Origin of the sequence: Corynebacterium uropygiale (assembly GCF_021568315.1) — a bacterium.
Lineage (GTDB): Bacteria > Actinomycetota > Actinomycetes > Mycobacteriales > Mycobacteriaceae > Corynebacterium > Corynebacterium uropygiale.
This window is the reverse complement of record NZ_JAKGSI010000003.1, coordinates 1-113,455: the sequence shown is the minus strand read 5'-3', so window position 1 is coordinate 113,455 and position 113,455 is coordinate 1. Positions and strand designations below refer to the sequence as shown.

Below are 113,455 nucleotides of genomic sequence, written 5' to 3'. Positions count from 1 at the left end.
CGCCGCCGCCGGCAAGGAACTCAACCGGCGCACCGTGGAGGCCGCGATGCGCGCCGGCGTCACGGTCGTCGACCCCGCAACGACGTGGATCGGCGTGGACGTGCGCATCGGAGCGGACACCATCATCCATCCCGGGACGCAGCTGTGGGGAGAGACGACGATCGGCTCCGGCGCGACCATCGGCCCGGATACCACCCTGGAGAACATGGAGGTGGGCGATGGTGCCAGCGTGATCCGGGCCCAGGGCAGTGACTCGGTGATTGGCGCCGGGGCAACCGTCGGCCCCTTCACGTACATCCGGCCGGGCACGCACCTTGGTGAGGACGGGAAGCTCGGGGGCTTTGTGGAATCGAAGAACGCCACGATCGGGCGCGGCACAAAGGTTCCGCATCTCACCTATGTGGGGGATGCCGATATTGGAGAGTATTCCAACATTGGTGCATCCTCAGTATTTGTGAACTACGACGGCGTGAACAAGCATCACACCACCGTTGGTTCTCACGTCCGTACCGGCTCCGACACGATGTTCATTGCCCCCGTCACCGTGGGCGATGGCGCCTACTCCGGTGCGGGTACAGTGATCAAGGACGACGTTCCTCCAGGAGCGCTCGTCGTCTCCGGCGGACGACAGCGCAACATCGAGGGATGGGTCGCCCGCAAACGGCCCGGCACTCCTGCCGCGAAGGCAGCGGAAGCCGCCCAGCAAGCCCGCCCAACGACGAACCCGACCGACCAGGAAGGCGAGACCTCTCAGTCATGACCGCCCATTGGAAGCAAACGCACAAGAATCTCATGCTCTTCTCCGGGCGCGCACACCCGGAGCTCGGCGAGTCCGTGGCGAAGGAGCTCGGCATCGAGCTGACCCCCACCACGGCGCGCGACTTCGCGAACGGCGAGATTTTTGTTCGCTTTGAAGAATCTGTGCGTGGCTCCGACTGCTTCGTCCTGCAGTCTCACACCCAGCCGCTCAACAAGTGGCTCATGGAACAGCTCATCATGATCGATGCCCTCAAGCGCGGCTCCGCGAAGCGCATCACCGCTGTTCTCCCCTTCTACCCCTACGCGCGGCAGGATAAGAAGCACCGCGGCCGCGAGCCGATCTCCGCCCGCCTCGTCGCTGATCTCCTGGCCGCCGCCGGCGCGGACCGGATCGTCTCCGTGGACCTGCACACGGACCAGATTCAGGGCTTCTTCGATGGCCCGGTGGATCACATGCACGCCATGCCGATCCTCACGGACTACATCACCTCCAAGTATCCGCTGGACAACATCTGCGTCGTCTCCCCCGATGCCGGCCGCGTGAAGGTCGCCGAGAAGTGGGCCAACACCCTCGGCGATGCCCCCATGGCCTTCGTCCACAAGACCCGCAGTGTCGACGTCGCCAACCAGGTCGTCTCCAACCGCGTCGTCGGCGACGTGGCGGGCAAGGACTGCGTCCTCCTCGATGACATGATCGATACCGGCGGAACCATCGCCGGCGCCTGCCGCGTCCTCAAGGAGGCCGGCGCCCGCTCCGTCGTCATCGCCTGCACCCACGGCGTGTTCTCGGGCCCGGCGCGCGAGCGCCTCAGCCAGTGCGGCGCAGAGGAAGTCATCACGACGGACACCCTCCCCCAGAACACCGAGGGCTGGGACAACCTCACCGTCCTGTCCATCGCCCCGCTGGTGGCCCGCACCATCAGTGAGATCTTCGAGAACGGTTCGGTGACCACCCTCTTCGAGGGCCAGGCCTAAGGCCTCGCACCGCCGCGAACTCGAGCGTCGCGGGACATCGTCCCCACGCTGAACGCCCCGCCTCTTCCGGCGGGGCGTTCGTGCATGGCGTACAAATGGACCCATGACACCTCTGGAGCGCCTGCGCCGCGATATCCCCTACCCGGTCCTCCTCGCCACCGCGTGGGCCGGATGCATCATTGTCATTGGGGTTGCGCTCTGGGGGCTCTCTCATGTGGCAAGCCGGCTTACCCCGGTGATCGTTCCGGTGGCCGTCGCCATCCTCCTGGCGGCCATGCTTGAGCCCGTGGTCCTGCTCCTCCACCGGCGCTGCCACGTGCCGCGTTCGCTGGCGTGTCTGATCTCCGAGTTCGGCCTGCTCGCCCTCGTCGTGGCGGGGTTCACGCTCGCCGGTGCGCAGGTGACCTCGGGGATTCGCGAGCTCGTCGACGGCGCCGGCACCGGCGTGGACACCGTGACTTCCTGGCTGGAACACGGCCCCCTCCACCTCAGCATCCCGGCGGAGATCAACATCGTTGAGCAAGCGCGGAAGCTCACCAGCTTCGCGGGCACGGGGGCCAGCGCCCTCGCGACGGGCGCGCTGGAGCTGGGGCTCACGACGGCCGACGCCATCGCGGGATTCCTCATCACCCTCTTCGCCCTCTACTTCTTCCTCTACCAGGGCCGATCCATCTGGCGCTTTAGCCTCAACTTTGTGCCCTCCTCCGCCCGGCGCCGGTTCGACGAGGCCATGCGCGCCGGCTGGGAGTCCCTCGGGGCCTACGCCCGGATGCAGATTGGCGTGGCGGCCATCAACGGCGGCGGCATCGGCATCGGCGCGTGGCTGCTGGGGCTGCCGCTCGTCGTGCCCATCACGGTGGTCGTGTTTCTCTGCTCATTCGTCCCGATTCTGGGCGCGCTCGTCTCCGGGGCTTTCGCGGTGCTCATCGCGCTCGTCGATGGCGGCTTCTGGATGGCCGTCATCATGCTCATCGTGGTGTGCGGGGTGCACCTCGTCGAGGTGCACCTCCTCCAGCCCTTCCTCATGGGCCACGCGGTCCGGATCCACCCGCTGGCGGTGATCGTCGTCGTGGCGGTGGGCACCTACCTCGCCGGCCTTCCCGGCGCGCTCTTCGCGGTGCCGCTCACGGCCATGATTAACTCCTCCGTCCGCCGCGCACGGGCGCTGAGCCGCGAGGAGGAGGCCGCGGAGACCACCGCCGATGTCAGCGCGCCGCCCACGGATCCCGACGCCTAACGCCTAGCCGGCACGATGCCGGTGCGCGCCCCGTCCCCGGACACTCCGTGCTACTTCCCAGATCAGCCACAGCAGCAGGATGGCCACCACGACACACACCGCGGTCATCCACCATTGCCAGGGAACGTGGCGTTCCTCAAGCGTTGTGAGATCACCGCTCTGCGCCTCCACGCGATGCGCGTGAACGAGTAGCCGGTGCGTGTTGCTGCCGTAGGGGGTGCACGTGATGAGGGTGAGGAGGTCCTCCCCCGGCTGCGCCGCGAGGCTCTCCGTCTGGTCCGGGAGCACCACCTCGGTGGCATGCACCTCATAGACCATCTGTTCCCCGCTCACGTCGAGGATGATCCGCGCACCCACCTGCACGTCCGTGAGGTTGTCGAACATCGTTGCCGACGTCATCCCGGTGTGCCCCGTGAGCGAGGCATGGGTTCCTTCCCCTCCCACCGGCAGCGAGGTGCCGTAGAGGTGACCCACTCCGTGGGCCAGGGAGTCTTCCCCGCTGCCGTGGCGAATGGGAAGGTCCACGTTGATGCTGGGGATGACGATTCGCCCCATGATGTCATTCAGGGCGAGCTGGCCGAGGTACTCGCGATACTCGGGGTCGGTATCGGGGTTTCCCGCCTCCCAGGGATCGGAGAGCGGACGCACGGGGTGGGTAGCGTTCCACGCTCGCGCGGCGGCGAGGTTCTCCGCGAGAAGCTCGTCAGTGCGGGCATCCGCGTCCGCGCTATAGCTGCGGGCTTCCTCCTGCTGCTGGATGTTTGACCACGTGGAGGTAGCCACGGGGTAGAGCACAATCCCTATCCCGATGAGCACCACCAGGAGCGAAATGACCCGGCGCATCACTCGACCTTTCTCTTTGCGTCACGGTTATGCTACCGGAGCGCGGACCTCCCGTTTTCATTCGGGAAAGGTTTGTACATTCTCTTTTCCTCGGCTACACTTTAGAGGCACCATCTGTTGGAGAGGGGGAGTCTCCCGACAGCTGGTTCTTAGGCATCGCCTTTAACCAACCAGCATTTCGAGGAAGACATCGTGTTTCAGAAGCTCCCCGTGAAGACGACCTATCGTGCTCCCGTCACCGCCTCTGTGATGTGTCTCGGCCTGGTGATGGCCACCCCGGTCACCCTCGCTGATGAGGAACCGACCCCCACCACAGCCTCCTCCGCCCCTGTGAGCAGCACCTCTGCAGTGCCCGCTCCCTCGCCGGCCGCTCCGGCCCCGGTCATCGCCCCGGCTCCGGCCCCCGCGCCGCAGCCCGTGGCGGATTCCGCGATCACCCTCCAGCGCCTTCGCTCAGTCGCCGTGGGTGATCGTTCCCATGATGTAACTGCCCGCATCGCCCCCATCAACGACGAGTCCTCCCCCGGCCTCGTCGCCTTCTACCGCGTGGGCGGGCGCGGCAGTGTGGAGCGCGTCGAGAAGGTTGCCGTCGACGGCGTCCGCACCTCCGCCAATGTCGTGGGCATCCACCCCGACGAGCGCGTCCTCGTGAACGGCGTCCCGGTCCGGGCGGACGTCATCGTTCTCGACCTCTCCTCCTGGCAGATTCACGATCCGTCGACGCTCACCTTCCGTCTCATCCTCGATGACGAGGGCGCCGACGGGGCGAGTTATCACCTCGGAACCGACCGCGTGGCGGCCCACCTGGGGCTCACCACGCCGCGCCCGAGCAGCAGCTCGGCCGCTCCCTCTTCCTCGACGAAGGCGAGCTCGTCGTCCTCGGCCTCCTCCTCCGCCTCGGCTTCGGCATCTGCGAGCAGCAGCGAGAGCTCAAGCACGAGGAGCAGCAGCTCCACCTCGAGCAGCTCGGCCAGCGCGAGCCCCTCAGAAAGCACCTCGGAGACGGCGCGGGGCCGCGAGCGCGCGGCCAACGTCGGCCCCGATGAGGAATGCTTGAAGAGCATGGTGGAGAAGTTCCCCGGAACCAACGAATTGGCCTATTGTCGTTTGAAGGTGGAGAGCTCCAACAACATTTTCACGGCCAGCCCGCGCACCTTCACCTTGGAAATCCAGGATGATTCCCAGCTGCAGGCCATCTCCATCCTGCCGAATGGCGGCGACTTGGACCCGAACGGCTACGGGAAGATGGATTCCCTGGAGATCAACGGGAAGGTTCTTGATCCTTCCTCCTACCAGCACTCCTACTTCAAGGATGAGCAGAAGAACTCTCACCTGTACATCCTGCTCAACACCCCCTTGGATGTGGACCCGGGGACACAGGTCACGGTGAAGATCAGCGGCGTGTCCTGGGGAACCCCCAAGGATGCGAAGGACTACACGGTGGGCCTCTTCGGCGCGAAGGAGGGCGCGGTGGACCCGGAGAAGGCGCCCTTTGAGCTCTCGGTGTATAAGTACGGCACCAATGAGAAGGGCGAGGTGGATTTCTCCTCCGAGCCTATCGAGGGCGCCGAGTTCCGCCTCTATAAGTATCAATACGTCGACGAGGGCAAGGAGCTCTACACCGAGCCGCGCACCCTCACCGCTGGCGAGGGGAATGCGCTCACGCTGAAGGACGTGGAGCCGGGGATGTATGCGCTGACGGAGTCGAAGTCTCCCGAGGGCTATGAGTTGCTCCCGGAGGCGTTCATCTTCGAGGTTGTGGACACGGGGAGCGCTTATGCGATGAAGCCGGCCCGCGAGTATTCCTTCATTCAGTGGGGCGTGACGGATGGAACGCACGGTGAGGTGAGGATTGCAGATATCCGCCGGACGGGTTCTTTGCCGAATACGGGCGGTATGGGCGTGTTTGCGCCGATGTGTGCTGGCCTCGCGGTGATCGCTCTTGCTGTCGTTTTGGGGCGCCGGCGCTCTCGTGGTGTGTAGGCCTGGGGTAGTTCTGGGGCTTGAGGTAGACGTCCCCTCGTGAGGGAGCGTGAGGGGATGCGGCAGCCCCCACCCGGCTGGTGCCGGGTGGGGGCTTGCTTGTGCGCTCAGTGCGTGGTGTTAGCTTTCTGAGCGTTGACGCTTGGTGTTGGTGATGATCCAGCGGATGAGCAGGATGAGAACGATGAGCCCGAGGAGGAGGCTCACGTACATCCACCATTGCCAGTGGAAGCCGGATTTCTCCATGGCTTCAAGGTCTTCCGGTTCGAGGGGAACGCGGTGGGCGTGCACGAGAAGCCTGTGGGAGTTGATCCCATAGGGGGTGCAGGTGATGAGGGTGATGAGGTCTTGGCCTTCGACGGGCTTCAGCGAGTCAGTTTCTTCGGGGAGGACAATCTCAATGTCGTGTACCTCGTATTTGAGTTTCTCGTTGTACACGTTGATGTAGATGGCGTCCTTCTCATTGATGTTCTTGAGGTTGTCAAAGAGAGTCGCGGTGGATAGCCCCGTGTGGCCGGTGAGAACTGCGTGGTTGCCTTCTCCCCCGATGGGGAGCCCGGAGCCATAAAGGTGGCCGACGCCATGCTTGAGGGTTTCCTCGCTGGACCCGTGGTAGATGGGCAGGTTGATGTCGAGGCTCGGGATCTTGAGCTGCGCCATTGCTGGGGCGTCGTTGAGTTGTTGGAGGTAGTCCTTGTAGTCCGGGTCGGTATCGTCGAGCTGGGTGAGCCAGGGGTCGAGGATTGGGGTGTCCCGGTGGCGGGAGTTCCACTCACGGGCGCTGGCGAGCCGATCTTTGAGGACTTCTTCGGGTTGTTCTTGGGTGAACTTGGCGTACTCGTTGGAGGCTTTGTTCTGGACGTAGTTGTTCCAGTTCGTTGATACCAGGGGGTACAACATGATGGTCAGGCCCACGAGCACAAGAAGGACCGTCACCCAGACCCTGCGACGATTGTCCTTCGTGCTCGAGGAGTCGTGAGTGACGGTCTTCTTCATGTATAGAGGTTCCCTTCCGGGCTGGGGATGTTAGCTACGGGAGCGGCGGGCGAACCAGACACCCACACCGATCACCGCGGCACCGATCGCCATGAGGATACCGATACCCATGCCACCCGTGGCAGGAAGCTTCGGGGCGACGCTGGAGATGTTCTCCACCTCCACAGACTTCTGGGCGGCCAGCGGAGTACCGGTGGCGCTCTCGCCAGCAGTGAGATCAGAAGACTTGAAGGTGATCATGATGGGATCGGGGCGGAGCTCATAGCCTTCAGGGGCCTGGGACTCCACCAGGCAGTACTGGAATCCATCCTCATCGACGGCGTTATTGGCGAAGTCGGTGACGTGAATACCGTCGATAGTGATCTTGCCGTTCTCGTCGCTCTCCCACTCTGCGGCGCCATTAATCGTCAATCCAGGGGCCGAACCCTTGCCCACGCCACTAACCGGGTAGTTATAAATGTAGGTGCCATCAGCTCGGCAGAGGTGAAGCTTGAACTTGGCGCCCTTCAGAGGCTTCTTGTCCTCGCCCGTGTACTTGAAGATGTTGAGCGCGCCGTACTTCGTCACGACCTCGTTGGACTCGGACTCATGACCGTTGGTGATGAGGCTACCGGTGTTCTTCACGTCGCCTCCACCGAAGGCCTTGACCGTCGCGGTGACGACAGTCTTCACCTTGGTGTCTTTACCCGCCTTGCGGGCGTCCGACAGCTTCTTCATGCCGGCTTCCGTGAAGGTCACCGTGGGGTTGGGATCCGTGGTGAGAGTGTAGTCGGTTTCCTTCTCCAGTTTGGTATCACCGATGGAGGGAACCATGTCCTTGAAGGTGAGCTTCTCCGTGTCGAGCTTGTCCACGACCTTGTACTCAGTCACGCCACCTGCCGGAATATCCGTGGTGATGGTGTAGGAGATATCCTCACCAGCGTCTGTATACAGGGTATCCGCAGGAGCGAGGGGGTGCTCTCCGCGATTCTCGTACTCCGCGAAAGGCCTCTTGTCCTCCACGGTCTTCTCCACCGTCACGGTGGAGTTCTTGGGCATGACCTGCGGCGAATAGTTCCACATGGTGCCCTTCTGATCGGTCATCGGGAGGTAGACGAGGAAAGGAGCCGCCGGGATGATCTGCCCTTCGACAGGGGTGCCGTCCGCGAGCGTCGCCTTGGAGGTATCAGTCTCCTTCACCAGATAAAGCCCCACAGGCAAGGACCGAGCCTGGGCGGCACCAACCTTCTTCTCGGTAGTAACCTTTGCTACTTCCGTCAGGCCCTTTTCCTCTGCCTCGGCCACCGTCAGCTTAGCCGCCTCGGCATACTTCTCGTGGGTACTGAGATCCACATCGTTGACTCGGTACACCGTGAACTCGACGCCGAGGACGGCCACGCCGGTGTCATCGGTGACCCTCGAACTTACCTTTCCGGTAGGATCCTGCAGCGCATTCGGGTTGAGGCGCTTGAAGATCGTGATGTTGCCCTTTCTATTCGCATCAATCAGCTGACTCGGGAGCTGATAAGCGATGGCAGCATGCGCCTCGGGAGCAATGCTAGTGACCGTGGGAGCAATCACCAGACCAGAGGTGGCGAGGGCTCCGACAGCCATGATCGAAGCAAGAGATCGACGGAACTTCAACGATGTACCCATTCCTGAGTCCTTCTTGAGTGGTTGGTATGACTCGCACGCCGGAGACGAACGATGAGGGAACAGAGGGAGGCTCGCAAGTTGGGGGAGAACTCGCTTCGCCACAATGTCACTCGTGGAAAGGCTGCACCCTTCTACAGGGACAATCGCCTAGACCAAACCAGATGTTACCTAAGAAGAATGTGAGATGGGAGGGAAACACTCTTATCTCCAATTTTTGCGATATAAAGAAAACAGTCACGGGGAGCCATTTCCCTGCCACATCGCCCCCTCCCCTGCATCACCCCAGCGTAAGACACCTTCCCCCCGTCAGACCGCACAATAGTGATACCTTATTTTCTTACCCCCCAAAAAGGTTGGCCAGCGAACGGCCGTTCTCTTTGCGCGCATTCAGCTAAGGGAACACTCAACGTTCTATTGACTACAACCTTTTGGAGTCTGCGCTGATCAGTGCTAGAATTCCACAGGTCTCGGCGAGGGCGCCGCCCACACGGACGGTAGCCGTTATCGACGCGATGGTAGTCACTGCTTTCAGCCTGCGACGACTCGACGGGAGTTCGGCCGCAGGCTGTTGTCATGTCAAGCGCGGCCGAGAATGCACGAACGTACTCGACTTCTCCAAGGAGATTCACTTCATGGCTAAGTACCCCACTCTTCAGGCCGCTGAGCGCACGGAGTTCGGCAAGGGCGCTGCTCGTCGCCTGCGTCGTGACTGGAAGGTTCCGGCCGTCATTTACGGACCGGAGACCGAGCCGATCCACATCGCTGTGGACATTCTCGAGTTCACCTCTATCGTCCGCAACAACGGTTCCAACGCCGTCATCGAGATCGAGGTCGCGGGCGACAAGCACCTCACCATGGTCAAGCACATCGACCAGAACGTGCTGACCCTGGACATCGACCACGCCGACCTCCTCGCCATCAAGCGCGGCGAGAAGGTTGAGGTTGAGGTTCCGATCGTCCTCGAGGGCGAGCCCGAGGCCGGCACCATCGCCATCCAGGACGCCGACGTCCTCCTCGTTGAGGCCGACGTCCTCAACATTCCGGAAGAGATCACCGTCTCCATCGAGGGCAAGGAAGTCAACACCGTTATCACCGCGGCCGACGTCCAGATGCCGGGCGACGTGACCCTCGTCGCCGACCCGGAGACCGTCATCGCCTCCGTCACCTACCCGGAGCCCGAGGAAGACGAGGATGCCGAGGAGGAGGCCGCCGCCGAGGCCGACGCCACCGACGCGTCCGAGGTCGAGGCCACCGAAGAGTCCTCCGAGTCCGAGGAGTCCTAAGCCTCCCCCACTCCGTGACAGAACGCCCCGCCCCGGCGGGGCTTTTCTGCTGTCTGGATACAATGTCTCCGTGCCCGCAGAGACCGCTCTCATTATTGGATTAGGTAACCCCGGCCCCCGCTATGCCGAGATCCGACACAACCTCGGCGCCATGGCCCTCGAGGAGCTCCTCAGCCGGAGCCCGGGCGCCCGGCTCAGTAGCCATCGTCGAACCAACACCGATATCGCACAGTTCAGACTCTCCCCCGGCGGGCCGGCCGTCGTCGCCGCACGTCTACGCTGCCCTATGAATCTCTCCGGAGGACCGACGAAGGCACTGTGTTCCTTCTTCCATGTTGAACCCACGCGGCTTTTTGTTATTCACGATGAGCTTGAAGCCCCCTTCGGCTCCGTTGCCCTTCGGCCGGGCGGCGGCGATCATGGGCACAACGGGCTGAAATCGATTAGCTCATCGCTGAAAACTCGCGCGTACGTGCGGGTCTCCCTAGGAATAGGCCGCCCGCCCGGGCGGATGGACCCGGCACGATTCGTGCTCCAGGCCTTCTCACGCTCCGAGCGGGCGGACCTTCCCATTATCTGCGCTGATGCCGCCGACGCCATTGAGGCGGCACTCTAGACCCACGCAGAGTCTTTACTTGCCGATGGTCTCCTTGACCCAGTCGGCAACGTTCGCGACGTCCTCAGCGGAGGTGCTCTTCTCGGTGACGAGCTCGACGAAGCCGACGAGCTTGCCGTCACGCAGGACCGCAGCGCCGCTGTCCTTCGCGGTCTCCAGCTTCATCTGCTCCGGCTGCTGGAACCAGCTCAGCCAGGCGTTGTGGCCCTCGATGCTGATCGGGCTCACGCCGACGGAGAGCAGCTTGTTGATGCCCTCTTCACCGTTGAACGCGGCAACCTCGAGCTTCTCGCCCTTCTCCGGGGCCTTGGTGTCGAGCTCGACAGGCTTCACGCGCTGGATCGGCGAAGCGAAGTGGACGAGCATAGCCTGGCTCTCGTCCGGAGCGCGATCGGTGACCTCGGTGCGGTCGATCTCCACGGAGTCGTGGGAGTCACCGGTGCCGAACTTAGCGTTGGCGCAGCTGAGCGGGCCGTCGTAGGTCAGCGCCCACTGGGAGTCCACGAGGACGGCGGAGCAGACCTGGTTGCCCTCGGAGTCGGTCAGGCCAACGATGCCCGGGTTGTCGGACTTGGGGCCACCAACGGCCGCGTGGGCCATCGGAGCCATCAGGCCAGCAGAGAGAGCCGCACCCGCGATGACGGAGGCAGCAAGCTTACGTCCCTTCACCATGTACATGGTCCTTTCTAATCATTTTGCTTGGCTCAGATTTATACCTTTGCCAAGCTGAGAACTGGTAACGGTTTTCATTATGGGGAGGACCCCCTCGCCTCGCAACCCCAGGCACCGTCAGATAGCAGGGCTCACGACCTGCACGTATCCTGTAAAGATCCAGGTAGATACCGACCGAAAGGATATATTGTGAGATTAGTCACTTTCAGAAATGTCGAGGGTACGACGTCCGCGGCCCGCGTAGAGAACCCCGATGCGCTGACGCTCACGCCCATCCCCGGCGTCCAGGATGTGGGCGAGCTGCTTCGCCGCCCCGATTGGCGGGAGCTCGCCGCCGCGGCGGAGGGCAACGAGGTGAGCGTCGAGCCCACAGACCTCGCCCCCGTGATCCCCCACCCGGACAAGATCATCTGCGTGGGGCTCAATTACGCCAACCATATTCGCGAAATGGGGCGGACTTTGCCCGAGGTTCCCACGTTGTTTATTAAATTTGCCGAGGCGCTCACCGGCCCCTTCGATGAGGTCAGCATTGCCCCCTGGGCGCAATCAGCGATGGATTGGGAGGGTGAGCTCGCGGTGATTATGGGGCGCGATGCCCGCCGCGTATCAAAGTCCGATGCGGAGGACTATATCGCCGGCTACGCGGTCATTAATGATTGCACCCAGCGGGACTTCCAGAATCGTACGCTGCAGTGGCATCAGGGAAAGTCATTGGAAAAGACAGCGGGTTTTGGTCCCTGGCTCACCACCTCCGAGGAGTGGCAACCCGGCGGGCAGCTGCGCACCGAGCTCAATGGGGAGGAAGTCCAGTCCTCCCCCACCCACGACCTGGTGTTTGATCCGGCCACCCTCGTGGAGTTCATCAGTCACCTCTATCCGCTCCGCGCAGGCGATGTCATCGCGACGGGCACCCCCGGCGGCGTCGGCCACGCGCGCACCCCGGCGCGCTACCTCGCGGATGGTGACCGTGTTCGCATTAGCATCGAAGGCCTAGGTAGCATCCATAATTCCTTCAGGTTCGAGAGCTAAACCTCCTCTGATGGCTGCACTCGCGGAGGCAAACGCCTAATATCCATGAAAGATTATCGCTGAGTGCAGCAAGACATATCGTCAACCAGAGAAAGTGCATCGTGACTACACCCACCCCCACCCGTCAGGAGAAGCTCAAGGCCTGGGCAGTTCACGCCTTTACGCTGAGCGGTCTGGTCTGGCTCACGTTCGCTCTCTTCGCTCTCCTCGATGGAAACCTGCGAATGATGTGGCTATGGCTCGGCATCGCGATGATTGTTGATGGTGTCGACGGCAGCATGGCGCGCGCCTACCGCGTGCGGGAGATCATCCCGTGGTTCAACGGGACGGTCGTGGACCACGTCGTCGACTACCTCACCTGGACCGCCGTCCCGGCACTCTTCATCGCCCTCCACCTGCCGGTGGGTCCGAAGCCGCTCGGAATGCTCTTCGTGGTCATCATCCTCGTGTCCTCGTGCTTCTGCTATGGCAATGACCTTGCCAAGTCGACGGACCACTACTTCGTCGGCTTCCCGGCCGCGTGGAATGTGGTGGCCGTCCTGCTCTGGGTGTGGCACGCCCCCATGCTGGTGTGTATCGCGGCGGTGCTCATCTTCAGCGTCCTCACGCTCGTGCCCCTGCACTACACGCACCCCTTCCGGGTGGTCAAGCACCGCAGCCGCAACATCGTGCTCACCTTCGTGTGGGTGATCACCACCGGCGTGCTCGTCTACCTCACCCCGGATAGTGCCCCCACCACCATCACGGACCCCGAGGTCATCACGCTCATCGTCGTGAACATCGCGGCGGGCGCGTGGCTGCTCCTCCCCGGATTCCTCCGCACCCTTCACGAGCACCGGAAGAACGCTAAGCAGGCTGCTTAGGCAGATGTGAGAAGCGGTAATCCACGTAGCGATCGCGGCACCACCGGAGGAATTCCACCGCGATCGCGCCCACGATGAGCAGCCCCACCACGATATTGACCCACAGCGGGTAGCCACGGCCGTTCATCCAGAAATACACATAGGGGGACATAAAGGTCACAATGGTGATGACGAGGCCCACCATTCTTCGAAGAATCGTCCTCCCGGCGAACATTTCAATGATTCCCCATGTATAGGGAATGGCCGTCGTGATATCGATGCTCCAGAGAATCCACACTTTCCCGTGGAAACCCGGAACTAAGATCACCGGCAACGCGCGCAGCGAGGAATAAATGAAAACAATGAGGTAGGCAACGACCTTCGGGTTATACAGAATCCGACGGATCCGGTTGCGCTCAATGAGCCGCGTCCCCACCCGCCGGGCGGCGGCCAGGGCTCGGCGCTGCATGATGAGCGTGTCCGCACCGTGCAGAAGCTCCTTGAGCGCCTGCTGCTGCTTCGGACTCCCCTGGGACCAGCGTTCCATGAGGTGAAGCGGAGAGACGGCGACGGGGATTCGCCCGTCGCGGGAGCCATCGGCGTCCTCCCCGACTCCCACCCGCTCAATGAGGTCCTCGCCCAGAATGGACATCGCTGCGCGGAGTTCCTCCGGGGTGAGAGCAGACAGCCACACGGCGTGCCGGGCGCTCGCCGCCTGGCGCAGCGAGGTTCCCAGCGCCACGGCGACGTCGTCGAGATCAAAGAAGCTCTCCGGGGTGGAGTAGATGAGGGTCCGAAGCGTATCGACCACCGCGACGTTCTTAGCACTGAGGTCACCCAGGCGGTTGAGCCCGGAGATGTCCAGCACCTTCTGTGCATCGAGCGCGTGCTCGTGGACAAAGGGTAAGTCCAGGACCGAGCCCAGGGTCAGCGCCTTTTCTGTTAGCGACTGGCGTCGGTCGATTCGCCTCGTTTTCTTCACAACCACCACAGTGCCACAGAATCTGGGCCCTGTGCCCCGCCGGAGCTGGGAAAATCCTAAAAATTCCCTGCCCTCGGGGAGAGGACAGGGAACACAGGCACACAGCTCAGGGGACTTAGGCCATCGGGGCGACGGTCACCGTCACCGGCCCCTCACCATCCGAGGCCACGAGGACCCGACCCGACTCCTCATTACGGACCACATGGCCGCCCTCCACGGTGAGGCGATAGCCCTCCGGGAAGTTCACCGTGGGGACCACGAGCTCAGAGACGGAGCCCGCCGCAAACGTCCCCGTGCCGTCGACGCGATCCGCCGTCCACGAGGCCCGGTACGTGCGCGAGGCCGAATCCCAGGTGGTCTCCGTCGGGGTGCCGGCCGCCGCTCGAAGATGCGGCGCCGCGAGGATGGAGAGCTTCTCCTGATTGACGGCATCGCAGGTCACGGGGCCGGGGACCTGGGGATCTGCGACGATCCCCTGCTGGAGCTGGTTCTGGGTCGTGGGGTCATTACACCCGCAGTAGGACCAGTACTGCCAGCCCACCATGTGCTGGCGGGCCAGGCCCGTCACGCCCTCGAGGGTGGCGCGGTCATCGGTGGCCCCGAACTCGCTGAGCAGGGTGGCCGAGTGCTGATCCTGGGCCACGGCCTCGGCATTGGCGAAGGTCTGCCCGTCCGGGATCTGGCACCCGATATAGGAGTTGAACAGCGCATTCGAGGTGCAGTACACGTGCCAGCTCAGCGCCGTGTTCGTGGCCGCGGGGGCAGCCGGGCGGGTGTTGAAGCCCTGGTTCCACATAGAGTAGGGCTCGTAGTGGATGATCGCCTCGGGGTAGGCCGTGGTCACCGCCGCCGACACCTTCTGGTGCAGGGCATTGAGGTGATCGAGGGCCGGCCCGCAGTGCCCGCCGCTTAAGTAGCAGATCGGGAAAGCCGAGCCCGGCCACGGCTCGTTGAGAATGTCAAAGCCCATGATGCCCGGCTCATCGCGGAAGGCCTCGGCCACGTGCCCCCACATCGCGGCGTATCGCTCCTGAAGGCCGACGCCACCGGGGCCCTCCCGGTCAGCGAGGAAGTTATCGTAGGCGCGGAGCAAGCCGACATTGAGCACCTGGTTAGTGGGGAAACCCACCTGGAGGAGGCTCGGCACGCCGTCGTCAATGACAGCCCAATCCGGGGCGAATTCTCCCTGGAAGCGCTCGTTGTACATGTCCTGGTGGGCGTCGAGGAGAGTCACGATGCCGCGGTCCGCCAGGATACGCACCGTGTGGCGCAGCGACTCGATGTACGCCTCGTCATACACGCCGGGTTCGGGCTCGACGGCCTTCCACAGCAAGCCCAGGCGCACGGAGTCAAAGCCCTGCGCGGCCAGCCAGTCGGCGTCATCCTCGTTGAAGCCGCCGGCCTCGGGGGTGTAGGGCGCGTGCTTGTACACCATGTTCACGCCGGCGGTGAGGAAAGCACGCCCCTCGCCATCGGCGTACCAGCGTCCGTGCTGGCTCAGTCGGCCCAGCTCAGTGATGCTGGGGTGGGTCTCAGTGACCGTCCCGGCCTGCGCGGCCGGCGTCACCAGTGGGCTTGCGCCCATGAGGGCGCACACGCCGAGTGCCGCCAGCACCCGGCCCATCTTCTTCGTCATGAGCTGAGCATAAGCTGTGCAGACTCTGGACGACGAGTCAGCTGAATATGATTACCAAGAATGTGCCAAACATCACGGGTGCCGACGGCGGTCCCGATCGCGCTGGCGGTGCTCGCGATTCATCTGCTGCATGCGCTCACGAAGATCGGGATCATCCATGACGAGGGCCACGAGCTGACAGTCCTCCGGGCCAGAGGTGCCAGGTTGACACGCCGTGCAGGGCTCCCCATAGCGGATGGGACACCGCGGCTGGGGAGTCCTCCTCGTCCGGCTCTTCCGGGGCGTCTGGCCCTGCCAACCCTCCCGGCTCACCATTTCCGCGCCCTCTTCAGCTCGCGCGGAAGATTCATGTCGTCGCGCTCCCACGCCCCCGAGCGTGCGAGGCGCTGATAAACCACGGGGCAGTTAATGCACCGCGGATTCTTCCGACAACAGGTGGACTTGAGCTTGAGGCCAAGGGGGTTCTCCTTGACCTTCACGGCGCTCTTCTTGCGGTTCTTCCTACTCACAACTCCGACGGGCTTTCCCGGCGCGGCAGCACAATCGGCCGCGCTCCAGCGACTTCCTCGACGATACGGATGACCTGGTTAGAATACCCAAACTCGTTGTCGTACCACACATAGAGGACGAGGTGCGTGCCCGAGGCGATGGTGGCGAGCCCGTCAACCACGCCCGCGTGGGTGGAGCCGACGAAGTCCGTCGACACAACGTCCGGGGAGTTGATGTAGCTGATCTGCTGGCGCAGGTCGGAGTGGAGGGAGACCTTGCGGAGGTAGTTGTTCACCTCGTCGCGGTCCACCTCCTTCTCCGTCTCCAGGTTGAGCACCGCCATGGACACGTCCGGGGTGGGGACGCGGATGGCGTTGCCGGTGAGCTTGCCTTCGAACTCGGGCAGCGCCTTGGAGACGGCCTTGGCGGCACCCGTCTCGGTGAGCACCATGTTGAGCCCGGCGGCGCGGCCCCGGCGCGGGCCCTTGTGATAGTTATCGATGAGGTTCTGGTCATTGGTGAAGGAGTGCACCGTCTCCACGTGCCCGTGGCGCACGCCGTAGCGGTCATTGATGACCTTGAGCACCGGCGTGATGCCGTTCGTGGTGCAGGAGGCCGCGGTGATGATGGTGTCCTCGTCGGTGATGTCCGTGTGATTGATCCCGTAGACCACGTTGCGCAGGTCCCCCTTGCCCGGCGCCGTGAGAACCACGCGGTCCACGCCGGTGGACTTGAGGTGCTGGCTCAGCCCCTCGCGATCACGCCAGCGGCCGGTGTTGTCGACGACGATGGCGTCGTGAATCCCATACTCGGTGTAGTCGACGCTCGCGGGGTCATTGGAGTAAATCACCTGGATCGGGGTGCCGTTGGCCCAGATGATGTTCTTCTCCTCATCCACCGTGATGGTGCCGTCGAAGGCGCCGTGGACGGAGTCACGCCGCAGGAGCGAGGCCCGCTTGATGATGTCCCCCTCGCCCTTGCTCCGGACGACGATCGCGCGCAGCCGGACGCCGCCATATGCTGCCTCGCGGGCGATGAGGATGCGGGCCAGCAGGCGGCCAATGCGGCCGAAACCGTAGAGGACGACGTCCCGCGAGGGGCGATCCTTCGTGCCGCCGATGACCGGCTTGAGCTCCTCCTCCAGGTACGCGCGGAGGTCCGTGTTCTCCGGGTTGCGGTGGAAGTTCGTGGCCAGCCGGCCGATGTCGATGCTCGCGGTGCCCAGGTCCATGGTGCTGAGCTCACGGACGATCGGCAGGGTCTGGGAGATCGGCAGCGGCTTCTCCGTAATGCGGCGGGCGTAGCGGTGGGACTTAATGATGTCGATGGCCGTCACGTCCAGCAGCAGACGACCGAAAATCGAGGTCACCACGTTGCGCTCGCGGTGAAGGGCGCTGATGAGCGGCAGCATTTCCTCTGCCAGGGTCAGTTTCTCATTCCAGTCGGAGCTGGGCTGGGACATGGGGAGTCTCCTCAGGGCTAAACGAGCCGGTCAAGACCGGGCACACGGGTGGGTTGAACCACCCGCCAGCCTAACCCAGAACCCACATTTATCGGCTGTGCGAGCCCTTCTTATCCGCCATTCGGGGGTGACATGAGTGCCCGGACAATCTCCCCCGCCGGTTTTTCCTCCGCCAGGGTGCAGAAGCGCCCCGCCAGGCAATAGGCCCAGCGGTCATCGCCGCGCTCTGCCGCCGACGCCCGCAGCGACCCCAGGAGCGCATTGAGGGCGGGGTAGATCGGCGGTATCGCGGGGTCGGGGTGCGTCCGGCAGTAATCCGTGCACAGACCCCGGGCCCAGCGACCAGAAAAGGCACGGGTGCTGAGCGTCGGTTCCACGGGGTCCTGCCCCGCCGCTGTGTGTTCTGCCGCGGCCGCGGCCAGGAGGCGCCGATTCGCCGCCGAGGTTCCCGCTTCCTCGCTGAGAAGGAACGCAGAACCGGCTGCGACGGCCAGGACGCCTGGCCAGGACAGCGCCTCGGCGATGCGCTCCGGGGTTCCCAGGCCTCCCGCCACGATGAGTGGGACGCCCGGGTGGGCGTCGGCAATAACTGCTGTGAGCTGCGGGAGCGGGCGGGCATCCGGGGTGTCCTCCACCTGCCAGACGCCGCGATGACCGCCGGCGTCGGGGCCTTGGACGATGAGGCCGTCGACGCCACGCCGCACGGCCTCCGCCGCCTCCGCCTCGCAGGTGACCGTGCACCACGCTTCGATTCCCCGGGCGTGCAGGGTGCGGATCTCTTCTTCCCGGAAGCAGCCGAAGGTGGAGCTGGCGATCGCGGGTGGGTGCTTCGCCTCGAGGATGGCTCTGAATTTCTCCTCCCAGCCGTTGCTGAGGTCCGGCTCGGGAAGCGGCGGGAGGGGAAGGCCGTACTCCTCAAAGCCTGGGCGCAGTTCCTCGCGGACGGCCTCCATCGCCGCCGGATCTGGAGCCGTTTCCTGTGGGGCGAAGAGGTTCACCCCATAGGGCAGCTGCTCGCCCTCCGTCATCTGCGCGAGGCTCTCGCGCGCGGCCTCGGGGCTCATCGTCCCGAGCGCGAGGAACCCCAGTCCGCCGGCCTGCGAGACCGCGCGGGCCAGCTCAGGAGTGGAAGGGCCGCCCGCCATCGGGGCGGCAACGAGAGGATAGTGACACGTCTTCAACACACTCATGGAACCACTATATGGAAGGATGAGACCGTGCGCGATCGTTCTTTCTTTTCACGTTGGCTTCATCGACTGCGTTCCTCCGAGCGCCCCACCCCGGCGCGCCGCGAGGCGCTGAGCACCGAGACCCTCGAGGCCGAGGGGGTGTCCTGGCTGGTCGTGGGCCTGGGAAATCCGGGGCCGCGCTATGAGGCCACCCGGCACAACGTGGGCGCCATGGCCATCGACGATCTGCTGGCCGTCAACGGCGACCTCCTCCGCCCCGTCTCGGGTCTGCCGTGCCAGGTGGCGCGCGTCGAGTGGGACGGGGTGCCTGTTCTCCTCGTGCGGCCCACGACGTTCATGAACAACTCCGGCGAGGCGATCGGCCCGCTCGCCCGGGCGCTCGGGGTTCCTGCGGAACGGGTCATCGTCGCGCATGATGAGCTTGATCTCCCCTTCGGCACGGTCAAGCTCAAGCAGGGGGGCAATGAGAATGGGCATAACGGGTTGAAGTCGACGAGCGGTGCGCTCGGCACCCGGGATTACCTGCGGATCCGGATCGGCATCGGGCGCCCGCCGCGCGGCACCTCCGTGCCGGATTACGTGCTCGGGCCCGTCGATTCTGGGGCCACCCTCGACGAGCTCATCGCCCGCGCCGCCGAGGGCGCCCGCCTCATCGTCACCGAGGGGCTTGCCAAAGCCCAAAACCGTATTCACTCCCGCTAAAGCGCTCCGTTTATTCTGATAGCCATGAGTTCAACCACCGAGGAAGCAGCCCGCCGCCGCACATTCGCCGTCATCGCCCACCCCGACGCCGGTAAGTCCACGCTCACCGAGGCGCTGGCCCTCCACGCCCACGTCATTTCCGAGGCCGGCGCCGTCCACGGCAAGGCCGGCCGCAAGTCCACCGTCTCCGACTGGATGGAGATGGAAAAGGACCGCGGGATTTCCATCGCTTCCTCGGCGCTCCAGTTCGAGTACGCCCCCGAGGGCCACGAGGGCGAGCCCTACATGATCAACCTCGTCGACACCCCCGGACACGCCGACTTCTCCGAGGACACCTACCGCGTGCTCACCGCCGTCGACGCCGCGGTCATGCTCATCGACGCCGCGAAGGGCCTTGAGCCGCAGACCCTCAAGCTCTTCCGCGTGTGCAAGGCCAGGGGGCTTCCCATCATCACGGTGATGAACAAGTGGGACCGGCCGGGCCGCGAGCCCCTGGAGCTCGTGGATGAGATCGTCTCCGAGATCGGCCTCCAGCCCACACCCCTCTTCTGGCCGGTGGGTGAGGCCGGCGACTTCCGGGGGCTCGCCCGCATCGACGAGGAGGGTGAGGCCGCCGAGTACATCCACTTCATCCGCACGGCCGGCGGCTCCACCATCGCGCCGGAGGAGCACTACTCCCCCGACGAGGCCGCCGAGCGCGAGGCCGAGGCCTGGGACACGGCCGTCGAGGAGGCGGAGCTTCTCGCCGCCGACGGCGCCCTCCATGACCAGGAGCTCTTCGAGGCGTGCGAAACCTCGCCCGTGATCTTCGCCTCCGCCATGCTGAACTTTGGTGTGCACCAGATCCTCGACACCCTGTGCACCCTCGCCCCCGCCCCGGCGGGCCGAGACTCCGACCCGGCCGCCCTCGAGGCCTCCACCACCGCTATGGATGAGCGCCGCGACCCGGGTGATGAGTTCTCCGGCGTCGTCTTCAAAGTCCAGGCGGGCATGGACCGCAAGCACCGCGATACCCTCGCCTTCATGCGCGTCGTGTCCGGAGAGTTCGACCGCGGCATGCAGGTGACCCACGCGCAATCGGGGCGGAGCTTCTCCTCAAAGTACGCCCTCACCGTGTTCGGGCGCACCCGCTCGACCGTCGAGACCGCCTACCCAGGGGATATCGTCGGGCTCGTCAACGCCGGCTCCCTCGCCCCGGGGGACACCATCTACTCTGGCCGCAAGGTGCAGTACCCGCCCATGCCGCAGTTCGCACCGGAGCACTTCCGCACGCTGCGCGCGACGTCGCTCGGCAAGTACAAGCAATTCCGTAAGGCCCTCGAGCAGCTCGACTCCGAGGGCGTCGTCCAGATCCTGCGCAACGACGCCCGCGGCGATGCCAACCCGGTCATGGCGGCCGTCGGCCCCATGCAGTTCGAAGTGATGCAAGCCCGCATGGAGAATGAGTACAACGTCGAAACGGAGACGGCCCCCGTGCCCTACTCCGTCGCCCGCAAGACCGACGCCGCCACCGCGCCAAAGCTCGCCCGGCAGCGCGGCGTCGAGATCTTCACGCGCACCGATGGGGAGCTCATCGCCCTCTTCGGTGACAAATGGCGTTTGCAATTCATCCAGAAGGAGAACCCGGACTTCGTCCTCGAGCCGCTCGTGGCGGACTAGGCCATCCTTCGAGAAATGCGCCCTCACCCGCTGATTCCTTGGCGGTGGGGGCGCCGCCGCCCTGAAGCTTCGGCCTTCACAGTTTGGCAGATTGAACAAAAGTTCGTTGGGTGCTACATTCCACCTAAGCCTTCAGACGAGCTGCGCTAGCACCAAGGGAGTTGACACATGTCTGGTCTACGGGAAATTCGCAAAGCACAAACGCGGAGCGCCTTGGCCAGATCTGCTGCACAAATTGCGCTCGAGCACGGAACCTCCCAGCTGACCGTCGCAGCCATCGCGGAGGGTGCGGGGGTTTCGACGCGCACCTTCCACAACTATTTCCCCTCCCGGGAGGAAGCCCTCCTCTTCTTCATCATCGAGCAGGTGGAACGCCTGGCGGAGGAAATTGAGCACCTGCCCCAGGGGCTCGGCCTCCTGGAGATCAGTGAGCGGCTCACCATCATCACCCTCGATGCCGACGGCCCGGCGCGTCTCCCCCACCTGTTCCGTCTGTCGGAGATGCTCCGCGAAAAGGAGCCGGGCCGGGAATACGGCGATGCGGAGGAGATCCTCCGCCCCCTCATCACCGCGCTCATGCCGCGGGCACACAAGCTCGGCTTCCGCTCGGATGACCTCACCCTCGCGGTGCGGCTCGTGGCCGGGGCCATCGCCTTCGCGCTCCAGCGATACGAGGACCTCCCCCACCCCCGCGACCCCGAGATGGGCGAGTTCATGATCCACAACGCCCTCGGGGTCATCCGACGGCTCTAATCCCCCCTTAAGCCCCTCTTAACGCTTCGCTGCGACCACCTCGCGCCACGCTGCGGCGTCGACCTCCTCCGGGGCGGAGGGCTCAAAGGCAGCCTGCCGATCCTTATCAACGAGGACGGCCCGCACCCCCTCAGCGAAGTCATGGGTCCTCAGGAGGCGCTTCCCCACGGCCCACTCGGCCCAGATGGCCTCATGGAGGGAGTCCGCCTCGGCGTTATGGGCAAAGACCTCCGCGGTGGCGACGAGGGAGCTCGGGCTCGCAGAGGCGCAGAGCGTGCGCACGGCCTCGCGGAACTCCTCGTTGCTCGACTCCTCCACCGCCTGGGAGATGGCCGCCCAGCCGCGCTCGGAGAAGCAGCGCTTGATCTCCGGGTACCAGGCCTCCAGCTGGGAGGGCTCCTCCTGGTTCACCCGGAAACGCTCGAGGGCAGCCTCCACCCCGTCCGCAATGAGGGCGTCCGCGAAAGCATCCACGTCCTCGCTGCGGATGAGGTCCGTCGCGAGCCCCGACCACACGGCGTCGGCGACCTTCACATGCCAGCCGGTGAGGCCCAGGAAGGCGGCCAGCGCCGCCGAGGGCTCGCCCTTCTTCCCCACCATGTGGGCCAAGGCCCAGGTCATCCCCACATCCGTGACATAGCCGATGGCCATCTCCGGCATGGCGGCCAGCACCTTCTCCGTCACCACCCGGTGCGAGCCGTGCGCCGATACCCCCAAGCCACCGCCCATAACGATGCCATCGATGAGCGCCACGTAGGGCTTAGGGAAGGAGGCGATGGCCTCATTCATCCGGTATTCCTCCTCGAAGAAGCCATCCACGGCCTCGCCGTTCCCCTCGAGGATGCCCTCACGGGCGAAGCGGACGTCCCCGCCCGCGCAGAAGGCCTTCGGGGAAGAAGAACGAACGAGCACCTGCGTGACCCGCGGGTCATCCCGCCATTCCTCGAGCGCCGCACTAATCGCGGAGATCATCTCCGGGTTGAGGCTATTGAGCGCCTTGGGGCGGTTGAGTTCGAGGACTCCGGTAGTGTTTTCGATGGACGCGCGCACGGTCGCGTCGTCGTGCGTGTGATCGTGGTTACTCATGGGTGCCAGTATGGCACAGGGGCCGCGCGCCCGTCAGGAACTCGGAGCTGGAGGAGAGCATGGATTATCGGTTGATCGCCTGCGACATGGACGGCACTCTGCTCGACGGCGAAGGCCGGCTCCCCTCGGGTTTCGACGCCCTCTACCAGCGGCTTCATGAGGCTGGGATCATCTTCACCCCGGCGAGCGGCCGGCAGCTCGCCACCTTGCAGGACATGTTCGGGTACTGCGGGGAGGACATGAGCTACCTGGCGGAAAACGGGAGCGTGGTGGTGGCCCGCGGGGAGATCAGCTCGATTACCCCCTTCTCCCCGGGCGGCGGGCGGGCCCTCCTCCGGGCGGTGGAGGAGCATTGGGCCGAAGGCGGCCGCGACCTCGATATTGTCATCTGCACCCCGCACTGCGCGTACGTGCGCACGGAGAACATCGCTGGCCGTGAGGAGATCGCGAAGTACTACCACAACCTCGAGCACGTGGAGGACCTCTCCGCCACGATCGGGGAGGACCTCATCAAGGTGGCGATCTACACCCGCACCAACGCCGAGAACCACATCGATGTCCTCCGGGCGGCCGTCGAGCAGGGCCTCGGGCAGGGTGAGGAGGCGCGGGCGGTCGTCAGCGGCGCCCACTGGATTGACGTGATGAACCCCCGGGCCAACAAGGGCCGGGGGCTCGCCGAGCTGCGGGAGGCACTGGGGGTGCCGGCCGCGCAGACGATGGCCTTCGGGGACTACCTCAATGACCTCGAACTCCTCGAGGAGGCCGGCTGCGCGTGGGCCATGGCTAATGCCCACCCGGCTATCAAGGAGGCAGCCGATCACCTGGCCCCCTCCTGCGAGGAGGCCGGCGTCATCCGCGTGCTCGAGGACGTTTACGGGCTCTAAGGTTGTGGGGCTCAGCGCCCTAGGACTTCTTTGACTTCTTCGCGGACTTCTTTGCCTTCTTCGCCTTCTTCTCGGCCTTCTCTGCCTTCAGCCGGTCTTTCTCCAGCGCGGCTGCGACGTCGGGAACATAGCGGAACTCCTCGCGCGGCGGGCGCTCATAGTTCTCGACGCTATCCGGGCGATCAGGGATTTCCGGCAGCGGGCGATCGATCTTCTCGTAGGGGATCGTCGAGAGCAGATGATTGATGACGTTGATGCGGGAGCGCTTCTTGTCTTCGCTCTCGACGGTGTACCAGGGCGCCGAGGGGATGTCGGTGTGAATGAACATCTCATCCTTGGCCCGCGAGTAGTCCTCCCACCGGGTGATGGACTGCAGGTCCATGGGCGAGAGCTTCCACCGGCGCAGCGGATCATTGAGGCGGGAACGGAAGCGGTTGATCTGCTCCTCATCGGAGACGGAGAACCAGTACTTGCGCAGCATGATGCCGTCTTCCACGAGGAGGCGCTCGAAGATCGGCGCCTGGTGAAGGAAGCGGCGGTACTCCTGGGAGGTGCAGAAGCCCATCACCCGTTCCACCCCGGCGCGGTTGTACCAGGAGCGGTCGAAGATGACGATCTCACCGGCGGTGGGCAGCCGCTCCACGTAGCGCTGGAAGTACCACTGGCCCTGCTCGCGGGAGTTCGGGGCCGGGAGAGCCTCAATGCGGCACGTGCGGGGGTTGAGGTACTGGGTGATGCGCTTGATCGCCGAGCCCTTCCCCGCGGCGTCGCGCCCCTCCATGATGATGACGAGGCGCGCGCCCGTCTCCACGACCCACTGCTGCATATCGACGAGCTCCGCCTGCAGCCGGCGCAGCTCCTTCTCATAGGCCTTCTTGGAGAGTTTGGGCGGCGTCGTGGCGTGGGCGTCGTGCTCGGAGTTCTTCTTAGCCATGCTTCAAAGTCTAGCGACGAAAGCCCTCCACCCCCGCGCTACCCCTTCTACCCTGGACTTTTGTATTCAATTGAAGATATCATTGTTGCACCAACCACTGTATCATTCCCCTGTTATGGAAAGAAGGAGCCATCATGGCTGACCTCGCCCTCTCTATCACCTTCGGCTGGTGGGACAACGCCATCGAGCTGATCTGGAACACCTTCGAGACCTCCCTGAGCGCCGCGGGTTCCATCGCTGACCTCTCCTTCTAAGAGAAGACAGCACTCAAGCCCCTGGGTTCGCATCCTCGGATGCCCCAGGGGCTGAGCTCTGCCGTGAGTGCGTTGCTGAGGGGGTATCACCCGGGCCAGATCATCTTCCACACGCCCATGAGGATGAGCAACACTCCCACCCCGTAGCCGGCGCTAAGCGTCATCTGCTGCGGGCGCTCCTTCATCCAGGCGAAGGCCTTACCCACGAGGCTGCGGGGCCGACGGCGCACCACACCCACACACACCGCGCTGAGAGTGGGCAGGCTGAGGGCAAGGCTGGCGTAGAGAATGACCCACGCGTATTGGGCGCCGCGCGGGAGACCCGTCGCGGCCAACTCAATGAGGCCAAGGAAGAAGGGTGCCGACGTCACCGACTGCACCAGACCGAGGACGAGCCCCGTTGCCACAGTGAGCGGCCCGGGCCGGCGGAGAGGAACGAGGATCTTCTCGATGAGCGCGTCGTTTGTCCCACCCCACGCGGTAAGCCCCGCGATGAGCAGGCCAGCCAGCGCAATGACCAGCCCAAACGTCCAGGATTCCGCGAAAGCCACCACCCAGGCCCCGAGGCTTTGGAACACAAGCAGGGAAAGCAGGGCGAGGCTGAACACCCCCAGCCAGTCCCCAGAAATGAGTAACGCAGCCGTCTTTCGGTAGGGGCCGCGGGGCGGGATCATCACTCCTAAGGCGACGACAACTCCAATGAGAAGGACATTGATGGAGTCGACGAGAGCAAAGGAGGCTGCGTGAATCACGGTCTACCAATCTACCTGGACGCGTCGATCCCCTGGCCGCCGGGGCGGGCCCGACGCGGCCAGGGGATCAAGGGAATCGAGGAGGCGACGCCGCGGGACGCCGCCGAAAACAGGTGAGCGTAGCGCCTAGTTCGACTCCACCTGGAACTCCGCCATGCGGTCCCACTCGGTCTTGCCCTCGATGAGGGTGTTGATGATCTGCGGGGTCTCGGTGAGGATCTGCGGGAAGAGCTCCGTGGCGGCCTGGAAGTGATCGCTGGAGACGTGGGCCTCCGCGGCGTCATCGTGGAAGGCCTCGAGGAGGATGTACTCCGAGGGGTCATCGGTGTTGCGCGCCCATTCGAAGAAGATGTTGCCCTCCTCCGCGCGGGAGGCAGCGGTGAACTCCTCAACCTTCTCACGGAAGTTCTCGAGGTACTCGGGCTTCGGACGGAAACGAACGTTGATGAGAATCATGTCCCCCACCCTACCTGGCACACCATTGCCTCCACATGGGGGTAGTCAAAAGTGACCGTCGATGCCACTGATACCCCTGCCTGTGGCACTCTGGGGAGCCCTGGCACCCTGGTGCCGTCGAGACCCCACTCACCCAGCAGAAAGGCATACACATGCGCACCCGCACTTTCCTCATCCTCGCCGGCCTGTTGGTGCTGGCGTCGGCGGGGTGCTGGGTGGCGGACAATGAGTTGGCCACAGTGGTTTTCCTTGTGCCGGCGGCCATTTGCTTCATCATCGCGTACAGCAGCCTGCGGAAAGAGACGCGCAATCAGCAGATTGACCCGCAGGATTAGGCCGCTGAGAGAGCTAAGAAGGCTAGGAAGCTAGCCCTCGAGCTGGGATTCCAGCTCGAGCCACTCGTCCTCCAACTCCGCATAGTCCGCCCGCAGGCCCTGAAGGGACGCGTTGAGCTCCTGGAGCCCCTCATAGTCCGAGGGGTCGTGGGCGGCCATGTCCTTCTCCACGGCGGCAATCTTCTTTTCGATTTTCTGCATGCGGCGCTCGACGGCCGCGACGTCTTTGCGCACTGCCCAGCGGTCAGAGCCGCTCAGCCCGGAGGAGGGCTGCTCAGCGGGTGCGCTCTCCGAGGAGGCGGCGGAGGCGCCCTGCTTCGATTCCTCCTCGCGGAGGCGCAGGTATTCGTCGACGCCGCCCGGGACGTGGCGCAGCGTGTGATCGATGATGGCGTACTGCTGATCCGTGACGCGTTCGATGAGGTAGCGGTCATGCGAAATGACCAGCAGGGTGCCCGGCCAGGAATCCAGGAGGTCCTCCATGGCGGCCAGCATGTCGGAGTCCACGTCGTTGGTGGGCTCGTCCAGCGCGATGACGTTGGGCTCATCCATGAGGAGCAGGAGCAGCTGGAGGCGTCGCTTCTGGCCGCCGGAGAGGTCCTCGACCCGGGCCGAGAGGTGGGCGCGCTCGAAGCCCAGGCGCTCCAGCAGCTGGGTGGGGCTGAGCTCCTTGCCCTCGACGGTGAAGCTCGTGCGGTAGCGGGCGAGGACGTCGCGGACGAGGTCATCCCCGATGTCCTTCAGCTGCGAAAACTGCTGGTCCAGGAAGCCCATCTTCACGGTCTTGCCGTGCTTCACCCGCCCGGAGGTGGGCTCGATCTCCCCCGCGATGAGCCGGAGGAGGGTGGATTTGCCCGCGCCATTGGCGCCGAGGATGCCGGTGCGCTCGCCCGGCGCGATGCGCCAGGTGATGTCACGCAGCACCTCCGTCTCCCCGTAGCACACGCCGGCGCCCTCGAGGTTGACCACCTCTTTGCCCAGGCGAGACACGGCGAGCCGCTGGAGTTCGAGAGAGTTACGCACCGGCGGGACGTCGGCGATAAGGCGGTTCGCCGCCTCGATGCGGAACTTCGGCTTGGAAGTTCGGGCTGGTGCCCCGCGACGCAGCCATGCGAGCTCCTTGCGCATGAGGTTCTGACGCTTCTGCTCGGCCTGGGCGGCCTGGCGGTCGCGCTCCACGCGCTGCAGCACGTAGGCCGCGTATCCGCCCTCAAAGGGCTCGACGATCCCATCGTGGACTTCCCAGGTTTCGGTGCAGACCTCGTCGAGGAACCAGCGGTCGTGGGTGATGACGACGAGCCCACCATGCTGCGGGGGCCAGCGCTTCTTCAGATGCGCGGCGAGCCAGGAGATGCCCTCGACGTCGAGGTGGTTGGTGGGCTCGTCCAGCGCGATGAGGTCCCACTCCCCGATGAGCAGACGCGCGAGGGCCACGCGGCGGCGCTGGCCGCCGGAGAGCTCCCCCACCGTGACGTCCCAGGGCACATCGGCGACGAGCCCGCGGATGATGTCCCGGATGCCGGCGTCCCCCGCCCACTCGTGGTCCTCGCGATCCCCGACGATGGCGGTTTTCACGCTGAGGTCGTCGTCAAAGGAATCCCGCTGCCCGAGCACGCCGAAGCGCAGCCCGTTGCGGGTGGTGACGCGGCCGGATTGGTACTCGACGTCGCCGGAGAGAATGCCGAGGAGGCTCGACTTGCCGTCGCCATTGCGGCCGACGATGCCGATGCGATCGCCCTCCTCGATGCCGAGGCTCACTGCGTCGAATACCACCTTCGTGGGGTATTCGAGGTGTACCGATTCCACACCCAGCAGCGGGGTTGCCATCCATGTCCTCCTTGGTTGTTGCTCTCTCAGTTCGGCGGGGTGGTCCGGGGCGGCCGGCGCCCTCGCCCTAGTCCGCGTCTGCCGGCAGGAGCGCGGCCCCGCCAGATGGGGCGCTCGCGACGAGGGTCAGCCGGGCCACGCCGGCATCGGCGATGTCGGCCGCCACGGCCTGGGCGTGGGCCTCGTCGGAGCAGAGGAAGGCGCACGTCGGGCCCGAGCCGGAGACGATCCCCGCCAGGGCCCCCGATTCCGCCCCGCAGTGAAGGGTCCGACGCAGATCCGGGCGCACGCTCAGCGCCGCAGGCTCGAGGTCATTGTGGATGGCCTCGGCAAGGCGGCGGGGATCCCCGCTGGCCAGGGCCTGCACCACGGCGCTGCTGTCCAGCGCGGGTTCAGGAAGATTGCCCGCAGCCCGAAGATCATCGAGTTTGCGGAAGGCAACGGGGGTGGAGAGCCCGCCATCGGCGAGCGCCAGCACCCACCACCACGGTCCCCGGCTGAGCACCGGGGTGAGCTTCTCACCGCGCCCGCGCCCCAGCATGGTCCCGCCGCGCAGCGTGAAGGGTACATCGGAGCCGAGCTCCGCGGCGAGCTCCTCAAGGGCGTGGTCATCCAGGCGCGGGGCCCCGCAGCTCTCGCTCAGCCACTCGCGGGCGAGGAGGAGCGCGGCGGCAGCGTCGGCCGATCCGCCGGCCATGCCTCCGGCCACCGGGATCCCCTTCTGGATGCGCAGCCGCGCGGACTCCGGAAGATCCGAGGGCTCCACGCCCACCGCCCTGGCCACGGCGTCGACGGCCCGCCACGCCAGGTTGGAGCTATCTGTCGGCACCATCCGCGCTGACAGCCCCGTGACCTCGAGGGAGCTCACCGCCGTGTCCGGCCCCGGGGAATCCTCCCGCGGTGAGGAGTGGAGTTCCACCACCGAGCGCAGGCTGAGGGACTGAAACACCGTGAGGAGCTCGTGGAAGCCGTCCTCGCGCAGGGGCCCAACCCCCAGGTGGAGGTTTACCTTGGCGTGTGCTTCGGCGCGCAGCGTCATTCCGCCACCTCCGCCGCGTCAGCGATGCGCAGGAAGTCCGCCACCTCGAGCTTTTCCCCGCGCACGGTGGGCTCGACGCCCGCCGCCCGCAGAACGGCCTCCGCGCGCGCCCCCGAGCCGAAGTGCTTGCTCAAGGCCGCACGGAGAGTCTTCCGACGCTGAGCAAAAGCTGCGTCCACGAGGGGGAACACCCGGGAGCGCGTGGTCTCCCCGAGGTCCCAGGGGGCGGTGTGGGCGTCGAAGCAGTCAATACGGACGAGGCCGGAGTCAATGTTCGGGGCGGGCCAAAAGACGTTCTTCCCGATGGCCCCCGCGCGCCGCACATCCCCGTAGAAGGAGGCTTTGACGCTCGGGACCCCGTAGATGCGAGAGCCCGGCGCGGCGGAGAGCCGATCAGCGACCTCGGCCTGCACCATGACGAGCACGCGCCGGATGCTGGGGAAAATCGCCAGGAAGTGCAGGAGCACTGGCACCGACACGTTATAGGGCAGGTTGGCGACGAGCGCCGTCGGCTCCCCCACCTCCTCCGGGCGGAGGGTGAGCGCATCGGCGCAGAGGATGCGGAGGGCATCGCGCCGCTCGGGGGCGAATTCCGCGACGGTTTCTCCGAGCTTGCCGGCCAGTCGGGGGTCGATTTCCACTGCGGTCACGCACTCTGCGACGTCAAGGAGCCCGAGGGTGAGGGAGCCCAGCCCCGGGCCCACCTCCACGACGTGTTCCTTCTCCCCCAGCTCCGCCGCGGCGACGATTCGGCGCACCGTGTTGGGGTCATGGACAAAGTTTTGGCCCAGCTTCTTGGTGGGGCGGATGTCGAGCTCATCAGCGAGCCTCCGAATATCGACCGGGCCAAGGAGCTGGGCCTGTGCCATCAGGAACCTTTCATCGAATACCGAGCTTGGCGGTACACGCCGGCCACGCACCCCAACCCTGAGCTGCCTGGACCTTCTCCGCCACAGCGATCTGCTGCTCCCGGCTTGCCTGGTCGGCGGTGGCCGCGTACTCGCCGCCGCCATAGGCCAGCCAAGTCGAAGGACTAAATTGCAAGCCACCAGCATAACCGTTCCCGGTGTTGGTCGCCCAATTGCCGCCCGCCTCACACTGGGCGATGGAATCCCACACCGAGCCGTTGGCCACGGCCGGGGCAGTGGCCTTCGTCCCGCGGGCCACCTTGGCCGGGGTGGGGGCCTTCAGCTCCTTCTCGTTGAGGACGGTCACCTCGGTCTGCTTCCCGTTGACCGTGACGATGCGCCGGGTGACTTCCTTCTTCCCGGGAGTGCCTTCCTCCAGGACTTTCTCCTCGCCGCGCGGGAGCTCGGGGTCATCGCTGTACTCCTTGGGAGCCTCGATGTCCTCGGTGTCCGTCTTCTCCTCGGTGCTCACGCGGTCGATCGTGATGTCCAGGTTGTTGCGCAGCGGAGTGTTCGGATCCGTCTTGAGCTGGTCTTCCTTACCCAGCTCGATGCCGCGCTCCTCCAGGGCATCGCCCACGGTCTTGGCCGCCACCCAGGTGCGCACCATCTTGCCGCCGTCGTTAATATTGACGAACTTCGGCTTGGTGACCTCGAGTTTCATGCCGTCATCGGCGCGGGCCTCCGGGTCGGCGGACACCTGCGAACCGGGGACGAAGCCCGGGACCTGCTCGAGGAGGTCCTCCACGGTGAGGGCGGTGGACTTCACGGTGGTGGGAACGCCATCGACGACGACGGACACCTGCTTGAGAGTCCGAACGGTGATGTGCTGGTCACGGGTGAGGGTCTGGCTGGGTGCCGGGGAGACGAAGTCCTCCTCGCCCACCTGCACGCCGGCCGAGTCCAGCGCGCCCTGGACGTCCTTCGAGAGGGTGACGAGGGAGATGTCCTGGCCATCGGCGTCGATGGTGATGCTCTTCTGCTGCGTGGCAACGACGGCGCCGCCCAGCAAAACGGTGCCGAGCACCCCTCCCGTCGCGAGCCTCAACGGCACCGAAGCCGACGAGTTGATTCGCTTGATATGACGAGCTCCACCCATGCCCTGAACTTCTTCCTCACGTTTGAGTTCTCCCCGCCGGAGAGGGCGGGGAACCTACGGTCATCGTTCAATAACAGTACGGTAACAATCGCTAGCTGTCCAGCCCATATACCCTGGTGAAGGTCTCAGAAACCTCCTGAATCACATTCTCCACATCTGCCCCTCGCGCCTCGGCGACGCACAGGGCCGTGTGCCCCACAAACGCCGGCTCATTCCGCGTCCCCCGATAGGGCGCCGGGGTGAGATACGGGGCATCCGTCTCCACCAAGTACTGCCCCGCCGGAACGATCCGGGCAGCCTCCCGCAGCTCCTCATTCCGGGGGAACGTGACATTTCCGCAGAAGCTGAGGACATACCCCCGGTCGATCGCCTCCCGCGCCACCTCCAGCGGCGAGGAGAAGCAGTGGAGGATGGTCTCGCGCGGCGTGGGGGCGTCGTCGAGAATGCGGAGGAGGTCCTCATCCGCATCGCGATTGTGGATCATGAGCGCCTTGCCCGTGCGCACGGCCTCATCGATATGCCAGCGCAGAGCCTCTTCCTGCTGCTCCATCGTGGCGGTGCTCTCCGGCTCGTGCTGCACCCAGTAGGCGTCGAGCCCCGTCTCCCCCACCGCGACGCAGCGCGGATGCTCGATGAGCGCGCGGAGCTCCTCCTTGGCCGCCGCGGTGAGCTCGTGCGCGCGGGTCGGGTGGATCGCGCACGCCGCCCACACCTGGGGCTGGGCCTTCGCGATCTCGAGCGCCTCCCGCGCCTCCTCGAGGCCATCGCCGACGGTGCAGATCCGCTCCACCCCGGCCTCGGCAGCGCGCTCAACGAGGCCCGCCACGCTCGTCGGACCGGCCGGGGCGCGGAAGGAGGCCGTCGCCGCCAGATGCGTGTGCGCATCCACGAGGCCGGGAAGGGTGCGGGCGGGCTGCGGAATCGGACGAGGCTTCTTCTTCGACATATGAAGCAGTCTATGGGATGGCGCCATCCAGCCATTCGTGGGCGATAGTCGCGGCGGACTTCTGCTCCGCCACGCTGGCCTTATTGAGAGCCACCAGGTCATCTCGCCCCAAACGGCTCATCACGCGGGCAATGATAGCGCGGGCCTGCGGATCCACTCGATCAGATAGGAGAGGAACCACGTGTGACGGCGGCAGCAGGTGACGGGGATCAGAGAGAATCCGCAGGTGGTTCTCCTCGATCGCCGGGGAGCTCGACGACATCCGCGCCATATCCACCGTGCCGTCACGGAGCGCCTTCACCGTGAGCGGGCCACCGGCGTCCTCCAGCGGGGAGAATTCAGCGTCGACGCCGTAGACCCGGCGAAGGCCCTCCGGGCCATAGTCCCTCGTGGAGAGCTCATACGGGCCGCCGAGCCGCCATGCCCGCCCCCGCGTCTTCCCCGGCGCGGCGAGGTCCTCGAGGCTCTCAATCCCCTGCTGTGCCGCCTTTTCCTCGGGCATCACGTAGACGTCTTCATCCGCCGCCTCCGCCTGGGGCCCGATGCCAATCCCCGGGGGCGCTGCAGCGCGCAGCTCCTCATAGACCTCCTCCGCTGTGCCCAGCGGTGCGGCCTCATCCCAATAGCGCACAAGGTTTCCCGTGTATTCCGGCATGACATCTATCGCACCGGACTCCACATCCGGCAGATAGGCCTCCCGCTGCCCGATGCGCATATCCCGTGCGACGTCCACCCCCTCACGCTCGAGGGATTGGGCGATGATCTCCGCAATAATCTCATTGGAGTAGTAATCCTGCGATCCGACGACGATACTCCCGTCCTCCCCCACCCTGGAAGAAAAGGGATTATCCGACGCGCATCCTGCCACGTTCATGAGCATCACGGCGGCCATGAGGGCGCCAAGCGCCCGTCGACAACTTTTCACGACAACCTCCTCTGAGCGATGCCCGCCAGGGCGTCGAGTACCCACGTCACGAGCATGACGAGGCACGCCGCGGCCACCATAAGCGGGTAATCCCTGGTCTTCAGCCCGAGGAAGATCGGGGCACCAAGGCCCACAGGTGAGGTATATGCCGCAAGGGTTCCCGTCGCCACCACCTGCACGAGGGCGGTGCGCACGCCCGCCCAAAGAACCCCCGCACTGTGGGGGACAATGACCTGGAGAACCACCTGCAACCTCGAAAAACCCACCGCCGTGGCCGCGTCGCGGATGTCCTCCGGTGTGGCAAGGACCGCCGCGGATCCGGCCGTCACCAGCGAGGGCACCGCCAAAATGACAAGAACCACGATGGGCGCAACCAGCCCCACGCCGAAGATGAGACCTGCCACCACCACGAGGCCAAGGATCGGCAGCGCTCGCATCGCACCCACGAGGCCGCCGACGACGGCCGTCGCCCCAGGGAGGTGCGCAGCAAGGATCCCCAGCGGAATGCCCACGAGAGCCGCGATGAACACCGCAAGAAGGCTCACGCCGATGTGCTCGACCAGCCGCACACCGCAGCCGCCGGGCCCCCACCAGAACTCACCCGTGCCAAGCAGGCGGAGTGCCTCGAGAAGATAGGTCATTGTGCACCCCCGTGACGCCCCCTCGCCCAGGGGAAGAGCAAGCGGCTTCCCACCATGATGAGCCCATCGACGAGGAGGGCAAGAAGCATGATCGACACGATGCCCACCATCACCTCTCCCAGGAGACCCCGTTGGAAGCCATCGGTGAGGAGGCTCCCCAAGCTCGGGATTCCCACCACGGCACCCATGGAGGCCATCGCGATCGTCGACATTGCCACAATCCTCACGCCCGACACCACCACCGGGGCCGCCAGCGGCACATGCACGCCCCACACTCTCTGCCAGCGCGAATAGCCACAGGCCCGGGCCACCTCCACCTGCTCGGAGGGCACGGAGTGGAAGGCCTCCATTGCCGTACGCACGAGGAGCGCAACGCCATATACCGTGAGAACAGCGCTCAGTGTCCAAGGGGAACGCAGCGGCAGACCGACGAGCGCCGGGAAAAGCACCATCATCGCGAGAATCGGGACCACGTACACCAGCTGGCACAGCTGCGCGATCAGCCCGCCCCAGCGCGCAGAACGGGAGGCCACCCACCCCAGGGGCACGGCCACCAGCACGCTCAGCAGGATCGGCAGGATAATGATCCCCACATGGCTGCCCACTACCGTCCAGAAATACTCTGTGTTATTCCGTAGCCACGTCACAGCGCATCACCGCTGACACTGCGAATCATCTTCTCCACAAACTCCGACTCCGGCGCCGAGCGGATCACCTCCGGGGTCCCCACCTGCGCAATCCGCGCCCCCGTATCCAGCACCACCACCCGATCCGCAAGGAAGAACGCCTCCGCCATGTCGTGGGTGACCAGCACAATCGTCTTCCCCAGATTCTCCTGCAGCGCGGCCAACTGCTGCTGCAGCTCATAGCGGACGATAGGATCCACCGCGCCCAGCGGCTCATCCATGAGAAGAATTTCCGGATCGCTCAGCAGCGCCCGCGCAATCCCCACCCGCTGCTGCTGCCCGCCCGAGAGCTCCCCCGGGTATCGACGCCCCACCGACGAGTCCAAGCCCACGATGTCCAGCAACTCGGCCGCCCGCCGTCGAGCCTTCCTTTTATCCCAGCGAAGGAGATACCCTACCGTCGCCGCGTTGTCGATCACCGTGCGATGCGGCAACAAACCCCCACCCTGGATCACATATCCAATGCTGCGACGCAGCGCAACCGGGTCCTGCTGGGCCACATCCTCACCATCGATGAGGACCCGACCCCGATCGGGCGTCACCATCCGGTTCACCATCCGCAGGAGCGTCGTCTTCCCGCAGCCCGAGGAACCCACCAACGCGGCACAACTTCGCGACGGCACCCGAAAGGTGAAATCCTCTACCGCCTGGGTGGAGCCGAACCGCTTGGAGACGCCCTCAAAATCAATCACCACTCCCAGCGTACGGAACGGCACCCAACTCATCGTCGATGAACACCGAGCGCGACGCCCGAAGCCCCACCAGCCCCATGAGAACCGCGCACACAATCAGCGCCCACAGGATCCCCGTCCACTCGCCCGCATACTGATAGGCCACCCCCACGAGGAAAGGACCGACCGCCGCGATAACATAACCCACCGGCTGCACGAAGCCCGAGAGCCGCGCCGTCACCAACGGACTACGGGAGCGCGCCGGGATGAGGGCGAGCGCCGTCGGGAAGCAAAAACCACCAATACCCAGGAGAAAAGCCCACAGCAGCGGGGCCGCCGAGGCACCCAACAGAATCCCCAGATAACCGAGGACCGTGAGCACACCGAAGGCCACGGGGAAGGGGGCGAGGCTACGGGCGCGGTCGATGATCGTCGGCATGACAAGGCCGCCGATGACATTCATCGCGCCGACGAGGGCGATCGCGATACTCGCCGTGTGGGAGCTCACTCCGGCATCGGTGAGCATCTGGGGCATCCACCCCATCTGGGTGTATGCGGTCATCGATTGGAGGCCGAAGAAGATCATGAGGAAGACGGCCGTCGGCGAGGACCACAGGGAGGCCTTCGCGTTCGACGACGCCCCCGCCGCCGCGGAACCACTGGCGGAATCGGCCGCGGACTGCACATCCCCGGACCCCGCCCCGTGATCGGGGATGTCGACACCCGCGTGCCGCAGCACCACAATCCACACGAGGAGCTGCACCACCGCCGGCAGCGCCCACACCAAAAGGGCCCCCTGCCACTGCGCCACGAGGGCACTGAGCGGCCCCAGGGCACCGGAAAGCCCCAGCACAGCGCCGTAAATGGTCATGAGGATCACGACATGCCGGCCGCCGTGGGCCTTAATCCACGCAGGGAGCAGGACATTCGACAGCGCAATGCCGCTGACCACCAGCGCGGTGAGCGGCAGGAAGAGCGCGATCGAGCCGACAAAAGGCCTCAGCGCCAGCCCCGCCAGGGTGAGCACCATGCCCGCCGTGAGGGTGCGGCTCACGCCGACCCGCATGGCGATCGGTACCGCCAGCACCCCCATGATGGCGAAGAACATACCGGGCATGGCGGTGAGCACACCGGCCCACGTCCCTGATGCCCCCAGCGCACCCAGCATGTCGGCGAGGACCGGGCCGAGGGACGCGATCCCCGCGCGCAGATTGAGCGCCGCGGTGAATACCGCCAGAAAGGCCAAGCTAGCGGGAATGACGCCTACGCGACATGTGGACAATCCTTCATCCTCCTTCAAAGGCAAACGACAATGGCACAATCCGTCTCTCCAACGACGGAGCACCCGCTGGCGCCGGCGTCCGTCTGCGACGCGGCTCCAGGGGTGCTGGTGAAATGAGCGAGGGCTGCTCTAGGCGCTGGGCTGCACGGGCGCCCACTCCGGGCCCGTGACGGCCAGGTCCGGGTCGAGCTTGGAGACCAACGGCTTCGGCTTCTTCAGCGGCGTACCGGGCTCGACGTCGACGCGCTGCCACACGGCCTGCTGTGCGTCGTACTCACCCATGATGACCGGGTAGGTTTGCCCTTCCTCGGGCAGACCGACGCCGATCGGGGTCCGCGGAGACTCGTCGGTGACCTCCACGATCTGCGGCTTCGCGGCCCACACACCCTCGCGCCCGAGGGTCTCGTGCACCTGCTGGGCGATGTGCGGGATGTAGGGGGTGAGCACCACATTGCAGTCCGAAACTACCTGGAGGGCGGTCCACAGGACGGTGGCGAGGCGCTCGCGCTGGGACTCATCCTTCGCGAGCTTCCACGGCTCCTGCTCGGCGAGGTAGGCGTTCGCCTCGCCGACCAGCCGCATCGCGGCGTTGATACCCTGGCGGAACTTGGAGGCCCCGATGGCCGAGCCCACCGTCTCGAAGGTCTCCTCCGCGAGGGAGAGCAGCGCGGTGTCCGCCTCGAGCAGCTCGCCGGGCTGCGGGACCTCCTTGAAGTTCTTATACGCCATGGAGACCGTCCGGTTCACGAGGTTGCCCCAGCCATTGGCCAGCTCGTTGTTGACGCGACGGACAAACTCGTCCCACGTGAAGTCCGTGTCGGTGGTCTCCGGCCCCGCCACCGCGATGAAGTAGCGCAGCGGGTCCGGCCCGAACTCCTTGAGGAAGCCCTTCACATAGATGACCACGCCCTTGGAGGAGGAGAACTTGGAGCCGGACATCGTGAGGAACTCCGAGGACACGACCTCCGTCGGGAGATTGAGGGTGCCCAGCTCCCCGGCCTCCCCGCCCTTCGCCCCCAGGCCGGCATAACCGAGCAGCTCAGCGGGCCAAATCTGGGAGTGGAAGGTGATGTTGTCCTTGCCCATGAAGTAGTAGGACGGCACCTCGGGGTTGGTCCAGAATTCCCGCCACGCCTCGGGGTCACCGGAACGGTAGGCCCACTCCATGGAGGCAGACAGATAGCCGACGACGGCATCAAACCACACATAGAGCTTCTTCGCGTTGTTCTCCTCCCAGCCCTCGACGGGGATGGGGATACCCCAGTCAATATCGCGACTCATCGCGCGGGGGCGCAGGTCCTCCAGCAGGTTGAGGGAGAACTTCAGCACGTTGGGGCGCCAGGACTCGCGGGTCCGCAGCCAGTCCCCCAGCGCCCCGGCGAGCGCCGGGAGATCGAGGAGGAAGTGCTCCGTGTCGCGGAACTCTGGGGTCTCCCCGTTGATCTTGCTCACCGGGTTGATGAGGTCCGCCGGGTCCAGCTGGTTGCCGCAGTTATCGCACTGGTCGCCGCGGGCGCCCGGGGCGCCACAGATGGGACAGGTGCCCTCGATGTAGCGGTCCGGGAGCGTCCGGCCCGTGGACGGGGACACCGCACCCTTGGTGACCTGCTTAATCATGTAGCCGTTCTCATAGAGCCCACGGAAGAGCTCCTGAACGACGGCGTAGTGGTTGCGCGTGGTCGTCCGCGTGAAGAGGTCATAGGAGAGGCCGAGGCCGGCGAGGTCCTCCACGATCTGCCGGTTGTAGCGATCCGCCAACTCCTTGACGGACACCCCCTCCTTATCCGCCTGGACCAGCAGCGGAGTTCCGTGCTCATCCGTCCCGGAGACCATGAGCACGTTCGCACCGGACATTCGCTGGTACCGGGCGAACACGTCCGAGGGAACACCGAAGCCGGCGACATGGCCGATGTGACGGGGCCCGTTGGCATAGGGCCAAGCAACGTTAACGAGCACAGATTTGGGCATGGTCCTACCCTATCCGATGACCAGGGCGAGACCATCACCAGCCTCGCCCCGATCACGCTCCCGAGCCGGCGGTGGCCCTAGGCGCCCTCGGGCCGACGGCCACCTCGCTGCAGGCGCTCGTTCCTCCGGCGGCGCAGCTCCTCGCGGCGCACACGCTCGGTGTGCAGACGGCGCTCGCGGGCCAGCTTCGCGGCGAAGCGCTGCTGCTCGCGGTAGTCCATATAGATGACGTCGTTGCGCAAGTCCTTCACGATGGCAAACATCAGGGCGAAGACGACGATGAGGAAGGGGCTCGCCGCGATGATCGTGACGTTCTGCAGGTTGCTGAGGGCCTCATTGCCCCCGGACACCAGCAGGGTGAGCCCGATGAGCGCGGTGAGAATGCCCCAGATAGCGGACACCCACGGGGTCGCGTTCGCTCGCCCATGCTGGGAGAGCGAACCCATCACCGTCGAGGCGGAATCCGCCGAGGTGATGAAGAAGGTGGCGAGGAGGATCATCGCGACGAAACCAACGATGAGCCCGCCCGGCAGGGTGTGGAGGAGGTCGAAGAGCTGGCTCTCAGCGGAGCCGTCGCCCCAGATGGAGTGGCCCTGCTGCTCGAGGGTGATCGCGGTGCCACCGAAGATCGCGAACCACACGACCGAGACACCCGTCGGCGCCAGGAGAACGCCCAGGCAGAACTCGCGGATGGTGCGGCCCCGAGAGATACGGGCGATGAACATGCCGACGAAGGGGCTCCAGGAAATCCACCAGGCCCAGTAGAAGATGGTCCAGGTGCTCAGCCACTCCCCGGCGGTGCCATTCGCGGACGCGGCCGTGCGGCCGGCCATCTCGAAGAAGTTCGAGAGGTACGCCCCGATGGAGCCCGGGATGAGGTTGAGGATGGAGACCGTCGGCCCCAGCACAAACACGAAGATCGCGATGAGAGCTGCGAGAATCATGTTGGCGTTGGAGAGATACTGCACGCCACGAGCCACACCGCTCAGCGTGGAGAGGATGAAGGCCAGCGTGAGGACAGAGACAATCCCGATGATGAGCCACGTGGAGGGATCCTTCACGATCCCCGCGGCCCGCAGGCCCGCGCCGATCTGCAGGGCGCCAAGGCCCAGGGAGCAGGCGGTACCGAAGACCGTCGCGATGATCGAGAGAATGTCCACGATCTTCCCGATGACGCCCTTCGCACCCTTCTCACCAATGAGGGGGACGAAAGCGGAGGAGATGAGCTGCGGACGCCCCACCCGGTAGGTGGAGTAGGCGATCGCCAGGCCGACGATCGCGTAGACCGCCCAGGGGTGGAGGGTCCAGTGGAAGAGGGCCGTCGACATGGAGGTTCCCACCTCCATCGGGGAGTGCCCGGGGATGCCGTCGCGATAATAGGACAGCGGCTCGGAGGCCCCGTAGAACATGAGGCCAATGCCCATGCCCGCCGCGAACATCATGGAGATCCAGGACACCGTGTTGAACTCGGGGCCCTCGTCGTCCTTGCCCAGCTTGATCGCGCCAAACTTGGACATCGCGATGACGATGATGAACACGACGAAGATCGTCCCGAAGAGGACGAAAGCCCAGCCGAAGTTCCCCACGACGAAGTCCAGCGCGGCCGCCGCGAAGTCCGCGAAGCTCGATCCCCCGGCCAAACCCCAAATGACGATGGCGATAGAAATCAATGCCGCCGGCGCCACCACCGGCCAATTCACGCTCTTATCCTCAGAATCCGATTGAAGGACAACCTCCTCCTCCGTGGTGGCTTCCACGGGGCCGCTCCTCAGCATGCTGGCCAGCTGCTCGGTGGCGGAATAGGAGGTCAATTCTTCATCTACTGTGCGCTCTACTCGTTCTACTCGTTCTTCTCTCTCTTCACTTGTAGCCATGCTGCCCACCATGGTGGAGATCACTAGCGGAAGGCAAGTGAAAAAATGCTGGTCCTGGCGTTTTCCCCCAAAAACTTATCGAACATCACACCTCTCGCGCAGCCAGCACTGCCTCGTAGAGCTCCCGCGTGGACGCCCCGTGTTCCTTCGCGATCGCCTTGCACGCCGCCTTGAGTCGCTCCCCTGCGGCCACCCGCTCCTCCACCGCGGGCACCAGGTCCTCCGCATCGGCGGCCTGAGGCTTCGCCCCATCGAGCACCACCGTGATCTCCCCGCGCACCGGGTCCGCGGAGGCCCACTCGCTCACCTCCCCGAGCGGTCCGCGTCGAACCTCCTCATGCATCTTGGTGAGCTCCCGGCACACCGCGACGCGACGCTCCGCTCCCAGGACCTCTACCGCCTGCGCGAGGGTATCCGCCAGCCGGTGCGGGGACTCGAAGAAGCACACCGCTCGCTCCTCCTTCGCAAGCGATTCCAACCACTCCCGGCGCGCCCCCTGCTTCCGCGGCGCAAAACCTTCGAAGCAGAACTTCCCGACGCCCAGCCCGCTCAGCGCGAGGGCCGTCGGCACCGCAGAGGGGCCGGGGATGCAGCTCACGGGAATGCCGGCCTCGTGCGCGGCATCGACGAGCGCCAGCCCCGGATCCGAGACGATGGGCATCCCCGCATCCGTGACCACAAGCACTGACCCCGCCCGCGCGGCGTCGAGGAGCTGGGGCAGGCGGGAGTCCTCATTGTGGTCGAAGTTGGAAACCACGCTCCCCCGGATCTCCACCCCGAGTGCCGCCGCCAGCGTCCGCGTGCGCCGCGTGTCCTCCGACGCTATGACCTGCGCCTGCTCGAGGGCGCGGGCAAGCCGCGGAGAGGCATCCTCAATGTTTCCCAGAGGAGTTGCCGCAATGATGACACCATGTGGAAGCTCAGCCATGCTTCTTAGTGTGCCACGCGTCATGCCTTCTGCCGGATAGGTACCATAACCCGCGTGACACGTTTAGCCGCACCACCACGCCCCCTCCAGCTGGGGCCCGTGCCCCGGCGCGGGCGCGCCGAATGGGTGTGCACGCTGGTGATCGCGCTCGCGGCGATCGCCACGCGCTTTTTCGGGCTTGCCCAGGTGAGCTCCGCCGGCACCCCCATTTTCGACGAGAAGCACTACGTCCCCCAAGCCTGGGACATGGTGGAATCCCAGCGCGACATCGTGCTGGGCGGCATCGAGTCCAACCCCGGGTACGGGCTGGTCGTCCACCCGCCGCTGGGGAAGCAGCTCATCGCTCTCGGCGAGATGGTGTTTGGCTACACCCCGATGGGCTGGCGCGTCATGGTCGCGCTCTTCGGCTGCGCCACTGTGTTCATGATCATGGCGCTGGCCAGGCAGCTCTCCGCCTCGGGCGCTGTGGCCATCATGGCCGGTGTCCTGGCCACGTGCGATGGCGTCCTGCTCATCACGGCCCGCTTCGGCCTTCTCGACGGCTTCCAGGTCTTCTTCATCGTGGCGGCGGCGTGGGCCTTGGCCCGGGATGTGCGGCAGTGTGCGGCGCGGCTGCGGGCGTCGTCACCTGCGGACTGGCCGGAGCGAGGTCCGCGCCTGGGCTATCGCTGGTGGCGCTTCACCGCCGGCGTGTTTCTGGGGCTGGCGCTCTCGGTGAAGTGGTCGGGGCTCTATTACATCGTGTTTTTCGGGCTGTTCAGCGTGGGGATGGACGCCTATCTACGGCGCCGGGCGGGGGTGCGAAAGCCCGTACAGAGCATGCTTCTGCGCGATGCTCCGGCGGCGATTGCCTCGCTCGCGGTGCTGCCGGGGGCGCTCTACCTGTGGAGTTGGCGCGCGTGGTTCTCGCGGGAGACATCGGTGTATCGCCACGCGATGGAGGACGGGACCATCGATTCCTCCTCTCCCCTCTCCCACCTGCCTCACGCCCTGGGCTCCTGGCTCTATTACCACTTCTCCGTGTTGAAGTTCCACAGCTCGCTGACGAGCTCCTCCGGGCACTCCCACCCCTGGGACTCCAAGCCGTGGTCGTGGTTGGTGGCCGCGCGCCCGGTGTTGTATTCCTCCTCGACGTCCGACCGCTGCTGGATCTCCCGCCACGGCTGCCACCACGCGATCTATCTTTTTGGCACCCCGGCCATCTGGTGGCTCACGGTGCCGGTCATCCTGTGGGCGCTGTGGCGCCTGGTGCTTCGCCGGCGGCTTGTCTATCTGCTGCCGCTGGTCGGCTTCGCGGCGGGGTTCCTGCCGTGGCTGGCCTCCTATGACCGGCAGATGTACTTCTTCTATGCTGCGCCGCTGGTACCCTTCACGATCTGCCTCCTCGCCCTCGCCGGCGGAAGGATCGCGACATGGGGGCGGGTGCTCGCTGCATCCTACCCCTCTCCGCAGCAGCGCTACCCCATGTACCTCACCACCGGCGGCCTGATCACGGCGCTCTATCTCGCGCTCGTCATCGCGATGTTCCTCTATTTCTCCCCGATCCTCTTCGGCTACTGGGTCTCCGAATCCTGGTACCAGTCCCTGCTCTGGCTCCCCAGCTGGCAATAAGCCCTGCCCCCGAGTGCTCTCGACGACGCCACCCCAGCGCGCCCCACAGGGTGCGGCTTAGGGGCCTGAGGTGCTGCCTGAGCCCAGGGTCCCCCAGTAGCGGCGGAAGGCGTCGATCCCATAGTTATTGAGCCAGCTCCACAGCAGCACGGCGAGGCTCAGCAGCAACATGAGCAGGTGAATCCACTGCTCGTGGCTCGCGCTGCCGAGGATGAGGTCCCGCATGGTGATACCAGCCGTGAACATGAAATACGTCCCCATCATGGGCAGCATTCCGGCCACCAAGCGCGGCCACCACGCCCCGAAGAGAAGCCCTGAGGCCAAGGCGATGCGCACCGCCGCGGCCTCCACCATGAACGTCACTTCCGCTCCGCGCCCGGCCTCGGCCCCCGCGCCAGCGGCGGTCTCCGCCACTGGGATGTCCGCCGCATGGACGAGCAGCACCACGGCCCACACCACGTAGAGGGCGGCCAGCACGCACAGCGCCGTGCGGGTGAGCGCGAGGCCCAACGCCCGGGACGCCGCCCGGCGCCGCAGGTGCGGCTCGGCATCGGCGAGGATGACATCCGCCAAGTCCTTGCGCGGGCCGTGGGCGGCGGGCGAAGGCTGGCTGCGCTTCAGGCTGGCGTCGAACATCACGATGCTCTCCTGGTAGGCGCGGCACTCCGGGCAGCCGGCGATGTGGGCGTCGATCACGTCCTCGGGGATGCCGGTGGGCTCGCCGTCGAGACGCGCGGAGATGGCCGCCTGGATTTGCTCGCAATCAAGCACGCGCGAGCACCCCATCCACGCTGGCCCGCCCGGGCCCGAACACGACGATGAGAATGAGGCCCACCAGAAGGAGAAGCGGAAACTCCACGTTGTTTCCCCCCACGGTCCCGAGGTCAGCCACACCCGCCGCCCCCAGGTGGACGAAGTAGATGGCCGCCGCCATGAGCAGAGCCAAGGCCCCCGCGATGAAGGTAGTAAGAATCCCCACCACGAGCATGGCGCCGCCCAGGGTCTCTGCAAGACCTGCGACCCACGCCGACAGCTTGGGCTGAGGAACCCCCCACGCGGAGAATTGCCCCGTTGTCTTCGTGATTCCCGTGATCATGAGCTTATTCCAACCATGCACGATGAAAATCAGCCCGAGCACAGCTCGAAAAACGAGGAGTGCTGCGTCTCTGACCACGGGTTTGTCCATGGGGTACAGACTACACGCTGGGCGGGTGCGCGTCGTGCAGCGTCCGTTCGATGGCCCGCGCCGTCCACCGGGCTGTTCGACCCACCCCGACGAGTGTCGCCGACGCCGCCCCTGTCCAGTCCCCATAGCCGACGAGGAAGAGACCAGGGTGCACCGCGGACCTCGTCGCCCACGGGGATTCCTCTCCTGGCAGCGGGCGAATGGCCCCCTCCCCGGGCCGGATCCCCCACCCCGCCAGGTGCCCCAGCGCTGGGCGGAAGCCCGTGGCCCAGACGAGGGTATCGAGCCCAATGATCTTCCCATCGCGTTCGACGCCGCTCTCCACGATCCTGTCGAAGACCGGCTCTGCTGTGAGCAGGCCGCGGTCGCGGGCCTCCCTAACCGGGGGAACCATGACGATGTCACCGTGCAGGGTGCGCGAGGGCTCGGCGTCCTGCATGTCTCCGTGCTGCTCGCGAAGGCGCTGGGTGGCGCGGACGAAGAGGTCACGGCCGTCGACGTCGTCGGCAAGCCAGCGCGGCGGGTGTGCTGTGAACCAGTGGAGGTGGATGTCCTCGCCGTCGAGGGCCAACTCCGCCGCGATCTGAGCCGCGGAGTTCGCCGCCCCCACCACGCCGACCCTCAACCCCCGCCACTCCTCCGGGCCCGCGTACTGCGCCGAATGAATCTGCCGGCCTGTAAAAGAGAAACGGCCCGGATAATAAGGAACAAAAGGCGCGGACCACGTGCCCGTCGCGGACACCACCGTGCGCGCCGTGAGCGCCGGACCCGACGACACATCCAGCTGGAATCCGAGAGCGCTGGAAGGGCGGGCGGGCCGGACCTGTTGCACCCGCACGGGACGCTGAACAGGAAGCGCATAGCGCTGCTCGTAGCTGCGGAGATAATCAATGACCTCCGCTCGGGACGGATAATCCTCCCCCAGCTGGGGTATGAGCATGCCCGGCAGCGAAGACGCCTCGCCCGGGGAAAAGAGCCGCAACGAAGGCCACGCGTGTTGCCACGCTCCCCCGGGTGCGCCGTTCGCATCGAGCACGATGTGCTCAATCCCCCTCTGAACGAGGTAACGCGAGACAGCCAATCCCGACTGTCCCGCGCCAATTACCACCGCATCATGCATAGCCTCCAGGCTAGTGCGTGGGCTGAGGGTGTTGGGTGTCCTCAGCAAGGCCACCCCGGGGGCGCTGAGCCATGAAGGCATCCACCCGCGGCTGCAGCCGCTGGATGAGAACATAGCCCGCTGCGATCAGCCCGAAAGTGAGGCCGAAGCTCGCGACGGTGTCCGTCGGGTAGTGAGCGGCCACGAGCACACGGCTCAGGCCCATGAGAATGCCATAGATGGCGCCGACCCACATCATGATCTTCGCCGCCTTCTTGCTGAACGGGAGGAGCAGGATGGCGATGCCCGCCATCATGGTCCCCTCCTCAGTGTGACCAGAGGGGAAGGAGCGGTGACCGTTGGGGAAGTTAATCTGCAGCCACGTGGTGAACTCGCCCTTGCCGGCCGCCACCTCGTAGGGGCGGAAGCGGCCCCAGGTGGATTTCATCCCCGTGTTGATTTCATGCGCCGCCCACACCACGCACAGCGCCACGAGACCGGCAATGATCACGGCTGCCAACTGCTCCTCGCTGAGCTTATTAACGAGGGTGACGACGACGATCGCCAGCACAATAAAGATGATGATCGCGACGAAGAATCCCGGCGCGAAGTTGGACCAGCCCTCCGTCGAGGAGGAATCATTATTGGCCTGCCCAATGGGGAGGCCTTTCGCGGCGTTATCCTGCCAGCTGCGGAGGTAGGACATCATCTGGCCGGCCCAGTCCAGCACGGCGAGGAATCCCGCGAGAGCCAGCAGGATCGAGAAGAGCGCCAGCGCCAGCTTGTGCAAGCCGCTTCCCTCACCGAGGAGGCGGTGCACGGCGGCGATAATCATGAGGGTCGCGGAGCACGCCACGATAACGGGCGGGAACTCACCAAATGTTTGGAAGAACGTTCCGAAAACGCTGCCCTGATCAGCGATGTTCTCGGAAATGGAGCGTTCCGTCCACGTCAACACAATCAGCAGGACAATGACAATAGCGGCAACAATCAGCCAGCGGCGCGCGGAACTCGGTTGTGGTTCCGCCACCTTCTGACGACCATGTAACACAGTGTTCGACATGCCCTCGTTGTACGTCGCGTTCATGGTCAACACGGTGACCGCCAAGGAAACTCTCAGTGAATTTCCTCAAGCGCGTTCTTGTTATTCTGCGGGGCGCGTCGTCGCCCGTGCGCCGCCTCCCAGATACGGCAGCAGCCGCTGCATGAGCACATACGCGGCCGCGATAAGGCCGAACGTCATGCCGAAACTGGCGACGGTATCCGTCGGGTAATGCGCGGCAACAAGGACACGGCTGAGCCCCATGAGCACGCCATATATCGCGCCGACCCACAGCGCAATCCGCGCGGCTTTCTTGGAGAAAGGCAGGAAAAGAATCGCCAGCCCTGCGAGCATGGTTCCAGACTTCGTGTGCCCGGAGGGGAAAGACTTATGCCCGTTCGGGAAGTTAATCTGCAGCCACGTCGTGAAGGCGCCCTTGCCGTCGGCAACCTCATAGGGGCGGAAGCGGCCCCATGCGTCCTTCATGCCGTCGACGAGCCCCTCCGCCGCCCACAGCACGCTCACAGCCACGAGCCCGGCAACAATGATCGACGTCAGTTGCTCGCGGCTCGCCCGCGCGACCACAACCCGCACGATAATCAACAGGACCACAAAGATCGCAAGCGCCACAAAGAATCGCGGCGCAAAAAGCGCCCAATCCTCTGCGCCTTCCTTCTCCCCCGGCTTGCCGATGGGAAGCCCCGCCGCCGCATTCGCCCGCCACGAGCGGATGTAGTTGGTCGCCTTCGTTGTCCACGCGAGCGCGCGGAGGAACGCCGCCAGCCCCAGAAGGATCGAGAACAGCGACAGCGCCACCTTATGCAGCCCACCCCCTTCCCCGACGAGCCGCCACACCGCCACCGAAATCATCAACAACCCAGAACACGACACCAACGCCGGCGGGAACTGCCCAAACGTCTGGAAGATCGTCCCATACACGCTCCCCTGGTCGGCTAAGCGCTCCGACAGCGACTGCTCTGTCCACGTCAGAACCACAAGGGCGACGACGACCACCGCCGCAATAATCAGCCACCGCGGCGCCGTACTCGGCGCGGAGCTGGGGCTCGCTGCTATATCTGCCGAAGAACGCAGTGGGCCTCCTGCAGACAATGCTTCGTGGGGTTGATGATCACCTTCGTGCCGCGGCAATGATGCCCGACCCTTGTCCTGAGCTTCTCGCTCCTTTGACACTTTCGACATGCACCTTGATCTATCTGCGCGAGGTGCTGCCAAGGTTAAGGAGCGAGAAACACTGTATGAAATTCATTACTGGAATCGACGCGAGCACCCGGGAGAACAGGGAGGGCGGTGATGGGGATGATGCGGCTCGGTTGTGGAGGTTCCCGCGCGGGGCTCTGGATGGGGGTCTTTTCAGTCGATCCCCTAACAACAGGAACCATGCCCGAGCATCGGCATCAAATCGCGGGTAGACCAGAACTCACTGCCATCCGTGCGAGTCTTCTTGATCTGATCGAACGGGGACGCCCCCACATCGGCGGCGTGGTTGTACGACATGGTCTCATCACTCGAGACTAGGCTCCTTATCCAAGGCATAGAAAAAGCCCCGGGAAGTAAAACAACTTCCGAAGCAGGAACGACAGGCAGGATATCTACGGAGTCTTACTCCTTTCTCTCATCTCATCAAGGATTCGGCCGAAACCTTTCACATTACTAAATCGACCCTGCATACGATCAATAAACTCCACCGGCAAATCAATTTCGTAATAGTGACATAAAAGCATGGCCTCCAGCAATGAAGCATCTTCCTCTCCGCAATTGGCGGACCCCTGAACCATTTCTCGGTCATCCTCTGGGAGAAGGTGAGAAAAGCGTCGGTCGAACTCTTTCCAGAGCTTCGCATACGGATCATTGTCTTGATCGTAGATCATCGTTTTCTATCCTCTGTTCACTGGGACAAACCTCCGGTCCTTTTTCTCCGGAGGTGCTACGATCTCTAGCCTACCAGCAGAGCCTACCCGAACCACCCCGGGACCATACACCGGATACACCAAATTGAACTTCGCCTGCCCATTGATGACTACCCACTTAGCTTCTATGGCGACTCCATCCACCTTTTTCCGCACTCATTGTACCGGTATGTTTTCTCCTGCTGGTCTGTATTCATCTGGGTTCACGATCGTGTCCCGAACCGCGTCCACGATCTTCTGATCCGACCAATCCTCAGGCAACAGCATCGCACCCTCCCTGATTGTGCCGCGCCGATACCCTTGCCGGTCAGATCTCGAATGCACCCACGGCTACCACCACCCCCGTCCTCCACAGGAGGTGCAGGACATTGATTCGGCCCTACAACACACCAGGCCTGGCCATGCTCCCCTAAACCAGCAACTATTCATCCCACGGCGTAACCACCTTGGTTAGAGGTTGCGTCCTGCATTGTGGCCTTGTTGCGAGGTGTGGGTTGATGCCGCAGTAAACCGCGTTCGGTCTAATCGCCCTCGCTTCTAACTTGCACCGCGTCCTACAAAGTCTTCCCAAATTCGTAGCTCATTCGTCAGGTTTGTTCTCATTCGCGTAGCGTCTCCTACGTCTCTGCTCGTATTGGCTTCAATAGTCCGTCCCGGACTAACAGCCGCCTGGCTTATGATGTGCCCGAGAGGCGAAGCCCTTCGGAAGCACGCAGGGTCACCTTTACGCTATCCTCTAGTGGCCCTGCGGGGAGCAAGCATGAGATTGAGACCCTCGCAGATTTGGCGTACGATAACATTCAGCTACAATTACACGCTGACCGCGGACAACACGGTCACAAATGCTTTTCGCATCTACTCGTCGCTCATAGGAGAGGATCTAATGGACAACATGCTCATGCGTGATCTCGGAATTTATGGTTCCATTGCCATCGCCTTCCGACTACTAAAGTATCCCGCTTGGACCCTTATCGTCCCGATCCTCGGAGCTTGCTCCGCTATTCTGCGCTTCGCCTGGAGTCGATAGTGTTCAAAATCTTTGACGATGATGGCCGCGAGTTTTGGACGGCAACTCAGTGTGCAGCATGGTGTGAAGTTGGTAAAGGTACATGGTCAGCATATGTTTCCCGTGGCCAGGCCCCTAATGCTGCCGGCTACCTAGACGCCCGTACACCCGTTTGGCTCGCCAGTGACGTGATGTCTTGGCGGCCACGATAGATCCTTCTTCCAACCCACCACCCCGCTAATTCCTGCTTACACTGCCGGTAAGGCCGAGTTTTACAGATGAGGCGCGTGACGACAGCGTTCGCCACCTTCCGCTAGGGATGGTGTGCCGGGCGTGCCGCCGAGATTGTGGATTATTCACCCAGGCTGGACCATTTACCCAGGTCTTCAGGAACATGCGTTCTGCTGCTCCTTTACTAGATAGGTTTCCTCGGGATGAGCCCAGTGTTCTCATTCTTGTCAAAGGGGATGAGTGCCGACACGTTGATCCGGATGGTAGAAGCTGAAGGCATCCGAGCCGTGACCGAGCCGTTGGCCGAAGTACGCGGTCGATCGCGGCCTCTAAACACCGATCAAACTACACGCTCTTGCCGCTTGCACCACAACGAGAGACCGCCGTGGACACATCGAAGGTGAACCACCGCTTGAACTCCAAAGTCACTGGGCGCTTCGAAACGAAACCGTATATATACAGGCCAAGCACGTTAACGACACTCGTCGGCTAACTACCGAAGGGAATCTGCGCTGGACGTACACCCTTTTCATCTTCTTCGAGCCGCCGCACAACGCTTGTCATCAGGTTGTAATAGTTTTACCCGATCGTCTTCGCGTCGGCGCCCACCGAGTAACTCCCCGTCGCGTCGATGAACGTGTCATAGGACTCGGCCTTCGGCTCAAGCTCCTTGTTCTTCGCTTCCAACGCCAAGCGCTCTTCCTCCGCGTTCAACGCGATCTGGAGGATCTCCGCCCGCGTCAACTGAGTCGGATCAAACACCGGGGCTGTCTCCGCCTCCCGGGTGCGCACCGCAAAGTACGCCTGCGCGGCGGCGATCTCAGGCTTCCTCGGGTCCCCATTCATCGCAACGAGGTACGCCGCGAAGCGAGCCAACTCGTAGTCCTTCTGCGGACGCCCCATGGTCTTTTTACTGACGCCAGTAAAAAGCCTGCTCACATCACAGTTCTGGGCCTCAGCAGCGATCATCGCCCGCTCGATCGACCCATGGAAGTTCTGCCACTTGTCCCCATACCCGAGCATCGGCATCAGATCCCGGGCAGACCAGAACTCGCTGCCATCCAGACGAGTCTGCTTCGCTTGATCGAACGGGGACGCCCCCGCATCAGCAGCGTGGTTGTACGACATGATCTCATCACTCATGACAAGCCTCCTTTTCCAAGGCATAGAAAAAGCCCCGGGAAGTATGAGAGCTTCCAAGGGCACAAAACAACAATATGAACAACAAAGAGAACCGTCACCGGCCTCCTCAGCGAGTTTTACCTATTACGACGCAGCAAACGAGCGTCTTTACTTAAGCGATACGGTTATTCCCTACCTCCTTAAGCGCCCGGCCGGATAGGAACCACTCAACGAAAAACACCTGCCCCTTCCCGGTAACCTTCACTGTCTTATTCGTCGTAGTATGCCCGTCCGGATGAGCCGCAGTATTCTCCGTGACGTCCAACAGGCCGCGATCCATTGCTTTCTTCGTCGGCATGTTCCACTCAGGCCCTGGGCGGTCATGAAGGTAGCCCGCCTGACGCAGAACGCTGAACACCTTCTCCTGAGAAATCATCATACTGTTACCCCGCAGAATCTTCGCCAGCTCTCCCACGAGGATGCACGATCCTGCTGCACACACCGCGTTAACGAAAAACAACATCGGCTGGATAGCCTCAATCTCTTTCCGATACCTCTCGGCTTCCTTCTCTGCCCACCGCCTCGCCTTCACGGCATCCTCGAGGCGACGCATGGCCGACTCGTAGTCCTTCGGAGGATCCTCTTCCACGACAGGCTTCGTATAGCCATCGTGCAGCTCGGAGACAGTACACATTCCACAACACCTTCCTTGCGGTATAGAAAAATCCCCAGGAAGAATAATTACCTCCAGGGGATATTCACACGATGTAAAGCATCTCCTACTTACGGAAGGAATGCCTTAACATTTAATAGTAACGCACTTCGGGAGCCTCAGTACAGACTTCCCAACACGGGGATAGCCCTATCCATTGCTCCAAAACTTCACCCGTCTTCTTATTCACCATAGGTGTTGGCGTTCCAGGCGGGGAAAGCCATTCTTCCTGGCCATGGGTGCATTCCTTAGAACCCACTCGGGCCTGAAAGTACTCATCTGACTCGTGGCCAATTGGATGCACATAAGGAGTTCCGGGAATGATGCCGTCGCGCTTGCGCTGCCAGGCGATTTCCCAGAAAATCTTCAATGCTTGTTCCTTCGTAATCATCGCCTGCCCCTTCCCTTATGGTCTCGCTTCGAATGACATGATGACATCTTCCGTCTTCGATGATAGCGGACGGGCACCATCTAGCCGGGCAAGAACTACGTCCTAAGCGCCAAGGTCAGATCGATGATCAGCTTCGCATCTAAGCTATAGATCGTAGTGAATCACTATTCCTGCGTCTTTCCGCCACATCCACACACGACGACCATCGGCACGGGTTACGTAGCCCGATACGATTCCCCACCATCCGTCAGGGAGCTTGTCCAGCTCCTCCATTAGTCGCTCTCTGCTCGTCACAACCGGATGTAATGGCTTACCGTCTTTCTCCTACCTCGACAAGGACTGAAGGAGTGAGGCCCGGGCGCACACGAATCATATTGTTAAGCATACTGGTAGATATCAAGCCATTCATATTCATCGCAATACAATCAATGGTGCGAACGCAATTTTACCGAACCTCGATCCCGCACATTTTCGCGAAGCCTTCCTCAATTTTTTTGGGCGACAATATCCTGGAATAATCATCCATCGAGCGGACTAACAACGTATGCAAGCAACACTGTGATTTCCCAGCAGAGCTGAAAGTACTGACAGGCTCACCGAGAACACATTGCCGCCTGACTATGAGTTTCCTCAACGTAGGAGCCCTAGCATTGTTCCAATGTTTCTACTCGCAAGCGGTTTTACCGACCGTATATGGCCTATAGTGCCTCGCTATTTCATACCCGCACGATCCGGATACATTTATGTGACGGAATTAATCCACACGTTCAAACCCGATAACTGGCGAAGCTGCCCGTTAACCGGCGGCAAGCGGTCAAACGCCGGATCCCCTTTCCCGTCCACCCGCACCTCGATGCCTAGACACCGGCAATGAACGTGGTACTTATGCAGGCTTGATGTATGCAGCACGGTGTCCTTGGTGTACACCGCCCCACGAGAAGCCAGCATGAGGCAAAACGGGCACGCCCCAGGCTCAGGGATCCTCGCATAGCCCGTCCCATCCCGCTTCGTGGTTTCGTAGACGTCGAATCGGCCGGTTTTTCCAATCGCCGCGACGAGGGCTTCGGCCAAGTGGTCTTCGGAAAAGTGAGACGCTAAGCCATCTTGCATTGGGTGGCCGCTTCGTCATGACGCTTGCTGATCACGATTCATCGAGGATGAGGTACCTAGAATATCGTCGGCACCAGCCTTTCTGGTCGGGATAGACGGTGCTTCGTTACGGCCAGTAGAGCAGGTTCATCCGCTGCGCCACACCTTGCCGGTACGCATGGACACCCCGACGGGTTGGGTGCTACGGGCGCAATCCAGCCTCAGGCGATTAGACCGGCGTCATTGGATTGTCGAGCGGACAGCGCTACCCCTCGGGTCCGGTATAGCGCACGCTCCCGTCAACCATGCTATGACAACCATCGAGCACTCCTTCCGTACAAGGAGTGCTTGATGCTACCTAGAACCTAAGGGTTTGGTGGGCATGGGTAGTGGTTTTCGGTGCGTTGAGTTCGCCGAACGCGTGCTTGTGTTCTCAGACATTAGCGCGAGGTGGGGTGGGAATTGATATCTCCGCATAGTCGGGGCATGGCGATAAACACACCCCCTCCGTCCACAAGACTTGACTTGTTCTATCTACTTGGGTTGCAATATGTGTGTGACGAAAAGGAAAGTCCTGCTCCAGGAGATCCGCCAGTTCGCATCACAACACGATCTGGAACTGGCAATCCGGGAAACCACACATCACGCCGTGGTTATCATGGGTAGCCGCCGCTCGGTTGTCCCCCGGCGCACAGAAATAAACGAAACCACAGCACAGGCCATCCGCAATCAATTCGGAATGAGGTAGATAGGTAATGCGAACAGTGACGGCGTTCGCCTCTCTTTGTGAGGGGTGGTGGGCAGTGCGTGTGCCTGAAATTGACGGATTATTCACGCAGGCTAAGCGGTTAGACCAGATCCCTGAGATAGTGCGCGATGCCGCTCATCTGTTAGAGGGGACTCCCGGGGATGAGCTCGACGTTCAGGTGCGGGTCGATGAAGGCCAGTTCCCTAATGTTGATGAGGCTGTGGCGCGCCGTAAGGAAGCTGAACGAATGCGTGCTGAGGCTACTCGGTTAGCTCGCGAGTGCGCGGTGGATCTTTCTGCCCAGGGCATGTCGTTTAGAGATATTGGGCAGTTGCTGGGTGTGTCTTACCAGTATGCGCAGAAACTAGCGCGCTCGTAAGTGGGTGTTAGCTGAGCGATTGGGCCACAACCTTGGGGCCCTCCGCTCGGCGCTGCACCGTGCACGGTGCGGTTCCCCACTGTGGGGAAGCTTGTAGTGCGTTGGACCCCGTGGGGTGTACGTGCTGGGGTCCGGCGTGGAGTGGCCGCGCTGGCCACTTGGATCTTGCCTGACTTGAGGCTGACCACATCTACCCCAGTGATCCTCCCCACACATTCTGAGGCGTAGGAATCTATGGTGTTGTTTGAGGCTAGCGAGATACCCCCCCATGAATCCGCTACTGTCAGTGCCTCGACACGGACCTTAGCCTTAGCCGCCTCATCCCTCACAGTAGGTGGGGTCCACTCATCACGGTCAATAAGGTGGGAATAGTTCTCTAGCCACGTTTCCGCCTGTGATTTACGGGAAAACACTCGACTGTAGGAACTTCCCCTATAGGTGTACCGGGCCCGCCACTTCCCCGAGAGCAGTTGGGAGGCCCCTCCCTTGACTCACACTGTGATCGTTTCCCTCTTCCGGGTTGCCATCCGGCATGCCTTTCATGACAAATCTCGTGACAAGATTCAGCATTTCCACGTCAGCTCAGTCCCCTTGAGTCTTTTAGCGGGCTACCATAACCAGTGCCTCTACCAGGGGAGATAACAGTAAATCCCCCGGCTACAGGACCGGGGGAAATACCATCACGTGGAGCTAAGGGGAATCGAACCCCTGACCTTCGCATTGCGAACGCGACGCTCTACCAACTGAGCTATAGCCCCTTGCGGTGCACCGCCTAATGTTACTCCCTCCCGTGTGATTTCAAAAATCGGCTGGTCAGAGGGAGTGAATCGGGCTCTAGCCGGCGATGCGCCCATCGTGGACGCGCAGACGCGGACGCTCCGTGTGCTCGTCGGGTTCGGCGGGAAGGACGTCCTCCGCGTAGACGGTGTCCAGGTGGACAAAGTCCGGGCTTTCGTCGTCGGCCTCGAGGACCACGGCACCCGGTCGGCGCAGCTGTCGCGGCAGGGGGAGCTCCTCCTCCGGGTGGCGGACGCCCAGGCGGGCGCGGCGCAGCTGCCGGATACGGCGGGCGCGGAGGGCTTCCTCGGCGCGAACCTGCTTGCGCAGCGCCACGAGGTACAGCGCTGCGAGGGCGACGACGAGAGCCGGCGCCACCCACACCCAGCCGCCCCACACAAAGCCGGCGACGAGCGTGAGCACCGTCAGCACACCGAGCGCAATGAGCGTGCGCTGGCGGCGCTGGTAGCGGGATGCGGAGAGCTTCTCGGAGGCCTCCGGGTCCCAGCCGCCACGGCGAGCGCGGCGCTGGGCGAACTCTCGCTCCTCGGCGGTGAGGGCGGTGGGTTCGTCGGCCTCGTTCTCCACGAGCTCCGAGACGCTCTCCGGGGTATCATCCGCCACGAGCTCGAGGGGCGCGTCGGCGGCAGCGCGGGGATCCAGCAGGTCCCCGGGGGAGGTGTAGGCGTCGTCGAAGGAGTAGGTGTCGGTGTCAGTGTCCTCGGACGCCTCCTCCGGCTCACCGGCCTCCTCAGAGCCAGTGTCCGCCTCCGCGGCAGAGTCCGCCTCAGCGGGTGCGGGCTCGAGGGCGCGCACCTCGTCGCCGTCGACGATCTCGATCTCCTCCGGCTCCTCTGCCCGCTCCTGGCCCCCGCGGCCGAAAGCGCGGGAGAACATGGAGCCCCAGCGGGAGCCTTCCTGCGGCTCCTCGATGAGGACGTCTTCGCTCTCGACGACCTCGAGGTCCTCGTCCTTCTCCTCCGAGGGGACGCGCACGTCCGCCGAGCTCACGCGGGGTGTGCGCCGGGTGGTGTTGAGCTCTCCGGAGCCTCCCTCGTAGAGCACGCGCGTGTCATCGAAGGCCTCCCCCGCCTTCCGGATTGGCTTCTGGCCCCGCAGCAGCAGGGGCGCCAACACGAAAAGCCAGACCACGATTACTAAGACGATAGCAATGCCACCGGGCATGGAATGTCCGCCTTCCTCACCGGTCAATCTGGACAGTTTGTCCCGTTGATCATAGGACGTCACTCCAGTCACAGGGTCGCGGCGCGCCGCGGGAGGGCGTCGGAAAATGCATCGGAGGATTCAGCGCAGTCGGCCGGACTCGCGGAGCCGACGGACGCACGTCCCCGGGAAGTCCTCCCGGTTGAGCGCCACAAAGTGGTGATCGCGCCACTGCCCATCAATGTGCAGATTGGCGTGGAGGAAGCCCTCGGTCCGGAATCCGCACGCCTCAAGGACCTTCCCCGATGCCACATTGTTCGGCAGGTACGTGGCCGTCACGCGGTGCAGGCCCACGCGGTACAGGGCGTGATCGGTTCCCAGCGCGCAGGCGGCCGTCGCGATCCCCCGATGGTGATAGCGCGAAAACACCCAGTAGCCGATCCAACAGTCGGACGTCGCGCCGTGTTGGATGTTTCCCAGCGTGGTCTGGCCGGCAAAGTGGCCGTCGACCTCAATAACCAGCGGAAGAACCATACCCTTGCGCGCCGCCGTACGCAGCGAGAAGAACATGGTCCACCACGCCCCAGGCGAGTGCGCCTCCTCCCAGCCCTGGGGCGCTGTGGTCTCGACGGGGCGCAGGTGCGGTTCATCGAGGAGTCGCTGCTCGATCCACTCCCTTTTGTCGCTGGCGCGCAGGGGTCTCAGCCGCACGCGGCCGCCATCCAGGAGACGGACAGCCGGCGTGGCGAGGGGCCAACCGGGGTGCGTGGGGGCCTCGCGCCCGTTGCTGAGCGGCAGAAACATTAGCTACTTTGCGCGAGGAAGAGCACGTCCACCACGTCCCCGGGGCGCACTTCCGTGGCATCCTCCGGGATCCGGATCATGGCGTTGGCCTCAGACAGCCCGGCGAGGAGGTGGGCCGGAGCGCCCGTCGCCCCGCCGAGGCCCTCCACGAGGTAGTCCTGCGTCTCAGCGTCGCGCATGAGGCGGGCGCGGACGAAGCCTCGGCGCCCAGCGCGCGAACGCACGTGATTGAGGGCCCGCGCCCGCACGACGCGGCGGTTCGCGTTGCGCTTGCCCAGGCAGAGCCGGATGAGCGGGCGCACGAAGACCTCAAAGACCACGAGCGCAGACACCGGGTTGGAGGGCAGCAGGAAAACCGGCACCTCGTTGTCGCCGAGGACCCCGAAGCCCTGGATCGAGCCCGGGTGCATGGCCACACGGGTGGTGTCCACGCCGCCCAAGTCCTTGAGGATCCGGCGCAGCTCCTCGCCCCCGGCGCCGCCAACGGCCCCAGAAATCACAATGATCTCGTTGCGCATGAGCTGGGCCTCGATGATGTCCCGCAGCCGGCGAGGCTCCCCCACCGCGATGCCATAGCGGTGGACATCCGCGCCCGCTTCCCTCCCCGCTGCGGCGAGGGAATAGGAGTTCACGTCATAGACCTGCCCCAGACCAGGGTCACGGTCAATATCGACGAGCTCGCGCCCCAGAGAAATCACCGAGAGCCGCGGCTTCGGGTAGACGAGGACCTTCGAATGCCCCACCGCAGCCAGCAGGCCAATCTGCGCTGGCCCCAGGACGGCGCCCGCGCTGACGGCAATGTCGCCGGGCTGGATGTCGGCCCCCTGCCGTCGAACAAAGTCTCCCGAGCGGACCGGGCGCTCCGCCACGACTCGCTTGCGGCCGCGATCGCTCCACTCGAGGGGAAGGACGGCGTCGGCGAGCGTCGGCAGCGGCGCCCCAGTGTGGACGCGCACCGCTTGTTTCGGCTGGAGTCGCAGCGGGCGCTGGGACCCGGCCATGACCTCACCCACCACGGGGAGGGAGGCCTCCGGCGCAGCGGCGACTCGCCCGAGGCCCCGTTCCCCACCGACGTCGACGGCGCGCACCGCATAGCCATCCACCACAGCCTGGGCAAATCCGGGCAGCGGCTCCGTGGCCTGGACTTCTTCGGCGCACATGAGGCCAAGGGCATCGGCGATCGCGATGCGCACAGGCTCCGGAGTGACGGCGGCGTCGGTCACGCGAGCGAGTTGATCTTCCACGGAACGCACGACTGGCCTCACTTCTCCCTTCCCACGAGGTCTGTCTTAGTCTTGAGAATCCTCGACCTCATGCTCAGCCAAAATCCGATGCAACGTGCGCCGCAGGTGCGGGCCATACGTAGGATGGCTCAGCCCGAAATCCACACAGGCAGGAATATACCCGCCGGGATTCCCGAGGTCATGCCGCTTCCCCTCATGGATCACAATGTGGACCGGGTGTCCCTCCGTGATGAGAAGCTCAATCGCGTCCGTCAGCTGCAGCTCCCCGCCCTTACCGGGTGTGATCCGCCGCAGCGCGTCAAAGATGGCGCGATCCAGTAGGTAGCGGCCCGTCGCGACAAACGTCGACGGCGCCTCCTCCGCCTCGGGCTTCTCCACCATGCCGCGCACGCGGCGCACATCGGCGGGGCAGCCCTCCTCCGGCTCCTCGACGTCGAAGACTCCGTAATTGCTCACCTCATCCTCGGGGACCTCGAAGGCGCAGAGCACCGAGCCGCCGTACTGCGCGCGCACCTCGGCCATCCGCTCCATGACCCCTACCGGCAGCACGAGGTCATCGGGAAGCATGACGCCAAAGAACTCTTCGTCATCCTCCAGCGCCCCCTCCGCGAGGCCGACGGCATGCCCGAGCCCTAGGGGCTCGTCCTGCTCAATAGCGACGGGACGAATGAGCTCAGCGGCATGGCGCACCTTGTTGAGCTGCTCCGTGCGGCCGCGTTCCTCCAACGTGTGCTCGAGCTCCGGGAAGTTGCGGAAATACTCCATGATCTCCTGCTTCCGCGGAGCGGTAATCACCGCGAGGCGCTGAGCCCCCGCCTGCGCCGCCTCCTCCGCGATGAGCTCAATCCCGGGCGTATCCACCACGGGGAGAAGCTCTTTGGGCACCGTCTTCGTCGCCGGAAGGAAACGCGTTCCCATCCCGGCCGCGGGGACCACTACGGTCCGCACGCCATTGCTCCCTGCCTGAGTCATGCACAATAGCCTACCTGCCGCCCTCGGCGTGACCCCGAAGACATGGCGGGGTGGTTTCGGGACATGCGCCACTATTCTGGGCGGCATGGTCACCGCAGAGGAGAAACACCGCCGCCGCTCCCAGTACCGCACCGAGCGAGCAGCCCTCGCCCACGACGACGAGCACCTGCGCCACCTCAACGCGCAGCTTCTCACCCACATCCGCCAGGTTCTCGACGCCACGTCCCCCACATCCATTGCCGCCTACTGTCCCCTCCCCGGAGAACCCGGCGGCCCGGACCTCGTCGAAAATCTCCACCGCACCGTGCCGACGGTGTGGCTCCCCATCTCCCTCCCCGGTGGCGTCCTCAACTGGACGGCTTATCAGGGCGCGGACGCCATGCGGCCGGGCGCCCTGGGGATCAGCGAACCCGCCGGCCCGCGCGAGCCCACCCGCAGGCTCCTCGACTGCCCCCTCATCCTCATCCCCGCCCTGGCCTGCCACCCCTCCGGCGTGCGTATGGGCCAGGGGGCCGGCTACTATGACCGCGCCCTCGCTGAGCTGCGGCGTCACCCGAATCCCCCGAAGGTCATCGCCCTCCTCCACCCCGGAGAGATCCGCGAGGACGTCCCCATCGAGCCGCACGATCAGCCCGTTGACCTCATCCTCACCGCCGAGGGGCCCGTGAGCCCGCGCTGAGTGGGCGGCGCTGGCGGCGTCGCTTCCGGCGTCGCTTCCGGCGCCTTTCCGACGGCGGGGAACCACTCCTGGTCCCGCCCGGTCCAACCTCGTGTGCCGTCCTCACCTTTCACCCAGCGCTCCGCCCGGTGGTGGAACACCCCCGGCTGGCGCCGCAGCATGATCATCCGCCGGGGCCTCGCCACGCTGCTCTGCATCCTCGCCGCGCTCGGTGTGGCCGCGAGTCTCCGCCACCGGGATCCCGAGGTCCTCGTCCTCACCCGCGATGTTCCCGCCGGGACCGCCCTGCAGGACACCGACCTCACCCTCGCCCCGCGGGCCCTCAGTTCCCAGCCCGCCGGGGCTTTGGGGCCGGAGGAGCGAGAGAAGGCCAGCGGGTCCATCCTCGCAGCAGAGGGACGCGCCGGCCAGGTCCTCCACCACGGGCACCTCGTGGGGCCTGAGCTCATCAATTCGCTTCATCCCGGCGGAACGATGGTGCCGCTGCGGCTCGCCGACCCGGAGCTCTCCCCGCTGCTGGTTCCGGGGGACACGGTGAGCGTCGTGACGGCGAAAGAAGACGAGGCCACACCAGAGGTCGTGGCAGAAGGGGCTCGTGTAGTGACCGTACCGGGTGGGGAGGAATCAGCGAGCATTCTCCTCGCCCTCGACGAGGTCCAGGCGCAGGCCGTCGCCGCCGCGGCGCTTCGCTCCCCGCTGGCGGTGGTGGTGACTGGGGCGAGAGCCCGGGGCTAGAAACCCGAGGCTAGAATGCGGGCACATGCTCCAAGGTTTCAAAGAATTCATTCTTCGCGGCAATGTCGTTGAGCTCGCTGTGGCGGTGGTCATTGGCTCGGCCTTCACGGCGATCGTCACCGCGGTGACGAATAATCTCATCAATCCGCTCATCGCCTCCGTGGGCGGGGCGGAGGTGCCCGGATTTGGTATTCAGATCATCCCGAGCAACCCCAACACCTTCATTAACTTTGGCGCCGTCATCACCGCAGTGCTCAACTTCCTCATCATCTCCGCGGTGGTGTACTTCATCCTTATTGTGCCGATGAACAAGCTCTCCGAGCTGCAAAAGCGGCGCCACGGCATCAAGGAGAAGAAGGAGGAAGAGGACTCGGCCTCCCTGGAAGCGCACCTTCTTGAAGAGATCCGCGACCTGCTCCTCGAGCAGAAACGCGCAACCCTCAGCGCTACGCCTCACGTGGCGGAGGGAGTCGCCGCCCTCTCCCCCGAGAGCACAATCGGACAGCCCGGGCACAAGGCAGACGGCTCCTCCGCTCCCTCCCACTAGCCCCCATAGTGCGGGGGCCGCTCCTCACGCCACTGTTCTTCGCGGCTGAGACCGTCCGACGGGTCCTCATCCTCGAGGAACACCTGGCGTCCCTCGTCTGCTGCCCCGCCCTCGCTGTGGAAGGCACGGGTGGGGCGGTCAGCGGAGCGATCATAATCCGATGCCGAGCTTCGTCGCTGGGCACGGCGACGCTGACGCCGCTGCGGCTGATCCTTCGGCTGGTCTTCGTCCTGCTCGCTCATTCTGGTGCGTGCTTCTTTCTGCCTCTGGCTGAGAGTTCTTCTTAGAGCTGTTCCACCACATAGTGGATGAGCGGGGCGCTCGCCGCGAGGCTGCAGCGCACCGCCGCGCGGCTTCCCGCGACGTTGACCACCACGGTCGAGCCCGAGATCCCGGCGACCCCGCGGGAGGTCATCGCGTCGAGGGCCTGGGCCCCCAAGCCTGCCCTCCGCATGGCCTCGGCGATGCCGGGGATATCGCGATCAATGACGCTCCTCGTCGCCTCCGGAGCCACATCGCGCGGCCCAACACCCGTTCCCCCGATGGTGAGGACCACGTCCACTCCCCCGACGACGGCCGTCTCGATCGCCTCGCGAATACGTCCTTCCTCGGACTCCACCTGTACCACGCCCCCGACCAGGAAGTTCTCCTCCGCCAGCACGTCCGCGATGAGGCGCTCGAGGCCGGGGTCCCCCGCATCGGGGTGATCGTTGATGAGGACGACGAGAGCCCGCCGACGTGCCGGCGCTCCCCCCTCCTGCTCATCAGCGAGGAGGTCCGCAACATCAGGCTCAGTCACGTCCAACAGGTCATCGTGATGCGAGGGGGCGTGGTCCATAAGGCGGTCCTTCGTACTGAGTGATGGGGCTCGGCGCCCACCTCCAGGCGGGCGCCGCTGTGCTCCATAACTTACTCGCTCGAGAGCGTTGCCTCCACCGTTCTCTCGTTATTTCCCTGGGAGTCGGTGACAGTCAGCTGGACGGTCTCCCCGAACTCGTGGGAGCGCACCGCCGCGATGAGCGAATCCGCAGAGTCGATGCGCCGATCCCCCAGCTTGGTGACGACGTCACCGGGCTTCAGCCCCGCCTTGTCTGCCGCACCGCCGGGAATCACATCCCGGATGAGCGCACCATTACCCTCCTGGTTGAAGAGGACCGTGGCCTCCAGCTTCGGCTGCTCAGCTTTCCCGGTGTTCACCAGCTGATCGGCCACGCGCTTCGCAAAGTTCGAGGGAATCGCAAAGCCCAGGCCGATCGAGCCGGCCTCCTCACCGCTGCCCTGGGACAGGGAGGCGATCATGGAGTTCATGCCCACGAGGTGGCCCTGCATATCGACGAGCGGCCCGCCGGAGTTCCCCGGGTTGATCGCCGCATCCGTCTGGACCGCGTCAATGAGCGAGGACTCTCCCCCCTCCTGCGAGGCCCGGACAGGCCTGTTCATTGCGGAGACGATGCCCGAGGTAACCGTCGAGCTCAAACCCAGCGGCGCGCCGACGGCCACCACCTGCTGCCCCACGGAGAGTGTCGTCGAGTCACCAAACTGCAGCGTGGGCAAATCGGAGACGTTCCGGATTTTGATGACGGCGATGTCCGTGGCGGCATCGGAGGCCACGAAGTCGGCCCGGTGCGTCGAGCCATCGTTGAGCGTCACCTGGAGCCCGCTGCGCTCCCCCGGCGCGGCCACGTGGTGGTTCGTGAGAACGAGCCCGTCCGAGGAGATGATCGAGCCCGAGCCCTCAGCCTGCGGGGTGCGGATGCTCACCACCGCGGGGAGCACCGCCTGAGCGACGTTCTCCACGGATCCAGGCTGATCCACCTGGTTGACGGTCTGGGCGCTCGGCTGCTCGAGGGAGTTGGACACGTTGGTGGAGGAATCCTGCATGGCCGACACCGTCACACCCACGACGGAGCCGGTGACGATGGATCCCACCAGCATGAGCGCCAACGCGGTGCCCAGGCCCACCTTCTTCCGCTCCCGGCGCGGCTCGGGCTGCCCTGCCGCCATCAGGCCTGCTGTCTGCCCATCACTCATGTCCGGCTGCCCGGGGTAGGGATAGCCCGGCTGGGTTCCCCCCATGCTCCACCGCGGATCTGGTGTCTGTCCATTCATGTCGCTCATGGTGTTCTAGTGTGGCTCCTCTATCTGCACTCACTCTGCACCCTCACTGACGATCCTCCGGACACTTCCTGTGCGTTTTCTGGATGCCCGTGCGGGTGTTCCTCCGACAGCGTGCGGCTAGTCGGACTTCCTCTTTAGCCAGCGCTCGGCGAAAGCCTTGCGGCGCTGCGCGCCGTCCTCGGGCGGAGGCGCCGGGGTCTCGTGGGGATCCGCGGCCCCCGACGTCTCCTCCCACGGATGTCCTGGCAAGGTTACCCGCATGAGCGCGCCGCCGCTAGGCGCCTCATCCGCAACGATCGAACCGCCGTGCCGCTCAATGACCTGCCGCACGATGGCAAGTCCCAGACCAGAGCCCGGCATCGAACGCGACTCCGCCGAGCGATAGAAGCGTTCAAAGACCCGCTCCCGATCCTCCGGCGGGATGCCCGGACCCTCATCAGCAATGGTGATTCCGACGGTCCGCTCGTCGACCTGCGTCATCCTGATGCGCACCGTGCCCTCAGCCGGCGACCACTTGGCCGCATTGTCCATGAGGTTAAGCATCGCGCGGCCCAGCGCGAAGCCGTCCCCGCGCACGATCCACGGGATGATCTGCGCGTCAAAGTGGACGTCGGGGCGCCGCCGCTGGACGCGCTCCAGGGAGGTGTCCATGACCTCGGCCATGTCCTCGTCCATGTCCATCTGCTGCGGGGCGTCCTCCCGCGCGAGGTCCACGAGGTCCCCGACGAGCGTCGAGAGCTCCTCCATCTGGGCGAGCACATCGCGCTCGAGCGCCTCCCTCTCCTCCGGCGGAATGCTCGCCGGGGAGTCCGAACGGTTCACCATCATGAGCAGCTCAATATTGGTGCGCATGGAGGTGAGCGGGGTTTTGAGCTCATGGCCGGCGTCGGCCACGAGCTGCGTCTGCCTCGTGCGGGAGCGCTGCAGGGCCTCCATCATGTCGTTGAAGCTGTGGGTGAGAAGCGCCAGCTCATCGTGCCCGGAGACCTCGATGGGCTTGAGTTTGTCCGTCCGAGTCACGTACTCCACCGCGCGCTGGAGCCGCGCCAGCGGTCTCAGTCCGGCGTTCGCGATGATCATCCCCACCCCGATCGCGACGAGCACGCCGAGCGCAGAAATCGCAATGAGCACGACGGCCAGCGAGCTCACGATCTGCTGGGTGCTCGTCATCTCCCGCGCAAGGACCACCCGCGCCCCGTACTCATTACTCTTCACGAGCACGCGCTCGCGCCCCACCGTCTCGATCGACGTCGTGGCCCCATTCTCCTCCTGCCCCTTCTTCAGCGAGCGGAAGATGATGGGATCACCCACGGACACCGTCCAGCCGGGCGGCGAGATCGTGACGCGCGTGTCCGGGTTGTAATTCCGGAACTGCTGGACCTCATCTCCCAGCCGCGCCACGAACAGCGGGTCCATCGTCTTCTGGAGGAGGGAGTCCGCGCGGTCATCAAGGTCCCGGTCTACCGTCGTCGACAACGATGTGTACACGGTAATGAATGCCACGAGCGTCATCAGGATGACGGAGATGGCCACCATCGTCGCCGACAGCATCGAGAGACGCCAGCGCAGAGAGGCTCTCGACGCCCACCGCACCGAAGGATGAACGGCAGAAGGCCCCTCAGCCGACGGTTGAGGGACCCGAAGAGTTTTCCGCAGGATCACAGAGCGTTCTCCCGCAGGACATAGCCAACGCCGCGGACCGTGTGGATGAGGCGCGGCTCATTATCTGCCTCGGTCTTTCGGCGCAGATAGCCGATGTACACCTCCAGTGCGTTGCCGGAGGTCGGGAAGTCATAACCCCAGACCTCCTCCAGCAGCGTCGAGCGGGGAAGCACGCGGCGCGGGTTCTGCATGAGGAGCTCAAGGAGCGTGAACTCCGTGCGCGTGAGGCTAATGGCCCGCTCACCGCGGAAGACGTCCCGCGTCTCGGGGTTGAGGCGCAGATCCTCGAAGACGAGCTCTTCCTTATTGTTGGACACGGAATCCGCCGCGGCCCGACGCAGAAGAGAGCGGACGCGAGCCAGAAGCTCCTCCAGGGCGAAAGGCTTGGGGAGATAATCATCCGCGCCGGCGTCAAGACCCGCCACCCGCTCGGAGACCCCGTCCTTCGCGGTGAGGATAAGAATGGGGCGGTCATAGCCGGTACTGCGCAACGTGCGGCATACCTCGAGCCCGTCCATCTTCGGCATCATGACGTCGAGAATGATGAGATCGGGCTGCTGCTGAGAGATCACCTTGAGCGCTTCCACGCCGTCTTCGGCAAGCTCAACCTCATAGCCGTTGAAGCTCAGAGAGCGGCGCAGCGATTCGCGGACTGCTTGTTCATCATCGACAACCAAAACCTTCATGCACTCTATTATGCGCTATCGCAATGAAGACTCTCTGGCTGCTATATAGATGGACACTGTGAATCCTGCGGATCCTCGAGCTTCGAGCTGCACAAATACCGCCGAGCTTCGGAGAAAGCGCCTCCCCCACGGGGGCGGCAGCCGTCTCTCACGCTCCCCCGCGCACTTCGCGTCTCCGAGGGCTGCGGGGCCACAAGAAATACAAGTAAAGACAACACCCCGCCCCGGATGCATCCGGGGCGGGGTGCTCAGTAAGCGCGAAGCCGAGGGCTTCCGCTCGGAGCCTTAGAACTGCTCCACGTCGACGAGGCCGAGCTTGGCGGCCTTCACCAGACGGCGCGGGATGCGCACGGTCTGGCCGTCCACCTTCACTTCCTGGAGGGCGACATTGTCAGCCTTCCACTGGGAGCGACGGGTGCGGGTGTTCGCACGGGACATACGGCGCTTCGGAACTGCCATGGTTTCTCTCCCTCCTGGACCTTAAGAGTTCTTCTTCTTACGGCGGGCCATACCACCGAAACGACGCTGGAACTTCTCGACGCGACCAGCGGTGTCCATGACACGCTGCGCACCGGTCCAGAACGGGTGAGACTCGCTGGTGACGTCGGCGACGATCAGCGGGTACTCATTGCCATCTTCCCACTCGATGGTACGAGCGGAGGTGACAGTCGAACGGGTCAGGAACTTGTGGCCCGTGCTGGCATCCTGGAAAACCACCGGGTGGTAATCCGGGTGAATGTCCTTCTTCATACAGTCTCGATTCCCTCAGGGTTGAACTTCAGGTCGCTTCCCGGCGCATCACCAACGCCGGAATCGTGCCTGAGTTGGGTTCGTGATGTTTAGTGGTGATAGGTCTGCCGCCGCGGCCTCACAGGGACTGCGTCCTCCCTACCCGCCCCGGGCGCTCCTGGCAGAGCTTCCTTAGGCGCGCAGGGCTGGATGCCCGCGTTGGCAACTCGAACCACAGTACAGCATGGCGGAAAGAAAAGGAAATCCACGGAATCCCAGGCAGGACCCCCTGGGCGACCCCCATCGAGGAACCGCCCTGCTCAGGGAATTAGGTAGTCCGCCGCATTTCTAGTATGATTCCCTCTTGCTGTTGTCGAAAATATTCGTTTTCGCCCCGTCAGCTGGCACTGGCTGCGCCCCGACCTGCAGCGATGCAGAGAATCTGTACTCGCGATCGGTGCGGCGCGCCGTGAGTTGAACGTGGGCGGCTAGGAGAAGGAAGTCCATGTCGGCTATTTGCCAGGTTACGGGACGCAAGCCGGGATTCGGCAAGTCTGTCTCGCACTCGCACCGCCGTACGTCGCGCCGTTGGAACCCCAACATTCAGCGCCGTCGGTTCTACGTGCCCTCCCTGGGGCGCACCGTCACCCTGAACGTTTCGACGAAGGGCCTGAAGATCATCGACCGCGATGGCATTGAAGCTGTCGTTGCTCGTATCAAGGCTCGTGGGGAGAAGATCTAACTATGGCTCGCAATGACGTCCGCCCGATCATCAAGCTGAAGTCCACTGCGGGTACCGGGTACACCTATGTGACCCGCAAGAACAAGCGCAACACCCCCGACCGCATCACGCTGAAGAAGTACGATCCGGTCGCCCGCAAGCACGTCGAATTCCGCGAGGAGCGATAAGAGTATGGCGAAGAAGTCCAAGATCGCCAAGAACGAGCAGCGTAAGGAAATCGTCGCCCGCTACGCGGAGCGCCGTAACGAGCTCAAGGCCATCATCAAGAACCCGAACAGCACGGACGACGAGCGCCTCGACGCCCAGTTCGAGCTCAACCGTCAGCCGCGCGACGCCTCCCCCGTGCGCGTCCGCAACCGTGACTCCCACGATGGTCGCCCGCGCGGCTACCTGCGGAAGTTCGGTCTGTCCCGTGTTCGTATGCGCGAGATGGCTCACCGCGGTGAGCTTCCGGGTGTTCGCAAGTCCAGCTGGTAAGGGAGTAAATTCATGAAGCGCAACAATCACCGTAAGGCGCGGATGGAGCAGTCCCACCGCCCGAAGAAGAACCCCCTCAAGGCTGAGGGTATTGAGAAGGTGGACTACAAGGACATCAAGACCCTTCGTCTGTTCATCTCCGATCGTCACAAGATCCGTTCTCGTCGCGTCACCGGCCTGACCCCGAAGCAGCAGCGCGAGGTCGCTACCGCCGTGAAGAACGCGCGCGAAATGGCTCTCCTGCCGTTCACTACCCGCTAAGACGGGATCACAACAGCGCCCTTTTGCCGCTGTAGTTGGTGACACGGTAAAAGCTCTCTAAACCCACCCATCCGCCCCGCGGAGGGTGGGTTTATGCATATCCGCACACCGTGTGGCGCAGCCGATCCCGCAGGCGTTCTGGCAGGCGTTCAGGCACCCCACCCCGCTGTTTTCCGCACCCCGTTTCTCGCATTATGATAAAGGGCTAGTGCCCACATCCCGATGCGCCTGGATGAGTGCATCGGGACCTCAGTGGGCAACGAGGACGGCCGGGTAGAAAGGGTGTTCATAACTGATGGCGTCGTCAGCTTCCTCTCCGTGGCAGGAGTTCCACCCCTCGCTGCGCGACTTGGCGGATCTTGCCCCGCGATGCCACGACGTGCCCACCGCGCGCGGCGTGCTCGCGGAATCCCATGAGCTCTTCCGCAACGCTATCGCTCACGAGGAGGACCCCTTCCTCCTCACCGCGTGGTACTCGCACGTCGTCCGGGAGGCGCTCCTCTCCCCCGCCGTGCAGCATGCCGGGGGCTGGACCTCCAGCTCTCATCCCGTGCTCACCGGCGCCGTGGGCCGGGGCGAAGCTCTCCCCGACTCCCCCATCGAGTGGCTCTGGTGGGAAGAAGGCACCCTCCGCCCCGATGAGACGGACACGCTGTCTGGCCTTCTCGAGGAAGCCGGCCTGCCCTATCGGGAGTCGACGCTCACCCCGCGGACGATCATCGATGTCAGCGAGGAGGACCTCGGCACCCCCGTGCACCCGCTGAGCGATGAGCAGCGCATCTCCCTTCTCCGCCACGCGGTAGAGCACACACCGCCGGCCGTGCACGCCGCGGATGGCGGCCTGCCGGATCTCAGTGCCTCCCTCCACATTCGAGATCATCTCCTCGTGCCCATCGTGCACGTGGCTCAGTGGGCGACGGCCACCACCCCCGGTAGCGAGCACACGACGCTTCACCGCCTCGAGGTGGCCCGCGATGCCGGAGCCCTCACCGACGCCGAGCAATCAGCGCTCAGCCAGGGCTTCCGCTCCGGCGTCCGGCTGCAGCTGCAGCGCTGGTCAGATCGGGTGTACGACAGCGATGTGTCCGTCGCGGACCTTCCGGCCCTCCAGCGCTCCGAGTACGGGGCGGCCGCGCGCGAGGTTGCCCAGGCGCTCCACGCCTTGTCATCCCGCATTCTGGGATAACCCCCTCGCGCGAGCACATCCGATAGCGCTAAAATAAAAATATTTCGGCCGACCGATAGGAGAGCATTCGTGGCAGGTGCAGTGGGACGACCCCGCAAGAACAGCCCTCGTCGCCGCGGGCGCAATGCCCGTGAGGAGATCCTCGACGCTGCCTCGGAGCTCTTCACCACGCAGGGTTTCGCGACGACCTCAACGCACCAGATCGCCGACGCCGTCGGCATCCGCCAGGCCTCGCTCTACTACCACTTCCCCTCCAAGACGGAAATCTTCCTCACCCTGCTGAAATCCACCATTGAGCCGTCGGTGAAGCTGGCTGAGGCTCTCGGAGAGTCGGAGGTGACCGCGCCCCAGCGGCTGTGGTCCCTCGTGGCAGCGGAATCGAGCCTTCTTCTGGCCTCCCGGTGGAATGTCGGGCGCCTCTACCAGCTGCCTGTTGCCCACTCCACCGAGTTCGCGGAGTATCACCAGCAGCGCGCTGAGCTCGAGGGGATCTTCCAAGAGCTCGCAGCAGACATCGTCGGCGCTGAAGACCCGCGCACGCAGCTTCCCTTCCACATCGCCATGTCCGTCATCGAAATGAGGAAGAACGACGGCACCGCCCCCTGGCCGGATTTCAGCACCGAGCTACCCGAGACGGCGCGGATGCTGGCGGATGCGGCGCTGGCCGTCCTCCATGCCCCCTTGCCAGAGGACCGCGTCGAGCGCACCCTCCAGCTCCTCCAGGAGGATGCGAACTAGACCCTCCCTGCGCGGGAGGCGCCGCTCCTCTGCCCCCTAGGCGCAGCCGTTCGCGATAGGCGTGGCCTGGGCAAGCAGTGGCTTGAGCTCCGACGCCAGCGCGGTGAGCGCCTGCTGGGCAGTGCCATAATCCCCGGCCTCAGGGCGCACCCACAGCGCGATGGCTACCCGCCCGCCGTCGGCCTGCACGGTGCCGAGCTGCCTGGCCTCGTAGCCGCCGTCGGGGGTGGGGCCCCACCCGCCCTTGAACGCCGCATCCGGCAGGGTTCCGAGGCCATAGGACTGATCGCCGGCGACATTCTTCATGTGGCCCAGCACGGACTCAGCCCCCGCCAGACACGAGAGGCGGGCTGCGAAGCGCGCCTCCTCCGCCGGGCTGAGGAGGGTCTGCCCGAAGCTGCTGAAGCCCGGGCGCACCACCTGGCTTTGCACCGTGGCGTTCACGCCGCCCTCGCTGAGAACCTGCGCGACGGCCTGCGCGGCGCTCGCCGGATCCCCGAGGGAGGCCCATAGCTGTTCGGCCGAGGCATTATCCGATTGGGTAATCGCCGCGCTCACGGCGGAGGCCTGCTGGGGGTCGTTGCGCAGCGCCACGATCGCGAGCGGCACCTTGCTCGTAGACCAGGCGGGGACGGCCTCGGTGCTGCCGCCCGTCGTCTCCTGTGTGCCATCGGAGATCGCGATCCCGATCTCCCCGGGGTACTGGGCCTGGACTCGCTGGACGACGCTCTCCAGGTCCAGCGGCGCGCTCTCGGAGGCAGTGTCCGGGGCCGGGGTGTCGCCGTCGAGCGTCGGCGAGGGAAGCGACGCGGTCTCGGAGGCCGAAGCGGCGGAGTCCTTCGGCATCGTGCCGGGAACGGTGCAGCTTGTCAGGGCGGCGGCCGTCAGGCTCAGGGCAATAAGGGTTCCACACTTCTTCACGGTGTACAGAGTGTAGTGGCCGCACCTAGGGGTGTGTCGACTTTCCCAGGTCAGCGGAGCGGATTCGGGGGTGGCTAGGGCGACGGGTCTACGAGATGTAGACCACCGCGTTGTCACCGCCGCGGCAGGTGACGAAGGCACCGTTATCCTTGCAGGTCATCCGATACGTCCGGCCGGTGACGGGGCTGCCGACGTCGAGGACGGCGTCATACTCGTGCGTGTCGAGGAAGTGCCGCGCATAGGCGTCGCGGACGGCCTCGGCGAAGGGTTGGGAGGTGACCGAGCTGCCGACGTACACATTGTTGAAGTTCCCGGCCGGGTCGTTATTCATGGCGGAGTCATTGGCAGGCTGGGCGGCGGGCGGAAGGCTCGGCCGAGGCGGGCGCCCCGCGGGGGCGTGCTGACTCGCGCTCTGGGCCTGGCTCGAGGCGCTTGTGGTCTGGCTGGCCGCCGCACTGTCCTGACCTGAGCGCTCGAACACAAAATAATAGGCGCCAAAGCCCAGGAGGAGGGCCAGGAGGATGACGACCAGCACGACCAGAAGGATGATGAGCCCGGTGTTTTTCTTTGCTGGCGCTGGGCCAGGCTGCGGCGTGCCCCAGGGCTGCTGGGGCATCGGATTCTGGTACTGCGGCTGCTGGGGACCCCCGTACACCGGCTGCTGATAATAGCCCTGCACCTCGGGGCCCTGGGGGTAATTCTGCTGCTGGTACTGGGGTGGGAACTGCTGGACGGGGACCCCGTTGTCCGTCGATGACTGATCGTTATCCCCCGGGGAGCTCGGGCCCGGCCAATTCTGCGTCATGGGATCCACCCTCGTCGGTGCTCAGAGCCGGCCAGGCCGGCACGAAGTTCTTGTCTAGCCTTTCACCTGGCATAGTATCGGACTTTGCCCCGCTACTCCGCCCAGTGGGAGGCAATGGGGAATCAGTGGGGAGGCCGCTCCCCCGACAGCCTCCCCGTGCCCACGCGCATTCTAGTGCGCGAAGTGGCGTGCCCCGGTGAGGTACATCGTCACGCCGGCTTTCTGAGCGGCCTCGATGACCTCGTTGTCGCGGATGGAGCCACCGGGTTGGACAACCGCCGTGACGCCAGCCTCCGCGAGCACCTCGAAGCCGTCCGCGAAGGGGAAGAAGGCGTCGGAGGCGGCGACGGCGCCGGCCACGCGCTCCTCGCCCGCACGCTGCACTGCGAGCCGCGCGGAGTCCACGCGGTTCACCTGGCCCATGCCCACGCCGACGGTCGCCCCGTCGCGCGCGATGAGGATGGCGTTCGACTTCACCGCGCGGATCGTGGTCCAGGCGAAGGCAAGGTCGGCGAGGGTCTTCTCATCGGCCGCCTCGCCGGCCACGAGCTGCCAGTTCGCCGGGTCGTCGCCCTCGGCCTGGAGGATGTCGCGCTCCTGGCGCAGCAGCCCGCCGGACACCTCGCGCTGCTCGAAGCCCCCGCGCTCCGGGGCCTCGGCCTGGAGGATGCGGATGTTCTTCTTCTGGGAGAGGATCTCAATGGCACCGTCCTCGTAGCTCGGCGCGATGATGACCTCGGTGAAGATGTCCTTGACCTGCTCGGCCATCTCGACGCTCACCTCGCGGTTCGCCGCGATGACGCCGCCATAGGCCGACGTCGAGTCGCAGGCGTGGGCGCGGCGGTGGGCGTCGGCGATGGACTCCTCCGAGACAGCGATGCCGCAGGGGTTGGCGTGCTTGATGATCGCGACGCAGGGACGCTCGTGGTCCCAGGCGGCGCGCCAGGCGGCGTCCGTGTCGGTGTAGTTGTTGTAGCTCATCTCCTTGCCGTGGAACTGCTGCGCCTGAGCCACGCCGCCGCTCACGGCCTCATCGACATAGAGGGCCGCCTTCTGGTGCGGGTTCTCGCCATAACGCAGCGTGTGGGCGAGGCTGTGCGTGGAGCCGGTCCAGGCGGGGAATTCCCCGTCCTTCGCCGCCCCGAGCCAGCTGGCGACGGCCACGTCATAGGACGCGGTGTGACGGAAGGCCTCGACGGCCAGCTCAGTGCGCTCTTCCAGGGTGAAGCCGCCGTTCTGGGCGGCCTCCAGCACCTGCCCGTAGCGGGTCGGGTTCACCACCACCGCCACCGAGGGGTGGTTCTTCGCCGCCGCGCGGACCATCGAGGGGCCTCCGATATCGATCTGCTCGATGCAGGCATCGCGGTCAGCGCCCGAGGCAACGGTCTCGGAGAAGGGATAAAGATTAACAACGACGAGCTGGAAGGGCTCCACCTCCAGCTCCTTGAGCTGCGCGAGGTGATCCTCCTTCCGGGTATCGGCGAGAATGCCCGCGTGCACCCGCGGGTGCAGGGTCTTCACGCGACCCTCGAGGCACTCCGGGAAGCCCGTGAGGTCCTCCACCCGGGTCACCGGGACGCCGGCGTCGGCGATCCGCTGGGCGGTGGAGCCAGTCGACACAATCTCAACGCCCGCCTGGTGCAGGCCGGTGGCGAGCTCCTCCACGCCACTCTTGTCATACACGCTAATGAGCGCACGCTTAATCGCTTTTTTAGTCATTCTTGAAGTGAACCTCTCCTGTACGGCCGTCGACATGAGCGCGGCGCAAAATCGAGACGATGAGTCGGCGTTCAACTTTCTTGATGCGCTCATGCAGCACATCTTCGGTGTCATCAGGCAGAACAGCGACGGCTTCCTGGGCGATGATGGGCCCCGTGTCCACCCCTTCGTCGACCAGGTGGACCGTCGAGCCCGTCACTTTGACGCCGTAGCGCAGCGCGTCGCGCACGCCGTGGGCGCCGGGGAAGCTCGGCAGCAGGGCGGGATGCGTGTTGATGATTCTGCCCTGGTAGCGGTGAAGAAAACCCTTCCCCAGGATCTTCATGAAACCGGCAGAGACAACAAGATCCGGTTCGCCGAGGGCTACTGCCTCCGCGAGCCGGATGTTCCATGCGTGACGGTCACCATCAAGGGCGACGATGTCTGTAGGGATGCCCACGCCTCGAGCTCGTTCCAGCGCTGGGCAGGCGGTGTCAGCCACCACGCGGGACACGCGATAATGCTCATCCTGGTTGTCGAGGATGGACTGAAGGAGCGTCCCACTCCCCGACACAAGGACAACGATGTTCAGAGGACTGTGATGTTCCGTAGATGACACTCCGCCTATGCTAGTCACTCCGCGTGTCGGGGTTACCCCCGGGTGTGTCCTCGTCGGCGTCGACGGGTGCCTCGGGTTCCTCCGCATCCGCCGGCTCCTCGGGATCCTGTGGCTCGACGGGGGCAGGCTCGCTCTCCTCCGGCGCCGCGTCCTCCTCCTCGTCCTCGGGCTCGGGGTCGGCGGGATCCGGCTCGTCCGCGGCGTCGTCGAACTCCCCACTGTCCTCGACGTCCTCGGTGTCCTCGGCATCCTCGACGCTGTCCTCTTCCTCCTCGTCCGGGAGCTCAGCCGCGTCGTCGATGTCCACGTCGTCGATGTCCGCGTCCTCTTCAGCCTCGGCCGCCGGGCGCGGCTCACGGGAGTTCCACCACTGCGCAGCGGCGATAATCCCCGCCACGATCAGCCCCGTTCCGCCAAGCCACAACACAACAAGTCCGGCGCTGAGCCCCACGAGGGCCCCGACATGCCCATATCCGGCCAGCTGCCCGCTGGCCAGCCAGCCGGCGATGAGCGTCATGATCCCGGCGGCCACGCCCGAGCGCAGCGCCGAAGCCCAGCCTGAGCGGTGGCGCCACGCGGTGAACGCCCCAAGGAAGGCCGGGATGGCGAGGAGGATCGTCGCGAGGGGATGGATGCTCGTCGGCATGGCGGCGAGGAGCGGCAGGGGCGGCAGCGGGGCCGCGTGGGCACCGAAGAGGCTGAGAACTATGTCGCCCATGTGGAACTCCCCGCCCACCAGGGCGACGGCCGTCGCGATGATGGCATGCGGGAGGTAGAGAAGGCTGAGAAGGATGAGCCCCACCACCCCGAGGGCGCCGAGCCCGTGGTAGGCGTCCAGGATCTCCGATTGGCGGTCATAGTTAACGAGCAGGAGAACGACGACGATGAGGAGCGCAATGCCGCAGAGCCGGGCGAGGAAGTGCCGGGCGGTGCGGATGTCGTCGGCGACGGCGCTCGGAATGCCATAGCGGCGGAAGAGGGCGCGCCACAATGTGGTGCCCATCCCGCAGGCGAGCGCCACGAGGTGAAGGACGAGGACGTGAGAGACGGTGGGCCAAAAGGCCGGCGGGCTGACGTCGAACACCCTCCCCGCGCTCACGAGCATGAGGCTGGCAATCCCCGTGAGCACCAGTGGCACCAGAAGCACAAGCCCGAGGATGACGCCGAGGTCCGCGATAGAGACGCGATCCTTCACGGCGCGGTGGATGTGCTTCGCCAGCAGCGTGACCAGTGTTAACGCTGGGATTAATGGGACTAAGCCGATACTTACTCCCCCCGCTTCGACAGGTATGAGATTGGTCACTAACCAGCCAATCGCGATGGTTGCTGGTAACGCGATGAAGGTCGTGCCCGACAGCATCAAGATCAGGAGCGCAACCGCCACGATGATGAGCACCATGGTGAGGTGCGGGATGACAACCGTCGGTAAGTAATGAAGGACGCGAGCCTGGAAAGTGGTGGGAATTACTGGGGTTTTTCCCTCTTTCCGGGCGTCGCCACGGCGCAGAGCGCGGCGGCGACCCCGTTGTGGCCGCTGACGACCCGGTCGCGAGTGAGGACTCTTCTTACTATTCATCATCACCACTGTGCCACGGCCTCCCCGCCATCGTGGGCAGGCGGGCCGGAGGAAAAGTGTCCGAGAAACGGACATTCACCCTCATTTGGGTGTCAATGAGGGCTTGCAGCGGTGTAAGACATGCGACTAAGGTATCGCCAAGTAGGTAACAGGATGGTCACAAAACGGTGGCTACGAGGACTCATCGGGAGACGAACGTGACAGAACGGCAGGCTCAGCGGTCCACCCAGGGGAAGCACCGTAAGGGTTCGAACTCCCGGCCGGTCCGCCACCGCATCGCCGCCGCCACCCTCGCCACCGCGGGTGTGTCCACTGCAGGGGTGAGCGGCGCGGCCGCCGCCCAGTTCACGGCGCAGGCGGACGCCTCCCACCAGTTCACGATGGTCGCGGACTCCGGGGCCCTCACCCAGAGTTCCTCCCCGCAGATCCTCGCCATCGCCGATAACCATCCCATCGATAACCTCCGCGAGCAGCTCACCAAGGCAGTCCAGAGCAATGCCGCGCGCATCCAGACGGAAAACGAGGAGCGCATCGCCGCGGCCGCCGAGGCCGCCAAGCACATCAGCGAAAAGCCGGGCGGCGTCGTTCTGCCGACCAACGGCACGCTGACCTCCCCCTTCGGGATGCGCTGGGGCGTGCTGCACCCGGGCGTGGACCTCGCCAATGAGATCGGCACCCCCATCCACTCCGTCATGGACGGCACCGTCATCGACGCCGGCCCGGCCTCCGGCTTCGGGCAGTGGATCCGCGTCCAGCACACCGACGGATCCATCTCCGTGTACGGCCACATCGAGACGATCGACGTGACGGTCGGGCAGCACGTCGTCGCTGGCCAGAAGATCGCCGGCATGGGCAACCGCGGTTTCTCCACCGGCCCCCACCTCCACTTTGAGATCCACCCTGGCGGCCAAGCTGCCGTCGATCCCATCCAGTGGTTCCAGGAGCACGGGATTTACCTCGGCTAAGCGCCGCTCCGCTCTCTCACCCGGGCCTGCGCCCGGGTTTGTGCGTGTCCGGACCCTCCCCGGCCCGCGGGGCGGTTCCTTCCCGCCGCGCGCCCTCCGCCTATCGTGCACGGACCCCCTTGACAGAGCGCAGTTACTGAGTAACTATGAGGGCGTGGGTAGTTACTGAGTAACTACTACCCGCAGTCCTCCGGCGAAAGAGTTCCCATGCCCATTCCCCATTCGATCCTCGCGGTGATCGCGCGCGGACCAGCCACCCCGGCTGGAATCCGCGAGCGCCTCACGGAGGAGGCCACGCCCATTGGCGACCTCAACATGGGCCAAGTGACGCAGACCCTCACGCGCCTCCAGCGCGACGGGTTCATCGAGGACGCCGGCCAGCAGCGCGCTGCCAACGGCCGAGCAACCACCCTGTGGAGGATCACCCCCAGCGGGAAAGACGAGCTCACTGAGTGGTGGTCTCGCCCCGTCGGGCGCCCCCACCGCGATCGCGATGAGCTCGTCCTCAAGGTCTGCCTCGCCCTGCACGACGCCGACGTCGAGGTCCTCCCGATCCTCGATCACCAGCGCACCCATGTCCTCCGCGAACTCCGCACCCTCACCACCGACGCACGAGCCGCCCGAGCTGACACAGCCCACGACGAGCTCTCCCCCGCCCTTCTCACCTACGAAAAATCCATCTACGAGCGAGAGGCAGAGATCCGCTGGCTCGACCGGGTCGAGGACGTCCTCGCCCGCCGTCGCCGCTCCTCTTCCCCGTCACCGAAGGAGTCACAATCATGAGTACCTCTCAGGCCACCGAGGTCCTCCGCCTCGATGCTGTTACCTGCGTTCTCGGCGAAGGCGCCCGGCGCGTCACTGCACTCGACGAGGTATCCCTCTCCCTCCGGCAAGGGGAGCTCCTCGCCGTCATGGGCCCCTCCGGATCGGGCAAGTCCACGCTCCTCAACGTCATGGGTTTGCTCCTTCCGCCGACGTCCGGCACCCTCACCATCCACGGCGAGGACGCCTCCCACCTCTCCCGCGCCGAGGCCGCCCGCCTGCGCCGCACGACGCTGGGCTTCGTCTTCCAGCACTACAACATGCTGCCGAGCCTCACCCTCGCGGAGAATGTCTCCATCCCCCTTGAGCTCGACGGCAGTTCCCCCCGATCCGCCCGCGTCGAGGCGGACACGGCGCTTGCCGAGGTGGGCCTCGAGGGCCTCGGCGAGCGCTACCCCGACGAGGTCTCGGGTGGCCAGGTGCAGCGGGCTGCGATCGCCCGGGCGCTCGTCGGCCCCCGCAGCATCCTGCTCGCCGATGAGCCCACGGGCGCCCTCGACACCTCCACGAGCGACGACGTGCTCCGCATCCTCCGCGCGCGGGTGGATGACGGGGCAGCGGGAGTCCTCGTCACCCACGAACCTCGTTTCGCCGCCTGGGCTGACCGCGTCATCCGCATGCGGGACGGGCACGTCTTTGTAGAGGATGACATCTAATGCGCACCATTCTTCGCCCCTTAGTCCGTACAAAGAAGTCCCTCATCGTCATCCTTCTCCTCGTCGCGATCCCGGCGGCCATTCTCGCCGGCGCTGCGACGTGGTGGACCTCCGATGCCCGCTTCCACGACGCCGTGACCACCCGCAACGTGGAGATGGCCACCTATGTGGGGGCGCGCTGCCATCAGGATGAGACCGCCCGCACCGACGAACACTGCACCTACCCCGACCCGGCCTTCCGCCCGCAGCACGCGCGGCAGGCTGACGGGCTTCAGTCCGTGCTCGGCGAGGACAGCTCCCTCGCGCTCTCCCTCTCCTTCCCCAGTGAGATCAGCACGGACTCCGACTCCGTAACGACGGACACCCAGCAGCTCGACGCCAGCCTTCTCCCCGAGGGCTACCGGGCCACCTCCGCTACCGGGCGCCTCCCCGGCCCCGGTGAGATCATGCTGAGCCCCTCCGCCGCCTCGACCCTCTCCGTCCAGCAGGGAGACACGGTGCGCCTCCAGCCGACAGGCTGGGATGAGCACCGCGAGCCCATCACGCTCACCGTCTCCTCCACCAAGGGCAATAGCACGGCGACGGTTCTCGACGGCACCGTCGTCGACGCCGCCGATCTGCCCACAGCGCTTCCCGAGGAGTGGAGCGCGACGTGGATCCTCTCCTATGGAGGGGAGGTCTCGCCAGCCATCATCCCCGCCCTCAACGACGAGGGGTTCCTCCTCACGTCTCCGCACTTCGCGCGGCCCATTGATGGTGGGGTCGGCGTGGATAACATCGGGGCCTTCCTCCTGGTCTTCGCGATCATCCTCGGGGTCGTTGCGGTTCTGCTCATCTCCCCGGCCTTCACGGTCCTCGCCACGCGGAACATCGCGATGTTCTCACTCCTCGCCTCCCAGGGTGCCTCACCGAGCCAGATTCGCCGGGGTCTCATCACCTTCGGCGCGCTCGCGGGGCTGGTCGGAGGCGTCGTGGGCACTGCCCTGGGCGTGGCCGTGGGCGTGGGAAGCTGGCTGAGCGTGAATCCCATGTGGTGGCCCATCCTCCCGTGGACGGCGATGGCGGTCATCATCGTGGTCTGCGTTCTCGCCTCGGCGCTGCTCGCCGCCATCCCCGCGGTGGTCATCGCGCGCATGGCGCTCAGCCAGGCGCTCGCGGGGGCCGCCCCGGACCGTCTGCGCCACTTCCAGCGGTGGATGCTCATCGGCCCGGCGCTGGCCATCCTGGGCATCATCGTGGGGGCGGTGTTCCGTCACTTCACTCTCGGCGGAACGGGCTGGGCCATCGGGATTCTCCTTCTGCTCCTTGGGCTGGCCGGGAGCACCCCGCTCTGCGTGTGGCTGTGCGCAGCGGCGCTGCGCCGTGGCCCACTGGCGCTGCGGCTTTCGCGGCAAGCGCTTGTGCGCCAATCTCTGCGCTCGGTCAGTGTGACGGCGGCGCTGGCGGCCGTCGTCGGCGTGGCGGGAATGTTCTACACCAGCAATGCCGATATTGAACGGTCCATGAACGATACGTCTATTCCCGTCTACTCCTCCCCCACGATCCTCCTCGAGGGATCAGGGACCGAGCACACCGACGGGCTCGACACCCTGCGGGCCTCCGCCGAGGAGGTGCTGCCCGGTGCGCGTTCAGTGGAGCTGACCTCAGTGACCGAGGCAAGCATCTCCATCACGGATGGCACCCCCTGCTCCGTGGACGGCAAGGATCACCTCAATCCCGAGCGCGCCCCCTTCTGCCGCATGGTGCTTCGCGGTCCGAAAGCCGACACCGGGATATCGAGCATCATTGTTGCCTCCAGCGACATCGCTGAGGTCTTCGCGATGAGCCCGGAGGAGCAGGCCGCTGCCGTCGATACTCTCAACCACGGCGGAGTGCTCATCTCGCGGGATGCGCAGGACTACTTCGGCGGCCTCACCGGGCAGATTCCGCTCACCATTGATCTCTACGCGGATGCGCTCAATGACTCCCCGCCCACGCAGCACGATACGCCGCGTGCGGCGGCCGTCCTCCCGCCCAGTCGGGATATCATCCTCAGCCCGCAGCTCGCGGAGCGCTATGGCATGTCCCACGAGGTCAACGGCGTCCTCTACCACCACACGGGGCTCAGCGCGGAGCAGATGGAGAAGGTCACTGCACAGCTGAGGGAGAAGGCCGAGCAGACGCTGCCGCCCTCCTACGTGCGCGAGCTCTCCAGGAGCGACACCACACTCCGCAGCGGCGTCATCCTCCTCGCGGTCCTCACACTCATCATCCTCGTGGTGAGCGCCCTGTCCCTCGGCCTCGCGCGGCCGGAGCTGCGCCGGCAGTACCAGCTGCTCGACGCGCTCGGCTCGCAGCCCGGCTTCGCCCGCAGGGTGAACGCCTGCTATGGGGCGCTCACCGGCGTCGTGGCTGCCGTCATGGGTGTGCTCTTCATGCTCATCACCGTGGCGATAGGCGCCCACGCAACGGTGACGGACATCGACGGCGTGACTCTGGTACCCGGGACGCTGCAGATGCTGGCTGGTCCCATCGGGATCATGAGCCTCATCATCCTCACCGCACCGCTCGGCGGGGCGCTGGTGGGGTGGTTGGGAACCGGAAAGATCACCCCCATGCTCAGCCGGCCCGACTAGCCCCTCGGGACAGCGCCCGGCCTAGAGCTTCTCCATCGGCAGCCCGCCGATGAGCACAAGGTTGATCGTCCCCGCCGAACCGAAGTCGATTTTCACCGTCGCCGCGGGCCCACTCCCATTGGCCTCGACGACGGTGCCCAGCCCATATTTCTCATGGTTGACGCGGTCACCCACCGCGAGGTTGAGCTGGGCGGCGGTGCGCCGCGTCCCCGAGGACGAGGAGGAGCGCCCCGCCCCACCGGCCCGGCGCGGCCAGGGCTGTCGGCTGGGCGAAGGCCGGGCGGACTGCCCGGAGCCCCACCCGCCGGAGCTCCCCCAGGAGTCCGAACCCCAGGCGGAGGAGAAGCTCTGCTCTGGTTCCTCTCGCTCCCAATCGAGGACATCATCGGGGATTTCTGCGAGGAAGCGGCTCGGCGGATTGGTCTGGGCCGCTCCCCAGGAGGAGCGCATTATCGCGCGGGTGAGGTAGAGCTTCTCGCGGGCGCGCGTGATGCCGACGTAGGCGAGCCGGCGCTCCTCGGCGAGCTCATCGGGATCACCAAGGGAGCGCATGTGGGGGAACTGCCCGTCCTCCCACCCGGTGAGGAAGACGACGGGAAACTCCAGGCCCTTTGCGGTGTGCAGCGTCATGAGGGTGACAAGCCCCTGGTCATGGTCGGGGATCTGGTCGGCGTCGGCCACAAGGGAGACTTTCTCCAGGAAGTGCTGAAGGCTGCCGGGTTCCGGCTCCCCCTCCTCCGGCTCGAAGCTACCGCCATCCATCTCCGCGTAGGCGATGTCCCGGGCGGTCTCCGCGGAGAACTCCCGCGCCACGGAGACGAGCTCGTGAAGATTATCGAGGCGCGTCCCGTCCTGCGGGTCATTGCTCGCTTCCAGCTGCTCGCGGTATCCCGTGCGGTCCAGCAGCATGGTGATGATCTCCCCGAGGTCGGGAAGTCCGGTGCTCTCGTCGACGACGTCCGCCATCTCCTCGCGGATGCCGTCCATCATCTCGACGAAACGGGCCAGCGCATTGCGGCCCCGGGCGCCCACCAGCCCCACTTCCCCGGAGGCGGCCCGGCGCACGGCCTCTCCGAAGCTGCACCCGGTGCTGTCGGCGTGTTGGGCGAGAACCGCCTGGGCGCGGTCTCCGATCCCCCGGCGCGGGGTATTAATGATGCGGCGCATGCTCACCGTATCGGCCGGATTATCGAGCACCCGCAGGTAGGCAATGATATCCCTAATCTCTCGACGCTCGTAGAATTTCGTTCCGCCCACGACGCGGTATGGGATGCCCGTTCGGATGAGCACATCTTCAATGGCCCGCGAGGAATTATTGGTGCGGTACATGATGGCGATGTCATCGTAGGAGCGGCCACGATCCACCAGGCGGTCGATCTCCGAGGCAATATACCGAGCCTCATCGTGCTCATTATCCGCCACGTATCCGGTAATCAGATCCCCGCCTTCTGTGGCGGTCCAGAGTTTCTTCGGGCGGCGATTGTTATTACAAGCAATCACCGCGTTGGCGGCGCTGAGAATGGTATTCGTGGAGCGATAATTCTGCTCCAGGAGAATGGTCTGCGCGTGGGGGAAGTCGCGCTCGAACTCCTCGATGTTGCGGATCGTCGCCCCGCGGAAGGCGTAGATGGATTGGTCTGAGTCACCGACCACGCACAGCTCACTCGGCGGGACCTGGCCCCCGGGCGTCCCGACGAGCGTCGCGATGAGGACGTACTGAGCGTGGTTCGTGTCCTGGTACTCGTCGACAAGGACGTGCCGGAAGCGGCGCCGATAGTACTCCGCAACGTCCGGGTGCCGCTGCAAAAGCCCCACGGCCTCGCCGATGAGGTCATCGAAATCGACGGCATTCGCTGCGCGGAGCCGACGCTGATACTCCTCATAGACCTTCGCGACGGTGAGGGCGCTGAGATCATGCTCGGCTTCCGCTTGGGCGTGCGCCCGGGCGGGCTCGATGAGCTCGTTCTTCAGCTGGGAGATCGCGTTGGCGAGCATCCTCCCGGAGTAGCGCTTGAGGTCCAGCTGGAAGTCCTTGGCGATCATGCTGAGGAGGCGGCGGGAGTCGTCGGCATCATAAATGCTGAAGTTGGTATTCAGCCCCGGGACGAGGTTCGCCTGCTGCCGCAGGATCCGCACGCAGATGGAGTGGAAGGTGGCCATCCACATGCGCTCCGCCTGGGGCCCCACGACGTCGATGACGCGCTCCCGCATCTCCGCAGCCGCCTTGTTGGTGAAGGTGATGGCGAGGATCTGCGAGGGGAACACCCCGCGCTGCTGGATGAGATAGGCGATACGCTGCGTGAGCACCGCCGTCTTGCCCGAGCCGGCGCCCGCCACGATGAGCAGAGGGGAACCGCTGTGCTCGACTGCCTGGAGCTGCTGCGGGTTGAGCGGGAAGCGTGCCTGAGGAGCGGAATCAGAATGAACCATGATGCCTTATAACGTACCGCGCGTCCTTCGCGTGGCAGAATAACTGCATGGCGAACTCCCCCTCTTCCGAGCACCCCGTTGATATTCGTATGTCCTCCGGCACAGATGATCCCCTCTCCGACGCCGAGATCCAACAGTACCGGGAGGAGATCAACCGCCTCGACGCGGAGATCATCGCCGCAGTTCGACGCCGAACGATGATCTCCCAGGCCGTGGGCCGCACCCGGATGGGCAGCGGCGGGACGCGCCTCGTCCACACCCGGGAGGTGGCCATCATCAACTACTTCCGCGACGAGCTGGGCGAAGAAGGCCCGGCCCTCGCCGCGATCCTGTTGCGGATGGGGCGCGGCCGGCTCGGCTAGGAGCAGCCGGCCGGCCTCACCAGGCGCCCCGCAGGCAGAACGTTAGAGAGGCAGGGAGATGAACTTGGTCTCCAGGTACTCGTCGATCCCCTCAAAGCCGCCTTCGCGGCCGTTGCCCGATTCCTTCACGCCGCCGAAGGGCGCCGCCGGGTCGGAGAGGGCGCCCTTGTTCACGGCGACCATGCCCGCCTCGATACGCTCGGCGGCGTCGAGGGCGCGGCTCAGGTCCCGGCTGAACACGTAGGAGGCCAGGCCGAAGGGGGTGTCGTTGGCGAGGCGGATGGCCTCGTCGTCATCATCGAAGGTGGTAACAGCCACGACGGGGCCGAAGATCTCCTCGCGGTGAATCTCCGCCTCGGCGGGGATGTCGCTGAGGATGGTGATCGGGTAGTAGGAGCCGTCCTCGGGGAGGCCGGCGGGGAGCTCGCCCATGCGACGGGTGGCGCCGCGCTGGACGGCGTCGTCGACGAGCCGGCTCACGGTGTCCACCTGGTCGTCCCCTGAGAGCGGCCCATAGGTGGAGTCCGGATCCGTGCCCGGGCCCACGCGGAATTCGCGGAGCAGCCCCTCCACCTTGTCCAGGAACTCCTCCTTCACTGAGGAGTGCACGAGGAAGCGGTTCGGCGCGATGCACACCTGCCCCGCCCCGCGCATCTTCGCCGCCACGACGGCCTCCGCCGCGACGTCGAGGTCCGCGTCCTCAAACACGACGTAGGGCGCGTTGCCGCCGAGCTCCAGGGAGACGTTCAGCGAGTGCTTCGCCGCCTGGGCCGCGAGCGTCTGCCCCACCTCCGTGGAGCCCGTGAACGTGAGCTTGCGGACGCGCGGATCATCGAGCAGCGCCGAGAAGTCGCGCGCGCTACCCGTGGGCACGACGGCCAGGACGCCGTCGGGAAGCCCGGCCTCCTTGAGCACCTGCGCGAGGTAGAGCATGGTCAGCGGGGTTTTCGACGCCGGCTTGACGATGATCGTGCAGCCGGCCGCCAGCGCGGGCGCGATCTTGCGCGCGCCCATGGCCAGCGGGAAGTTCCACGGGGTCACGGCCACCACGGGGCCCACGGGCTGGCGGTGCACCACGATGCGGGCGTTGCCGGCGGGGTTGTGGCGGTAGTCGCCGCTGATGCGCACGGCTTCCTCCGCGAACCAGCGGAAGAACTCGGCGCCATAGGCAGACTCGCCGCGCGAGTCGGGAAGCGCGCGCCCCAGCTCGGCGGACATAATCTGCGCGAGGGTCTCGGCGCGCTCGGTGAGGAGGGTGAACGCGGTGCGCAGGATCTCCGAACGCTCGCGGGCGGGGGTCGCGGCCCAGGACTTCTGGGCGGCGACGATGGAGTCTAAGCCGCGGCGGGCGTCGGCGGCACTTCCGGCTGCCACCTTCGCCAGGACGGATCCATCGGAGGGATTGATGACGTCGAGGGTGGCGGAATCCTCGGCATCCTGGAACTGCCCATCAATAAAAAGGCCCTTGGGCAGGGACTCGATCAATTCTGCAAGGTTCGTCGACGTGTCGGTACTCAAAGACATGACTTCATCCTATGCTGCCCATCACAGAATCAGAAGGTATCCGCAGGATATGGCCCCCTTTTTACCCCCTATTTTGGGTCCTGGATCACGCCGCACCGCCGCCCGTGAGATGAACCAAACTTCCCGCCGCCCGTCTTCCCCGCGTTCCTCCACTAAGTTGGACAGCGAGACTGAAACCGTATTCCTGACAGGAGAGATACAGCACCATGAGCGCGTGGACTACCTTGCAGCAGCTCTATGAGAACTCTCGTTCCACGACGTTGAGGCACCTCTTCGACGCCGAACCCGGCCGTGCCTCCGCCTGGACCTTCGATGGAGCCGGGTTGCACGTCGATCTCTCGAAGAACCTCATCACCCCCGAGGTGCGCGATGGCCTCCTCGACCTCGCCCGCGAGGCCCACCTTGAGGAGCGGATCGACGCCATGTTCCGCGGCGAGCACATCAACCTCACCGAGGATCGCGCCGTGCTCCACACCGCGCTGCGCCTCCCCGTCGACGAAGACCTCACGGTGGACGGCCAGGACGTGGCCGCCGACGTCCACGAGGTCCTCGGCCGGATGCGCGACTTCGCCACCGCGCTGCGCTCTGGCTCCTGGCTGGGAGCCTCCGGGCACACCATCAAGAAGGTGGTGAACATCGGTATCGGCGGATCGGATCTGGGTCCCGCGATGGCCGCCCAGGCTCTGCGCGCCTACGCCACCGCCGGCATCAGCGCCGAGTTCGTGTCCAATGTGGATCCGGCCGACATGGCTGCCACCCTCGAGCGCTGCGAGCCGGGCGAGACGCTCTTCATCGTCGCGTCCAAGACGTTCACCACGCAGGAGACCCTCGCCAACGCGCACGCCGCCAAGCGCTGGGTCCTCGAGGCTTTCGATGGGGATGAGAGCGCGATCGCCAAGCACTTCGTCGCCGTCTCCACGAATGCGGAGAAGGTCGCCGAATTCGGCATTGACACGAACAACATGTTCGGCTTCTGGGATTGGGTCGGCGGCCGCTACTCCGTTGACTCCGCCATTGGCCTCTCCCTCATGGCTGTCATCGGGCCGCAGGACTTCATGCGCTTCCTCGAGGGCTTCCACGCCATGGACCAGCACTTCCGCACCGCCCCCTGGGAGGAGAACATCCCGGTCCTCATGGGCCTGCTGGGCGTGTGGTACTCCAACTTCTACGGGGCCCAGACGCACGCCGTGCTCCCCTACTCCCAGGACCTCGCCCGCTTCCCCGCGTACCTCCAGCAGCTCACCATGGAGTCCAACGGCAAGTCGGTGCGCCGCGATGGTTCGGCCGTCGAGCACGGTACCGGAGAAATCTACTGGGGCGAGCCGGGCACCAACGGCCAGCACGCCTTCTTCCAGCTCATGCACCAGGGTACGAGGATGATCCCGGCGGACTTCATCGGCTTCGCGCAGCCGCACCAGGATCTCCCCACCGCCGACGGCACCGGCTCCATGCATGACCTCCTCATGGGCAACTTCTTCGCGCAGACGAAGGTCCTCGCCTTCGGCAAGACCGCGGAGGAGATCCGGGCCGAGGGGATCGCCGAGGAGATCGTGCCCCACAAGGTCATGCCGGGCAACCGCCCCACGACGACGATCCTCGCGGAACAGCTCACCCCGCAGGTTCTCGGTGCCCTCATCGCCCTCTACGAGCACATCGTGTTCGTACAGGGCGTCATCTGGGACATCAACTCCTTCGACCAGTGGGGCGTGGAGCTCGGCAAGCAGCAGGCGAATGACCTCGCTCCTGCCGTGAGCGGCGAGGCGGAGCCGGACTCCGGCGATGGCTCCACCGACTCCCTCATCGACTGGTACCGCGGCCACCGCGGCGAGGAGTAGCTCACTCCCCTTCTGAGGATCCCCGCCCCTCGGGGGAGGGCGGGGTTGAAGGGGCAGCCGCGTCGGGGGCAGCCGCGTCGGGGGCGGGCTGGCAATGGGGGCACCACCAGATGACCCGATCCTGGTTGTCCCCGCTGGTCCGGGGCCCGAGCCAGCCCGTGACAATGGGCGTCTGACAGCGTCGGCACGGCCGGTGGTTCCGCCCGAACACATATGTGCTCTCCCCGGCGCGCCGCACCCCCGTGGTGACGCGCAGGGGAGCATCACGGTTGGCCATCATGATCCGGTGCGCGCAGTCGATGATCTCCTCCACCGCGCTCGCGCCGAGCTCCCCGACGAGCCTCGCCGGGTGAACACCGCAGATGAAGCACACTTCGGCGCGGTACTCGTTGCCGATGCCCGCCACCATGCGCTGATCGAGGAGAGCTACCCCGATGGGGATCCCCGGGGACGCGAGGATCCGCGCGATGGCCTCCTCCCGGCCGCCCTCCTGCCAGTCCGGGGCGAGGATGTCGGGCCCGAGATAGCCGATCTTCTCGTAATAGCTGCGGGCGGGGAACACATCGACGCGGGCCAGCTGGTACCCGACCAGCTCAATGACCTCCTCGCCCGTGTTCCCCTCGATCTCGAGCACGACGCGCGCGGTATGCCCCGGGCGGCGCCAGCGTTCGCCCCGCCGGTGGACGTCCCAGCGCCCCTCCATCGCGAGGTGGGTGTGGAGGATGTCCTCCCCGCACTGGATGAACAGGTGCTTCCCGTAGGGCCACACCGCCTCGACGCGGCGGCCGCGGAAATCGACCGTCGCGAAGGCCGGGACCCGCAGGTCACTGCGCAGGATGATCCGCCCGGTGAGCCACTGGAGGCGACGGGCAAGCTGGTAGACGGAATCGCCTTCCGGCATGGTGTCACCTCCGTTCGTGATCTCGTCTCGTGATCGGCCTCGCAGCGTGCGCTACTCAGCGGCGGGTCCACCGTCGGGGAGGCCGCGGCACCCCGCGCGGTCCGCGGGGAATGTCGGTGTCCTGAGCGCGTTCGTGCAGGCCAGGGGCACCTGGTCCCTCACCCTCCGTCGGACTATCCGAGAGCTCGCTCAGCGCCTCCGTCATGCTACGCCCCCGGCGCGGGGCTGGCCCGCGGTTGCTCCGTCGTGACATACCCGGGCTACTCGGCTGGCGGCGGATGCTGATCCCCCGGGGTGTGAGCCGAAGTCCGGCGGCGCTGATGAGCTGGGCGCACGCGGGCTGGAGGACGTCCTCGCCGTCGATGCTTTCCACCGTGAAGGGCTCCATGCGCCCGCGGCTGACGGCGTCCTGCACGGCGGCGATCGCCATGCGCAGGACCTCGGGCTTCTCCAGGGGAGCGCCCTCGCCGCCGAGGCGCAGCGTGCGCCCGCCCCGGCTGAGATAGGCCATGAGTACCCCGTCGCACAGCACCACGAGGGCGCCCGCCGCCCGCTGTGCCCCGGCGATGGTCCACGGAATGCTCGCCCCGTAGGGGTTCGCGGGGTCCACCGCGGCGAGCAGCACCGCCTCCGGGTGATGGCTTCCCGACGGCCACCCCTCGGCGTCGGGCGAGTCGTCAAGCCCCCGGAGCCTGTCAATGATGGCGGGGGTGGAGAATTGCGCGGCGCCTAGCCCGTCGACGAGGTAGCCGCGCAGGGCCCGGCCGTGATCCTCGAAGTTGCTGAGGATGCGGTAGGCCATGCTGAAGCCGCCGGGGGTGTCCTCGGCGACGATGCTCCCGCGCGTGACCACCCCGTAGCGGTCGAGCCATGCCTCCCCGTGCGCGAGGGAGCGGCTGGCGGAATCCGTATCCGGGGAAGGCGCCAGAGACCAGCGTCCGCGCAGGTCAGGTGGGGTGCTGGCGGTCGAGGCCGCCTGCACCTGCTGGTGGAAGCTCGTCCGCCCCATCCGCAGGCGGGTGCGCTGCGGACGCCGGCGCGTGCGGTGAGCCCTGCTGCCGGCCCGCCCCTGCTGGGACAGGCGGACCCGAATGGGCTCCATGCTGTCCGGGGAGACCAGCCCCACCTCTACGAGGTCCCACATGGCGGCCCGGGCTTCCTCCATCGTGGCCGTCACCTCGTGGAGGATGTCGCTCACGTGGTAGGCCCCGCCGCGGCCCAGCACGTCGAGAATGCTGCGCTGGATGGGTGAGAGCGTCGGTTCCTCATCGAGAATCGGAGTGAGCTGCTCGGCATAATCCGCCGGGAGCAGCATGATCCACGGGTCCTGCGCCCCGGCGCTTCCCGCCCCGAGGATGAGGACCTCGCCCTGGCGGGTGAGCTCGTCGAGGAAGTCCGGCTGGTAGTCGGCGACGCGGCTGGGCAGAATCATGCTCTCCCACGCCGACGCCGGCAAGCGCACACCCGCCAGCTGCTCGATGGCGGCGAAGGTGCCGTCGACGCCCGAGAGCTCCCCGCTCCCGCCGACCCGGGCGATCCCATGCCACTGGGTGAGGAAGCGCGCGAGGGCCGTCGTGGAAATCGGCTGCATGTGGGATCTCGCCTGCGCCAAACCCCGCGAGCGCAGTATCTTCAGCACGTGGCGGGCGCAGAATTCCCGCTCCGTGCAGCCCTGCCGGAAATGGCCCTCGACGAGGTCCCCGCGCTGGGTAAGCCCCTGCAACACTGTGTGTGCAGCAGACACTCCGAGCCCGAAGATCTCACCCACCTCCTGGGCGGTCACCGGGCCGCGGGAGCGGGCGCAGCGGCCCACCAGCTGTTCGAGAGCGTCGGGCACGGTCTCCGTCGCGGCGGGCACCCCGGGCGGCACCGGGATTCCCAGGCCATCGCGCAGCAGCGGCGCGTCCTCAACGATCGCCAGGTGCTCTCGCTCCGCGATGCGCACGCGCATGACGCGGCCGCGGGTTTCCTGTTCGGTGCGGGCCAGGGGATCCGCAAAGGCGCAGTGGCGCTCGAGCTCCGCCACGGGGATCGGCCCCGTGGCCCGCAGGACGTCCACGAGCTCCTCCGGGTGCCGGGCCTGGCGCCCCGGTGCCGTGTGCTGAAGCTCCGCGTGGACCTCCTCGATGAGCTCCGGGTCCAGCAGATTGCGCAGCTCCACATCCCCCAGGAGCTGGCGGAGGAGCTCCGGGTCGAGCGAAAGCGCCGCCGCCCGCTTCTCCGCGAGCGGACTATCCCCCTCATACATGAAGGCGCCGGTGTACGTGAACAGCAGGGAGGCAGCGAAGGGGCTCGGCTGATCCACCGTGACCTCCGCGATCCGCACGCGGCGTTGCTCGAGGTCCCGCAGGAGGGCGCCGAGGGCGTCGAGGTCATACACATCGTGGAGGCACTCGCGCACCGTCTCCAGGATGATGGGAAAGCTCGGGTAGCGCCGGGCAACGTCGAGGAGCTGCGCCGCCCGCTGCCGCTGCTGCCACAGGGGAGCCCGCTTCCCCGGCCGAGTCCGCGGAAGCAGCAGGGCCCGCGCCGCGCACTCGCGGAAGCGGGAGGCGAAGAGCGCCGAGTCCCCCACCCGCGCGACGATGAGGTCCCGCGCCTCCTCCGGATCCAGGTGGAAGAGCGCCGCCGAGGGGATCTCCTCCCCCTCCGGCACACGCAGCACGATGCCATCGTCCCCGCTCACCGGCTGGGCGTCGATGCCCTTCTCCTGCGACATCCTCGCCCCGACGGCCAGCGCCCACGCCGCATTGACCGCCCGCCCATAGGGGGTGTGCAGGACCAGCCGCCAATCGCCCACCTCATCGCAGAAGCGCTCGAGGACCAGCGTGCGCTCATCCGGCACAATGCCCGTGGCCTCCTCCTGGCCGGCGAGGAAAGCACGGATATTTCGCCGCGCGTTCTCGTCGAGGTCCATCCCCTCCAGCAGGCTCGGGTTCGCCGCGACCTCACGTCGGAAAGCGCCCACTGCCCTGCCGAGCTCGGCGGGGCGGCCGGCGTCGTCGCCATTCCAAAAGGGCAGGCGGCCCGTGTGGCCCGGGGCGGGGCTCACCATGACGTGGTCCTTGGTGATCTCCTCGATCCGCCAGCTCGACGCCCCCAGCGTGAATGTGTCCCCCACGCGGCATTCGTAGACCATCTCCTCATCGAGCTCGCCGACGCGCCGCGGGGACTTCTCCTCCTCCTGCCCCACGAGGAAGACCCCGAACATCCCGCGATCCGGGATCGTGCCGCCGCTCGTGACCGCCACGCGCTGGGCGCCGGGCCGGGCGCTCAGCCGCCCCGACACCCGATCAAAATTCACGCGGGGGCGCAGCTCCGCAAAGTCCGTCGAGGGATACACCCCGCTGACCAGGTCCATCACCGCATCAAAAGCCGATCGGGGCAACTCCCGGTACGGATCCGCCCGCCGAACCCAGTACCACCACTCCTCCACATCGATGTCCTCGACGGCCACCGCCGCGATGGTCTGCTGAGCAAGCACATCGAGCGCATTGCGCGGAACCTGAAGTTCCTCGATCTGCCCGGCGCGCATCCGTTGGGCGATCACCGCGGTATTGAGCACGTCCGCACGATGCTTGGGATAGAACACCCCATGGGACACGCGGCCGACGCCATGCCCGGCGCGCCCCACCCGCTGCAAGCCCGATGCCACCGAGGGCGGGGACTCCACCTGCACGACGAGGTCCACGGCCCCCATGTCGATCCCCAGCTCGAGGGAGGACGTCGCGACCACCGCTTTGATCTTTCCCTCCTTGAGGAGGCGCTCCGTCTCCGCCCGCTCATCCTTCGACACGGAACCGTGGTGGGCCCGGGCGATGAGCTGCGGGGCCTGCCCCGCCACGTCCACCGACTTCATGAGCTGCGCCGGGTCCCGCCGCCGCGGGGCACTGAGGGCCTCGGGGTCGTGGTCGAGGGCCCACAGCTCGTTGAGCCGGGAGGTGAGCCGCTCGGCGCTACGCCGGGAGTTGACGAAGACGAGCGTCGATCGCGCCCCCATGATGTCCTCATAGAGCTCCCGCTCGATGAAAGGCCACATCGAGCCCTGCGTCGGGAGCGCCGACTCCCCCGCCCCCTCCGGCTGGGCATCCGCCGACATGCCGGTGCGGTCATCAATCGTGAGGTCCCCGATGCGGGAGCCCGGCTCCGGAGCGGGGAGATTCGCCATGTCCTCGACGGGCACGCGCACCTGAAGCTCCCACTCCTTCGTGCTCGGCGGGGCGACGATCTCCACCGGCCGATCTCCTCCGAGGAAGGAGGCCACCGCCTCCGGCGGGCGCACCGTCGCCGACAGCCCGATCCGCTGGAGCGTGCCCCCGTTGTTCTCCACGAGGCGGCTCAGCCTCTCCAGCGTCAGCGCCAGGTGGGAGCCCCGCTTGGAGCCCGCAAGCGCGTGAATTTCGTCGACGATCACCGTCGTCACCTCAGTGAGAATCCCCTTCGCCTTCGAGGTGAGCATGAGGTAGGCGGACTCCGGCGTGGTGATGAGGATGTCCGGCGGCGTGCGGACCTGCCGGGCGCGCTCCGCCGGCGGCGTGTCCCCCGAGCGCACCCCCACGGTGATCGAGGGCATGTCCAGCCCCAGGCGCTCGGCTGTCCGCGCGATTCCCGTGAGCGGGGCCCGCAGATTGTTCTCGACGTCCACCCCCAGCGCCTTGAGCGGTGAGATATAGAGCACTTTTACCCCGTGATCGCCGATGGGCGTGGCCCCAGGGTGATGAGTCTCCCGAAGCGGGAGTTCCGCCTGCCCCGTCGGCTCGACGAGCGCGTTCAGCGCCCACAGGAACGCGGCGAGAGTCTTTCCGGAGCCGGTCGGGGCGATGACGAGGGCGTGGTGCCCATCGGCGATCCGCTGCCACGCTTCCGCCTGGACCGCCGTGGGACGCTCAAAGACGTCCCGAAACCACGTAGCAACCTGTGGTCGGAAGCGGTCAAGCACGGAATCGGTCATAATGCCACATGCTAGTCAACGCATTAGAATAATCCGCATGACTGCACAGATTGATGATGCCCGGTTGACCAAGTTGCTTGCACAGGGGACGGGGGAGATTCTCAAAGGCGTCCGCGGGGTGGGGCTGCTTCGGGGTCGCAACCTGGGGGATGCCGGCGATGACCTCGCCCAAAACTGGATCGCCCGGGTCCTCGAACAGCACCGCCCGGACGATGGCTTCCTCTCCGAGGAGGCCGCCGATAACCCCGAGCGGCTCACCAAGGACCGCGTCTGGATCATCGACCCCCTTGACGGCACGAAGGAGTTCGCCACCGGACGCCAGGATTGGGCCGTCCACATCGCTCTCGTCGACAAGGGCCACCCCATCCACGCGGCGGTGAACCTCCCCGACCTGGGCGTCGTTTTTGACTCCTCCGAGGCCCGCGCCGTGAGCGGCCCCTTCGCCCGGAAGATTGCCATTTCCCACAACCGCCCGCCGGAGGTGGCCCTCCACGTGGCGGAGAAGCTGGGCTTCAGCACAGAGGCCATCGGCTCCGCGGGTGCAAAGGCCATGCACGTCTTGCTCGGTGATTACGACGCCTACATCCACGCCGGCGGCCAGTACGAGTGGGACTCCGCCGCCCCGGTGGGCGTGTCCCTCGCGGCGGGCCTGCACTGCTCCCGCCTCGACGGCTCGGAGCTCACCTACAACCACAAGGACACCTACCTCCCGGACGTCCTCATCTGCCGGCCCGAGCTCAAGGATGAGATCCTCGGCATCATCGCCGATTTCCAGAAGTCCGCCGACTCCCACGAGGGCTAACACACCATGGGCGACGCCGTCTCCACCGAACGCTACAGTCCGCTCCAGCGCACCCGCTATCGGGAGCGCCTCGCAGAGGACCTCGAGACCTTTGACCGCCACCTCCAGCGCGCCGAGTTCGACGACGCCGGCAGCATCGGCCTCGAACTCGAGCTCAACCTCATTGACTCGGCCGGACAGCCGGCCGCCGTCGGCCCCCGCGTCCTCGAGTCGCTCTCGGGGGACGACGAGTTCCAGTCGGAGATCGGCGCGTTCAACGTGGAGCTCAACCATCCGGTCGTCGACATGCGCGGGGACGGCCTGGAGCGCATGGAGCGCGGCGTGGCCGCCCGGATTGAGCGGGTGCGCGAGGCCGCGGCCCAGCACGGCGCTCGCCCGGTGATGATCGGGACGCTTCCCACCCTCACCTCGGATTTCCTGGAGTCCGAGGAGTGGATGACCCCGGAGAACCGCTACCGGGCGCTCAACAACGCGATCATGGAATCCCGCGGCGAGCTCGTGCGCATCGACCTCGCTGACCGGGAGCATCTGCACCGCGAGTTCCATGACATCGCCCCCGAGGCCTCCTGCACTTCCATGCAGCTCCACCTGCAGGTCTCCCCCTATGACTTCGCCGCCGCGTGGAACGCCTCCCAGGCGGCGGCCGCCTCTCAGGTGGCCCTCTCGGCGAATTCGCCGCTCTTCCTCGGCCACCAGCTGTGGCACGAGTCCCGGATCCCCGTCTTCACACAGTCCATCGACACGCGCACGGCCGAGCTCCAAAACCAGGGAGTACGCCCGCGCGTGTGGTTCGGGGAACGGTGGATCACCAGCGTCTTCGACCTCTTCGAGGAGAACGTCCGCTACTTCTCCCCGCTTCTCCCCGAATCCCGCGAGGCCTCCGGAACGCCCGTGGTCCAGGGCGGCACCCCAGCACTCCACTACCTCAACCTGCATAACGGCACCGTGTGGCGCTGGAACCGGCCCATTTATGCGCCGGCCCCTCGCTCCTCCGAGGGCCCGGCGCACCTGCGCGTGGAGAACCGTCTGCTGCCGGCTGCCCCGAGTGTCCTCGACGCCATCGCGGATGCTGCCTACTACTACGGACTCGTCCACGACCTCATCCGCGACACCCGCCCGGTGTGGTCCCGGCTCGGCTTCGCGGAGGCGGAGCACAACTTCACCTCGGCTGCCCGCGCGGGCATCCACGCCCGCCTGGCCTGGCCCACCCTCGGGCGCGTCGACGCCGCCGACCTCATCCTCGACTACCTCCTCCCCCGCGCCCGACGCGGCCTAGAATATCTCGAGGTGGACCGCCCGCTCATCGACCGCTACCTGGGCGTCATCGCCGAGCGAGCCCGGCTGCGCAGCAATGGCGCCACCTGGCAGCTGCGCACCCTGCGCTCGCTGGTCCCGCTCAATTCCCTCCCGCAGAGCCCTGAGCGGTCGGCGGCGCTCGCGGAGCTCGTCGAGCGCTACGTGGCCCTTCAGGCCACTGGCGAGCCGGTGCACACCTGGCGAGTAGAGTCGTGAGGCATGACAGCGCCCATCCCCACCCCCTATGAGGATCTCCTCCGTCATATCGCGGAGCATGGCACGCCGAAGGCTGATCGCACAGGCACCGGCACAACGAGTGTGTTCGGCGCCCAGCTGCGCTATCACCTGGCGGATGGATTCCCCCTCTTGACGACGAAGAAGATCCACGTCCGCTCCGTCGTCGGGGAACTCCTCTGGTTCCTGCGCGGGGACTCCAACGTCCGCTGGCTCCAGGAGCACGGGATCCGCATCTGGAACGAATGGGCTGATGAGGACGGCGAGCTCGGCCCCATCTACGGCGTCCAGTGGCGCAACTGGCCCACGCCCGACGGCCGCCACATCGACCAGCTGGCCGGCGCCCTCGATCTGCTCCGTCGAGACCCCAACTCCCGCCGCAACATCGTGAGCGCGTGGAATGTCTCCGACCTCGAATCCATGGCGCTGCCCCCGTGCCACCTGCTGTTCCAGTTCTACGTCGCCGACGGCGCCCTGAGCTGCCAGCTCTACCAGCGCAGCGCGGATATGTTCCTCGGCGTGCCTTTCAACATCGCCTCCTATTCGCTGCTCACGCACATGATGGCCCAGCAGGCGGGCCTCACGGTCGGCGATTTCATCTGGACCGGCGGGGACTGCCACATCTATGACAACCACCGCGAGCAGGTCGCCCTCCAGCTCTCCCGGGAACCGCGCCCCTACCCCACCCTCGAGCTCCGCCGCGCCGCGGACCTCTTCTCCTACGACTTCGACGACATCTCCTTCACCGGCTACGACCCGCACCCCACCATCCGCGCCACGGTGTCGGTCTAATGGCTTACTCCGCGATCTGGGCCCAATCCCTCGACGGCATCATCGGCGACGGCCACAGCATGCCCTGGCACCTCCCCGAGGACCTCGCGCACTTCAAGGAGCTCACCTCCGGCTCCCCGGTCATCATGGGCCGGCGAACCTGGCTGAGCCTCCCCCCGCGATTCCGCCCGCTCCCCGGCCGCGAGAATGTCGTGCTCTCCACCCGGGCCCCCGGCCCCTGGTCCGAGGGGGCCACGGTCTGCTCCCGCGAGCATCTGCCCGGCGAGGGGTGGATCATGGGCGGCGGCCAGGTCTATCACGACTTCCTCCCCCTCTGCGAGCGCCTCGAGATCACCCTCGTCCGCATCCGCCTCGCGGACAGCCACCCCACAGCCCCGCTCGTGGCGGCGCCCCCACTCCCGGAGGACGCCCACCTCGCCCAAGACTCCGGCTGGCTCCACTCCCCCAAGGGCCGCCTGCTCCCGGGCTTTTCCGTCGACCCCGACGCCCAGCCCGGTCTCGACTACCGCTTCCTCCGCTACCACCAATCCCTGCCCTGAGCAGCCCTTCCCCCAGCGAATTCCATCCCGTGAGACCCGTGCGGTAGGCTGTTCTGGCATGCCCCAGTAGCTCAGTGGATAGAGCACCGCTCTCCTAAAGCGGGTGTCGCTGGTTCGAATCCAGTCTGGGGCACTTTTCGTGTGATCGTGCTTACGACAGCCACCACCGCGCCGCCCTCCAGTTCCGGTGATCCACCCGCCGCGGGGTAAGGTCGTCCCTATGCGTCACGACGTCCTCACAACGATGGCCCTGGGCCCCCAATGGCTCGACCCGATGTATCTTCTCTCCGGCTCGGGGCCTTTCGGAGGGGCTATCCTCCCGGTGCTCTTCCTCATTGTTTTCATTGAGTCGGGGCTTCTCTTCCCCCTTCTGCCCGGTGATTCCCTCCTCTTCACGGCGGGCCTCCTGGCGAACCAGCCCGACCCCTTCGCACCGTTGTGGCTGGTCATGGTTGTGTGCCCGATCGCGGCGATCCTCGGCGACCAGGTGGGCTATTGGATCGGGCATAAGTTCCACCCGATGCTCCGCCATCGCCCCGATGGCCGCATCTTCAAGCAGGAGTATGTCCGCAAGACAGAGGACTTCTTCGACAAGTACGGCCCCCTCACGATCATCCTCTGCCGTTTTGTGCCGATCGTCCGCACCTACGCTCCCCTCGTGGCCGGCATGGCGGGCATGAAGTGGCGGACGTTCATCACGTATAACGTCATCGGCGGCATCCTGTGGGGTTCGGGCGTGGTCGCTCTGGGTGCTCTGCTGGGTCAGATCACCTTCGTCCGCGAGAACATCGAGGCGATCTTCCTCCTCATCGTGTTCATCTCGATCATCCCGGGCATCGTGGGCGGCCTCAAGGGCCTGAAGAACAAGAAGAACCCCGAGGCGGAGGAGTCTCTCTCCTAGCCTCGGGGTTCGAGGGTGCTGCGCTCAGCGATTCGGGATCGAAGGGTGTGCGCAGGCTGAGCGCAGCGAGTGCGGTTAGTGGGCGACGGGGGCTTCCACGCCGACGCCAGTGAGCGAACGCACTTCCATCTCCGCCTGGAGGTGGTCGAGGTTCTCCGGCTTGGTGAGGATGGAGCCCAGCCAGCCGGCGAGGAAGGCCAGCGGAATCGACACGATGCCGGGGCTGCTCAGCGGGAAGATCGCGAAGTCCAGGCTCGGGATCATGGAGGTCTTCGCTCCCGACACCGCCGGGGACAGAATGATGAGCAGCAGCGCGCTGCCGAGTCCGGTGTAGATGGAGCAGACCGCCCCCACCGTGTTGAATCGCTTCCAGTACAGGGAGTACAGGATGGTCGGCAGGTTCGCGGAGGCCGCGATGGCGAAGGCCAGGGAGACGAGGAAGGCCACGTTCTGCTTCATCGCGAGGATGCCGAGGACGATTGCGAGGATACCGATGACCACGACGGTCGCCCGGGACACCTTCACCTGCTCCTCCTCCGTCGCCTCTCCGTTACGGATGACCGCCGCATAAATGTCATGCGCGACGGATGCGGAGGCGGTAATCGCCAGCCCCGCCACGACGGCCAGCACGGTAGCGAAGGCCACCGCCGCGATCGCCGCCATGAAGATGGATCCGCCCAGTTCGAGGGCCAGGAGCGGGGCGGCTGCGTTGGCCCCGCCCGGGGCGTTGTGCACCCGATCCGGCCCAACGAGCGCCGCAGCTCCGAAGCCGAGGACCAGGGTCATGAGGTAGAAGGATCCGATGAGGACGATCGCCCAGGTCACGGACTTCCGGGCTTCCGTCGCGGTGGGAACGGTGTAGAAGCGCATGAGCACGTGCGGCAGGCCCGCGGTGCCAAGCACCAGGGAGATACCGAGGGAGATGAAGTCAAGGTCCTTCGCCAGGGTGCCGCCGTACTTCATGCCCGGGGACAGGATGGCCTCCGCCGCGTAACCCTCCTTGGCGATGGTCTCCGAGTTCGCGTGGGTCTCCACTGCCTGCTGAAGCAGGGTCCCCATACCGCCGCGCACCATGATGAAGACAAGGACGGTCATGACCACCACGCCCGTGACCAGCAGCACGGCCTTAATCATCTGGACATACGTCGTGCCCTTCATACCACCGATGAGGACATACACAATCATGATGACGCCCACGATGCCGACGACCACCGCCTGGGCAGTATCCCCGTGGATGTTGAGCAGCACGGAGACGAGGGCGCCAGCGCCCGCCATCTGCGCGATGAGGTAGAAGAGAGACACGAAGAGGGTGCCGAAGGCCGCGGCCACGCGCACCGGCTTCTGCCGGAGGCGGAAGCTCAGGACGTCCGCCATCGTGAAGCGCCCGACGTTGCGAAGCGGCTCCGCCACGAGAAGCAGGGCGACCAGCCAGGCGACGAAGAATCCAATGGAGTACAGGAAGCCGTCGTAACCGCTGAGGGCGATTGCGCCGACGATGCCGAGGAAGGACGCGGCGGACAGGTAGTCACCAGCGATAGCGAGGCCGTTCTGGGTTCCGGTGAAGGACGCGCCGCCGGTATAGAAGTCGGAGGCTTCCTTCGTGCTCTTCCCCGCGCGCATGACGACGGCCATCGTGAAGATGATGAAGACGAGGAAGACAGCGATGTTGAGCAGCGGGTTTCCGCTCCCCTCCGTTGTGCTCTCTGCGAGGAATGTGGTCATCATGCGGGAGTCACCTGGCCTTCCATCTCAGCGCGGATTGCAGCCGCCTTGGGCTCGATGTTCTTGTTGGCATATTTCACGTAGGCCCACGTGATGAGGAATGTGGTGACGAACTGCAGCACCCCCAGCCACAGCCCAACATTCATCCCCAGGAAGGGCACGCCCATCGTGCTCGGAAGGAAGATGGAGAGGAGTACGTACATGACGTACCACAGGAAGAAGGCCACCGACATGGGGAAGGTGAAGGAACGGTAGGCGCTACGGAGGGCCTGGAATTCCTCACTCTTCTGCATGGCTTGGAAGTCTTCCGTGCTTGGTTGCCTTCGCTGCGTGGCAGCTTCAGTATTGACGCTCATCGCTGTCACTTCTCGCTTTCATTTCGGTCAGTGTGGCCCCATGCGGTGAATTCCCACACGCTGTTGTGTGTCGATGACCACACACTGGGCTTCACCACAAGTTACCTAATTCACTCAGCAATCTTTAAGTGCATATCCCCACTCTCCCTCAGTACTACCCCCGTCGCCGCTCCCCCAACGCTGTGACCTGCGCCTCAAGAAATCTCTGCGCCGCCGCAGCACCCCCGCCCCGGATCATTCTGCGAATCTTGCGAATCTCCTCCGGGGTTCCCTTTGCCATCTTCACACCGACGACGTCACCCGCTCGCCCCACCCTGAACACGCGAAAACCGCGCCTCCCTACTGGGGATGGCGCGGCGTCGATGCCCCACGGGGCTAGCGCTGTGGCTACTGCTCGCTGTCCTGCTCTGCGGGCCACGTGCGCGGATCGTTGAAAATGCGTCCAAAGCCCCGCTCGTGATCGAGCGCGGAGATCCTCTCGATCTGCTCCTCAGAGAGCTCATAGTCGAAGATCCCGATATTCTCCGCCAGCCGCTCCTCGCGCGCGGACTTCGGGATGGTGATAATCCCCAGCTGGGTTTGCCACCGCAGCATGACCTGGGCGGGCGAACGCCCCACCTGATCCGCGATATCCGCAATCACCGGGTTCTGCAGAAGGATGCCGCGCCCCAGCGGGGACCACGCCTCCGTCTTGATCCCTTTCTCAGCGTGGTAAGCACGCAGGTCCTGCTGGGAGAAGCCCGGATGGAGCTCCACCTGGTTGACCGCGGGAACGATCCCCGTGCGCTCGATGAGTTCGTCGAGAACCTCCTCATAGAAGTTCGCCACACCGATGCTCTGCACAGTCCCCAGACCCTGGATCCGCGCGATGGATTCGAAGGTCTCGACGAACTTCCCCAACTGCGGGTAGGGCCAGTGAATGAGGAAGAGATCGAGGTAATCGAGCCCCAACCGGTGCAGCGATTCCTGGAAGGACTCCGCCGCCTCCGCCGAGCCGTGGTGGCTGTGCCACACCTTGGAGGTCACGAAGAGCTCTTCGCGCTCCACATCTCCGGCGGCGATAGCATCCCGGATGGCCTGCCCCACAGCCTCCTCGTTGCCATAAATGGCCGCCGTATCGATGTGCCGGTAGCCCAGCTCGATGGCGCGGCGAACCGTGCGGATGCACTCCTCCCCCTTGAGCTGCCAGGTCCCCAGCCCCACGATGGGGATCTCAGTGCCGTCATTGAGTGTCACGGTCGGTGCGAGAGTAGTCATGCCCTCCATTGAACACTCTTCACGACGAACGCGCCGCCACCCCACGTCATGAGGGCAGCTGCGCAGAACAGCGCACGATGTGGGGGGGTACTTCCACTGCCCCCACGTGGGCGTGGCCCCCTAGGCCCCGACCTTGAGAAGGTCGATGATGAACACGAGCGTGCGGCCGCCCAGCGGGTGCGCACCGTTGGCGGGACCATAGGCCTTTTCGGGGGGAATGACGAGCTTACGACGCCCGCCCACCTTCATCCCCGGGATGCCTTCCTGCCACCCCTGGATGAGGCCATTGAGCGGGAAGCTGATGCTCTGGCCACGATCCCAGGAGGAGTCGAACTCCTGCCCAGATTCATAGTCGACGCCGACGTAGTGGACCTCAACCTGGTCCTGGGGCTGTGCCTCATCCCCGTCTCCTACCACGAGATCCTCGATGACCAAGTCCTTGGGGGCCGGGCCAGTCGGGGCGTCAATGTGCGGTTTCTCCATGGGACGAATACTCCTCCGATTGGGATCATGTCAGGTGACCTTAGGCCTTGAGGGGCACACGCGTGCACGCCCCTCATGAGAAAAGGCCAGATGAGTCAGCACCACATTATAGAGTGGCGCGGGCTCACCTGGCCCTCAGGGGCTCTTTAGCCCCATCCGCCGAGTTTCTTAGCGCTGGTCACGGGGGGTGACGGCGCGCTGAGTCTCACCAGTGTAAATCTGGCGCGGGCGGTTGATCTTGGTGTTCATCTCGAGCTGCTCGCGGTAGTGAGCGATCCAGCCCGGGAGGCGGCCGATGGCAAACAGGACGGTGAAGAAGTCCGTCGGGAAGCCCATGGCGCGGTAGATGAGGCCGGTGTAGAAGTCGACGTTCGGGTAGAGCTTGCGCTGGATGAAGTAGTCATCCTTGAGCGCGATCTCCTCCAACTCGATGGCGAGGTCGAGGAGGTGGTCGCCGCCCAGGTGCTCGAGCACCTCGTGGGCGGTCTCCTTGACGATCGCGGCGCGCGGGTCGTAGTTCTTGTAGACCCGGTGGCCGAAGCCCATGAGGCGGACGCCCTTCTCCTTGTTCTTCACGCGGGTCATGAAGTCGGTCGCGTCGCCACCGTGGTTGGTGTGGATGTCCTCCAGCATCTCGAGAACGGCCTGGTTGGCACCACCGTGGAGCGGGCCAGACAGGGCGTTGATACCGCCGGCCACGGCCACGAACATGTTGGCCTGAGCGGAACCGATCATGCGGACGGTGGAGGTGGAGCAGTTCTGCTCGTGGTCCGCGTGGAGGATGAGGAGCTTGTCCAGCGCCTTCACCATGACCGGGTCCACCTCATAGGGCTCGGTCGGGTAACCGAACATCATGCGGAGGAAGTTCTCGCGGGCGTTGAGGGAGTTGTCCGGGTACATGTACGGAACACCCTTGGATGCACGGTAGGCGTACGCCGCGAGCATCGGGACCTTCGCCATGAGGCGGACGGTCGCCTTGTCCAGCTGCGCCTCATCGAGCGGATCCAGCTGGTCCTGGTAGTAGGTGGACAGAATGTTCACGGAGGAGGCCAGCACGGACATCGGGTGCGCGTTCCGGGGGAACACGCGGAACTGGGACTTGAAGTCCTCGTCCAGCAGGGTGTGGTGGCGGATCTCGCTGTTAAACTCTGCGAGCTCCTCGGCGTTCGGCAAGGCGCCCTTGATGAGCAGGTAGGACACCTCGTTAAAGGTGGCGTTCTCCGCCAGGTCGGCGATGTCATAACCGCGGTAGCGAAGGATACCGTTTTCACCGTCGATGTAGGTGATCTTGGATTCGGTCGAACCAGTGCTCACGTAGCCCGGATCAAAGGTGACCAAACCGGTTTCGTTCAGAAGCTTGCTGAAGTCGATGCCGTCGTTACCCTGGGTGGCCTTCTTGATGGAAGTCTCGAACTCACCACCGGGGTACTGAAGCACTACCTTCTCGTTGTTGTCAGAAGCCACGTTCTCCCTTTCCCTACACGAGTTTGGAATCTGAGATATCACCTTTTGGGGTCATTCTCACGTTAACCAATGACGCTATACCGTCCGGCCGCAGAACGCGATACGGGCCCCGGAGCACACCCCCACAGGGGACGCGTTCCGACGTTCGCCGCCACCGCGGCGGATGCTAGCGCCGTTCACTTGTCTCTCCATGCTCCCAAGTCCACAGCATTGCCGCAGCTCAGCGAGCCGCATGGCGGGGCCCGAGACATGGAATACGGCACATTTTAACAGATTGTGTGACAGCCGCCATTGTTCACGGGAGAAAAATTCCGCTCCGCACCCTCACCTGCCAGCACTGGCCGCACTACCCCCGCTCACCACCCCCATCCCTGGGAACATAGCGAAAGAAAACGCTCCGCTCCACGTCAGGCCGTTAAACTTAAGGCACACAAACAGATCACCCCTCAGCAGGAAAGCGCAGCGAGCACACATGAGTGACGCATCGTCCCAGTTCATCCTCCCTGATCACCTCTGCCCCAGCGATGGCCGCTTCGGTTGCGGCCCGTCCAAGGTTCGGCCCGAGCAGATTGACGCTATCGTCTCCGGGGCCACGTCCATCATCGGCACCTCGCACCGCCAGGCCGCGGTGAAGGATGTTGTGGGCTCTGTTCGCGAGGGCCTCGGGTCCCTCTTCTCCCTCCCCGAGGGCTATGAGATCGTCCTCTCCCTCGGCGGGGCCACCGCCTTCTGGGATGCGGCCACCTTCGGCCTCATCGCCACGAAGTCCGCGCACCTCGTCTACGGCGAGTTTTCGGGGAAGTTCGCCACCGCAGCCCGCAAGGCCCCGTGGCTCGACGAGCCCACCATCATCGAGTCGGAGCCCGGCACCGCCCCGGAGCCGCAGGCCGTCCCGGGGGCCGATGTCATCGCCTGGGCACACAACGAGACGTCCACGGGCGCCATGGTCCCGGTCACCCGCCCCGAGGGCTCTGAGGACTCGCTCATCGTCATCGACGCGACCTCGGGCGCCGGCGGCCTGCCCGTCGACATGAAGGACGCGGACGTCTATTACTTCTCCCCGCAGAAGTGCTTCGCCTCCGACGGCGGCCTGTGGCTCGCCGCCATGTCCCCCGCCGCGATCGAAAGGATCGCCCAGCTCAACTCCGATGAGGATCGTTTCATCCCGGCTTTCCTCAACCTGCAGACCGCCGTCGAGAACTCTCGGAAGAACCAGACGTACAACACCCCGGCTGTCGCGTCGCTGCTCATGCTCAACGCCCAGGTCACCTGGATGAATGAGAATGGTGGCCTCGACGGCATGGTGGAGCGCACCCGCCGGAGCTCCTCGGCACTGTACTCCTGGGCGGAGAAGCGCCCGGAGGCCTCGCCCTTCGTCGCTGACCCGGAGAAGCGTTCGCTGGTGGTCGGCACGATTGATTTCGATGAGTCCATTGATGCGGCTGCGCTCGCGAAGATCCTGCGCTCTAACGGGATTCTCGATATTGAGCCTTATCGCAAGCTGGGCCGTAATCAGCTGCGTATCGGAATGTTCCCGGCGATTGAATCGGAGGATATCGAGATCCTCACGCAGGCTATCGATTATGTCCTGGATGAGGGTGGCGCCCGTTCCGCAGTGCGTTAAAGTGAAAAGCTGAGTACCTGCCCACCAGACGAAGGAGATCACATGCGTGAGCTTGTCCTCGTCCGCGAGGAATCAACTCCCAGCTCTCTGGTCTTCCGGCTCGCAGCGCCGGAGGGCGAGACGGAGGAGCAGTTCTTCCTCGAGGTCACCAGTGATATCCGCGCGATCTTGCTCGACGACTCCGCCGGCTCCGCCGAGGACCAGGACGGCGCCTCGACCGCAGCCCCAGGAGACCCGGACAAGCCCGCAGCCTCCTCCGCGGAGGGCAGCACGGACTCTCAGAACCCCGTTTCGGAGGGCCAGGGTGAGGGCTCCGGCTCGACGCGCGTCGGGCTGCACACCACCCCGCCCTCTCCGAAGCGCGAGCCGGACCCCGCGCTCTCCGCTCCACTGACGATGCGCCCCCGGGAAATCCAGGAGAAGATCCGCGCGGGCGCCAGCGTGACGGAGCTCGCCGAGGCCATGGGCGTGGCCGAGTCGCGCGTCGAGGTCTTCGCCTACCCCGTCCTGCAGGAGCGGGCGCGCATCGCAGAGATGGCGAAGCAGGCCCATCCGGTTCGCGACGACGGCCCCGCCAAGCTCAACCTCTTCGAGGTCCTTGCCACGGCGCTCGCCGCCCGCGGGCACGACCTTGCCGATGCCAGCTGGGACGCATTCCGTGAGACCTCTGGGCAGTGGGTCGTCACGGTGACGTGGACGGTGGGACTCAGCGAGAATGTCGCCGAGTGGACCCTCCACAACCACACCACCTCCTCCGCGACGGCGGTCGCCCGCAATGGTGTTGCCGCCGACCTCACGGACCCCGACTTCGTCCAGCCCGTGCGCTCCCTCACCTCGGTCCACCGCTGGGATGAGGAGGATGAACCCGTCGAGCAGCACCGGCCGACCCTCACCACGGTGAGCGGCCAGCAGGAGGACGAGTCCGCCACCGAGCGCACCCGGGACGATATTCCCCCCGTTGAGGCCGACTCCGAGCCCGCCGAGGAAGACCAGAGCTCCCATGAGGCGAACGACGAGGACGACCTGCTCCAGCACCCCGACCCCGAGAACTCCCCCTCCAAGCGGCGCCGCCGGGCGGTGACACCGCACTGGGAGGACGTCCTCCTCGGGGTGCGCGCCAACACCAAGCGACCGAGGAAATAGCCTATGGATACCGCGAGTGGCGTGACCGCGGCCGTCACGCTGTGGTTCGTGTCGACGGAACACCCGGCGGATATTCTCTCCGCCGACCCGCGCGCCGACCGCGGCTTTGGCCGAAAATACCTCGCCCAGCTCAACCCGTCCTGGCCGGTGACGAGCATCGGGGAATTCCCCATTAACCGCTCAGTCCCCGCTTCCCCGGGCGAGTTCTACATCGGAGGTTTCGGCCGGGTGAGCGTGGTCCAGACGCTCGTCGAGAACGCCGACACACTCTCCGAGCTTGATCCTCATCTCCTTCGCTCTCTGCCCGCCGAGCGCATCTACGCTTTCGCGCAGGGCACCCTCGGCCGCTGGGAGGAGTTCGGCGGTTTCGCGCGCTGGGATCACGGCGAGCTGCGCCGCAGCCTCTGCGCCACCCGCGACGAGCTCTTCGAGGACGCCGGGCTCCCCTTCCCCTTCGAGTCTCCCTTCTGGGCCGGGGAGCGCAACGAGCAGATCGGCGGGATTTCCCTCCCCTTCATCCCCCTTGACCTCGTTGCCGAGGCGGAAAAGCAGTGGCTCGGGGTCCCCATCAGCCCGGAGGGCCCGGATATCCATATCGCAGCGTTTGCCGTCGACGGCCGCCCCGCCCCGCGCGTGGACGGCTCCCACAATCGCGTCCTGCCAAAGCCCGGCCACGACACGCCGTCGGGATCCCTCTCCCCTGCCGTGTACGACGACTACGAGGATCAACGTCCACAGGGCGGCACTGCCGACGAGCTGGCCCGCATCACCGAGCGCTCGCTTGTCCTGGCCCGCCGTGCCGCCACCGGCGCCGCCCGGGGGCTCGGCATCGCCTTCCGCACCGCGCGGGAGAAGCTGCGGCACATCGACCGCAGCTAAGCCCCGGCGCCAGCCGCACAGGGCAGCCTAGGCCCCGGCTTCTTCGTCGAGCCCGCGCAGCCGCACGCGCTCCCAGCAGGCGACGGCGGCGGAGGTCGCCACGTTGAGCGAATCAGTGTGCGGAGCCATGGGGATGCGCGCACGAACGTCGGTGGCCTTCATGGCGTGCTCGGTGAGCCCCGGGCCCTCCGCCCCCACGAGGAGAGCCACCTTTTCCCAGGGGCGCCCCTCCTCATCGCGAAGCGCCTGAGCGAGATGCGCAGCCCCCGGATCCGGGGTGAGCGAGATGAGGCGGAATCCCCGTTCCCGCAGAACGTCGAGGCTTCTCTGCCACGTCGTGTACGTGCCCTCCAGCCGCGCCCACGGCACGCGAAGGACGTGCCCCATGGAGACTCGCACGGAACGACGATAGAGTGGGTCAGCGCAGCCCGAGCCGAAGAGCACCCCGTCGATGCCCAGGCCAGCAACGTTGCGGAACATCGCCCCGATGTTCTCGTGATCGCCCACGCCCTCAAGCACCATGACGGTGCTCGCCCCGTCAAGGACCTGCTCGGGGCTCAGCTGCTCGATGCGATCCGCCGTCGCCAGGAGGCCGCGGTGCATGTCGAAGCCGGCAACCTCGGCGAGAAGCTCCCGAGACACCTCGTAGATGGGGATGTCTGCCGGCACCTCGTTCTCGGAGAGGAAATCGTCGAGCTTGTGGGGGAAGCCGACGATCTGCCGGACGGGGTACGCCGACTCCAGGAGTCTGCCCACCACGAGCGGCCCCTCGGCAACAACAAGGCCCCGACCACCCGGCAGGTCCGGCCTCTTGTCTGAACTGTTGAGGTCGCGGATGTCGTTGACGCGCGGGTCGTCGGAGCTCGTGATAGCAACACGCTGAGGACTCATGCCTCCATGCTACTGAGCCGGTCTTAGGAGCCCATCAGCCCCATGATCGGATCGGCGGCGAAGTAGATGACGAAGAGCGCCGAGACCAACCACATGATCCAGTGCAGCTCCTTCGCCTTGCCGGCCGCTAGCGACATCACCGCGTACGCGATGAAGCCCACGCCGATGCCGTTCGCGATGGAGTAGGTGTACGGCATGATGACGATCGTGAGGAAAGCCGGCAGCGCCACCTCAAAGCGCGTCCAATCAATGTCGGTGACCTGCGCAATCATCATCGCGCCCACGACAACGAGGACCGGCGCCGCCGCCTCAATCGGCACAATTTCATAGAGCGGGGTGAGGAACATCGCCAGGATGAAGAGACCACCCGTCACGACATTCGCCAGACCCGTCCGCGCGCCATCGCCGACGCCAGCCGCCGAGTCCGCAAACACCGTGTTGGAGCTCGCCGACGCCGCACCACCGACGATCGCACCGGCGCCCTCCACCACCAGGGCCTTCTTCAGATCCGGGAGGTTGCCCTCCTCATCGACGAGCCCACCCTGCTTACCGAGAGCAGTCATGGTGCCCATCGCGTCGAAGAAGTTGGCCAAAACCAGGGTGAAAATGAGCAGCACGGCCGTCAGGGGGCCCACCCGCACAAAGGCGTGGAAGAGATCGACATGCCCCACGATCGACAAGTCCGGCAGGCCGCCCAACGTGTCCGGAATCTTCGGAACGGCCATCGACCAGCCGGTGGGATGGGGCTCCCCATCCACAACGGACTCGCCGGCGTGAGCGAAGGCCTCCACGATCATCGCGATGACCGAGGTCAACACGATCCCGATGAACAAGCCGCCCTTGACGTTCCGCACAACGAGCGTCCCGCAAATAATGAGGCCAAGCACGAAGACCAGGGTGGGCCACGAGGCGATCGAGCCGTCGATCCCCAGGCTCACCGGCACGGTCGTGTTCGCGGCATCGGGAACGCGTCGGACAAAACCGCTATCGACGAGGCCGATCATCGCGATGAACAGACCAATACCCACACCGATCGCCGCTTTGAGAGAGGCGGGGATTGCCTGGAAGACGGCGGTGCGGAAACCCGTCACCGCGAGGATCACGATGACAATACCGTCGATCACGACGAGCCCCATGGCCTCTGGCCAGCTGAGCCCTTCGCCGCCCACCAGAGTCACGGCGAGCATGGTGTTGATACCAAGCCCAGCCGCGATGCCGAATGGATAGCGGGCGATGAGGCCGAAGGCGATCGTCATGACGCCCGCGGCCAGCGCCGTCGAGGCGGCGACCTGCGGGATGCCTAACGTATTTCCCTCCACATCCGCGGTGGTTCCCAGAATGAGCGGGTTGAGGATGACGATGTACGCCATCGCAAAGAACGTCACCACACCGGCCCGGATTTCAGCTCCGATCGTCGAGCCACGGTCCGAAATGTGGAAATACCTGTCCAGGGCTGCTTTCATAGTCTGTCTCTTCCTCACAGCGGCGGGTTATTGCTCCACGCGGGGCGGCGATCGCTCACCGAGTCCCCAGCATGGAACAAGGAATAGATTCGCACTCCCACAGAACATTCTCAAAAAAGGATCCCCCGCTGGGGTGGGCACCAGTCCGCTTCCGGCCGCACTGCCGAATCGGGCGTAGTGGGAAGGCGAGCCCCCGGACCGAGCCGCCCAGGCGCTAAGATGACGAGTCATGGCTCGTTCGCGTCAGGCTAAAAAGAAGTCCTTGCTGCAGATCCTCACGCTGGTGGTGGCTGCGGTCATCGTCGTGGTGGCTGTCGTCGTCGCCCAAAACTGGTGGAAGAACCGCCCCGGCCCCGAGCCCAAGGACGTCAGCATCTCAGCGAGCAGCGGGGACAACTCCGTGGACATCTCCCCCTATCAAGTCTGCGCCGCGGGCACGCCCTGCGAGGAGGGCGAGATCCCTAGCCTCGAGGTGCCGGCCGACGGCGATCTCACCCTCGAGATCCCCCGCTCCATCTATGACCATGACTGGTCCATCGTCACCATTTACGACGACCCCGCCGCCAACGACCAAAGTAACTACGGCGCTAACGAGAAGACGTCCGTCACGCTCCACGGCTCCGTTGACCCCCTCACCGAGGGCGGGGAGCGTCCGCGCCTGGTCGTCGTCGAGGTCTCCGCGATGATGATCGGCCACGATGAGAATGGCGAAGAGGCCCCCTACCACGTCGTGTGGTCGCTCAACGCCCGAGGAGCCGGCGCCGAGGGACAGCAGAAGAGCAACTAGGCCCCGTGGGGTCGGTCAGGGGCCGGGGTGCTACTAGGCGTCGAGCTCCCGCGCCACCGCTCGGAGGATACCCGCAATCTGGTGCCCGACCTTATGCTCCGGGTAGTTGCCCTGTTGGAGCCCCGGCTGAATGCCCTCGAGGAGGCTCATGACGTCGGCCACCATACTGTTGAGCTGCTCCGGGCTGTAGTGGTGCTGGCGGTGGCGTCGAGTCTTCGCGGATTCCAGAAGAACGACGCGCAACGCCTTGGGACTCGGGCGCCCCTCCGCGAAGTCAAACTCCACGCGATCCCCCGAGTGGAGCTCCTTCACATCGCGCGGCAGCACCTGCTTGGCGACAAAAACATCTTCATGACCAGGGTGAGAGAGAAACCCAAAACCGCGCTCAGGGTCATACCACTTCACCTTGCCGACGGGCACCGCCGCCACCACCTTCCAAAACGATGCGCCCATCCGTGCGATGCGCGCAGAATCTGTCAGTATACACCATGAATCGAGCCCTGTGGAGCACTGTTTCGGCGGGAGAGAAATGTCACAGGGCCGAATAAAACCCGCCCACCTGCAGTTTTAGCCGATCTCCCGAGCATCCCCCACCCCCATGGGGCAAAGAACGTGACAGAAACGTTATCAACGGTTATCCTGATCGTCATGCACCGTCGGAGGGTGAGGCATATTTCCTAGCCTCCCACCCGCCGCTCGGTTGAAGACGGTGCGTTTACGACCATATCAACCAGAAGACGAATCGATACACGTGCTGAGCGATCAGCCTGATCACTGATTGCGCACTGGCCGCCTGGCCAGGCCACATGGCCCAGCACGGAGAGAGGATCCCTGAGCGCATGGCCCGACACGCACGGAAGTCCACGAGCTACATCAAGATTGCTGCCTCCACCGCCGCCCTCGGCACCGCGGCAGCTCTCTTCGCCCCGACGGCCTCCGCCGCCCCCGACAGCGACTGGGACCGCCTGGCCCAGTGTGAGGCCGGCGGCAACTGGAGCATCAACACCGGCAACGGCTTCTCCGGTGGTCTCCAGTTCACCCAGCAGACCTGGACCGGCCACGGTGGCGCCGAGTTCGCCCCGACCGCCGCGCAGGCTTCCCGCGAGCAGCAGATCGTTGTTGCCGAGCGCGTTCTGGCATCCCAGGGCTGGGGTGCCTGGCCGGCCTGCTCCGCTTCCCTGGGCCTGAACTCCGCCCCGAGCGAGCGCACCGCCCCCGCCGCCCCGGCTGCCGCCCCCTTTGCTGGCGCCGCTGAGATCGCCCAGAACGCCGATGAGGGCGACGCCGCTGCCGTCGACGCTCTCTACGCCCAGATCCGCGACGTCCTCGCGGCCCGCGGCATTGCTGTCCCGGCTCAGATCGACCAGTGGTACAACGCGAACCGCGCCAACCTCGATGGCTTCTACGCGCAGCACCGCGCCGTGATCGACGGGATCCTGGCGCAGGCCCGCTAAGATGTCACTCTAAGCTTCAGGTTGACGCTGCGGAGCCCAGCACGCACCCGCCAGCCGTGACATGAACCTCCGTCGCAGGAGTCGCCCCGCCCCCACCGCGTGTGGGGGCGGGGTTGTTGCTATTTTGCCCACCGCCAGGATGAGCGGACGATGGCTGGCCATGGGCAGCACTAGGAAACCCTCCGCGGCATTACGCCTGCGGAGGGTTTCATCATGAAGGAAGCTGGTGGCCTGGTGGCCGCGGGCCCGTCGCTATCGGTTAATCCGGGTGTACGGGTGGACGTAGGTCAGTTCCTCCGGGGGAACGGGGAACTCAAGGTCATCGCCATAAGGGCTAGAGGCGCCAGCAATCTTAGAAATCATTTCCGTTACGGGGTGACCACCACCCGGAGTGTGCTGCGGCCAGCCCGGATCAACATACTGCTTCTTCTCCATGTTTGCCATAGCCCTATTCTCTCAAATGCCGGCGAAAAATGACACTCTCCATGCCCCAGCACACCTCATTCAGCCCGTATGGGGGCGGCGAGCCAAACTAAAGTTTGACCCTTGGCCCCGCGGCCTCGGGCTGCCGATTTTCGCAGGTCACTGGCAGCTCTGTGCACGTCTGCCCATTGATATGTCGCCACGCGCCCCCTCAAAACCCATGACTGGAAACCGGAATCGCTGAGAGCTTCCAGCCCCGACGGCTGAAGAGAGCGCGAGCGTATCGAGGCATAGACGGCATAGAGAACGCGGCCCGGGTCATTACCTCTCCATCTCCGTGAGTCACGACGAGGGCCGCAGACGCATGAAACCTACTGGCTCTGTCCCTGACGATTCTTTCCTGCAGCCAGACCCACGATGACCGTCACCGCCATACAGAACAAGGTCAATGGATTGGTTAACGCCGAGATCAATGTATGCCCACTGAAGGTCATAAACAGGACCCAGATCAGGCCGCACAGAAGCGGAACAACCCAGGCACACCGTTTCACCGATGATTGACCAGCAGGATGCTGCTGCACCTGTTGCCGCACCACCATCCCCTTTCATTTCTTCATTCGATTCCAGGATGCATACGCATGGTACAGGCAACCTCCTCCTTGTGAAAGACTTTCTCGATAGTGTGGGCTGACTGTCAACTCACGCGTGGTCGAAAGGTACACCTCGAGCACGGCCCCTCCTCGTCCGCGACGGGCCACCGGCTAGCATGGGACATGCCCCTCGGCACCCCGTGCCGCCGCCGATTAGCAAGGACATCATGTCGGACTTCCATTTCGCCGTCGATCGCCCCTTCGCAAAAAAGCACAATGAGCTTCTCCGCGACACACGTCGCCTCCAGTTCTCCGCGTACATTTTTGCGCTCATTCTGCTGGCCATCGGCGGTGGCCTCGCGTGGTACCTGCGCGGTGGCGGGATGCAGTGGATTGTGCTCGGCCTCTTCATCATCCTGGCGATCATTTTCGCTGTCATCGGAAGCGTGGTGCCCAAGAAGGTCGGCGATCCACAGCGCCTCTACGACACCTATCCCCTCGCCCCTGCCGTCGTCGCCGACGTCAACCCCCGCGACGTCGTCCTGCTCGCCCTCGTCAACACGACGGTCGACCCCCAGGAACCACCACGCTGGGCGCTCTGCGCCCGCACGTGTTCTGGCATTGGACTCCACGAGCGCCGCACCGGCGAGAAAGTCCCCGCCGTCGCGGTAAGTGGCTCGCGCAAACTCGGCGAGCTATCCCACTGGGACCAGGTGACCCCCATGCCCATCGCATGGGCAACCCAGGACCCCGACATCGTCCATGAAGCCCGCCACGCCATCCCCCACGAGCAGTGGCGCATCCTTGAGAAGAACATTCGAAAAGTGTCCGATGTCCAGGCCACGGCGCACAGCCTTCTGCCGCTCTCCTCTGGCCCGAAAAACTGAGCACACGGACGACCCTTGCGGAGCGAGCGGTCTAGCGCCCTCGGAGGGTGGATCCCCTGCGGGACGGCAGGTGGTAGGCATGTAGTCTGTTCGGTATGAACCGAGTAGTCCAGAGATTACAGCCCTTCCAACAAACGATTTTTGCCACGATGACTGAGAAGGCCATCGAACATAACGCCGTGAACCTCGGCCAGGGCTTTCCCGATGAGGATGGCCCGCGCCCCATGCTCGAGCGCGCCGCCCAGGAGATCCTTCACGGCAACAATCAGTACGGGGACGGCCGCGGCCACACCGAGCTTCGCGAGGCCATTTCCCGGCAGCGCGAGCGCGCCCGCGGGCAGCATTATGATCCCGAGACCGACATCCTCGTGACCGTCGGCGCGACGGAGGCCATCGCCGCCACGGTCCTGGGCCTCGTTGAACCCGACTCCGAAGTCATCCTCATCGAGCCCTATTACGACGTCTACGCCGCCGCCGTGGCCCTTGCCGGCGCGAAGCGAGTCGGAGTGCCGCTCATCCCTAACGGAAAGAGTTGGACCCTCGACTTCGACGCTCTCGACGCCGCGATCAGCGAGAAGACTTCACTGCTCATTCTCAACACTCCCCATAATCCGACGGGGGCCGTGCTGGGCCGCGACGTCCTCGAGCGCCTTGCCAGGACCTGCGTCGAGCACGACATCGTTGTTCTCTCCGATGAAGTCTACGAGTACCTTACTTTTAATAATCGCGAACACGTCTCCATCGCATCACTGCCGGGGATGAGGGAGCGGACCGTCGTGGTCTCTTCCGCCGCCAAGACTCTCAATGTCACCGGGTGGAAGACCGGGTGGGCATTGGCTCCCGCCGAGCTTTTGGCGGGCGTCGTTAAGGCCAAGCAATTTATGTCCTACGTTGGCGCGACCCCCGTGCAGCCGGCCGTTGCTTATGCGCTGGATAACGAGGAAGAGTGGATCCACGGACTCGTTGACAGCCTCGATAGGAAACGCCAGAAGCTCGCCGACGGACTCCGGGCTGCTGGCTTTGACGTCCACGATACAAACGGGACGTATTTTATTGTTGTCGACATCTCCCCCCTTGGTTACAAAGATGGCGTCCAATTCTGCATGGACCTTCCCGAGAAGTGTGGAGTCGCAGCAATTCCGGTGCAGGTCTTCACTGACGACGAAAGCCCGTGGAAGACTAAAGTCAGATTCGCTTTCTGCAAGAGGGATGAAGTCCTCGACGAAGCGATCAGGCGCCTGCACGCGCTCAATGAGAGTTAATTCCCGGGTTGATAACGACAAAGGGAGGGCATCGCTGACAACTCGGCGATGCCCTCCCTTTTTTTCTAAAGGTTGGACGCTTCGAATGGAATCTGCGCATAAAAAAGGGGTGGTGGTGGGTCAACCCAACCAGGATCAACCCACCACCACCATCATCAAATTATAAAGTGTTGGCAGCAACCTACTCTCCCACACCCTCACGAGTGCAGTACCATCAGCGTGA

Annotated in this window: 108 protein-coding genes and 2 tRNA genes (1 of these 110 cut by a window edge); 43 read left to right on the top strand and 67 right to left on the bottom strand. The window is 65.1% G+C overall.

Annotated elements, in window-relative coordinates:
- From glmU to L1O03_RS06445, 3 genes are all read left to right on the top strand, one after another.
- Nucleotides 1-760, top strand: the 3' end of a protein-coding gene (glmU, locus tag L1O03_RS06455) for a bifunctional UDP-N-acetylglucosamine diphosphorylase/glucosamine-1-phosphate N-acetyltransferase GlmU (RefSeq protein ID WP_338026133.1). Its footprint begins 764 nt before the window's first position; 760 of the gene's 1,524 nt are visible here — the last part of the coding sequence; its start codon lies off the left edge, out of view; it ends in the stop codon at nt 758-760.
- Entirely contained in the window at nt 757-1,734 is a 978-nt protein-coding gene (locus L1O03_RS06450; protein WP_236118631.1) for a ribose-phosphate diphosphokinase, read from the top strand. The genes glmU and L1O03_RS06450 overlap by 4 nt, the downstream gene beginning before the upstream one ends.
- 103 nt (nt 1,735-1,837) lie before the next feature.
- Nucleotides 1,838-2,971 (top strand): AI-2E family transporter, encoded by a 1,134-nt coding sequence (locus L1O03_RS06445; RefSeq protein WP_236118630.1) that lies wholly within the window; start codon nt 1,838-1,840, stop codon nt 2,969-2,971.
- A gap of 3 nt (nt 2,972-2,974) precedes the next feature.
- Here the strand turns inward: L1O03_RS06445 and L1O03_RS06440 are convergent, their stop codons facing one another.
- Nucleotides 2,975-3,814 carry a class C sortase gene (locus tag L1O03_RS06440; protein WP_236118629.1) on the bottom strand — a complete coding sequence of 280 codons (840 nt, stop codon included), beginning with the start codon at nt 3,812-3,814 and terminating at the stop codon, nt 2,975-2,977.
- A 192-nt stretch (nt 3,815-4,006) separates the two neighbouring features.
- On the opposite strand from L1O03_RS06440, the gene L1O03_RS11610 reads away from it, so the two are divergent.
- Nucleotides 4,007-5,797, top strand: coding sequence for a SpaA isopeptide-forming pilin-related protein (locus L1O03_RS11610; RefSeq protein ID WP_236118628.1), 1,791 nt, complete (start codon nt 4,007-4,009; stop codon nt 5,795-5,797).
- Nucleotides 5,798-5,917: 120 nt separating this feature from the next.
- On the opposite strand, the gene L1O03_RS06430 is transcribed toward L1O03_RS11610, so the two are convergent.
- Both L1O03_RS06430 and L1O03_RS06425 read right to left on the bottom strand, forming a co-directional pair.
- On the bottom strand, nt 5,918-6,793 hold the full coding sequence (locus L1O03_RS06430; protein ID WP_236118627.1) for a class C sortase: 876 nt from the start codon (nt 6,791-6,793) through the stop codon (nt 5,918-5,920).
- Nucleotides 6,794-6,823: 30 nt separating this feature from the next.
- Nucleotides 6,824-8,428 (bottom strand): SpaH/EbpB family LPXTG-anchored major pilin, encoded by a 1,605-nt coding sequence (locus L1O03_RS06425; RefSeq protein ID WP_236118626.1) that lies wholly within the window; start codon nt 8,426-8,428, stop codon nt 6,824-6,826.
- 632 nt (nt 8,429-9,060) lie between these two features.
- On the opposite strand from L1O03_RS06425, the gene L1O03_RS06420 reads away from it, so the two are divergent.
- Both L1O03_RS06420 and pth (L1O03_RS06415) read left to right on the top strand, forming a co-directional pair.
- Nucleotides 9,061-9,711 carry a 50S ribosomal protein L25/general stress protein Ctc gene (locus tag L1O03_RS06420; protein WP_236118625.1) on the top strand — a complete coding sequence of 217 codons (651 nt, stop codon included), beginning with the start codon at nt 9,061-9,063 and terminating at the stop codon, nt 9,709-9,711.
- 70 nt (nt 9,712-9,781) lie between these two features.
- Nucleotides 9,782-10,327: an aminoacyl-tRNA hydrolase gene (gene pth, locus L1O03_RS06415; protein ID WP_236118624.1), complete on the top strand. Its 546-nt coding sequence runs from the start codon at nt 9,782-9,784 to the stop codon at nt 10,325-10,327.
- 15 nt (nt 10,328-10,342) lie between these two features.
- On the opposite strand, the gene L1O03_RS06410 is transcribed toward pth (L1O03_RS06415), so the two are convergent.
- Complete coding sequence (locus tag L1O03_RS06410; RefSeq protein ID WP_236118623.1) at nt 10,343-10,999, bottom strand: hypothetical protein; 657 nt, start codon at nt 10,997-10,999, stop codon at nt 10,343-10,345.
- Between the two features lie 189 nt (nt 11,000-11,188).
- Between L1O03_RS06410 and L1O03_RS06405 the strand changes: the two genes are divergently transcribed.
- Both L1O03_RS06405 and L1O03_RS06400 read left to right on the top strand, forming a co-directional pair.
- Nucleotides 11,189-12,028, top strand: a complete 840-nt coding sequence (locus L1O03_RS06405; RefSeq protein WP_236118622.1) for a fumarylacetoacetate hydrolase family protein — start codon at nt 11,189-11,191, stop codon at nt 12,026-12,028.
- A 101-nt stretch (nt 12,029-12,129) separates the two neighbouring features.
- Nucleotides 12,130-12,891, top strand: coding sequence for a CDP-alcohol phosphatidyltransferase family protein (locus tag L1O03_RS06400; RefSeq protein WP_236118621.1), 762 nt, complete (start codon nt 12,130-12,132; stop codon nt 12,889-12,891).
- Here L1O03_RS06400 and L1O03_RS06395 read toward each other — a convergent pair.
- The 6 genes from L1O03_RS06395 to L1O03_RS06375 all read right to left on the bottom strand — a co-directional run bounded on the left by L1O03_RS06395 (nt 12,875) and on the right by L1O03_RS06375 (nt 18,629).
- Entirely contained in the window at nt 12,875-13,852 is a 978-nt protein-coding gene (locus L1O03_RS06395) for a hypothetical protein (RefSeq protein ID WP_236118620.1), read from the bottom strand. The two genes, L1O03_RS06400 and L1O03_RS06395, sit on opposite strands and share 17 nt — an antisense overlap.
- A 115-nt stretch (nt 13,853-13,967) precedes the next feature.
- Complete coding sequence (locus tag L1O03_RS06390; protein WP_236118619.1) at nt 13,968-15,488, bottom strand: cellulase family glycosylhydrolase; 1,521 nt, start codon at nt 15,486-15,488, stop codon at nt 13,968-13,970.
- Nucleotides 15,489-15,560: 72 nt separating this feature from the next.
- Nucleotides 15,561-15,803: a DUF6767 domain-containing protein gene (locus L1O03_RS11605; RefSeq protein WP_338026132.1), complete on the bottom strand. Its 243-nt coding sequence runs from the start codon at nt 15,801-15,803 to the stop codon at nt 15,561-15,563.
- Nucleotides 15,797-15,997, bottom strand: coding sequence for a hypothetical protein (locus L1O03_RS06385; RefSeq protein WP_236119215.1), 201 nt, complete (start codon nt 15,995-15,997; stop codon nt 15,797-15,799). Before L1O03_RS06385 ends, L1O03_RS11605 begins: the two co-directional genes overlap by 7 nt.
- A complete protein-coding gene (locus L1O03_RS06380) occupies nt 15,994-17,439 on the bottom strand; it encodes a glyceraldehyde-3-phosphate dehydrogenase (protein ID WP_236118618.1) in 1,446 nt (481 codons plus the stop codon). Before L1O03_RS06380 ends, L1O03_RS06385 begins: the two co-directional genes overlap by 4 nt.
- A 110-nt stretch (nt 17,440-17,549) precedes the next feature.
- Nucleotides 17,550-18,629 (bottom strand): NAD(P)H-dependent flavin oxidoreductase, encoded by a 1,080-nt coding sequence (locus tag L1O03_RS06375; protein WP_236118617.1) that lies wholly within the window; start codon nt 18,627-18,629, stop codon nt 17,550-17,552.
- 27 nt (nt 18,630-18,656) lie between these two features.
- On the opposite strand from L1O03_RS06375, the gene pth (L1O03_RS06370) reads away from it, so the two are divergent.
- The 3 genes from pth (L1O03_RS06370) (at nt 18,657) to L1O03_RS06360 (ending at nt 21,743) form a co-directional block, all read left to right on the top strand.
- Nucleotides 18,657-19,331 carry an aminoacyl-tRNA hydrolase gene (pth, locus tag L1O03_RS06370; protein ID WP_420830309.1) on the top strand — a complete coding sequence of 225 codons (675 nt, stop codon included), beginning with the start codon at nt 18,657-18,659 and terminating at the stop codon, nt 19,329-19,331.
- Nucleotides 19,332-19,355: 24 nt separating this feature from the next.
- Complete coding sequence (locus tag L1O03_RS06365) at nt 19,356-20,990, top strand: peptide chain release factor 3 (RefSeq protein WP_236118616.1); 1,635 nt, start codon at nt 19,356-19,358, stop codon at nt 20,988-20,990.
- Between the two features lie 213 nt (nt 20,991-21,203).
- A complete protein-coding gene (locus L1O03_RS06360) occupies nt 21,204-21,743 on the top strand; it encodes a TetR/AcrR family transcriptional regulator (RefSeq protein WP_236118615.1) in 540 nt (179 codons plus the stop codon).
- Nucleotides 21,744-21,761: 18 nt separating this feature from the next.
- Here the strand turns inward: L1O03_RS06360 and L1O03_RS06355 are convergent, their stop codons facing one another.
- The gene (locus L1O03_RS06355; RefSeq protein ID WP_236118614.1) at nt 21,762-22,829 is read right to left on the bottom strand and encodes an enoyl-CoA hydratase/isomerase family protein; all 1,068 of its coding nucleotides are present in this window, start codon (nt 22,827-22,829) and stop codon (nt 21,762-21,764) included.
- 59 nt (nt 22,830-22,888) lie between these two features.
- On the opposite strand from L1O03_RS06355, the gene L1O03_RS06350 reads away from it, so the two are divergent.
- A complete protein-coding gene (locus L1O03_RS06350; RefSeq protein WP_236118613.1) occupies nt 22,889-23,713 on the top strand; it encodes a Cof-type HAD-IIB family hydrolase in 825 nt (274 codons plus the stop codon).
- Between the two features lie 19 nt (nt 23,714-23,732).
- Here L1O03_RS06350 and ppk2 read toward each other — a convergent pair whose 3' ends face one another.
- The 3 genes from ppk2 to L1O03_RS06335 form a co-directional block, all read right to left on the bottom strand.
- On the bottom strand, nt 23,733-24,647 hold the full coding sequence (gene ppk2 / locus L1O03_RS06345; protein ID WP_236118612.1) for a polyphosphate kinase 2: 915 nt from the start codon (nt 24,645-24,647) through the stop codon (nt 23,733-23,735).
- A gap of 340 nt (nt 24,648-24,987) precedes the next feature.
- On the bottom strand, nt 24,988-25,653 hold the full coding sequence (locus tag L1O03_RS06340; protein WP_236118611.1) for a hypothetical protein: 666 nt from the start codon (nt 25,651-25,653) through the stop codon (nt 24,988-24,990).
- A gap of 126 nt (nt 25,654-25,779) precedes the next feature.
- Nucleotides 25,780-26,109, bottom strand: coding sequence for a putative quinol monooxygenase (locus L1O03_RS06335; protein ID WP_236118610.1), 330 nt, complete (start codon nt 26,107-26,109; stop codon nt 25,780-25,782).
- Nucleotides 26,110-26,261: 152 nt separating this feature from the next.
- Between L1O03_RS06335 and L1O03_RS06330 the strand changes: the two genes are divergently transcribed.
- Nucleotides 26,262-26,444: a hypothetical protein gene (locus L1O03_RS06330; protein ID WP_236118609.1), complete on the top strand. Its 183-nt coding sequence runs from the start codon at nt 26,262-26,264 to the stop codon at nt 26,442-26,444.
- A 30-nt stretch (nt 26,445-26,474) separates the two neighbouring features.
- Here L1O03_RS06330 and L1O03_RS06325 read toward each other — a convergent pair whose 3' ends face one another.
- The 13 genes from L1O03_RS06325 to rsmI all read right to left on the bottom strand — a co-directional run bounded on the left by L1O03_RS06325 (nt 26,475) and on the right by rsmI (nt 41,238).
- Nucleotides 26,475-28,271 carry an ABC-F family ATP-binding cassette domain-containing protein gene (locus tag L1O03_RS06325; RefSeq protein WP_236118608.1) on the bottom strand — a complete coding sequence of 599 codons (1,797 nt, stop codon included), beginning with the start codon at nt 28,269-28,271 and terminating at the stop codon, nt 26,475-26,477.
- Between the two features lie 67 nt (nt 28,272-28,338).
- Nucleotides 28,339-29,310: a 4-(cytidine 5'-diphospho)-2-C-methyl-D-erythritol kinase gene (locus tag L1O03_RS06320; RefSeq protein ID WP_236118607.1), complete on the bottom strand. Its 972-nt coding sequence runs from the start codon at nt 29,308-29,310 to the stop codon at nt 28,339-28,341.
- A complete protein-coding gene (gene rsmA / locus L1O03_RS06315; RefSeq protein WP_236118606.1) occupies nt 29,307-30,179 on the bottom strand; it encodes a 16S rRNA (adenine(1518)-N(6)/adenine(1519)-N(6))-dimethyltransferase RsmA in 873 nt (290 codons plus the stop codon). The genes L1O03_RS06320 and rsmA overlap by 4 nt, the downstream gene beginning before the upstream one ends.
- Nucleotides 30,180-30,189: 10 nt before the next feature.
- Nucleotides 30,190-31,317, bottom strand: coding sequence for a resuscitation-promoting factor (locus tag L1O03_RS06310; RefSeq protein ID WP_236118605.1), 1,128 nt, complete (start codon nt 31,315-31,317; stop codon nt 30,190-30,192).
- Nucleotides 31,318-31,408: 91 nt separating this feature from the next.
- Nucleotides 31,409-32,263, bottom strand: coding sequence for a TatD family hydrolase (locus L1O03_RS06305; protein ID WP_236118604.1), 855 nt, complete (start codon nt 32,261-32,263; stop codon nt 31,409-31,411).
- A gap of 10 nt (nt 32,264-32,273) precedes the next feature.
- Nucleotides 32,274-33,188: an ABC transporter substrate-binding protein gene (locus L1O03_RS06300; RefSeq protein WP_236118603.1), complete on the bottom strand. Its 915-nt coding sequence runs from the start codon at nt 33,186-33,188 to the stop codon at nt 32,274-32,276.
- Nucleotides 33,185-33,829, bottom strand: a complete 645-nt coding sequence (locus tag L1O03_RS06295; RefSeq protein WP_236118602.1) for an ABC transporter permease — start codon at nt 33,827-33,829, stop codon at nt 33,185-33,187. The genes L1O03_RS06300 and L1O03_RS06295 overlap by 4 nt, the downstream gene beginning before the upstream one ends.
- Nucleotides 33,826-34,434 (bottom strand): ABC transporter permease, encoded by a 609-nt coding sequence (locus L1O03_RS06290; RefSeq protein WP_236118601.1) that lies wholly within the window; start codon nt 34,432-34,434, stop codon nt 33,826-33,828. The genes L1O03_RS06295 and L1O03_RS06290 overlap by 4 nt, the downstream gene beginning before the upstream one ends.
- 38 nt (nt 34,435-34,472) lie before the next feature.
- Nucleotides 34,473-35,207, bottom strand: a complete 735-nt coding sequence (locus L1O03_RS06285; protein WP_236118600.1) for an ABC transporter ATP-binding protein — start codon at nt 35,205-35,207, stop codon at nt 34,473-34,475.
- Nucleotides 35,200-36,432 (bottom strand): MFS transporter, encoded by a 1,233-nt coding sequence (locus L1O03_RS06280; RefSeq protein ID WP_236118599.1) that lies wholly within the window; start codon nt 36,430-36,432, stop codon nt 35,200-35,202. The genes L1O03_RS06285 and L1O03_RS06280 overlap by 8 nt, the downstream gene beginning before the upstream one ends.
- A 165-nt stretch (nt 36,433-36,597) precedes the next feature.
- Entirely contained in the window at nt 36,598-38,436 is a 1,839-nt protein-coding gene (gene metG, locus L1O03_RS06275; RefSeq protein ID WP_236118598.1) for a methionine--tRNA ligase, read from the bottom strand.
- A gap of 77 nt (nt 38,437-38,513) precedes the next feature.
- On the bottom strand, nt 38,514-40,310 hold the full coding sequence (locus L1O03_RS06270) for a BCCT family transporter (RefSeq protein ID WP_236118597.1): 1,797 nt from the start codon (nt 40,308-40,310) through the stop codon (nt 38,514-38,516).
- An 85-nt stretch (nt 40,311-40,395) separates the two neighbouring features.
- A complete protein-coding gene (gene rsmI, locus L1O03_RS06265; RefSeq protein ID WP_236118596.1) occupies nt 40,396-41,238 on the bottom strand; it encodes a 16S rRNA (cytidine(1402)-2'-O)-methyltransferase in 843 nt (280 codons plus the stop codon).
- 54 nt (nt 41,239-41,292) lie between these two features.
- On the opposite strand from rsmI, the gene L1O03_RS06260 reads away from it, so the two are divergent.
- Nucleotides 41,293-42,849, top strand: a complete 1,557-nt coding sequence (locus L1O03_RS06260; protein ID WP_236118595.1) for a dolichyl-phosphate-mannose--protein mannosyltransferase — start codon at nt 41,293-41,295, stop codon at nt 42,847-42,849.
- A gap of 57 nt (nt 42,850-42,906) precedes the next feature.
- Here the strand turns inward: L1O03_RS06260 and L1O03_RS06255 are convergent, their stop codons facing one another.
- The 10 genes from L1O03_RS06255 to L1O03_RS11675 form a co-directional block, all read right to left on the bottom strand.
- Entirely contained in the window at nt 42,907-43,620 is a 714-nt protein-coding gene (locus L1O03_RS06255) for a zf-HC2 domain-containing protein (RefSeq protein ID WP_236118594.1), read from the bottom strand.
- Nucleotides 43,613-44,035 carry a DoxX family protein gene (locus tag L1O03_RS06250; protein WP_236118593.1) on the bottom strand — a complete coding sequence of 141 codons (423 nt, stop codon included), beginning with the start codon at nt 44,033-44,035 and terminating at the stop codon, nt 43,613-43,615. Before L1O03_RS06250 ends, L1O03_RS06255 begins: the two co-directional genes overlap by 8 nt.
- Before the next feature lie 10 nt (nt 44,036-44,045).
- Complete coding sequence (locus L1O03_RS06245) at nt 44,046-45,155, bottom strand: NAD(P)-binding domain-containing protein (RefSeq protein WP_236118592.1); 1,110 nt, start codon at nt 45,153-45,155, stop codon at nt 44,046-44,048.
- 10 nt (nt 45,156-45,165) lie between these two features.
- A complete protein-coding gene (locus L1O03_RS06240; protein ID WP_236118591.1) occupies nt 45,166-46,221 on the bottom strand; it encodes a phosphatase PAP2 family protein in 1,056 nt (351 codons plus the stop codon).
- 57 nt (nt 46,222-46,278) lie between these two features.
- Entirely contained in the window at nt 46,279-47,190 is a 912-nt protein-coding gene (locus L1O03_RS06235) for a phosphatase PAP2 family protein (RefSeq protein ID WP_236118590.1), read from the bottom strand.
- Nucleotides 47,191-47,786: 596 nt separating this feature from the next.
- Nucleotides 47,787-48,065 (bottom strand): hypothetical protein, encoded by a 279-nt coding sequence (locus L1O03_RS06230; RefSeq protein WP_236118589.1) that lies wholly within the window; start codon nt 48,063-48,065, stop codon nt 47,787-47,789.
- 1,855 nt (nt 48,066-49,920) lie between these two features.
- Nucleotides 49,921-50,484: a hypothetical protein gene (locus L1O03_RS06225; protein WP_236118588.1), complete on the bottom strand. Its 564-nt coding sequence runs from the start codon at nt 50,482-50,484 to the stop codon at nt 49,921-49,923.
- 151 nt (nt 50,485-50,635) lie between these two features.
- Nucleotides 50,636-51,157: a phage antirepressor KilAC domain-containing protein gene (locus L1O03_RS06220; RefSeq protein ID WP_236118587.1), complete on the bottom strand. Its 522-nt coding sequence runs from the start codon at nt 51,155-51,157 to the stop codon at nt 50,636-50,638.
- 112 nt (nt 51,158-51,269) lie between these two features.
- On the bottom strand, nt 51,270-51,566 hold the full coding sequence (locus tag L1O03_RS06215) for a hypothetical protein (RefSeq protein ID WP_236118586.1): 297 nt from the start codon (nt 51,564-51,566) through the stop codon (nt 51,270-51,272).
- Between the two features lie 741 nt (nt 51,567-52,307).
- Nucleotides 52,308-52,676 carry a VG15 protein gene (locus L1O03_RS11675; protein ID WP_476695960.1) on the bottom strand — a complete coding sequence of 123 codons (369 nt, stop codon included), beginning with the start codon at nt 52,674-52,676 and terminating at the stop codon, nt 52,308-52,310.
- 788 nt (nt 52,677-53,464) lie between these two features.
- Here L1O03_RS11675 and L1O03_RS06210 point away from each other — a divergent pair.
- The gene (locus tag L1O03_RS06210) at nt 53,465-53,782 is read left to right on the top strand and encodes a transcriptional regulator (RefSeq protein WP_236118585.1); all 318 of its coding nucleotides are present in this window, start codon (nt 53,465-53,467) and stop codon (nt 53,780-53,782) included.
- Between the two features lie 685 nt (nt 53,783-54,467).
- Here the strand turns inward: L1O03_RS06210 and L1O03_RS06205 are convergent.
- From L1O03_RS06205 to L1O03_RS06185, 5 genes are all read right to left on the bottom strand, one after another.
- A tRNA-Ala gene (locus L1O03_RS06205) sits at nt 54,468-54,540 on the bottom strand.
- A 76-nt stretch (nt 54,541-54,616) separates the two neighbouring features.
- Nucleotides 54,617-55,771, bottom strand: coding sequence for a divisome protein SepX/GlpR (gene sepX, locus L1O03_RS06200; protein ID WP_236118584.1), 1,155 nt, complete (start codon nt 55,769-55,771; stop codon nt 54,617-54,619).
- A gap of 93 nt (nt 55,772-55,864) precedes the next feature.
- Complete coding sequence (locus tag L1O03_RS06195; protein ID WP_236118583.1) at nt 55,865-56,527, bottom strand: GNAT family N-acetyltransferase; 663 nt, start codon at nt 56,525-56,527, stop codon at nt 55,865-55,867.
- Nucleotides 56,527-57,780 (bottom strand): molybdotransferase-like divisome protein Glp, encoded by a 1,254-nt coding sequence (gene glp / locus L1O03_RS06190; RefSeq protein ID WP_236118582.1) that lies wholly within the window; start codon nt 57,778-57,780, stop codon nt 56,527-56,529. The genes L1O03_RS06195 and glp overlap by 1 nt, the downstream gene beginning before the upstream one ends.
- A gap of 36 nt (nt 57,781-57,816) precedes the next feature.
- Nucleotides 57,817-58,743, bottom strand: coding sequence for a UTP--glucose-1-phosphate uridylyltransferase (locus L1O03_RS06185; protein WP_236118581.1), 927 nt, complete (start codon nt 58,741-58,743; stop codon nt 57,817-57,819).
- An 85-nt stretch (nt 58,744-58,828) separates the two neighbouring features.
- Here L1O03_RS06185 and L1O03_RS06180 point away from each other — a divergent pair, with 85 nt between their 5' ends.
- The 3 genes from L1O03_RS06180 (at nt 58,829) to mscL (ending at nt 60,704) form a co-directional block, all read left to right on the top strand.
- On the top strand, nt 58,829-59,422 hold the full coding sequence (locus L1O03_RS06180) for a 5-formyltetrahydrofolate cyclo-ligase (protein WP_236118580.1): 594 nt from the start codon (nt 58,829-58,831) through the stop codon (nt 59,420-59,422).
- 93 nt (nt 59,423-59,515) lie between these two features.
- Nucleotides 59,516-60,157, top strand: a complete 642-nt coding sequence (locus L1O03_RS06175; protein ID WP_236118579.1) for an SAF domain-containing protein — start codon at nt 59,516-59,518, stop codon at nt 60,155-60,157.
- 25 nt (nt 60,158-60,182) lie between these two features.
- Nucleotides 60,183-60,704, top strand: coding sequence for a large conductance mechanosensitive channel protein MscL (gene mscL, locus L1O03_RS06170; RefSeq protein WP_236118578.1), 522 nt, complete (start codon nt 60,183-60,185; stop codon nt 60,702-60,704).
- On the opposite strand, the gene L1O03_RS06165 is transcribed toward mscL, so the two are convergent.
- The 7 genes from L1O03_RS06165 to L1O03_RS06135 form a co-directional block, all read right to left on the bottom strand.
- On the bottom strand, nt 60,701-60,946 hold the full coding sequence (locus L1O03_RS06165) for a hypothetical protein (protein WP_236118577.1): 246 nt from the start codon (nt 60,944-60,946) through the stop codon (nt 60,701-60,703). The genes mscL and L1O03_RS06165 overlap by 4 nt on opposite strands.
- 41 nt (nt 60,947-60,987) lie before the next feature.
- On the bottom strand, nt 60,988-61,542 hold the full coding sequence (locus L1O03_RS06160) for a MogA/MoaB family molybdenum cofactor biosynthesis protein (RefSeq protein WP_236118576.1): 555 nt from the start codon (nt 61,540-61,542) through the stop codon (nt 60,988-60,990).
- Nucleotides 61,543-61,613: 71 nt separating this feature from the next.
- Nucleotides 61,614-62,822, bottom strand: a complete 1,209-nt coding sequence (locus L1O03_RS06155; protein ID WP_420830308.1) for a S1C family serine protease — start codon at nt 62,820-62,822, stop codon at nt 61,614-61,616.
- A 117-nt stretch (nt 62,823-62,939) separates the two neighbouring features.
- Complete coding sequence (locus tag L1O03_RS06150; RefSeq protein WP_236118575.1) at nt 62,940-64,373, bottom strand: HAMP domain-containing sensor histidine kinase; 1,434 nt, start codon at nt 64,371-64,373, stop codon at nt 62,940-62,942.
- Nucleotides 64,374-64,480: 107 nt separating this feature from the next.
- The gene (locus L1O03_RS06145) at nt 64,481-65,170 is read right to left on the bottom strand and encodes a response regulator transcription factor (protein WP_236118574.1); all 690 of its coding nucleotides are present in this window, start codon (nt 65,168-65,170) and stop codon (nt 64,481-64,483) included.
- A gap of 285 nt (nt 65,171-65,455) precedes the next feature.
- Nucleotides 65,456-65,629 carry a 50S ribosomal protein L32 gene (gene rpmF / locus L1O03_RS06140; RefSeq protein WP_236118573.1) on the bottom strand — a complete coding sequence of 58 codons (174 nt, stop codon included), beginning with the start codon at nt 65,627-65,629 and terminating at the stop codon, nt 65,456-65,458.
- Nucleotides 65,630-65,650: 21 nt separating this feature from the next.
- A complete protein-coding gene (locus L1O03_RS06135; RefSeq protein WP_236118572.1) occupies nt 65,651-65,920 on the bottom strand; it encodes a type B 50S ribosomal protein L31 in 270 nt (89 codons plus the stop codon).
- A 484-nt stretch (nt 65,921-66,404) separates the two neighbouring features.
- Between L1O03_RS06135 and rpmB the strand changes: the two genes are divergently transcribed.
- From rpmB to L1O03_RS06105, 6 genes are all read left to right on the top strand, one after another.
- A complete protein-coding gene (gene rpmB / locus L1O03_RS06130; protein WP_236118571.1) occupies nt 66,405-66,641 on the top strand; it encodes a 50S ribosomal protein L28 in 237 nt (78 codons plus the stop codon).
- Between the two features lie 2 nt (nt 66,642-66,643).
- Nucleotides 66,644-66,808, top strand: a complete 165-nt coding sequence (gene rpmG / locus L1O03_RS06125; RefSeq protein WP_236118570.1) for a 50S ribosomal protein L33 — start codon at nt 66,644-66,646, stop codon at nt 66,806-66,808.
- A 4-nt stretch (nt 66,809-66,812) separates the two neighbouring features.
- Complete coding sequence (gene rpsN, locus L1O03_RS06120) at nt 66,813-67,118, top strand: 30S ribosomal protein S14 (RefSeq protein ID WP_236118569.1); 306 nt, start codon at nt 66,813-66,815, stop codon at nt 67,116-67,118.
- A 12-nt stretch (nt 67,119-67,130) separates the two neighbouring features.
- Nucleotides 67,131-67,379 (top strand): 30S ribosomal protein S18, encoded by a 249-nt coding sequence (rpsR, locus tag L1O03_RS06115; RefSeq protein WP_236118568.1) that lies wholly within the window; start codon nt 67,131-67,133, stop codon nt 67,377-67,379.
- Nucleotides 67,380-67,674: 295 nt separating this feature from the next.
- Complete coding sequence (locus L1O03_RS06110) at nt 67,675-68,565, top strand: putative nucleotidyltransferase substrate binding domain-containing protein (RefSeq protein WP_236118567.1); 891 nt, start codon at nt 67,675-67,677, stop codon at nt 68,563-68,565.
- 69 nt (nt 68,566-68,634) lie between these two features.
- On the top strand, nt 68,635-69,303 hold the full coding sequence (locus L1O03_RS06105; RefSeq protein ID WP_236118566.1) for a TetR/AcrR family transcriptional regulator: 669 nt from the start codon (nt 68,635-68,637) through the stop codon (nt 69,301-69,303).
- Between the two features lie 36 nt (nt 69,304-69,339).
- Here the strand turns inward: L1O03_RS06105 and L1O03_RS06100 are convergent, their stop codons facing one another.
- The 5 genes from L1O03_RS06100 to L1O03_RS06080 all read right to left on the bottom strand — a co-directional run bounded on the left by L1O03_RS06100 (nt 69,340) and on the right by L1O03_RS06080 (nt 74,706).
- On the bottom strand, nt 69,340-70,224 hold the full coding sequence (locus L1O03_RS06100) for a serine hydrolase (protein WP_236118565.1): 885 nt from the start codon (nt 70,222-70,224) through the stop codon (nt 69,340-69,342).
- Nucleotides 70,225-70,312: 88 nt separating this feature from the next.
- The gene (locus L1O03_RS06095) at nt 70,313-71,029 is read right to left on the bottom strand and encodes a hypothetical protein (RefSeq protein WP_236118564.1); all 717 of its coding nucleotides are present in this window, start codon (nt 71,027-71,029) and stop codon (nt 70,313-70,315) included.
- Nucleotides 71,030-71,200: 171 nt separating this feature from the next.
- On the bottom strand, nt 71,201-72,748 hold the full coding sequence (gene purH, locus L1O03_RS06090) for a bifunctional phosphoribosylaminoimidazolecarboxamide formyltransferase/IMP cyclohydrolase (RefSeq protein ID WP_236118563.1): 1,548 nt from the start codon (nt 72,746-72,748) through the stop codon (nt 71,201-71,203).
- Nucleotides 72,741-73,364, bottom strand: coding sequence for a phosphoribosylglycinamide formyltransferase (purN, locus tag L1O03_RS06085; RefSeq protein ID WP_236118562.1), 624 nt, complete (start codon nt 73,362-73,364; stop codon nt 72,741-72,743). The genes purH and purN overlap by 8 nt, the downstream gene beginning before the upstream one ends.
- A complete protein-coding gene (locus L1O03_RS06080; RefSeq protein WP_236119190.1) occupies nt 73,357-74,706 on the bottom strand; it encodes a cell division protein PerM in 1,350 nt (449 codons plus the stop codon). The genes purN and L1O03_RS06080 overlap by 8 nt, the downstream gene beginning before the upstream one ends.
- 413 nt (nt 74,707-75,119) lie before the next feature.
- Here L1O03_RS06080 and L1O03_RS06075 point away from each other — a divergent pair, with 413 nt between their 5' ends.
- From L1O03_RS06075 to L1O03_RS06060, 4 genes are all read left to right on the top strand, one after another.
- Complete coding sequence (locus tag L1O03_RS06075) at nt 75,120-75,887, top strand: M23 family metallopeptidase (protein ID WP_236118561.1); 768 nt, start codon at nt 75,120-75,122, stop codon at nt 75,885-75,887.
- A 207-nt stretch (nt 75,888-76,094) separates the two neighbouring features.
- Complete coding sequence (locus L1O03_RS06070) at nt 76,095-76,670, top strand: helix-turn-helix transcriptional regulator (RefSeq protein ID WP_236118560.1); 576 nt, start codon at nt 76,095-76,097, stop codon at nt 76,668-76,670.
- Nucleotides 76,667-77,365: an ABC transporter ATP-binding protein gene (locus tag L1O03_RS06065; RefSeq protein WP_236118559.1), complete on the top strand. Its 699-nt coding sequence runs from the start codon at nt 76,667-76,669 to the stop codon at nt 77,363-77,365. The genes L1O03_RS06070 and L1O03_RS06065 overlap by 4 nt, the downstream gene beginning before the upstream one ends.
- Nucleotides 77,365-79,980, top strand: coding sequence for an ABC transporter permease (locus L1O03_RS06060; protein ID WP_236118558.1), 2,616 nt, complete (start codon nt 77,365-77,367; stop codon nt 79,978-79,980). The genes L1O03_RS06065 and L1O03_RS06060 overlap by 1 nt, the downstream gene beginning before the upstream one ends.
- A 21-nt stretch (nt 79,981-80,001) precedes the next feature.
- Here the strand turns inward: L1O03_RS06060 and pcrA are convergent, their stop codons facing one another.
- Nucleotides 80,002-82,410, bottom strand: a complete 2,409-nt coding sequence (gene pcrA, locus L1O03_RS06055; protein ID WP_236118557.1) for a DNA helicase PcrA — start codon at nt 82,408-82,410, stop codon at nt 80,002-80,004.
- Nucleotides 82,411-82,457: 47 nt separating this feature from the next.
- Here pcrA and L1O03_RS06050 point away from each other — a divergent pair, with 47 nt between their 5' ends.
- Nucleotides 82,458-82,772, top strand: coding sequence for a chorismate mutase (locus L1O03_RS06050; RefSeq protein WP_236118556.1), 315 nt, complete (start codon nt 82,458-82,460; stop codon nt 82,770-82,772).
- Between the two features lie 42 nt (nt 82,773-82,814).
- Here the strand turns inward: L1O03_RS06050 and L1O03_RS06045 are convergent, their stop codons facing one another.
- Nucleotides 82,815-84,296 (bottom strand): NAD-dependent succinate-semialdehyde dehydrogenase, encoded by a 1,482-nt coding sequence (locus L1O03_RS06045; RefSeq protein ID WP_236118555.1) that lies wholly within the window; start codon nt 84,294-84,296, stop codon nt 82,815-82,817.
- A 206-nt stretch (nt 84,297-84,502) separates the two neighbouring features.
- Here L1O03_RS06045 and pgi point away from each other — a divergent pair, with 206 nt between their 5' ends.
- Nucleotides 84,503-86,131 (top strand): glucose-6-phosphate isomerase, encoded by a 1,629-nt coding sequence (pgi, locus tag L1O03_RS06040; RefSeq protein ID WP_236118554.1) that lies wholly within the window; start codon nt 84,503-84,505, stop codon nt 86,129-86,131.
- 1 nt (nt 86,132) lies between these two features.
- On the opposite strand, the gene L1O03_RS06035 is transcribed toward pgi, so the two are convergent.
- Complete coding sequence (locus tag L1O03_RS06035; RefSeq protein WP_236118553.1) at nt 86,133-87,032, bottom strand: DNA-formamidopyrimidine glycosylase family protein; 900 nt, start codon at nt 87,030-87,032, stop codon at nt 86,133-86,135.
- 55 nt (nt 87,033-87,087) lie between these two features.
- On the bottom strand, nt 87,088-91,983 hold the full coding sequence (locus L1O03_RS06030; protein WP_236118552.1) for an ATP-dependent helicase: 4,896 nt from the start codon (nt 91,981-91,983) through the stop codon (nt 87,088-87,090).
- A 37-nt stretch (nt 91,984-92,020) separates the two neighbouring features.
- On the opposite strand from L1O03_RS06030, the gene L1O03_RS06025 reads away from it, so the two are divergent.
- The 6 genes from L1O03_RS06025 to L1O03_RS06000 all read left to right on the top strand — a co-directional run bounded on the left by L1O03_RS06025 (nt 92,021) and on the right by L1O03_RS06000 (nt 96,547).
- On the top strand, nt 92,021-92,785 hold the full coding sequence (locus L1O03_RS06025) for a 3'(2'),5'-bisphosphate nucleotidase CysQ (RefSeq protein WP_236118551.1): 765 nt from the start codon (nt 92,021-92,023) through the stop codon (nt 92,783-92,785).
- A gap of 6 nt (nt 92,786-92,791) precedes the next feature.
- The gene (locus L1O03_RS06020) at nt 92,792-94,297 is read left to right on the top strand and encodes a glutamate-cysteine ligase family protein (RefSeq protein WP_236118550.1); all 1,506 of its coding nucleotides are present in this window, start codon (nt 92,792-92,794) and stop codon (nt 94,295-94,297) included.
- 3 nt (nt 94,298-94,300) lie between these two features.
- Complete coding sequence (locus L1O03_RS06015) at nt 94,301-95,107, top strand: thymidylate synthase (protein WP_236118549.1); 807 nt, start codon at nt 94,301-94,303, stop codon at nt 95,105-95,107.
- Nucleotides 95,107-95,646, top strand: coding sequence for a dihydrofolate reductase (locus L1O03_RS06010; protein WP_236118548.1), 540 nt, complete (start codon nt 95,107-95,109; stop codon nt 95,644-95,646). Before L1O03_RS06015 ends, L1O03_RS06010 begins: the two co-directional genes overlap by 1 nt.
- A gap of 60 nt (nt 95,647-95,706) precedes the next feature.
- Nucleotides 95,707-95,779 (top strand) — tRNA-Arg (locus L1O03_RS06005).
- A gap of 87 nt (nt 95,780-95,866) precedes the next feature.
- Complete coding sequence (locus L1O03_RS06000; protein WP_236118547.1) at nt 95,867-96,547, top strand: DedA family protein; 681 nt, start codon at nt 95,867-95,869, stop codon at nt 96,545-96,547.
- A 75-nt stretch (nt 96,548-96,622) separates the two neighbouring features.
- Here L1O03_RS06000 and L1O03_RS05995 read toward each other — a convergent pair whose 3' ends face one another.
- From L1O03_RS05995 to L1O03_RS05975, 5 genes are all read right to left on the bottom strand, one after another.
- A complete protein-coding gene (locus L1O03_RS05995) occupies nt 96,623-98,272 on the bottom strand; it encodes a solute symporter family protein (protein WP_236118546.1) in 1,650 nt (549 codons plus the stop codon).
- Nucleotides 98,269-98,625: a DUF485 domain-containing protein gene (locus L1O03_RS05990; protein ID WP_236118545.1), complete on the bottom strand. Its 357-nt coding sequence runs from the start codon at nt 98,623-98,625 to the stop codon at nt 98,269-98,271. The genes L1O03_RS05995 and L1O03_RS05990 overlap by 4 nt, the downstream gene beginning before the upstream one ends.
- 387 nt (nt 98,626-99,012) lie before the next feature.
- A complete protein-coding gene (locus tag L1O03_RS05985; RefSeq protein ID WP_420830307.1) occupies nt 99,013-99,891 on the bottom strand; it encodes an aldo/keto reductase in 879 nt (292 codons plus the stop codon).
- A gap of 111 nt (nt 99,892-100,002) precedes the next feature.
- Nucleotides 100,003-100,365: an FKBP-type peptidyl-prolyl cis-trans isomerase gene (locus L1O03_RS05980; RefSeq protein WP_236118543.1), complete on the bottom strand. Its 363-nt coding sequence runs from the start codon at nt 100,363-100,365 to the stop codon at nt 100,003-100,005.
- 168 nt (nt 100,366-100,533) lie between these two features.
- A complete protein-coding gene (locus L1O03_RS05975) occupies nt 100,534-101,829 on the bottom strand; it encodes a citrate synthase (RefSeq protein WP_236118542.1) in 1,296 nt (431 codons plus the stop codon).
- Nucleotides 101,830-102,301: 472 nt separating this feature from the next.
- On the opposite strand from L1O03_RS05975, the gene serC reads away from it, so the two are divergent.
- From serC to L1O03_RS05960, 3 genes are read left to right on the top strand one after another with little or no spacing between them, the layout of a single operon-like run.
- Nucleotides 102,302-103,453 (top strand): phosphoserine transaminase, encoded by a 1,152-nt coding sequence (gene serC, locus L1O03_RS05970; protein ID WP_236118541.1) that lies wholly within the window; start codon nt 102,302-102,304, stop codon nt 103,451-103,453.
- Nucleotides 103,454-103,495: 42 nt separating this feature from the next.
- Nucleotides 103,496-104,596 (top strand): septation protein SepH, encoded by a 1,101-nt coding sequence (gene sepH / locus L1O03_RS05965; protein ID WP_236118540.1) that lies wholly within the window; start codon nt 103,496-103,498, stop codon nt 104,594-104,596.
- A gap of 3 nt (nt 104,597-104,599) precedes the next feature.
- On the top strand, nt 104,600-105,475 hold the full coding sequence (locus L1O03_RS05960) for a DUF6928 family protein (RefSeq protein ID WP_236118539.1): 876 nt from the start codon (nt 104,600-104,602) through the stop codon (nt 105,473-105,475).
- Between the two features lie 27 nt (nt 105,476-105,502).
- Here L1O03_RS05960 and L1O03_RS05955 read toward each other — a convergent pair whose 3' ends face one another.
- The gene (locus L1O03_RS05955; protein ID WP_236118538.1) at nt 105,503-106,366 is read right to left on the bottom strand and encodes a TrmH family RNA methyltransferase; all 864 of its coding nucleotides are present in this window, start codon (nt 106,364-106,366) and stop codon (nt 105,503-105,505) included.
- Between the two features lie 23 nt (nt 106,367-106,389).
- On the bottom strand, nt 106,390-107,829 hold the full coding sequence (locus L1O03_RS05950) for an NCS2 family permease (RefSeq protein WP_236118537.1): 1,440 nt from the start codon (nt 107,827-107,829) through the stop codon (nt 106,390-106,392).
- A 229-nt stretch (nt 107,830-108,058) separates the two neighbouring features.
- Here L1O03_RS05950 and L1O03_RS05945 point away from each other — a divergent pair, with 229 nt between their 5' ends.
- Entirely contained in the window at nt 108,059-108,616 is a 558-nt protein-coding gene (locus L1O03_RS05945; protein WP_236118536.1) for a DUF2771 domain-containing protein, read from the top strand.
- Nucleotides 108,617-108,649: 33 nt separating this feature from the next.
- Here L1O03_RS05945 and L1O03_RS05940 read toward each other — a convergent pair whose 3' ends face one another.
- Nucleotides 108,650-109,036: a cold-shock protein gene (locus tag L1O03_RS05940; protein WP_236119189.1), complete on the bottom strand. Its 387-nt coding sequence runs from the start codon at nt 109,034-109,036 to the stop codon at nt 108,650-108,652.
- A gap of 419 nt (nt 109,037-109,455) precedes the next feature.
- Between L1O03_RS05940 and L1O03_RS05935 the strand changes: the two genes are divergently transcribed.
- The gene (locus L1O03_RS05935; RefSeq protein ID WP_236118535.1) at nt 109,456-110,070 is read left to right on the top strand and encodes a resuscitation-promoting factor Rpf1 domain-containing protein; all 615 of its coding nucleotides are present in this window, start codon (nt 109,456-109,458) and stop codon (nt 110,068-110,070) included.
- Between the two features lie 252 nt (nt 110,071-110,322).
- On the opposite strand, the gene L1O03_RS05930 is transcribed toward L1O03_RS05935, so the two are convergent.
- A complete protein-coding gene (locus tag L1O03_RS05930; protein ID WP_236118534.1) occupies nt 110,323-110,514 on the bottom strand; it encodes a hypothetical protein in 192 nt (63 codons plus the stop codon).
- A 796-nt stretch (nt 110,515-111,310) separates the two neighbouring features.
- On the opposite strand from L1O03_RS05930, the gene L1O03_RS05925 reads away from it, so the two are divergent.
- Both L1O03_RS05925 and L1O03_RS05920 read left to right on the top strand, forming a co-directional pair.
- A complete protein-coding gene (locus L1O03_RS05925) occupies nt 111,311-111,970 on the top strand; it encodes a DUF3239 domain-containing protein (protein WP_236118533.1) in 660 nt (219 codons plus the stop codon).
- A 95-nt stretch (nt 111,971-112,065) separates the two neighbouring features.
- Nucleotides 112,066-113,232: a pyridoxal phosphate-dependent aminotransferase gene (locus tag L1O03_RS05920; protein WP_236118532.1), complete on the top strand. Its 1,167-nt coding sequence runs from the start codon at nt 112,066-112,068 to the stop codon at nt 113,230-113,232.
- The last annotated feature ends 223 nt before the right edge of the window (nt 113,233-113,455 follow it).

Excerpts from the sequence above, each read along its gene's own strand:
- L1O03_RS06450 (WP_236118631.1), top strand. The coding sequence starts at position 757 with ATGACCGCCCATTGGAAGCAAACGCACAAGAATCTCATGCTCTTCTCC.
- L1O03_RS06445 (WP_236118630.1), top strand. The coding sequence starts at position 1,838 with ATGACACCTCTGGAGCGCCTGCGCCGCGATATCCCCTACCCGGTCCTC.
- L1O03_RS06440 (WP_236118629.1), bottom strand. The coding sequence starts at position 3,814 with ATGCGCCGGGTCATTTCGCTCCTGGTGGTGCTCATCGGGATAGGGATT.
- L1O03_RS06430 (WP_236118627.1), bottom strand. The coding sequence starts at position 6,793 with ATGAAGAAGACCGTCACTCACGACTCCTCGAGCACGAAGGACAATCGT.
- L1O03_RS06425 (WP_236118626.1), bottom strand. The coding sequence starts at position 8,428 with ATGGGTACATCGTTGAAGTTCCGTCGATCTCTTGCTTCGATCATGGCT.
- L1O03_RS06420 (WP_236118625.1), top strand. The coding sequence starts at position 9,061 with ATGGCTAAGTACCCCACTCTTCAGGCCGCTGAGCGCACGGAGTTCGGC.
- L1O03_RS06410 (WP_236118623.1), bottom strand. The coding sequence starts at position 10,999 with ATGGTGAAGGGACGTAAGCTTGCTGCCTCCGTCATCGCGGGTGCGGCT.
- L1O03_RS06390 (WP_236118619.1), bottom strand. The coding sequence starts at position 15,488 with ATGACGAAGAAGATGGGCCGGGTGCTGGCGGCACTCGGCGTGTGCGCC.
- L1O03_RS11605 (WP_338026132.1), bottom strand. The coding sequence starts at position 15,803 with ATGGTGAGCCGGGAGGGTTGGCAGGGCCAGACGCCCCGGAAGAGCCGG.
- L1O03_RS06380 (WP_236118618.1), bottom strand. The coding sequence starts at position 17,439 with ATGTCCCAGCCCAGCTCCGACTGGAATGAGAAACTGACCCTGGCAGAG.
- L1O03_RS06375 (WP_236118617.1), bottom strand. The coding sequence starts at position 18,629 with ATGAGTGTGTTGAAGACGTGTCACTATCCTCTCGTTGCCGCCCCGATG.
- L1O03_RS06365 (WP_236118616.1), top strand. The coding sequence starts at position 19,356 with ATGAGTTCAACCACCGAGGAAGCAGCCCGCCGCCGCACATTCGCCGTC.
- L1O03_RS06355 (WP_236118614.1), bottom strand. The coding sequence starts at position 22,829 with ATGAGTAACCACGATCACACGCACGACGACGCGACCGTGCGCGCGTCC.
- L1O03_RS06350 (WP_236118613.1), top strand. The coding sequence starts at position 22,889 with ATGGATTATCGGTTGATCGCCTGCGACATGGACGGCACTCTGCTCGAC.
- ppk2 (WP_236118612.1), bottom strand. The coding sequence starts at position 24,647 with ATGGCTAAGAAGAACTCCGAGCACGACGCCCACGCCACGACGCCGCCC.
- L1O03_RS06335 (WP_236118610.1), bottom strand. The coding sequence starts at position 26,109 with ATGATTCTCATCAACGTTCGTTTCCGTCCGAAGCCCGAGTACCTCGAG.
- L1O03_RS06330 (WP_236118609.1), top strand. The coding sequence starts at position 26,262 with ATGCGCACCCGCACTTTCCTCATCCTCGCCGGCCTGTTGGTGCTGGCG.
- L1O03_RS06325 (WP_236118608.1), bottom strand. The coding sequence starts at position 28,271 with ATGGCAACCCCGCTGCTGGGTGTGGAATCGGTACACCTCGAATACCCC.
- L1O03_RS06320 (WP_236118607.1), bottom strand. The coding sequence starts at position 29,310 with ATGACGCTGCGCGCCGAAGCACACGCCAAGGTAAACCTCCACCTGGGG.
- rsmA (WP_236118606.1), bottom strand. The coding sequence starts at position 30,179 with ATGGCACAGGCCCAGCTCCTTGGCCCGGTCGATATTCGGAGGCTCGCT.
- L1O03_RS06310 (WP_236118605.1), bottom strand. The coding sequence starts at position 31,317 with ATGGGTGGAGCTCGTCATATCAAGCGAATCAACTCGTCGGCTTCGGTG.
- L1O03_RS06305 (WP_236118604.1), bottom strand. The coding sequence starts at position 32,263 with ATGTCGAAGAAGAAGCCTCGTCCGATTCCGCAGCCCGCCCGCACCCTT.
- L1O03_RS06295 (WP_236118602.1), bottom strand. The coding sequence starts at position 33,829 with ATGACCTATCTTCTCGAGGCACTCCGCCTGCTTGGCACGGGTGAGTTC.
- metG (WP_236118598.1), bottom strand. The coding sequence starts at position 38,436 with ATGCCCAAATCTGTGCTCGTTAACGTTGCTTGGCCCTATGCCAACGGG.
- L1O03_RS06270 (WP_236118597.1), bottom strand. The coding sequence starts at position 40,310 with ATGGCTACAAGTGAAGAGAGAGAAGAACGAGTAGAACGAGTAGAGCGC.
- rsmI (WP_236118596.1), bottom strand. The coding sequence starts at position 41,238 with ATGGCTGAGCTTCCACATGGTGTCATCATTGCGGCAACTCCTCTGGGA.
- L1O03_RS06250 (WP_236118593.1), bottom strand. The coding sequence starts at position 44,035 with ATGGACAAACCCGTGGTCAGAGACGCAGCACTCCTCGTTTTTCGAGCT.
- L1O03_RS06245 (WP_236118592.1), bottom strand. The coding sequence starts at position 45,155 with ATGCATGATGCGGTGGTAATTGGCGCGGGACAGTCGGGATTGGCTGTC.
- L1O03_RS06240 (WP_236118591.1), bottom strand. The coding sequence starts at position 46,221 with ATGAACGCGACGTACAACGAGGGCATGTCGAACACTGTGTTACATGGT.
- L1O03_RS06230 (WP_236118589.1), bottom strand. The coding sequence starts at position 48,065 with ATGATCTACGATCAAGACAATGATCCGTATGCGAAGCTCTGGAAAGAG.
- L1O03_RS06225 (WP_236118588.1), bottom strand. The coding sequence starts at position 50,484 with ATGAGTGATGAGATCATGTCGTACAACCACGCTGCTGATGCGGGGGCG.
- L1O03_RS06220 (WP_236118587.1), bottom strand. The coding sequence starts at position 51,157 with ATGTGTACTGTCTCCGAGCTGCACGATGGCTATACGAAGCCTGTCGTG.
- L1O03_RS06215 (WP_236118586.1), bottom strand. The coding sequence starts at position 51,566 with ATGATTACGAAGGAACAAGCATTGAAGATTTTCTGGGAAATCGCCTGG.
- L1O03_RS11675 (WP_476695960.1), bottom strand. The coding sequence starts at position 52,676 with ATGCAAGATGGCTTAGCGTCTCACTTTTCCGAAGACCACTTGGCCGAA.
- L1O03_RS06195 (WP_236118583.1), bottom strand. The coding sequence starts at position 56,527 with ATGTTTCTGCCGCTCAGCAACGGGCGCGAGGCCCCCACGCACCCCGGT.
- L1O03_RS06185 (WP_236118581.1), bottom strand. The coding sequence starts at position 58,743 with ATGACTCAGGCAGGGAGCAATGGCGTGCGGACCGTAGTGGTCCCCGCG.
- L1O03_RS06180 (WP_236118580.1), top strand. The coding sequence starts at position 58,829 with ATGGTCACCGCAGAGGAGAAACACCGCCGCCGCTCCCAGTACCGCACC.
- mscL (WP_236118578.1), top strand. The coding sequence starts at position 60,183 with ATGCTCCAAGGTTTCAAAGAATTCATTCTTCGCGGCAATGTCGTTGAG.
- L1O03_RS06165 (WP_236118577.1), bottom strand. The coding sequence starts at position 60,946 with ATGAGCGAGCAGGACGAAGACCAGCCGAAGGATCAGCCGCAGCGGCGT.
- L1O03_RS06160 (WP_236118576.1), bottom strand. The coding sequence starts at position 61,542 with ATGGACCACGCCCCCTCGCATCACGATGACCTGTTGGACGTGACTGAG.
- L1O03_RS06155 (WP_420830308.1), bottom strand. The coding sequence starts at position 62,822 with ATGAGCGACATGAATGGACAGACACCAGATCCGCGGTGGAGCATGGGG.
- L1O03_RS06150 (WP_236118575.1), bottom strand. The coding sequence starts at position 64,373 with ATGCTGTCGGCGACGATGGTGGCCATCTCCGTCATCCTGATGACGCTC.
- L1O03_RS06145 (WP_236118574.1), bottom strand. The coding sequence starts at position 65,170 with ATGAAGGTTTTGGTTGTCGATGATGAACAAGCAGTCCGCGAATCGCTG.
- rpmF (WP_236118573.1), bottom strand. The coding sequence starts at position 65,629 with ATGGCAGTTCCGAAGCGCCGTATGTCCCGTGCGAACACCCGCACCCGT.
- L1O03_RS06135 (WP_236118572.1), bottom strand. The coding sequence starts at position 65,920 with ATGAAGAAGGACATTCACCCGGATTACCACCCGGTGGTTTTCCAGGAT.
- rpmB (WP_236118571.1), top strand. The coding sequence starts at position 66,405 with ATGTCGGCTATTTGCCAGGTTACGGGACGCAAGCCGGGATTCGGCAAG.
- rpmG (WP_236118570.1), top strand. The coding sequence starts at position 66,644 with ATGGCTCGCAATGACGTCCGCCCGATCATCAAGCTGAAGTCCACTGCG.
- rpsN (WP_236118569.1), top strand. The coding sequence starts at position 66,813 with ATGGCGAAGAAGTCCAAGATCGCCAAGAACGAGCAGCGTAAGGAAATC.
- rpsR (WP_236118568.1), top strand. The coding sequence starts at position 67,131 with ATGAAGCGCAACAATCACCGTAAGGCGCGGATGGAGCAGTCCCACCGC.
- L1O03_RS06110 (WP_236118567.1), top strand. The coding sequence starts at position 67,675 with ATGGCGTCGTCAGCTTCCTCTCCGTGGCAGGAGTTCCACCCCTCGCTG.
- L1O03_RS06095 (WP_236118564.1), bottom strand. The coding sequence starts at position 71,029 with ATGACGCAGAATTGGCCGGGCCCGAGCTCCCCGGGGGATAACGATCAG.
- purH (WP_236118563.1), bottom strand. The coding sequence starts at position 72,748 with ATGACTAAAAAAGCGATTAAGCGTGCGCTCATTAGCGTGTATGACAAG.
- L1O03_RS06080 (WP_236119190.1), bottom strand. The coding sequence starts at position 74,706 with ATGCTGTCGGGCACGACCTTCATCGCGTTACCAGCAACCATCGCGATT.
- L1O03_RS06070 (WP_236118560.1), top strand. The coding sequence starts at position 76,095 with ATGCCCATTCCCCATTCGATCCTCGCGGTGATCGCGCGCGGACCAGCC.
- L1O03_RS06065 (WP_236118559.1), top strand. The coding sequence starts at position 76,667 with ATGAGTACCTCTCAGGCCACCGAGGTCCTCCGCCTCGATGCTGTTACC.
- L1O03_RS06060 (WP_236118558.1), top strand. The coding sequence starts at position 77,365 with ATGCGCACCATTCTTCGCCCCTTAGTCCGTACAAAGAAGTCCCTCATC.
- pcrA (WP_236118557.1), bottom strand. The coding sequence starts at position 82,410 with ATGGTTCATTCTGATTCCGCTCCTCAGGCACGCTTCCCGCTCAACCCG.
- L1O03_RS06050 (WP_236118556.1), top strand. The coding sequence starts at position 82,458 with ATGGCGAACTCCCCCTCTTCCGAGCACCCCGTTGATATTCGTATGTCC.
- L1O03_RS06045 (WP_236118555.1), bottom strand. The coding sequence starts at position 84,296 with ATGTCTTTGAGTACCGACACGTCGACGAACCTTGCAGAATTGATCGAG.
- pgi (WP_236118554.1), top strand. The coding sequence starts at position 84,503 with ATGAGCGCGTGGACTACCTTGCAGCAGCTCTATGAGAACTCTCGTTCC.
- L1O03_RS06035 (WP_236118553.1), bottom strand. The coding sequence starts at position 87,032 with ATGCCGGAAGGCGATTCCGTCTACCAGCTTGCCCGTCGCCTCCAGTGG.
- L1O03_RS06030 (WP_236118552.1), bottom strand. The coding sequence starts at position 91,983 with ATGACCGATTCCGTGCTTGACCGCTTCCGACCACAGGTTGCTACGTGG.
- L1O03_RS06025 (WP_236118551.1), top strand. The coding sequence starts at position 92,021 with ATGACTGCACAGATTGATGATGCCCGGTTGACCAAGTTGCTTGCACAG.
- L1O03_RS06020 (WP_236118550.1), top strand. The coding sequence starts at position 92,792 with ATGGGCGACGCCGTCTCCACCGAACGCTACAGTCCGCTCCAGCGCACC.
- L1O03_RS06015 (WP_236118549.1), top strand. The coding sequence starts at position 94,301 with ATGACAGCGCCCATCCCCACCCCCTATGAGGATCTCCTCCGTCATATC.
- L1O03_RS06010 (WP_236118548.1), top strand. The coding sequence starts at position 95,107 with ATGGCTTACTCCGCGATCTGGGCCCAATCCCTCGACGGCATCATCGGC.
- L1O03_RS06000 (WP_236118547.1), top strand. The coding sequence starts at position 95,867 with ATGCGTCACGACGTCCTCACAACGATGGCCCTGGGCCCCCAATGGCTC.
- L1O03_RS05995 (WP_236118546.1), bottom strand. The coding sequence starts at position 98,272 with ATGATGACCACATTCCTCGCAGAGAGCACAACGGAGGGGAGCGGAAAC.
- L1O03_RS05990 (WP_236118545.1), bottom strand. The coding sequence starts at position 98,625 with ATGAGCGTCAATACTGAAGCTGCCACGCAGCGAAGGCAACCAAGCACG.
- L1O03_RS05985 (WP_420830307.1), bottom strand. The coding sequence starts at position 99,891 with ATGGAGGGCATGACTACTCTCGCACCGACCGTGACACTCAATGACGGC.
- L1O03_RS05980 (WP_236118543.1), bottom strand. The coding sequence starts at position 100,365 with ATGGAGAAACCGCACATTGACGCCCCGACTGGCCCGGCCCCCAAGGAC.
- serC (WP_236118541.1), top strand. The coding sequence starts at position 102,302 with ATGAGTGACGCATCGTCCCAGTTCATCCTCCCTGATCACCTCTGCCCC.
- sepH (WP_236118540.1), top strand. The coding sequence starts at position 103,496 with ATGCGTGAGCTTGTCCTCGTCCGCGAGGAATCAACTCCCAGCTCTCTG.
- L1O03_RS05960 (WP_236118539.1), top strand. The coding sequence starts at position 104,600 with ATGGATACCGCGAGTGGCGTGACCGCGGCCGTCACGCTGTGGTTCGTG.
- L1O03_RS05955 (WP_236118538.1), bottom strand. The coding sequence starts at position 106,366 with ATGAGTCCTCAGCGTGTTGCTATCACGAGCTCCGACGACCCGCGCGTC.
- L1O03_RS05950 (WP_236118537.1), bottom strand. The coding sequence starts at position 107,829 with ATGAAAGCAGCCCTGGACAGGTATTTCCACATTTCGGACCGTGGCTCG.
- L1O03_RS05945 (WP_236118536.1), top strand. The coding sequence starts at position 108,059 with ATGGCTCGTTCGCGTCAGGCTAAAAAGAAGTCCTTGCTGCAGATCCTC.
- L1O03_RS05935 (WP_236118535.1), top strand. The coding sequence starts at position 109,456 with ATGGCCCGACACGCACGGAAGTCCACGAGCTACATCAAGATTGCTGCC.
- L1O03_RS05930 (WP_236118534.1), bottom strand. The coding sequence starts at position 110,514 with ATGGCAAACATGGAGAAGAAGCAGTATGTTGATCCGGGCTGGCCGCAG.
- L1O03_RS05925 (WP_236118533.1), top strand. The coding sequence starts at position 111,311 with ATGTCGGACTTCCATTTCGCCGTCGATCGCCCCTTCGCAAAAAAGCAC.
- L1O03_RS05920 (WP_236118532.1), top strand. The coding sequence starts at position 112,066 with ATGAACCGAGTAGTCCAGAGATTACAGCCCTTCCAACAAACGATTTTT.